Annotated in this window: 111 protein-coding genes, 2 tRNA genes and 1 pseudogene (2 of these 114 running past the window's edge); 37 read left to right on the forward strand and 77 right to left on the reverse strand. The window is 67.6% G+C overall.

Going from position 1 to position 111,858, the window contains the following annotated elements; all coding sequences use genetic code 11:
* The 5 genes from GU920_RS14100 to GU920_RS14120 form a co-directional block, all read left to right on the forward strand.
* Positions 1–434, forward strand: partial view of a fructose bisphosphate aldolase gene (locus GU920_RS14100; RefSeq protein ID WP_161767719.1) — the final stretch only. The gene continues 460 nt to the left of window position 1, outside the view; the window shows 434 of its 894 coding nt (coding positions 461–894); its start codon lies beyond the left edge, outside the window; its stop codon occupies positions 432–434.
* A gap of 185 nt (positions 435–619) precedes the next feature.
* Positions 620–922 carry an FtsB family cell division protein gene (locus GU920_RS14105; protein ID WP_161767720.1) on the forward strand — a complete coding sequence of 101 codons (303 nt, stop codon included), beginning with the start codon at positions 620–622 and terminating at the stop codon, positions 920–922.
* A gap of 234 nt (positions 923–1,156) precedes the next feature.
* Positions 1,157–2,146: a pyruvate dehydrogenase (acetyl-transferring) E1 component subunit alpha gene (pdhA, locus tag GU920_RS14110; RefSeq protein WP_161767721.1), complete on the forward strand. Its 990-nt coding sequence runs from the start codon at positions 1,157–1,159 to the stop codon at positions 2,144–2,146.
* A 15-nt stretch (positions 2,147–2,161) separates the two neighbouring features.
* Complete coding sequence (locus GU920_RS14115) at positions 2,162–3,550, forward strand: pyruvate dehydrogenase complex E1 component subunit beta (RefSeq protein ID WP_161767722.1); 1,389 nt, start codon at positions 2,162–2,164, stop codon at positions 3,548–3,550.
* A gap of 11 nt (positions 3,551–3,561) precedes the next feature.
* A complete protein-coding gene (locus GU920_RS14120; RefSeq protein WP_161767723.1) occupies positions 3,562–4,878 on the forward strand; it encodes a pyruvate dehydrogenase complex dihydrolipoamide acetyltransferase in 1,317 nt (438 codons plus the stop codon).
* Between the two features lie 61 nt (positions 4,879–4,939).
* Here the strand turns inward: GU920_RS14120 and cysE are convergent, their stop codons facing one another.
* The 21 genes and pseudogenes from cysE to fabF all read right to left on the reverse strand — a co-directional run bounded on the left by cysE (position 4,940) and on the right by fabF (position 22,650).
* Positions 4,940–5,758 carry a serine O-acetyltransferase gene (gene cysE, locus GU920_RS14125; RefSeq protein WP_161768098.1) on the reverse strand — a complete coding sequence of 273 codons (819 nt, stop codon included), beginning with the start codon at positions 5,756–5,758 and terminating at the stop codon, positions 4,940–4,942.
* 177 nt (positions 5,759–5,935) lie between these two features.
* Positions 5,936–6,205, reverse strand: a pseudogene (locus tag GU920_RS19910) (DUF7742 family protein); the annotation flags it as partial.
* Positions 6,088–9,975 (reverse strand): baseplate multidomain protein megatron, encoded by a 3,888-nt coding sequence (locus tag GU920_RS14130; protein WP_161767724.1) that lies wholly within the window; start codon positions 9,973–9,975, stop codon positions 6,088–6,090. The gene GU920_RS14130 and the pseudogene GU920_RS19910, both read right to left, overlap by 118 nt.
* A gap of 3 nt (positions 9,976–9,978) precedes the next feature.
* Positions 9,979–10,413 carry an NlpC/P60 family protein gene (locus GU920_RS14135; protein ID WP_161767725.1) on the reverse strand — a complete coding sequence of 145 codons (435 nt, stop codon included), beginning with the start codon at positions 10,411–10,413 and terminating at the stop codon, positions 9,979–9,981.
* On the reverse strand, positions 10,410–11,276 hold the full coding sequence (locus tag GU920_RS14140) for a DUF2163 domain-containing protein (protein WP_161767726.1): 867 nt from the start codon (positions 11,274–11,276) through the stop codon (positions 10,410–10,412). Before GU920_RS14140 ends, GU920_RS14135 begins: the two co-directional genes overlap by 4 nt.
* On the reverse strand, positions 11,273–11,905 hold the full coding sequence (locus GU920_RS14145) for a DUF2460 domain-containing protein (protein WP_161767727.1): 633 nt from the start codon (positions 11,903–11,905) through the stop codon (positions 11,273–11,275). The genes GU920_RS14140 and GU920_RS14145 overlap by 4 nt, the downstream gene beginning before the upstream one ends.
* Positions 11,906–11,914: 9 nt before the next feature.
* The gene (locus tag GU920_RS14150; RefSeq protein WP_161767728.1) at positions 11,915–12,559 is read right to left on the reverse strand and encodes a phage tail tape measure protein; all 645 of its coding nucleotides are present in this window, start codon (positions 12,557–12,559) and stop codon (positions 11,915–11,917) included.
* Positions 12,486–12,743: a rcc01693 family protein gene (locus GU920_RS14155; RefSeq protein ID WP_394351565.1), complete on the reverse strand. Its 258-nt coding sequence runs from the start codon at positions 12,741–12,743 to the stop codon at positions 12,486–12,488. The genes GU920_RS14150 and GU920_RS14155 overlap by 74 nt, the downstream gene beginning before the upstream one ends.
* A complete protein-coding gene (locus GU920_RS14160; protein WP_161767729.1) occupies positions 12,740–13,063 on the reverse strand; it encodes a gene transfer agent family protein in 324 nt (107 codons plus the stop codon). Before GU920_RS14160 ends, GU920_RS14155 begins: the two co-directional genes overlap by 4 nt.
* A complete protein-coding gene (locus tag GU920_RS14165) occupies positions 13,063–13,476 on the reverse strand; it encodes a phage major tail protein, TP901-1 family (protein ID WP_161767730.1) in 414 nt (137 codons plus the stop codon). The genes GU920_RS14160 and GU920_RS14165 overlap by 1 nt, the downstream gene beginning before the upstream one ends.
* A 10-nt stretch (positions 13,477–13,486) precedes the next feature.
* The gene (locus tag GU920_RS14170) at positions 13,487–13,879 is read right to left on the reverse strand and encodes a DUF3168 domain-containing protein (protein WP_161767731.1); all 393 of its coding nucleotides are present in this window, start codon (positions 13,877–13,879) and stop codon (positions 13,487–13,489) included.
* A complete protein-coding gene (locus GU920_RS14175; protein ID WP_161767732.1) occupies positions 13,876–14,211 on the reverse strand; it encodes a head-tail adaptor protein in 336 nt (111 codons plus the stop codon). The genes GU920_RS14170 and GU920_RS14175 overlap by 4 nt, the downstream gene beginning before the upstream one ends.
* A complete protein-coding gene (locus GU920_RS14180) occupies positions 14,211–14,810 on the reverse strand; it encodes a head-tail connector protein (RefSeq protein ID WP_161767733.1) in 600 nt (199 codons plus the stop codon). The genes GU920_RS14175 and GU920_RS14180 overlap by 1 nt, the downstream gene beginning before the upstream one ends.
* Positions 14,811–14,867: 57 nt before the next feature.
* Positions 14,868–16,061 (reverse strand): phage major capsid protein, encoded by a 1,194-nt coding sequence (locus tag GU920_RS14185; RefSeq protein WP_161767734.1) that lies wholly within the window; start codon positions 16,059–16,061, stop codon positions 14,868–14,870.
* A 28-nt stretch (positions 16,062–16,089) separates the two neighbouring features.
* A complete protein-coding gene (locus GU920_RS14190; RefSeq protein WP_161767735.1) occupies positions 16,090–16,620 on the reverse strand; it encodes an HK97 family phage prohead protease in 531 nt (176 codons plus the stop codon).
* A 3-nt stretch (positions 16,621–16,623) separates the two neighbouring features.
* Positions 16,624–16,884: a GTA head formation protein, RCAP_rcc01685 family gene (locus tag GU920_RS14195; protein ID WP_161767736.1), complete on the reverse strand. Its 261-nt coding sequence runs from the start codon at positions 16,882–16,884 to the stop codon at positions 16,624–16,626.
* The gene (locus GU920_RS14200) at positions 16,881–18,053 is read right to left on the reverse strand and encodes a phage portal protein (protein ID WP_161767737.1); all 1,173 of its coding nucleotides are present in this window, start codon (positions 18,051–18,053) and stop codon (positions 16,881–16,883) included. The genes GU920_RS14195 and GU920_RS14200 overlap by 4 nt, the downstream gene beginning before the upstream one ends.
* A gap of 67 nt (positions 18,054–18,120) precedes the next feature.
* Positions 18,121–19,464 (reverse strand): DNA-packaging protein, encoded by a 1,344-nt coding sequence (locus GU920_RS14205; RefSeq protein ID WP_161767738.1) that lies wholly within the window; start codon positions 19,462–19,464, stop codon positions 18,121–18,123.
* On the reverse strand, positions 19,412–19,741 hold the full coding sequence (locus tag GU920_RS14210) for a hypothetical protein (protein ID WP_161767739.1): 330 nt from the start codon (positions 19,739–19,741) through the stop codon (positions 19,412–19,414). The genes GU920_RS14205 and GU920_RS14210 overlap by 53 nt, the downstream gene beginning before the upstream one ends.
* 471 nt (positions 19,742–20,212) lie before the next feature.
* Positions 20,213–21,388 carry an endolytic transglycosylase MltG gene (gene mltG, locus GU920_RS14215; protein WP_161767740.1) on the reverse strand — a complete coding sequence of 392 codons (1,176 nt, stop codon included), beginning with the start codon at positions 21,386–21,388 and terminating at the stop codon, positions 20,213–20,215.
* Positions 21,388–22,650 (reverse strand): beta-ketoacyl-ACP synthase II, encoded by a 1,263-nt coding sequence (fabF, locus tag GU920_RS14220; RefSeq protein ID WP_161767741.1) that lies wholly within the window; start codon positions 22,648–22,650, stop codon positions 21,388–21,390. Before fabF ends, mltG begins: the two co-directional genes overlap by 1 nt.
* Before the next feature lie 499 nt (positions 22,651–23,149).
* On the opposite strand from fabF, the gene GU920_RS14225 reads away from it, so the two are divergent.
* Entirely contained in the window at positions 23,150–23,329 is a 180-nt protein-coding gene (locus GU920_RS14225; RefSeq protein WP_161767742.1) for a GNAT family N-acetyltransferase, read from the forward strand.
* A 1,038-nt stretch (positions 23,330–24,367) separates the two neighbouring features.
* Here the strand turns inward: GU920_RS14225 and GU920_RS14230 are convergent.
* The 3 genes from GU920_RS14230 to fabG form a co-directional block, all read right to left on the reverse strand.
* Positions 24,368–25,306 (reverse strand): arginase family protein, encoded by a 939-nt coding sequence (locus GU920_RS14230; RefSeq protein WP_161767743.1) that lies wholly within the window; start codon positions 25,304–25,306, stop codon positions 24,368–24,370.
* Positions 25,307–25,437: 131 nt separating this feature from the next.
* Positions 25,438–25,671 (reverse strand): acyl carrier protein, encoded by a 234-nt coding sequence (locus GU920_RS14235; protein ID WP_023666215.1) that lies wholly within the window; start codon positions 25,669–25,671, stop codon positions 25,438–25,440.
* A 177-nt stretch (positions 25,672–25,848) separates the two neighbouring features.
* Positions 25,849–26,586: a 3-oxoacyl-[acyl-carrier-protein] reductase gene (fabG, locus tag GU920_RS14240; RefSeq protein WP_161767744.1), complete on the reverse strand. Its 738-nt coding sequence runs from the start codon at positions 26,584–26,586 to the stop codon at positions 25,849–25,851.
* A gap of 132 nt (positions 26,587–26,718) precedes the next feature.
* Between fabG and GU920_RS14245 the strand changes: the two genes are divergently transcribed.
* Complete coding sequence (locus tag GU920_RS14245; RefSeq protein ID WP_161767745.1) at positions 26,719–27,417, forward strand: DUF2726 domain-containing protein; 699 nt, start codon at positions 26,719–26,721, stop codon at positions 27,415–27,417.
* On the opposite strand, the gene GU920_RS14250 is transcribed toward GU920_RS14245, so the two are convergent.
* Both GU920_RS14250 and fabD read right to left on the reverse strand, forming a co-directional pair.
* Positions 27,414–27,890, reverse strand: a complete 477-nt coding sequence (locus GU920_RS14250; protein ID WP_161767746.1) for an ASCH domain-containing protein — start codon at positions 27,888–27,890, stop codon at positions 27,414–27,416. The genes GU920_RS14245 and GU920_RS14250 overlap by 4 nt on opposite strands.
* A gap of 72 nt (positions 27,891–27,962) precedes the next feature.
* Positions 27,963–28,898, reverse strand: coding sequence for an ACP S-malonyltransferase (gene fabD / locus GU920_RS14255; RefSeq protein WP_161767747.1), 936 nt, complete (start codon positions 28,896–28,898; stop codon positions 27,963–27,965).
* Positions 28,899–29,171: 273 nt separating this feature from the next.
* Here fabD and GU920_RS14260 point away from each other — a divergent pair, with 273 nt between their 5' ends.
* The 6 genes from GU920_RS14260 (at position 29,172) to GU920_RS14285 (ending at position 33,819) form a co-directional block, all read left to right on the forward strand.
* Entirely contained in the window at positions 29,172–30,626 is a 1,455-nt protein-coding gene (locus GU920_RS14260) for a methyl-accepting chemotaxis protein (RefSeq protein WP_161767748.1), read from the forward strand.
* Positions 30,627–30,687: 61 nt separating this feature from the next.
* A complete protein-coding gene (locus tag GU920_RS14265) occupies positions 30,688–31,119 on the forward strand; it encodes a PACE efflux transporter (protein ID WP_161767749.1) in 432 nt (143 codons plus the stop codon).
* Between the two features lie 277 nt (positions 31,120–31,396).
* Positions 31,397–31,870 carry a 30S ribosomal protein S6 gene (gene rpsF / locus GU920_RS14270; protein WP_161767750.1) on the forward strand — a complete coding sequence of 158 codons (474 nt, stop codon included), beginning with the start codon at positions 31,397–31,399 and terminating at the stop codon, positions 31,868–31,870.
* 26 nt (positions 31,871–31,896) lie between these two features.
* Entirely contained in the window at positions 31,897–32,124 is a 228-nt protein-coding gene (gene rpsR / locus GU920_RS14275; RefSeq protein WP_023666208.1) for a 30S ribosomal protein S18, read from the forward strand.
* A gap of 12 nt (positions 32,125–32,136) precedes the next feature.
* Positions 32,137–32,709: a 50S ribosomal protein L9 gene (gene rplI / locus GU920_RS14280; protein ID WP_161767751.1), complete on the forward strand. Its 573-nt coding sequence runs from the start codon at positions 32,137–32,139 to the stop codon at positions 32,707–32,709.
* 171 nt (positions 32,710–32,880) lie between these two features.
* A complete protein-coding gene (locus GU920_RS14285) occupies positions 32,881–33,819 on the forward strand; it encodes a DMT family transporter (RefSeq protein WP_161767752.1) in 939 nt (312 codons plus the stop codon).
* A gap of 53 nt (positions 33,820–33,872) precedes the next feature.
* On the opposite strand, the gene tig is transcribed toward GU920_RS14285, so the two are convergent.
* From tig to GU920_RS14300, 3 genes are all read right to left on the reverse strand, one after another.
* Entirely contained in the window at positions 33,873–35,207 is a 1,335-nt protein-coding gene (gene tig / locus GU920_RS14290; RefSeq protein WP_161767753.1) for a trigger factor, read from the reverse strand.
* 25 nt (positions 35,208–35,232) lie between these two features.
* Positions 35,233–35,317 (reverse strand) — tRNA-Leu (locus GU920_RS14295).
* 181 nt (positions 35,318–35,498) lie between these two features.
* Positions 35,499–37,148: an NAD(P)H-hydrate dehydratase gene (locus GU920_RS14300; protein ID WP_161767754.1), complete on the reverse strand. Its 1,650-nt coding sequence runs from the start codon at positions 37,146–37,148 to the stop codon at positions 35,499–35,501.
* 174 nt (positions 37,149–37,322) lie between these two features.
* Here GU920_RS14300 and GU920_RS14305 point away from each other — a divergent pair, with 174 nt between their 5' ends.
* The 4 genes from GU920_RS14305 to GU920_RS14320 all read left to right on the forward strand — a co-directional run bounded on the left by GU920_RS14305 (position 37,323) and on the right by GU920_RS14320 (position 41,713).
* Positions 37,323–37,661 (forward strand): P-II family nitrogen regulator, encoded by a 339-nt coding sequence (locus tag GU920_RS14305; protein WP_161767755.1) that lies wholly within the window; start codon positions 37,323–37,325, stop codon positions 37,659–37,661.
* Positions 37,662–37,723: 62 nt separating this feature from the next.
* Positions 37,724–39,133, forward strand: coding sequence for a type I glutamate--ammonia ligase (gene glnA, locus GU920_RS14310; protein WP_161767756.1), 1,410 nt, complete (start codon positions 37,724–37,726; stop codon positions 39,131–39,133).
* A gap of 217 nt (positions 39,134–39,350) precedes the next feature.
* Complete coding sequence (locus GU920_RS14315) at positions 39,351–40,550, forward strand: hypothetical protein (protein ID WP_161767757.1); 1,200 nt, start codon at positions 39,351–39,353, stop codon at positions 40,548–40,550.
* Positions 40,551–40,810: 260 nt separating this feature from the next.
* Complete coding sequence (locus tag GU920_RS14320; protein WP_161767758.1) at positions 40,811–41,713, forward strand: hypothetical protein; 903 nt, start codon at positions 40,811–40,813, stop codon at positions 41,711–41,713.
* 22 nt (positions 41,714–41,735) lie between these two features.
* Here GU920_RS14320 and GU920_RS14325 read toward each other — a convergent pair whose 3' ends face one another.
* Positions 41,736–42,518: a heme-dependent oxidative N-demethylase family protein gene (locus GU920_RS14325; protein ID WP_161767759.1), complete on the reverse strand. Its 783-nt coding sequence runs from the start codon at positions 42,516–42,518 to the stop codon at positions 41,736–41,738.
* Positions 42,519–42,649: 131 nt separating this feature from the next.
* Between GU920_RS14325 and dddP the strand changes: the two genes are divergently transcribed.
* Positions 42,650–43,990, forward strand: a complete 1,341-nt coding sequence (dddP, locus tag GU920_RS14330; RefSeq protein ID WP_161767760.1) for a dimethylsulfonioproprionate lyase DddP — start codon at positions 42,650–42,652, stop codon at positions 43,988–43,990.
* Between the two features lie 119 nt (positions 43,991–44,109).
* Here dddP and GU920_RS14335 read toward each other — a convergent pair whose 3' ends face one another.
* The gene (locus tag GU920_RS14335) at positions 44,110–44,745 is read right to left on the reverse strand and encodes a CDGSH iron-sulfur domain-containing protein (protein ID WP_161767761.1); all 636 of its coding nucleotides are present in this window, start codon (positions 44,743–44,745) and stop codon (positions 44,110–44,112) included.
* A 151-nt stretch (positions 44,746–44,896) separates the two neighbouring features.
* On the opposite strand from GU920_RS14335, the gene purB reads away from it, so the two are divergent.
* The 4 genes from purB (at position 44,897) to GU920_RS14355 (ending at position 48,767) form a co-directional block, all read left to right on the forward strand.
* Positions 44,897–46,201 (forward strand): adenylosuccinate lyase, encoded by a 1,305-nt coding sequence (gene purB, locus GU920_RS14340; RefSeq protein ID WP_161767762.1) that lies wholly within the window; start codon positions 44,897–44,899, stop codon positions 46,199–46,201.
* Positions 46,202–46,361: 160 nt separating this feature from the next.
* Positions 46,362–46,532, forward strand: a complete 171-nt coding sequence (locus tag GU920_RS14345; RefSeq protein ID WP_161767763.1) for an adenylosuccinate lyase — start codon at positions 46,362–46,364, stop codon at positions 46,530–46,532.
* Positions 46,533–46,597: 65 nt separating this feature from the next.
* A complete protein-coding gene (locus GU920_RS14350) occupies positions 46,598–47,680 on the forward strand; it encodes a FliG C-terminal domain-containing protein (RefSeq protein WP_235933305.1) in 1,083 nt (360 codons plus the stop codon).
* Positions 47,681–47,885: 205 nt separating this feature from the next.
* Entirely contained in the window at positions 47,886–48,767 is an 882-nt protein-coding gene (locus tag GU920_RS14355) for a DMT family transporter (RefSeq protein WP_161767764.1), read from the forward strand.
* Here the strand turns inward: GU920_RS14355 and GU920_RS14360 are convergent.
* On the reverse strand, positions 48,764–49,465 hold the full coding sequence (locus tag GU920_RS14360; RefSeq protein WP_161767765.1) for a DUF1223 domain-containing protein: 702 nt from the start codon (positions 49,463–49,465) through the stop codon (positions 48,764–48,766). The genes GU920_RS14355 and GU920_RS14360 overlap by 4 nt on opposite strands.
* A 345-nt stretch (positions 49,466–49,810) precedes the next feature.
* Between GU920_RS14360 and acnA the strand changes: the two genes are divergently transcribed.
* The gene (acnA, locus tag GU920_RS14365) at positions 49,811–52,498 is read left to right on the forward strand and encodes an aconitate hydratase AcnA (RefSeq protein ID WP_161767766.1); all 2,688 of its coding nucleotides are present in this window, start codon (positions 49,811–49,813) and stop codon (positions 52,496–52,498) included.
* A 511-nt stretch (positions 52,499–53,009) separates the two neighbouring features.
* Here acnA and GU920_RS14370 read toward each other — a convergent pair.
* From GU920_RS14370 to GU920_RS14415, 10 genes are all read right to left on the reverse strand, one after another.
* Complete coding sequence (locus tag GU920_RS14370) at positions 53,010–53,555, reverse strand: DsbE family thiol:disulfide interchange protein (protein WP_235933306.1); 546 nt, start codon at positions 53,553–53,555, stop codon at positions 53,010–53,012.
* Positions 53,548–53,709: a heme exporter protein CcmD gene (gene ccmD / locus GU920_RS14375; RefSeq protein WP_161767767.1), complete on the reverse strand. Its 162-nt coding sequence runs from the start codon at positions 53,707–53,709 to the stop codon at positions 53,548–53,550. The genes GU920_RS14370 and ccmD overlap by 8 nt, the downstream gene beginning before the upstream one ends.
* Positions 53,706–54,434 (reverse strand): heme ABC transporter permease, encoded by a 729-nt coding sequence (locus GU920_RS14380; protein WP_161767768.1) that lies wholly within the window; start codon positions 54,432–54,434, stop codon positions 53,706–53,708. Before GU920_RS14380 ends, ccmD begins: the two co-directional genes overlap by 4 nt.
* Before the next feature lie 53 nt (positions 54,435–54,487).
* Positions 54,488–55,144 (reverse strand): heme exporter protein CcmB, encoded by a 657-nt coding sequence (gene ccmB / locus GU920_RS14385; protein WP_161767769.1) that lies wholly within the window; start codon positions 55,142–55,144, stop codon positions 54,488–54,490.
* 145 nt (positions 55,145–55,289) lie between these two features.
* The gene (ccmA, locus tag GU920_RS14390) at positions 55,290–55,919 is read right to left on the reverse strand and encodes a heme ABC exporter ATP-binding protein CcmA (RefSeq protein WP_161767770.1); all 630 of its coding nucleotides are present in this window, start codon (positions 55,917–55,919) and stop codon (positions 55,290–55,292) included.
* A gap of 58 nt (positions 55,920–55,977) precedes the next feature.
* On the reverse strand, positions 55,978–56,352 hold the full coding sequence (locus GU920_RS14395) for an Mth938-like domain-containing protein (protein WP_161767771.1): 375 nt from the start codon (positions 56,350–56,352) through the stop codon (positions 55,978–55,980).
* A 9-nt stretch (positions 56,353–56,361) separates the two neighbouring features.
* Positions 56,362–57,339 (reverse strand): protein translocase subunit SecF, encoded by a 978-nt coding sequence (gene secF, locus GU920_RS14400; protein ID WP_161767772.1) that lies wholly within the window; start codon positions 57,337–57,339, stop codon positions 56,362–56,364.
* 13 nt (positions 57,340–57,352) lie between these two features.
* A complete protein-coding gene (gene secD / locus GU920_RS14405) occupies positions 57,353–59,023 on the reverse strand; it encodes a protein translocase subunit SecD (protein WP_161767773.1) in 1,671 nt (556 codons plus the stop codon).
* Between the two features lie 19 nt (positions 59,024–59,042).
* Entirely contained in the window at positions 59,043–59,369 is a 327-nt protein-coding gene (gene yajC, locus GU920_RS14410; RefSeq protein ID WP_161767774.1) for a preprotein translocase subunit YajC, read from the reverse strand.
* Positions 59,370–59,582: 213 nt separating this feature from the next.
* Positions 59,583–59,723, reverse strand: coding sequence for a hypothetical protein (locus GU920_RS14415; protein ID WP_161767775.1), 141 nt, complete (start codon positions 59,721–59,723; stop codon positions 59,583–59,585).
* A gap of 654 nt (positions 59,724–60,377) precedes the next feature.
* On the opposite strand from GU920_RS14415, the gene serS reads away from it, so the two are divergent.
* Both serS and GU920_RS14425 read left to right on the forward strand, forming a co-directional pair.
* Positions 60,378–61,670: a serine--tRNA ligase gene (serS, locus tag GU920_RS14420; RefSeq protein ID WP_161767776.1), complete on the forward strand. Its 1,293-nt coding sequence runs from the start codon at positions 60,378–60,380 to the stop codon at positions 61,668–61,670.
* Positions 61,667–62,368, forward strand: coding sequence for a hypothetical protein (locus GU920_RS14425; protein WP_161767777.1), 702 nt, complete (start codon positions 61,667–61,669; stop codon positions 62,366–62,368). The genes serS and GU920_RS14425 overlap by 4 nt, the downstream gene beginning before the upstream one ends.
* A 148-nt stretch (positions 62,369–62,516) precedes the next feature.
* Here the strand turns inward: GU920_RS14425 and der are convergent, their stop codons facing one another.
* The 3 genes from der to GU920_RS14440 all read right to left on the reverse strand — a co-directional run bounded on the left by der (position 62,517) and on the right by GU920_RS14440 (position 66,141).
* Positions 62,517–63,983 carry a ribosome biogenesis GTPase Der gene (gene der, locus GU920_RS14430; protein ID WP_161767778.1) on the reverse strand — a complete coding sequence of 489 codons (1,467 nt, stop codon included), beginning with the start codon at positions 63,981–63,983 and terminating at the stop codon, positions 62,517–62,519.
* 48 nt (positions 63,984–64,031) lie between these two features.
* The gene (locus tag GU920_RS14435; protein ID WP_235933307.1) at positions 64,032–65,342 is read right to left on the reverse strand and encodes an outer membrane protein assembly factor BamB family protein; all 1,311 of its coding nucleotides are present in this window, start codon (positions 65,340–65,342) and stop codon (positions 64,032–64,034) included.
* 109 nt (positions 65,343–65,451) lie between these two features.
* Positions 65,452–66,141 carry a hypothetical protein gene (locus GU920_RS14440; RefSeq protein WP_161767779.1) on the reverse strand — a complete coding sequence of 230 codons (690 nt, stop codon included), beginning with the start codon at positions 66,139–66,141 and terminating at the stop codon, positions 65,452–65,454.
* Between the two features lie 190 nt (positions 66,142–66,331).
* On the opposite strand from GU920_RS14440, the gene GU920_RS19840 reads away from it, so the two are divergent.
* Entirely contained in the window at positions 66,332–67,612 is a 1,281-nt protein-coding gene (locus GU920_RS19840) for a calcium-binding protein (protein WP_161767780.1), read from the forward strand.
* Positions 67,613–67,623: 11 nt separating this feature from the next.
* Here the strand turns inward: GU920_RS19840 and GU920_RS14450 are convergent, their stop codons facing one another.
* Together GU920_RS14450 and GU920_RS19750 are read right to left on the reverse strand one after the other, a co-directional pair.
* The gene (locus GU920_RS14450; RefSeq protein ID WP_161767781.1) at positions 67,624–69,462 is read right to left on the reverse strand and encodes an ABCB family ABC transporter ATP-binding protein/permease; all 1,839 of its coding nucleotides are present in this window, start codon (positions 69,460–69,462) and stop codon (positions 67,624–67,626) included.
* Positions 69,463–69,552: 90 nt separating this feature from the next.
* The gene (locus GU920_RS19750; protein ID WP_161767782.1) at positions 69,553–71,034 is read right to left on the reverse strand and encodes a LysM peptidoglycan-binding domain-containing protein; all 1,482 of its coding nucleotides are present in this window, start codon (positions 71,032–71,034) and stop codon (positions 69,553–69,555) included.
* A gap of 148 nt (positions 71,035–71,182) precedes the next feature.
* On the opposite strand from GU920_RS19750, the gene GU920_RS14460 reads away from it, so the two are divergent.
* Entirely contained in the window at positions 71,183–71,737 is a 555-nt protein-coding gene (locus GU920_RS14460; RefSeq protein ID WP_161767783.1) for an LOG family protein, read from the forward strand.
* Here GU920_RS14460 and rarD read toward each other — a convergent pair.
* From rarD to GU920_RS14495, 7 genes are all read right to left on the reverse strand, one after another.
* Positions 71,674–72,639: an EamA family transporter RarD gene (rarD, locus tag GU920_RS14465; RefSeq protein WP_201744149.1), complete on the reverse strand. Its 966-nt coding sequence runs from the start codon at positions 72,637–72,639 to the stop codon at positions 71,674–71,676. The genes GU920_RS14460 and rarD overlap by 64 nt on opposite strands.
* A 183-nt stretch (positions 72,640–72,822) precedes the next feature.
* The gene (locus GU920_RS14470; RefSeq protein ID WP_161767784.1) at positions 72,823–73,425 is read right to left on the reverse strand and encodes a superoxide dismutase; all 603 of its coding nucleotides are present in this window, start codon (positions 73,423–73,425) and stop codon (positions 72,823–72,825) included.
* A 159-nt stretch (positions 73,426–73,584) separates the two neighbouring features.
* Complete coding sequence (locus GU920_RS14475; RefSeq protein WP_161767785.1) at positions 73,585–75,162, reverse strand: hypothetical protein; 1,578 nt, start codon at positions 75,160–75,162, stop codon at positions 73,585–73,587.
* Positions 75,163–75,536: 374 nt separating this feature from the next.
* Positions 75,537–76,088, reverse strand: a complete 552-nt coding sequence (locus tag GU920_RS14480; protein WP_161767786.1) for a sarcosine oxidase subunit gamma — start codon at positions 76,086–76,088, stop codon at positions 75,537–75,539.
* The gene (locus GU920_RS14485) at positions 76,081–79,092 is read right to left on the reverse strand and encodes a sarcosine oxidase subunit alpha family protein (RefSeq protein ID WP_161767787.1); all 3,012 of its coding nucleotides are present in this window, start codon (positions 79,090–79,092) and stop codon (positions 76,081–76,083) included. Before GU920_RS14485 ends, GU920_RS14480 begins: the two co-directional genes overlap by 8 nt.
* A complete protein-coding gene (locus GU920_RS14490; RefSeq protein WP_161767788.1) occupies positions 79,089–79,412 on the reverse strand; it encodes a sarcosine oxidase subunit delta in 324 nt (107 codons plus the stop codon). Before GU920_RS14490 ends, GU920_RS14485 begins: the two co-directional genes overlap by 4 nt.
* A gap of 33 nt (positions 79,413–79,445) precedes the next feature.
* Positions 79,446–80,693: a sarcosine oxidase subunit beta family protein gene (locus GU920_RS14495; RefSeq protein ID WP_161767789.1), complete on the reverse strand. Its 1,248-nt coding sequence runs from the start codon at positions 80,691–80,693 to the stop codon at positions 79,446–79,448.
* 232 nt (positions 80,694–80,925) lie between these two features.
* On the opposite strand from GU920_RS14495, the gene ccmI reads away from it, so the two are divergent.
* The 3 genes from ccmI to GU920_RS14510 are packed head-to-tail and all read left to right on the forward strand — an operon-like array spanning position 80,926 to position 82,873.
* Entirely contained in the window at positions 80,926–82,167 is a 1,242-nt protein-coding gene (ccmI, locus tag GU920_RS14500; protein WP_161767790.1) for a c-type cytochrome biogenesis protein CcmI, read from the forward strand.
* Positions 82,164–82,646: a Holliday junction resolvase RuvX gene (gene ruvX / locus GU920_RS14505; protein ID WP_161767791.1), complete on the forward strand. Its 483-nt coding sequence runs from the start codon at positions 82,164–82,166 to the stop codon at positions 82,644–82,646. The genes ccmI and ruvX overlap by 4 nt, the downstream gene beginning before the upstream one ends.
* On the forward strand, positions 82,643–82,873 hold the full coding sequence (locus GU920_RS14510) for a DUF1289 domain-containing protein (RefSeq protein WP_161767792.1): 231 nt from the start codon (positions 82,643–82,645) through the stop codon (positions 82,871–82,873). The genes ruvX and GU920_RS14510 overlap by 4 nt, the downstream gene beginning before the upstream one ends.
* 306 nt (positions 82,874–83,179) lie before the next feature.
* Here GU920_RS14510 and GU920_RS14515 read toward each other — a convergent pair whose 3' ends face one another.
* Complete coding sequence (locus GU920_RS14515) at positions 83,180–83,929, reverse strand: hypothetical protein (protein ID WP_161767793.1); 750 nt, start codon at positions 83,927–83,929, stop codon at positions 83,180–83,182.
* Positions 83,930–84,076: 147 nt separating this feature from the next.
* Between GU920_RS14515 and GU920_RS14520 the strand changes: the two genes are divergently transcribed.
* Positions 84,077–85,270 (forward strand): multidrug effflux MFS transporter, encoded by a 1,194-nt coding sequence (locus tag GU920_RS14520; RefSeq protein ID WP_161767794.1) that lies wholly within the window; start codon positions 84,077–84,079, stop codon positions 85,268–85,270.
* Here the strand turns inward: GU920_RS14520 and dusA are convergent.
* The 3 genes from dusA to GU920_RS14535 all read right to left on the reverse strand — a co-directional run bounded on the left by dusA (position 85,252) and on the right by GU920_RS14535 (position 89,452).
* Entirely contained in the window at positions 85,252–86,250 is a 999-nt protein-coding gene (dusA, locus tag GU920_RS14525) for a tRNA dihydrouridine(20/20a) synthase DusA (protein WP_161767795.1), read from the reverse strand. The genes GU920_RS14520 and dusA overlap by 19 nt on opposite strands.
* A gap of 184 nt (positions 86,251–86,434) precedes the next feature.
* Entirely contained in the window at positions 86,435–88,621 is a 2,187-nt protein-coding gene (locus tag GU920_RS14530) for an esterase-like activity of phytase family protein (RefSeq protein WP_161767796.1), read from the reverse strand.
* A 102-nt stretch (positions 88,622–88,723) separates the two neighbouring features.
* Positions 88,724–89,452, reverse strand: coding sequence for a heparan-alpha-glucosaminide N-acetyltransferase (locus GU920_RS14535; protein WP_161767797.1), 729 nt, complete (start codon positions 89,450–89,452; stop codon positions 88,724–88,726).
* Positions 89,453–89,677: 225 nt separating this feature from the next.
* Between GU920_RS14535 and GU920_RS14540 the strand changes: the two genes are divergently transcribed.
* Positions 89,678–90,481: a cobalamin-dependent protein gene (locus GU920_RS14540; RefSeq protein ID WP_161767798.1), complete on the forward strand. Its 804-nt coding sequence runs from the start codon at positions 89,678–89,680 to the stop codon at positions 90,479–90,481.
* Between the two features lie 23 nt (positions 90,482–90,504).
* Here the strand turns inward: GU920_RS14540 and GU920_RS14545 are convergent, their stop codons facing one another.
* Together GU920_RS14545 and GU920_RS14550 are read right to left on the reverse strand one after the other, a co-directional pair.
* Positions 90,505–91,545 (reverse strand): GlxA family transcriptional regulator, encoded by a 1,041-nt coding sequence (locus tag GU920_RS14545; RefSeq protein WP_235933309.1) that lies wholly within the window; start codon positions 91,543–91,545, stop codon positions 90,505–90,507.
* Between the two features lie 18 nt (positions 91,546–91,563).
* The gene (locus tag GU920_RS14550) at positions 91,564–92,499 is read right to left on the reverse strand and encodes a LysR substrate-binding domain-containing protein (RefSeq protein ID WP_268894650.1); all 936 of its coding nucleotides are present in this window, start codon (positions 92,497–92,499) and stop codon (positions 91,564–91,566) included.
* Positions 92,500–92,617: 118 nt separating this feature from the next.
* Here GU920_RS14550 and GU920_RS14555 point away from each other — a divergent pair, with 118 nt between their 5' ends.
* Positions 92,618–93,850: an aminopeptidase P family protein gene (locus GU920_RS14555; RefSeq protein ID WP_161767801.1), complete on the forward strand. Its 1,233-nt coding sequence runs from the start codon at positions 92,618–92,620 to the stop codon at positions 93,848–93,850.
* 62 nt (positions 93,851–93,912) lie between these two features.
* On the opposite strand, the gene GU920_RS14560 is transcribed toward GU920_RS14555, so the two are convergent.
* From GU920_RS14560 to GU920_RS14570, 3 genes are all read right to left on the reverse strand, one after another.
* Entirely contained in the window at positions 93,913–94,833 is a 921-nt protein-coding gene (locus GU920_RS14560) for a calcium-binding protein (protein ID WP_161767802.1), read from the reverse strand.
* 304 nt (positions 94,834–95,137) lie between these two features.
* Positions 95,138–95,213: transfer RNA gene (locus GU920_RS14565), tRNA-Thr, on the reverse strand.
* A 49-nt stretch (positions 95,214–95,262) separates the two neighbouring features.
* Positions 95,263–96,894 carry an ABC transporter permease gene (locus GU920_RS14570; protein ID WP_394351566.1) on the reverse strand — a complete coding sequence of 544 codons (1,632 nt, stop codon included), beginning with the start codon at positions 96,892–96,894 and terminating at the stop codon, positions 95,263–95,265.
* Positions 96,895–97,013: 119 nt separating this feature from the next.
* Here GU920_RS14570 and GU920_RS14575 point away from each other — a divergent pair, with 119 nt between their 5' ends.
* Entirely contained in the window at positions 97,014–97,889 is an 876-nt protein-coding gene (locus GU920_RS14575) for a hypothetical protein (RefSeq protein WP_161767803.1), read from the forward strand.
* Positions 97,890–97,919: 30 nt separating this feature from the next.
* Here GU920_RS14575 and GU920_RS14580 read toward each other — a convergent pair whose 3' ends face one another.
* Positions 97,920–98,174 (reverse strand): DUF2312 domain-containing protein, encoded by a 255-nt coding sequence (locus tag GU920_RS14580; RefSeq protein WP_161767804.1) that lies wholly within the window; start codon positions 98,172–98,174, stop codon positions 97,920–97,922.
* A 175-nt stretch (positions 98,175–98,349) separates the two neighbouring features.
* Between GU920_RS14580 and GU920_RS14585 the strand changes: the two genes are divergently transcribed.
* Positions 98,350–98,565: a hypothetical protein gene (locus GU920_RS14585; RefSeq protein ID WP_161767805.1), complete on the forward strand. Its 216-nt coding sequence runs from the start codon at positions 98,350–98,352 to the stop codon at positions 98,563–98,565.
* On the opposite strand, the gene GU920_RS14590 is transcribed toward GU920_RS14585, so the two are convergent.
* From GU920_RS14590 to GU920_RS14600, 3 genes are all read right to left on the reverse strand, one after another.
* Positions 98,562–100,379 (reverse strand): enoyl-CoA hydratase/isomerase family protein, encoded by a 1,818-nt coding sequence (locus GU920_RS14590; RefSeq protein ID WP_161767806.1) that lies wholly within the window; start codon positions 100,377–100,379, stop codon positions 98,562–98,564. The two genes, GU920_RS14585 and GU920_RS14590, sit on opposite strands and share 4 nt — an antisense overlap.
* 96 nt (positions 100,380–100,475) lie before the next feature.
* On the reverse strand, positions 100,476–100,706 hold the full coding sequence (locus GU920_RS14595) for a hypothetical protein (RefSeq protein ID WP_161767807.1): 231 nt from the start codon (positions 100,704–100,706) through the stop codon (positions 100,476–100,478).
* 12 nt (positions 100,707–100,718) lie between these two features.
* Positions 100,719–101,036, reverse strand: a complete 318-nt coding sequence (locus GU920_RS14600) for a TraR/DksA family transcriptional regulator (RefSeq protein WP_161767808.1) — start codon at positions 101,034–101,036, stop codon at positions 100,719–100,721.
* A gap of 204 nt (positions 101,037–101,240) precedes the next feature.
* Here GU920_RS14600 and GU920_RS14605 point away from each other — a divergent pair, with 204 nt between their 5' ends.
* Positions 101,241–101,669 (forward strand): TIGR01244 family sulfur transferase, encoded by a 429-nt coding sequence (locus tag GU920_RS14605; protein ID WP_161767809.1) that lies wholly within the window; start codon positions 101,241–101,243, stop codon positions 101,667–101,669.
* Positions 101,670–101,691: 22 nt separating this feature from the next.
* Here GU920_RS14605 and GU920_RS14610 read toward each other — a convergent pair whose 3' ends face one another.
* The 10 genes from GU920_RS14610 to GU920_RS14655 all read right to left on the reverse strand — a co-directional run bounded on the left by GU920_RS14610 (position 101,692) and on the right by GU920_RS14655 (position 111,744).
* Positions 101,692–102,597, reverse strand: a complete 906-nt coding sequence (locus GU920_RS14610; protein ID WP_161767810.1) for a FliM/FliN family flagellar motor switch protein — start codon at positions 102,595–102,597, stop codon at positions 101,692–101,694.
* A 56-nt stretch (positions 102,598–102,653) separates the two neighbouring features.
* Positions 102,654–105,341, reverse strand: coding sequence for an ATP-binding protein (locus GU920_RS14615; RefSeq protein ID WP_161767811.1), 2,688 nt, complete (start codon positions 105,339–105,341; stop codon positions 102,654–102,656).
* Between the two features lie 3 nt (positions 105,342–105,344).
* Positions 105,345–105,611 carry a hypothetical protein gene (locus GU920_RS14620; protein ID WP_161767812.1) on the reverse strand — a complete coding sequence of 89 codons (267 nt, stop codon included), beginning with the start codon at positions 105,609–105,611 and terminating at the stop codon, positions 105,345–105,347.
* On the reverse strand, positions 105,608–105,976 hold the full coding sequence (locus GU920_RS14625; RefSeq protein WP_161767813.1) for a response regulator transcription factor: 369 nt from the start codon (positions 105,974–105,976) through the stop codon (positions 105,608–105,610). The genes GU920_RS14620 and GU920_RS14625 overlap by 4 nt, the downstream gene beginning before the upstream one ends.
* Before the next feature lie 179 nt (positions 105,977–106,155).
* On the reverse strand, positions 106,156–107,520 hold the full coding sequence (locus GU920_RS14630; protein ID WP_161767814.1) for a helix-turn-helix transcriptional regulator: 1,365 nt from the start codon (positions 107,518–107,520) through the stop codon (positions 106,156–106,158).
* 179 nt (positions 107,521–107,699) lie between these two features.
* Positions 107,700–108,692: an ABC transporter substrate-binding protein gene (locus GU920_RS14635; RefSeq protein WP_161768105.1), complete on the reverse strand. Its 993-nt coding sequence runs from the start codon at positions 108,690–108,692 to the stop codon at positions 107,700–107,702.
* 43 nt (positions 108,693–108,735) lie between these two features.
* On the reverse strand, positions 108,736–109,581 hold the full coding sequence (locus GU920_RS14640) for an ABC transporter permease (RefSeq protein WP_161767815.1): 846 nt from the start codon (positions 109,579–109,581) through the stop codon (positions 108,736–108,738).
* Positions 109,578–110,465, reverse strand: a complete 888-nt coding sequence (locus tag GU920_RS14645) for an ABC transporter permease (RefSeq protein ID WP_161767816.1) — start codon at positions 110,463–110,465, stop codon at positions 109,578–109,580. Before GU920_RS14645 ends, GU920_RS14640 begins: the two co-directional genes overlap by 4 nt.
* A 10-nt stretch (positions 110,466–110,475) precedes the next feature.
* Positions 110,476–110,811, reverse strand: coding sequence for a hypothetical protein (locus GU920_RS14650; protein WP_161767817.1), 336 nt, complete (start codon positions 110,809–110,811; stop codon positions 110,476–110,478).
* A 132-nt stretch (positions 110,812–110,943) separates the two neighbouring features.
* Positions 110,944–111,744, reverse strand: coding sequence for an ABC transporter ATP-binding protein (locus GU920_RS14655; protein WP_161767818.1), 801 nt, complete (start codon positions 111,742–111,744; stop codon positions 110,944–110,946).
* Positions 111,745–111,840: 96 nt separating this feature from the next.
* On the opposite strand from GU920_RS14655, the gene GU920_RS19755 reads away from it, so the two are divergent.
* Positions 111,841–111,858, forward strand: partial view of a hypothetical protein gene (locus tag GU920_RS19755; protein WP_268894651.1) — the start only. 108 nt of this gene lie beyond the right edge of the window; the window shows 18 of its 126 coding nt (coding positions 1–18); it begins with the start codon at positions 111,841–111,843; its stop codon lies beyond the right edge, outside the window.

The raw sequence follows: 111,858 nt of genomic DNA on the forward strand, positions 1-111,858 counted from the left end.
AGGCCATCGTCGCGCAGCAATTCGCGCTGGGCGCGCAGGTGGCGGCGGCCGGGTTGATGCCGATCCTGGAGCCGGAGGTGACGATCTCCATCCCAGACAAGGCCGAGGCCGAGGCGATCCTGCGCGATGCCCTGCTGGAGGCGCTGGATGCGCTGCCGCAGGACCGTCAGGTCATGCTGAAACTGAGCTTGCCCAGCGTGGACAACTTCTTTGCGCCGCTGGTGGATCATCCGCGCGTTCTGCGCGTGGTGGCGCTGTCGGGCGGCCATGCGCGGGATGCGGCCAATGCGATTCTGGCGCGCAACCGGGGTGTGATCGCAAGCTTCAGCCGCGCCCTGAGCGAGGGGCTGAGCGCCCAGCAATCCGACGCAGCCTTCAACGCCACGCTGGCCGAGGCGATCGAAGGGATCTGGTCGGCCTCTGTCGGGGGTTGATCGAACGACAGCTGCGCGCGCGGGGCGGGCGGCAGATCCCGCCGCGCGCGGCCCGCTGTGGCATGGAAGCCCCAGATCGCCATCCCTGACCCTGTGGCAGGGGCGAAGCCCTTGGACGGGCGCGCGCTTTGTGGTTCAAATTCCGTAAAGCGTCCCCGTCAGAGGGGCGATCGAGGCAAGATCAGATGAACCAGACATCCACCCGCCCCTCGCTTGGTGCCATGGCCTATTTCCTGATGGCCTTCACGCTGGGCAGCTATTTCACCTTCGCCGCCGTGCAGGGCGATTACGGCGTGTTCCGTCAGGTGGAAATCGCCGCCGAGGCCGAGGTGCTGCACGCCGAGCGGGACCGTCTGGCCGCCGAACTGGCCGAGATGGAGAACCGCACCCGCCGCTTGTCGGATGATTACCTCGACATCGACCTATTGGATGAACAGGCGCGCGCCGTGCTGGGTTATGTCCGCGCCGATGAGATCGTGATCCAGTAAGGGCGGCCCCGTTCCGGGCCCGACCTGCCCCCCTATCGCCACAGCGCGCCGCCCCTTGAAGGCCCCGTATCAAGCCCGGGGTGCGGTTCCCCTGCCTTTCCGGCAACGCATGGCAGCCATGCGCCGGCCCACAGGACGGGCCGGTTTTTTGTTTTGACCCAAGAAACCCCGATACGGTATAGATCGTTTAACGTTGAACTAGTTTTGCCGCCGACCAAGGGGAGGATACCGCCGATGGCCGCGAAGAAGCCAGCCGATCGACCGAACGTGTCGAAGGAAGAGTTGCTGAAATTTTACCGCGAAATGTTGCTGATCCGCCGGTTCGAAGAGAAGGCGGGGCAGCTCTACGGGATGGGCCTGATCGGGGGCTTCTGCCACCTCTATATCGGGCAGGAAGCCGTGGTCGTGGGCCTTGAGGCCGCCGCCAAGGAAGGCGACAAGCGCATCACCAGCTATCGCGACCATGGTCACATGCTGGCCTGCGGCATGGATGCCAAGGGCGTGATGGCAGAACTCACGGGCCGCATCGGGGGCTATTCCAAGGGCAAGGGCGGCTCCATGCACATGTTCAGCAAGGAGCGCCATTTCTACGGCGGCCACGGAATCGTGGGCGCACAGGTGCCGCTGGGCGCGGGTCTGGCCTTTGCGGACAAGTATCTGGGCAATGACAACGTGACTTTCGCCTATTTCGGCGACGGGGCCGCCAACCAGGGCCAGGTCTATGAGACCTACAACATGGCCGAGTTGTGGAACCTGCCCGTGGTCTTTGTGATCGAGAACAACCAATACGCCATGGGGACCAGCGTGAAGCGGTCCACCAAATCGCCCTCTCTGTGGGAGCGCGGCGCGGCCTATGGGATCAAGGGCGAGGCCGTGGATGGCATGGACGTGCTGGCGGTCAAGGCCGCGGGCGAAAAGGCCGTCGCGGCCTGCCGCGCAGGGGATGGGCCCTATATCCTCGAAATGATGACCTACCGCTATCGCGGCCATTCCATGTCGGACCCGGCGAAATACCGGACGCGCGAGGAAGTGGAAAAGATGCGCAGCGAAAAGGACGCGATCGAACATGTGCGCGACCTGCTGTTGCAGGGGGGCCTTGCGTCGGATGACGACCTGAAGGCCATCGACAAGGAGATCAAGGCGCTGGTCAACGAAAGCGCCGAATTCGCCAAGGAAAGCCCAGAGCCCCCGCTGGAGGAGCTCTGGACGGATATCTACGCGTAAGGGGGGAACCAGAATATGGCAACGCAAGTATTGATGCCCGCGCTTTCCCCGACGATGGAGGAAGGCACGCTGGCCAAGTGGCTGGTGAAGGAAGGCGACACGGTCAAGTCCGGCCAGATCATCGCCGAGATCGAAACCGACAAGGCCACGATGGAATTCGAAGCCGTCGATGAAGGCACGGTGGGCAAGCTTCTGGTGGCCGAAGGCACCGCGGGCGTGAAGGTGAACACGCCCATCGCCGTGCTGGTGGAAGAGGGGGAATCGGCAGACGCCGCCCCTGCCCCGGCCGCTGCCCCTGCGGCCTCCCCGATTGCCGCCGCCGCGCCCGCTGCTGCTTCGGTGCCTGCGCAGGTGGCCGCCCCCGTCGCCACCCCCGTCGCCGCCGTTGGCTGGCCCCATTCGGACCTGCCCGAAGGTGTGGCAACCAAGACCATGACCGTGCGCGAAGCGCTGCGCGAGGCGATGGCCGAAGAAATGCGCGCCGATCCCAACGTCTTCCTGATGGGCGAAGAGGTGGGCGAATATCAGGGCGCCTACAAGATTTCCCAAGGTCTCCTGGATGAATTCGGCGCCAAGCGCGTGGTGGATACCCCCATCACCGAACACGGCTTTGCCGGTATCGCCGTGGGGGCCAGCTGGGGCGGATTGCGGCCCATCGTCGAATTCATGACCTTCAACTTCGCGATGCAGGCCATCGACCACCTGATCAACTCGGCCGCCAAGACGCTGTACATGTCGGGCGGCCAGATGGGCAGCCCGATGGTCTTTCGCGGCCCGAACGGCGCCGCCGCCCGCGTGGCCGCCCAGCACAGCCAGGATTACGCGGCATGGTATGCCGCCATACCGGGCCTGAAGGTCGCGATGCCCTATTCGGCGGCGGATGCGAAGGGCTTGCTCAAGACCGCGATCCGCGATCCGAACCCGGTGATCTTCCTTGAAAACGAAATCCTCTACGGCCGCTCCTTCGAGGTGCCGGTGCAAGAGGATTTCACCATCCCCTTCGGCAAGGCCTCGATCCTGCGAGCGGGCACGGATGTGACCGTCGTCTCCTTCGGCATCGGCCTGACCTATGCCCTGCAGGCGGCGGAAGAACTGGCGAAAGAGGGGATCAGCGCCGAGGTCATAAACCTGCGCACGCTGCGCCCCATCGACTATGACACGGTGCTGGCATCGGTGATGAAGACGAACCGCTGCGTCACGGTCGAGGAAGGCTTCCCCGTCGGATCCATCGGCAACCACCTTGCGGCCACGATTATGCAGCGCGCCTTTGATCATCTGGATGCGCCGGTTGTGAACTGCACAGGCAAAGACGTGCCGATGCCCTATGCGGCGAACCTTGAAAAGCTGGCGCTGACGACGACCGCTGAAGTGGTCGCCGCCGTCAAATCCGTCTGCTACCGGTAAGGGAGGGGAACATGGCAACTGAAATCCTGATGCCCGCCCTCTCTCCCACGATGGAGGAAGGGACGCTGGCGAAATGGCTGGTCAAGGAAGGCGATACCGTCAAATCCGGCCAGATCATCGCCGAGATCGAAACCGACAAGGCCACGATGGAATTCGAGGCTGTGGATGAAGGCACGGTGGGCCGTATCCTGATCGCCGAAGGAACGGCGGGGGTGAAGGTGAACACTCCCATCGCCGTACTGGTGGAAGAGGGCGAAAGCGCCGATGCCGCCCCTGCAAAGGCGGCGGCTCCGGCAGCTGCCGCGCCTGCGGCGGCCCCGGTTGCAGCGTCGGCGGCCCCTGCCCCCACAGCACCCGCCGCAGCACCCGCCGCAGCTAGGGCCGATGGCGCGCGCGTCTTCGCCTCGCCGCTTGCCCGCCGCATCGCAGCGGAAAAGGGCCTTGATCTGACCAAGGTGCAGGGCAGCGGCCCCCATGGCCGCATCGTGAAGGTCGATGTCGAAGGGGCCAAGCCCGTGGCAGCCGCGCCTGCCCCGGCGGCGGCCCCCGCGCCGGCGGCAGCAGCAACTGCCGCCCCGGCGGCGGCCATGCCCACCGGCCCCTCTGCAGAGACGGTGCTGAAGATGTATCAGGGCCGCGACTTCACCGAGATGCCGCTCGACGGCATGCGCCGCACCATCGCGGCGCGGCTGACCGAAGCCAAACAGACGATCCCGCATTTCTACCTGCGGCGCGAGGTGCGGCTCGATGCGCTGATGGCCTTCCGCGAGCAGATCAACAAGCAGCTGGAAGCCCGCGGCGTGAAGCTGTCGGTCAATGACTTCATCATCAAGGCCTGCGCCTTGGCATTGCAGGCGGTGCCGGATGCCAATGCCGTCTGGGCGGGCGACCGCATCCTGAAGCTGAAGCCGTCGGATGTGGCGGTCGCCGTGGCCGTGGAAGGGGGGCTGTTCACCCCCGTCCTGAAGGACGCGCATCAGAAATCCCTCTCGGCCCTGTCGGCCGAGATGAAGGATCTGGCGACGCGGGCCAAGACGAAGAAACTCGCCCCCCACGAATATCAGGGCGGTAGCTTCGCCATCTCCAACCTCGGCATGTTCGGGATCGAGAATTTCGATGCCGTCATCAACCCGCCCCATGGCGCGATCCTTGCCGTGGGCGCCGGGATCAAGAAGCCCGTGGTGCAGAAGGATGGCAGTCTCGGCGTGGCAACCGTGATGTCGATGACGCTGTCTGTCGATCACCGCGTGATCGACGGGGCGTTGGGAGCGCAACTGTTGCAGGCCATCGTCGACAATCTGGAAAACCCGATGGCGATGCTGGCCTGACGGCAGGATGAAAAAAAGCCCCCGGAAGCAACCGCTTCCGGGGGCTTTTTCATGCGTCACATCAATCGCAGTCGACGCAACCCGTCAGCTTGTGATCCATCGACACGGCGGGCTGCGAACAGCCCGCCTCTCCCACGATCCGCGCCGGAACGCCCGCCACCGTCTTCATCGGCGGGATGTCCTGCAGCACCACCGAGCCCGCCGCGATGCGCGAGCAATGGCCGATGGTGATATTGCCCAGAACCTTCGCCCCCGCCCCGATCAGCACGCCATTGCCGATCTTGGGATGGCGGTCGCCATCCTCTTTCCCTGTCCCGCCCAGCGTCACGGAATGCAGCATCGACACATTGTCGCCCACCACCGCCGTCTCGCCGATCACGATGGAATGGGCGTGGTCGATCATCAGCCCCTTGCCGACCTGTGCCGCCGGATGGATATCCACGCCAAACACCTCGGACACGCGCATCTGAACGAAATAGGCAAGGTCGATCCGCCCCTGTTCCCACAGCCAATGGCCCACACGATAGGCCTGTACCGCCTGATACCCCTTGAAGAACAGGATCGGCTGGATGAAGCGGTGGCAGGCCGGGTCGCGGTCATAGACCGCCATCAGATCGGCCCGCGCCGCCGCGCCAAGTTCTGGGTCGCTGTCATAGGCCTGATCGGCGATTTCACGCAGGATCTGTTCGCTCATCTCGCCCGAGGCGAGCTTCAGCGAAAAGCGGTAAGCCAGCGCCCGCTCCATCGTCGCATGGTGCAAGAGGCCAGAATGCATCAGCCCGCCCAAAAGCGGCTCTGTCGCGATCGCCTCGCGCGCCTCGTCACAGACACGGGTCCAGACCGGATCGACGGCTGTCACCTTCGGCTTGATTTCGGCCATACCACGCCCTCCTTGCAGAGGCCCTGTTCTAGCACATCGCTTCGGCACAGGACAGACCAACCATGGTCGCGCCTTCCACGCGGCAATCGCGGTGGCGGCCCCGGCCAAGGCCTTTAGGGCGGCCGGGCCATAGCCATGGCCCAGCCGCCCCCCCTCCGGCCCCAGCCGCGCCATCAGGCTGCCATCGCCCCAGCGCGGGTGGGGCCGCCTCATCCGGCGCATGTAGCGATGCGCGGCATGGGCCTCGGCAAGGGCGCGGGTGGCACGACCCTCGTCCTCGGCCAGCGCCGCCGCCAGCGCCAGCAGATCGCCCACCAGCACCCGCCGCATCACGCCACCTGCACCGCCCGATAGGGCCCCGCGCCGAATCGCGCCGACAGTTGCGCCACCTCTACCGTCACCGGGTCCGGACCATCGGCCTGCCGCCATGCGGGCGGATAGGTCCATTCCGGCACCGTCACCTCCACCTCGCGCAGCACCACGGCCCCCCGCCGTACCCGCAGGTGATAGGCCTCTCGCTCCTCGCCCAAAGGCACCTCGGCCGAGGTCCAGTTGTCCCCGTCGATCCGCGTCCGCCGCAGCCAGTGCAGGCGCAGCCCCCCCGCCCCCGGCCCTGCCCGCAGATGCCCCACCGACAAGGGCCGCAGCCCGATCCCGGCAAAGCCCAGCCGCCGCTCCACCACATCCGGGTCGTCAAAGCCGCGCTCCGCCGCCCCGATGCGCCAGGTCCGCTCCAGCCCGCGCAAGGACGGCGGCAGGTCGATCTGCGTCACCGCCGCGTCGATCAGCACCACCTGGCTTCCTGCCGGCCAGAAGGTCGGCATTTCCGCCTCTGTCCCGGCCTGCCCCCGCAGCCGCATCGACAGATCCCAGGTGTTCGGCCCAACCAGCGCCGCCCCCGCGAACTGGAACAATTCCCAACCCTCCGCGCTGCCATCCCCGATGGCCGCCAGATTGGCCCCGTTCAGCACCGCCCCTTCCGCCGCCGCCGCCACCGCGCCGCTGGCAAAACGCACCCGCAGCGCAGGCCCCCGGTCCCACAAGCCCGCCCGCGCCGCGGCCAGCGCATTCTCTGTCTCGCCCATCACGGCGGGCTGCGTGCGCAGCCCGTTCAGCGTGAACCCATCCGCCCCATCCGCACCCCACAGCGCCACCCGCCCGGGCCAGGGCGTGGCCGTCACCGCCAGATGCGGCGCCTGCGGCTCTTCCTGCCCGGTCATCAGCGGTAAATCGAGGAACAGGGGATAGACCGGCACCGCCGGCAGGAACGGCGCGATGCTGCCCCGCGCGCGCCCATCCGGCCCCGGCAGATAGACCCCCGGCTCCACCCGCGACGCCTCCACCCGCATGAGGCCCGCCTGTTCCGCCCGGTCGATCCGCCAGCGCTGCCCGGCCAGCCGCACCACATCGCCCACGGCCAGCCGCACGCCCGATGGCGGCAGCGCAAAACGCGCCACGTCGCGCCCCACCCGCGCCTCTGACAGCCAGCGCTCCGCCATCGCCCGCGCCTCTTCGGGCAGCAGCGCCAGAGGCACTTCCTGATCCAGCGCCGCCGCCCCCGCATGATCGGGGCGCAACACATCGGCCACCAGCCGCCGATACTCCCCCTCGCCGTCCAGATAGGCCACGCGCAGCCGCCCCGCCGCCTCGGCCTCGGCCCCGCGCTGGATCACCAGCGCAGGCTCCTCCCCGTCCACCGCCAGCGCGGCCTCCTCCACAACGCGCGCCACCCGCGCCATGCGGCGGCGAAAGGCCAACCGCCCACCCCGCTCTGCCGCGTCAAAGCCGCAGGACAGCATCAGCGGCTGGATCGCCGCCCGCCCCGTGCTCAGGCTGTCCAGCGCATAGCCGCGCACCACGCCCTGCACGCCGTCCAGATCGGGCAGATCCAGCCCGGCGCGGCCCGCGATTTCCGCCAGCACCGCCTCCACCGGCTGCGCCGTCGCCCGCCCGTTTAGCCAGTGGCCCCGCGCATGGTTCGGGCCATCCGCCCATACCTCTTCGCGCAGGGGAAAGGCCGGATAGGGCCGCGCATCCCAAGCCCAGGCATGGGCATGGCCCAGATCTACCATCGGCCCGCCATAGACGGGCGAAAGCGGGTTCACCCCCGCCGTCCCCCAATGGGACAGAAGGGCACGGTAATACTGCATCTGGATCAGGTCATCCCGCATCCCCCTCGACGCGCGCGGCAAGGCCCCTTCGGATGAGGCGGCATCGAAGAACAGGTTCGGCTGGTTCGTCCCCTTGTCCACAGCCGGGCAGCCATATTCGGTGAACCAGATGGGCTTGCCCATCGGCACCCAGTCCGTCGGCAAAGCCGCACGCACCCCCCCGATACGTTCATGATGCGGCAGGCCCCACCAGTTGCGGATATCCTTCACCCGCCAGATCCACGGCTCCCCCGCGCCGTCGGTGATGGGTTCGCGCCGCTGCGCCGCCTCGCCCTCGGGCGCGGCATAGAACCAGTCATACCCCTCGCCCCCTTCGACATTGTCCCGCAGGTAGCGCAGATCATGGATGCCGCCCCGATCGGCATCCGCGTGATCCTCGCCCTCGCGCCAATCCGACAGGGGCATGTAATTGTCGATCCCCACGAAATCGACCGCCGCATCCGCCCAGAGGGGATCGAGGTGAAAGTACCGGTTCCCATCCCGGTTCAACCCGGAATACTCCGTCCAATCCGCCGCATAGCCGATCTTCACCGCAGGCCCCAGGATGGCCCGGCAGTCCGCCGCCAGCGCGCGCAGCGCCGCCACGGCGGGAAAGCTGTCACCCGCGCCCCGGATGGCCGTCACCTCGCGCAGTTCCGATCCGATGCAGAAGGCCTCAACCCCGCCCGCCGCCGCGCACAGATGGGCGTAATGCAGGATGAACCGGCGCAGGCCCCAATCCTCGGCCGGGCCGGTATAGGTAATCGTCTCTCCGCTGCGCGTGAAATGCGCAGGCAGCGCCGCGCCGAAAAAGGCCGCGACCTCGGCCGCCGCCGCCACCGTCCGGTCGGGCGTTCCCGCCCGTCCCGGTGCGACCGACAGCGTGATCCGCCCCCGCCACGGCAGCACCGGCTGATCCTCTGCCCCGCTATAGGGATCGGTCAGACCATTGCCCGCCACCTGCTCCATCAGGATGAAGGGATAGAACATCACCCGCTGGCCTCCCGCCCGGATCGCGCGGATCGCCTCGATCACCGCCGCATCCGCAGGTGTGCCGCCATAGATCGACCGGCCCGCGACGCGCGGCACCTCCGCCGCCTGCGCCCGCCCGATTCCGCCCGCGCGCCACGGCATGCCGATGCCGTCCAGCGCCACCTGCTCCACCTTCGGGCGGATGTCGCACTGCCCGCAGCGCAGATCACTGCCGAACCAGGACACCACCAGCGAAACCGACTCCACCCCCGGCAGTTCCCGCCGCATCTGCCCCAGCGACACCGCCAGATCGCTCTCGCCCGCGGGGCTGTGCTGGTTCACCACCGTGCCGCCGCCCAGTCCCCCGGGCAGCGTCACCTTGCGCATCGCCAGGCTGTATTCCCCCGTCCCGGGAATCAGCGCCACGCCCCGGATGGCCGCCGCGAAGGGCGGCACCTGATCGGCCAGCGCCCCCTGTGCCGGTCGGATCACCTCAAAGGTGAATTGCGGCACCCGGTTGCCATACTCGGCCAGCGCCAGATCTTCGAACACCACATAGGCCGTGCCGCGATAGGCGGGCGCCGCTGCTGCCCCCTCTACCGCCGCGATCTTGGGATCGGGCAGCTGCGTCTCCGACCCCGGATAGACGCGCATCCCCAGCCGCGCCGGATCGACCTCCGTCCCATCCGCCCAGACCCGGCCCACGCCTTGGATCACGCCTTCGCACAGCGCCACCGCCACACTCACGCCATAGCTGTAGCTTGTCACCGTCGGGCGCGGGGCTCCCTTCCCGCCACCGCCCGATTGCGACACCATCTCGGTGAATGGCGCGGCCCAGATCACCTGCCCGCCCACCCGCACCCGGCCCCAGACCATGGGCAAGGTCCCACCAAAGCCCGATGACATCAGCCGCAGCCGATCCAGTCGCCCGGTCGCCACCGGCTCCGACCCTGCGCCGAAAAGCCGCTGGTCGATGGCGCGCCCCACCGTGGCCCCCACGGCCCGCCCGATCACCGCGCCCGACAGGCCCAGCACCGTGCCGCCAAAGCCCGCGCCCACAAAGGCCCCCGCCGCCGCAAGGATGATCGTCGCCATGTCTCACTCCTGAATTGGAAAGGCGAACCGCCCCACGATCCGCCGCGCCCAAGGCGCGCTAAGCGAGCTCTCCACCACCCCATGCCCGGTATAGGCATGGACAAACGCCTCACCCTGCGCAGCCGGCACCGAAATCCCCAGATGCTTGGCCACCGCCCCCTGCCGCATCCGGAACAACAGCACCTGCCCCGGCCCCGCGCGCCCCGGCGGCAGCGGGATCAGCCAGCGCCCCGCCGCCGCCCACAGATCCTCGCGCCGCGCGGCCTCGGACCAGTCAGGCGTATAGGGCGGCACCGCCTCGGGCTCTGCCCCCAGCACCTCGCGCCACACCCCCCGTAACAGGCCAAGGCAATCCGTGCCTGCGCCTTTCGCACTGGCCTGATGCACATAGGGCGTCCCGATCCAACCGCGCGCGGCCGCCACGATCCGCGCGCTCACGCCGCGCCCGTGCGCATGCTGCGGCGGGGCGATGCGGTGATCCAATCCTCATCCGGCACATGCGGAAAGCCCCGGAAATTCATGAAATTGCTGAATTTAGAACGACACGTCTCCGCCATCCGGTCACAGCCGGCGCGCAGATCGACCCGGTCCCCCGGCGCGGGCAGGATCGCGGGTTCCTCCCACAATTCCACCAGACGCAGCCCATCCTCCACCGCGTCCCGCTTCACCGATCCACTCAGACCCGCCGCCGCCCCGTCCAAGATGCGCAGCGTGCCTTGCGCGAACCACCCCGCCGCGAACCCGCCCGCAAGGGCCAGCACCAGCACCCGGCCCTCGCGCACGGCCTCTACCGCGAACACCCCGCCAAACTCCGGCAATGACAGGTCCACCCCACAGCGCGCATCCCCCAGCACGGCATCGCAGCCCGGCTGCAACACCCGCCCCTCCGTGCGGTTCAACGCCTCGCTAAGGCCCCGCAATTCCGCCCGGAACTCTGCCCCCGCCTGCGTCACCTCGCCAAGCGTGCCGCGAAAGCGCATCTCGCGCGCCGCCACATCCTGCCAGTTCACCTGCCACAGCCGCACCGCCGCCCCGTCGAACCGGCCCGCGGTGATATCCTCGGCCCGCACGCCCGCATCCGACAGCGCCCCCACCGCCTCGGAATTGTCCACCGCCAGCCCGGCCACCTGCGCCAGCGCCCGCGCCGTAAGCCCGGTCCCCGCGCGGAACGTCACCCCCTCGAAGGCCAGATCGCGGTCATGGTCGGTGAACCCCATTTCCACCCCGTCCCGCCGCGTCACCGCCCAGCACAGGCAGGTGGTGGTGATCCCCCCCGCCAGATGATCCGCCAGCCCGCTCACAGCCGCACCTCCACCACCGGCACCGAAGGCACCTCGCCCGCCTGAAACGACGCGACCGATACCGCGATCCGGTCCGTGTCGAACCGCACTGGCACGTCGAATTCAAACCCCGCCGTCACCGCTGTGCCCACATCTGGTGGCAGGACAAAGGTCACCGTCCCCACCGCCGCATCCAGCACGTAATCCACCGTCTCCACCTGCCGGTTCCCCGCCACCGCCACCACCACCGTACCCGCCACCGGCTTCAGGATCGGGCGGTGAAAAGCATGGCCCTCCGGGTCATAGGTCTTGGCCAGTTGAAACACCGTCGCCGCCCCGTCCCCGGTTCCGATGGCCTGATCCAGATCGGACACCTTCCCCGACGGCCTGCAGGATTTGAAATCCGCCCAATCCTTCCAACGAAACCCGAACAACTGCCCCCGCCGCGCCTCGAAGAAACCCAGCAGCGCGGCCACGTCGTCCAGCGACCGCAGGCCCAGCCCCGCATCATAGCGCCGCCGCGATTGCGCCCAGGGCGTGTTGCGCTCCTCGTACCCGTTGGCCAGCGTGACGATCTCTGTCCGCCGCTCCGGCCCGCCGGTGGAGCCAAAGCTCAGATTCGCCGGAAACCGCACCTCATGGAAACCCATGCCCACCCCTCACCTGTTTCTCTGCCCGCGCGCCAAGGCCCGCGCCGCCTGCGCCGCGATCTGGCTCTGGCTCCTCTGGAACCCCGCCACATCCGGCGTCGCGATGTTCATCACCACCGTCACCGGCCGCGCCGCCCCGCCGCCCGCCTGCACGCCCAGCCGCCCATCTGCGCCCCGCGCCAGGGGCAAGATCGCCTCCGGCCCCGCCTCGCCCATCAACCCGATCCCACCCCGCATCGGAAAGACGGCAGGCGACGCCACCACCCCGCCATGGGCGAAAGGCGTCACCCTGCCCTGCGAAAACGCGCCCCCCTTGGCAAAAGGCAGCACCCCCGACAGCATCCCGTTGATCCCCTCGGCCAAAGCCCCGCCGATCGCGGTTTGCACGGGCCGCATCGCCACCGCATAGACCGATGCCGCCATGCTCGCCGCCACACCGCGCAAGGCATCCGACAGGCGCATCCCGTCAAACATCACCCCGTCGAAGGCCCGCCGCAGCCCCCCACCCAGGGCACCGGAAAGCGATGTCACCTCGCGCCCCGTGAACAGCATGGTCTGCGACAGCCGCGCCAGTTCCGCCTCAAAGGCCGCCGCCACCGGCAGCGCCCCCTCCATCCGCGCCTCCAGCGCCGCCAGCGCCTCCACTTCCGCCATCCGTCATCCCTCCATCAGGAAAAGCCGCCACAAGTTCCGCCAGCCGTGCCCGCGTCAGGGGCGGCACCGCCACCTCCAGCCCCAGCATCAGCCGCAATTCTGCCGGCGTCAGTCGCCAGAACAGCGCCGGGTCCAGCCGCAGCCCGCCGATCCCTGCCCGCATCAACCCGGCCCAATCAATCACGCGCCATCCCCGGGCAGCGCAAAGGCCCGCGCCAGCAACTCTGCCGCCGCCCGCGCCGCCCCCACCGGGCCGCCGCCGATCTCCACCGTCATCAGATCGCCCGCGCGGCCCTGCCAGCCGCCCCCGCGCAAGCCCGCCACCAGCAGGGCCAGCACATCGCGGCTGGAAAATCGCCCCGCCTCGAACCGCGCCACCAGATCCATAAGCGACCCCTCGCCCAGGCCCGCCTCCAGCTCGGCCAGCGCCCCCAGCGTCAGCCGCGCCACATGCGGCCGCCCATCGAGCAGCACCTCCACCTCGCCCGCCCAAGGATTGGCCATCACAGCGCCGTAAAGGTCAAAGCCCCGGCCGAGGCGAGCGAAAGCTCATAGGTCGCCTCGCCATTGAAACTTCCGGCATATTCGATCGCGGTGATCTGGAACGGCCCCTCCACCACGCCGAAATCGGGGATGATCACCTGAAACCCTGGCATCTCGCCATCAAAGAAGATCTGCCGCGCCCGCGCGTCGGTGTCCGCATCGCGGAACACCCCCGCCCCGCTCACCTGCGCCGACCGCACGCCCGCGCCCGCCAGCAATTCGCGCCAGCCCCCCGCGCTTTCCAGACTGGTCACATCCACCGTCTCGGCGTTGAAGCTGATCCGCGTCGCGCGCAGCCCCGCCACCGTCTCGAACTGCCCGTCCCCGGTCAGATCCACCTTCAAAAGCAAATCCTTGCCGTTCTGCACCGCCATCACGCGCTCCTCATGCCTCTACCCGCAACCGAAAGGTCAGATCGACCCGCCGCTCCGCACCATCGTCCGACCGCACCGCCTTCGCCTTCTGGAACCACACGCCCACGATCCGCCCTTGGGCAAGCGCCAGCCCCTCCATCGCGCCGCAGACCGCCGCCGCCACAGCCTTGGCCGCCAGAAACCCCGCCGCATCCGACCGGACCGAAATCTCCACCCGGTGCTCCGCCCCCGCGCCTGTCACGTCCGACGCATCGCGCACCTCGTCCGCCCCGATCAGGACAAAGGTTCCCACCGCGCCCCCCGGCGGGACGGCATCCATCACCGCCACCCCCGCCAGATCGGGATGGGCCGCCAGCGCCCCATGCACCGCCACCTGCACGGCCCCCGCAAGGCCATAGCTCATCCTGATACCTCCTCTGCCGCGCAGATCAGAAAACGCCCGCCCGCATCCGCCTCGGTCACCGCCAGCAGGCGGAACAGCCGCGCCCCGTCGCGAAACCGCATCCCAGCCGCGGGCCGCATCGCATGGCCCGCAGGCAGGCCGCGCACCACGATCCGCAAAGGCTGCACCGCCACCGCCGCACCCAGCGCATTGCCCGAGCGCCCCGCACCGGGCCGCACCTCGGCCCAGACCGTCCCCCGCACCTGCCACACCTCGGCAAAGCCGCCCGCACCATCGGCCACGCGCGCCGCCGCCTCCAGCACCAGCGCCCGCGTCAACCGCACCGCCCTCATCACGCACCCCCGCCCAACAGGCGCACCGTCCGCCACCGTTCCAGCAGCGCCTGCACGGTCAAGGGCAGCCCGGCCACCCCATCCCCCGCGTCATGCCGCGTCTCGTAGAACTGCGCCGCCAGCAGCATCACCGCCTGCTGAAGGTCCGCAGGCACATCCGCCCAATCGGCGCCAAACCCTGCCGTCAGCGCGATCTCGACCCGACCGCTGGCCGGGATCATCGGCAACGTGCCCGCCACCATCACCAGCCGGGGCCGATGCGCATCCCGCTCCAGCCGGTAGCGCGCCGCCTCCAGCACGACCCGCGCGCCCGCGCTGTCCACCAGCGCCACCTCATCCAGGGCCGAAACCGGCGCCAGCGGCAGCGCCTGCGCCGCAATCCCGCGCCACGCGCCAAGCAGGATCCGAAACTCCCGCGCCAGCAGCGCCTTGCCCGTCCGGCCCTCCACCACCGCAAGGGCCGCGCGCAACAGGCTCTCCAGCATCGCCGCCTGCGCCAGATCGCCCTGAAAGGCCGTCCCCAGCCGCAGATGATCGGCCAGCGCCGCCACCGGCAGCGCCGCAGCCGGCACCACCCCCGTCTCTTCCAGCACCATCATCGCACCCCCAACCACACCCAAAGGGGGGCCGGGCCACCGGCCCGACCCCGGCACCGCTTACGACACCGCAAACCGCAACAGCTTGATCGCCGCGAAATCTGTCACCTCACCCCCCACACGCTTGGAGGCGTAGAACAGCACATGGGGCTTGGCGCTGAACGGATCGCGCAGGATGCGCAGATCGGGCCGCTCCGCGATGGTGTATCCCGCGCGGAAATCGCCAAAGGCGATGGCATGGGCGCCCGCCGCGATATCGGGCATGTCCTCGCAGATCAGCACCGCATAGCCCATCAGCCGCGCAGGCTCTCCCGCCGCCAACCCGTCCGACCACAGGAAACGCCCATCGGCATCCTTCATCTTCCGCACAGCGCCGGCCGTCTTGGAATTCATAACGAAGGTCGCATTGGCGCGATATTCCGCCCCCAGCGCATAGACGAGGTTGATGATGCAATCCGCGGGATTCGTTGCGGAAAAGTCCGAAGCCGCGCCAGACGGCACATAGCCAAGGCTCCCCCAAGCCCAGGACGCATTGGCCACCTTGGGCGGGGTCAGAAACCCCTTGGGCTTGTCCACCCCGTCGCCCGACACAAAGGCCGCCGACTCCGCCCGCAGGAACCGCGTCGCGATCTTGCCCGCAAGCCAGCCCTCCACGTCAAAGGCGCTGTCATCCAGCAGGCGCTGGCTCGCCTTCGGCATGGCCGACAGTTCGTGCAGCTTGATCGACACCCGCTCCAGCAGCGGCGTGGCCGTTTCGGCCTGTGCCGCCGTCTCGGTCGCCCAGCCCGATCCCACCTCCGACCGGTCGATCAGCACATCAAACGACGCCGCCTCCACCTGCACCACCTGCGCGATCGCCCGGATGGATGCGGTGGACACCAGCATCGACCGGATCGCCTCCGCTGTCTGCGGATCGACCAGATAGCCGCCATCCGCCGCCACGGCGGAGTTCAGGGCCTTGCCTTCCAGCACCAGCCCGCGCAGCCCGTCATCATCGCCCGTCCGCACATAAGCGTTGAACGCCTTGCGATGCGGCGCCCCCGTCTCGGCCACCGCCAAGGGCGGGCGCCCATATCCCGTCATCTTCCGATCCAGCATCGTCATCCGCGCATCCTGTTGTTGCACCAAAGCCTTCACTTCCCCCTGAAATGCGCTGACTTCGCTCAGAAAATCCGTCAGCGCGGCCTTCACGTCCAAAACCGCCTCCACCCCGCGCGGGGCATCATCCCCGGCGGCCACAGCTTTCGCTTCCATCGTCGTTCCTTCCCTCAAACAGGCGCGCTCACCGCGCCGCCAACCTGTCCCGCGCGCCGCGCAGAACCCACGCCAACTCTCCCAGCAGACCCTCCGCCGCCTTGGCCGCCACCCGCGCCGCGGGCAGCATCGGGAATGTCACCAGCGACACTTCCCACAACTCCACCTCTGCCAGCCGCCGCTGACCTCTTGCATCACGATCTGCCCGCAACGTCCTGTATCCGATGGACAATCCGTCCATCGCCCCCGCCGCCAAAAGCGCCGCCGCCTCGCGCCCCTGCGCCAGATCCGTCAAGAGCCGCCCCTTCACCCACAGCCCCCGCGCATCCTCGCGCACCTCGTCCCACACCCCGATGGGTTGCGCCGGATCATGCTGCCACAGCATCTTCACCCGCCGCCCCTCTGCCGCCAGCCGCTTCAGGCTGGCCGCATAGGCGCCGGGCAGCACCACATCGCCCCCCTGATCCGCCACCCCAAAGACCGAGGCATAGCCCTCCAGCCCCGCCCCCGTCACCGCCAGCCCGCCTTCGGCGCGCGTGAACTTCCGCTCCAGTTCCATCCCTCACCTCACCATCGCCGCCTGCACCAACGCCTCCGCCCCCTGCGCCAGCAGAAAGGCCGCCCCGCCAAAGACCATCACCCAGATCCGCCGCTCCAGCCGCTCCAGCGACGTCTCGATATGGGACAGCCGGTAATCCAGCGCCGACCAGCGTTCCTCGGCCACCCGCTCATTGGCCTCGATCCGCGCCGTGGCCGCATCGAAACTGTCGAACAGGAAGCGCGACCCGCCCCCTGAACCCGCCGCCCCGCCCCGCGCCGTCATTCCACCTCCAAGGGCGGCAACCCCAGCGCCTGGCGCTTCTCGCCCGCCGTCAGGAAATCTGCCGCCGCCACCCGCGCCCAGGCCGCATCCCGCTCCACCGCCAGCGCCGGGATCAGGTCCAGATCGGGGCGCATCTCCACCGCCTCGCCGGTAAAGCCCGCCAGCCAATGCGACAACGCCGCCAAGACCCGCGCCGCCAAGGGCAGCACCGTCAGCCGATAGAAGGCGCGGTTCGCCTCGGCATAGTTGGCATAGGTCGCATCACCGGGAACCCCCAGCAGCATGGGCGGCACGCCAAAGGCCGTGGCAATCTCGCGCGCCGCCGCCTCCTTGGTTCGCTGGAATTCCATGTCGCTGGGCGAAAACCCCATCGGCTTCCAGTCCAGCCCCCCTTCCAGCAACATCGGCCGCCCAGCATTGCGCGCGCCCTGATGGTGGCTCTCCATCTCGCCCACCAGCCGCTCATATTGCTCGGCCGTCAGCATGGATTGCCCCTCCACGCCCCGATAGACGATCGCCCCCGAAGGCCGCGCCGCATTGTCGAGCAGCGCCTTCGACCAGGCAGAGGCCGCGTTATGCACATCAATCGCCACCGCCGCCGCCTGCAGCGGCGAGAACCCGTAATGGTCATCCTGCGGATGGAAGCTGCGGATATGGCAGATGGGCGCCGTCTGCCCCCGCATGTCGAACCGATGCGTCCGCCCCGCCACGGTGTAATCATAGGCCACCGGCCACCCATCCGCCCCCGGCACCACCGCCATCCGATCCGATCGCAGCACATGCACCTCATCGGGCAGCGCCCCCTCCCCCGGAACCGCCTCCAGATAGGCATTCCCGCTTAGCAGAAGCTGCCCATAAATCGCCTCCAGCAGCTCCGCCCGCCCCTGCGCCGCGTTGGGCCGCGCCATTAGCGCGGCCAAGGGATGCACCTCGTATCGCCGTGCCGCATCCTGCACCACCACAGGCAGCGCCGCCGCCGCCTCGGAAATCAGCCGCACCGCGCGAAACCCCACCGGGTTGCCCATGAACCCGCTGCGCGACAGGCTCCCCACATCCCGCGCCGACCACGCCACACGGCCCCCCTGTCCCCAGGCCACCACCCGCCCCACCGCACTTGCCTTCACCTCAGGCACAGCCACCGGGGCCTTCCGCAAGAACCGCAACACCATCACCCACGCCTCCCTTGCCGGCCGGCCCAAGGCCGCCAGAGGTCAAAACCCGCCACTCGTCCGAAAGTCAGAGCGTCCGCACCTGCGGCCGCCGCCAGCCCGCCGCCGCGTCCAGCATCAGATCGGTCAGCGCCCAGACCAGCGCATCCACCCGGTCCGGCGATCCCCGGCCCACAAAGCCGGCCCGCGTCATCTGCCCCATCTGCGCCTCAAGGCGGCCCAGACCGCCCAGATGCCCCACGCGCCCCTGCTCATAAAGCGCGGCGATGGGTTCGGCGCGCACCGATTTTCCCTTGCTCGCCCGCACCATTCGCAGGGGCAGGAACGGGTCCTGCTGGCGGATCACGGCGGCCACCAGATCGCCGCCCATGTTCACCTCCGCCACCATCCGGTCGGCCCCGTGGCGGCGGAACGCCTCCACCGCAACGGCGGCCCAATCAGCCGCGCCCTTGCCCTGAACGCTGGCATCCTCCAGCACCACGGCGCGCCATTCCTGCGGCGGTCCTTCCAGCCGGGCGCCCACCACCACGATGCCACATTCATCCGCGCCCTCGCCCACGCTGGCGGGCGGGTCCACCGCCACCACCACCCGCGTCAGCCCCTCGGTGCCCGCGCCCTGCGCCGCCTCGATCATCTGCCGCGTCCAAAGCGCCCCCTCGGCATCCTCGACCAGCAGCCCCTCCAACTCCTCCATCCCGCGCCGTGTGCCGCCATAGCGCGCCTCCATCTCATGCAGGAAGGACGCCGCCAGATTGGCCTTATTGGCCTCTGTCGGCGCATGGGTCACAACGGTGGAGGGGTTCTTCAGGATCGCCTTCAGCACCGGCACATTGCGCGGCGTCGTCGTCACCACCGCCTGCGGCAGATCGCCCAGTCGCAGCGCGAATTGCAGCATGTCCCACGTCTCCTGCGCGCGCGGCCATTTCGCCAATTCATCCGCCCATGCGGCATCGAATTGCGGCCCCCGCAGGCTTTCGGGATCATGGGCGGATACCACCTGCGCCACCGCCCCGTTCGGCCAGATCAGCCGCTTGCGCCCCGCCTCCCAGACCGGGCGGCGGTCGGGGGGCGCACAGGCCATGATCCCACTTTCGCCAAAGATCATCACCTCGCGCACTTGATCCACCGTCTCGCCCACCAGCGCCACGCGGCGCGCGCGCCCCGCATCGGCCGGCCCGGCCCCTTCCACCTGCCCCCGCACCCATTCCGCCCCGGCGCGCGTCTTGCCCGCACCGCGCCCGCCCATGATCACCCATGTCCGCCAGGCCCCATCGGGCGCGATCTGGTGCGGCAACGCCCAGAACTCGAACAGCCAGGGCAGCGCCAGAAAGGCGCCCTCGCTCAGGCCATGCAGGAACTCAGTCACCACCTCCGGCGTCGCGGAGGCGAGCCAGACGGCGCCCGATCTCATCGCGCGCCGCGTCAAGGTCGAGCGTCCGTCCCCCGACAACGCCGGCCACTTGGTTGCGAAGCCTTTCAATTTTCACCCTTTCATCCATCAAGACGGCCAGCGCCGCCTGAAGATCCCGCACCGCCTGCAAGGTGCGATGCGATCCATCGCCCCCGCTCCGCCGCACCCCTACCAGTGCCGCCGCCACATCCGCCGCCGCTGCGTCAAACACGCGCAGCGCGTGGTCCAGCAGTTCCGCCCCCGTCAGGGGTGCGCCACCCCCGCTTGCATCCTGCATCTGCCACTTCGCCCTCTGCCGGCCCTCCGGCGGAAAAGGAAAAGCGGCACCGGGTCTCCCCGTGCCGCTTGCCCACCTGTCTCATCATGCAACAATCTATAGACCGGACCGCCCGCCAAAGTCAAGCATTTTCCCGTTTCTGGTCAATGCCTTAGCGACCGCCGCCTTCACCCTTTCTTCATCTTTTCGCAGCCCCCGAACGCCTTGCCGCCCCCCGGCCCGTGACCCCCGTATCGCCCCCGTTGCCTGTGCGGCCTCCGCGATGCCCTCCCGGCAAAGACCACGCGCACCCAGGTTCACGGCGCCCGCAATCCGGGCCCCACCGCTGCCGCGGCCCCTCTGCTCCGGCACCAATCAGACACCACCGCCGCGGATTGCGCGGTGGAACGACAGCCAGACCACCCAAGGCCCGCAGGTGGATGCTGGCCTCATCGGCCAAGCCCCCGGCCAGTCATCCCTGCGGCGCGGCGCTCAGTCCTGCACCCCTGTCGCCGCCTCCTCGCCCCGCTCGCGCTCGATCGCGCGCCAGCGGGCGACATTCTCGTTATGCTCTTCCAGCGTGCGGGCAAAGGCATGGCCACCCGTGCCATCGGCCACGAAATACAGGTAATCCGTGGTGTCCGGGTTCAAAGCCGCCTCGATCGACAGCCGCCCCGGATTGGCAATCGGCGTCGGCGGCAGCCCGTCGATCACATAGGTGTTCCACGGCGTCTCGCGCCGCAACTCGCTCTGCCGCAGCCCGCGCCCCAGCACGCCCTCGCCCCGCGTCACGCCATAGATCACCGTGGGATCGGTCTGCAGCCGCATCCCCATCCGCAGACGGTTGACGAACACCCCCGCCACCTGCCGCCGCTCCTCGGCCACCCCGGTCTCCTTCTCCACGATGGAGGCCATGATCAACGCTTCTTCCGGCGTCTCATAGGGCAAGCCGTCCGCCCGCGTCGCCCAAAGCTCGGCCAGCGTCGCCGCCTGCCGCTCTGCCATAAGCGCCAGCAGCCCGGCCCGATCCGCGCCCCGCTCCACCTCATAGCTGTCCGGCGCCAGCGTCCCCTCGGGCGGCACCTCGGCCAATTCGCCCGTCAGGAACTCCGCCCGCTTCAGCGCCTCCACCACCTGCCAGCTTGTCACGCCCTCGGCCAGCGTCACCCGCCAGCGGATGTCATCCGCCTCGGCCACATCCAGATATTCCGCAGGCGCCGCCGCCGTGGCGGGATCAAAGGCCACCACCTCCACATAGCGGTTCGTCGCCGGGTCCAGCTCGCGCAGCACCATCTCAGCGCTCGCCACCGAAATGCGGTAATTCACCTCACGCCCGCAGGTCGATTGCCCCCCCGCAGTCAGGCTGTCGAGGATCTGCGCCATCGACTGCCCCGGCGTCACCAGGTAGGACCCGAATTTCAGCCCATCCGCCTTGCCCGAATAATCCGCCCCGATGCGGAAGATGCGCGCATCGCTGACTGCACCCTGTTCCTCCAGCGCGCGGCTCACCGCCGAAAGCGATGCCCCCCGCTCCACCCGGAAACAGATCGACTGGTCCAGCGGCCCCGGTCCCGCAAACTCTTCCCGCCCCCAGGCCAAAAGCCCGGCCATGGCGACCAGCAGCACGACAAACAGCGTCAGCGCGTTCGACGCGATCGACCGCCACATCAGCCTGCAACCTTACCCAGCACGAGGCTGGCATTGGTGCCACCAAACCCGAAGGAGTTTGACAGCGCCACGTCGATCTTGCGCTTCACCGCCTTGTTCGGCGCAAGGTCAAGCTTCGGCTGCACGGCAGGGGTATCAAGGTTGATCGTGGGCGGCGCCACCTGATCGCGGATCGCCAGCACGCAGAAGATGGCCTCCACCGCGCCCGCCGCGCCCAACAGATGCCCGATGGAGGATTTGGTCGAACTCATCGTCGCGCCCGCCGCCGCATCGCCCAACAGCCGCTCCACCGCGCCCAGCTCGATCGTGTCGGCCATGGTGCTCGTGCCATGGGCATTGATATAATCCACCCGGTCCGGCGTGATCCCCGCCCGCGCCAGCGCCGCCGCCATGGACCGATACCCGCCATCGCCATCCTCGGATGGCGCGGTGATGTGATAGGCATCGCCCGACAGCCCGTAGCCCAGCACCTCGGCGTAAATCTTCGCGCCGCGCGCTTTGGCGTGCTCATACTCCTCCAGCACCACCACACCCGCGCCCTCGCCCATCACGAACCCGTCGCGATCCGCGTCATAGGGGCGCGAGGCCTTGGTCGGATCATCCGCCCGCTTCGTGGACAGCGCCTTGCAGGCGTTGAAGCCCGCGATCCCGATCTCGCTGATGGGGCTTTCCGCCCCGCCCGCGATCATCACATCCGCATCGCCCCACTGGATCAGCCGCGCCGCATCGCCAATGGCATGGGCGCCCGTCGAACAGGCCGTCACCACCGCATGGTTCGGCCCCTTGAAGCCGAAGCGGATCGACACCTGACCCGAGATCAGGTTGATCAGCGCGCCGGGGATAAAGAAGGGCGACACCCGCTTTGGCCCCTTCTCCTTGATCAGCACCGCCGTCTCGGCAATCGAGGTCAGCCCCCCGATCCCCGATCCGATCATCACGCCGGTCCGCAACCGGCTTTCCTCATCCTGCGGCTCCCATCCCGCATCCCGCACGGCCTGCGTTGCCGCCGCCATGCCGTAGAGGATGAAGTCATCCACCTTGCGGCGGTCCTTGGGTTCCATCCAGTCATCGGGATTGAAGCTGCCATCGCTGCCATCGCCGAAGGGAATCTCGCAGGCATATTGCGTCACCACATTCGCAGGATCGAACCGCGTGATCGCCCGCGCCCCGGACTTGCCCGCCAGCAGACGGCTCCAGGTTTCCTCCACCCCGCAAGCCAGCGGCGTGACCAGACCCAGACCCGTGATGACAACCCGACGCATTCGGCCCCTCCATGAACGCATGCCTGCCCGGGTGATACACGGGGGGGGCGGGCCGTGCAACACGGGGGCCACCCCGCCGCCGCGCCACATGCCACTCGCCGCTTATCTTGACCGCGCGCGGGGGGCATAGGCCCCCAAGCCATCCCACCGGCATGTCGAATGGGCCCCGGCCACCCTCACCGCGCCGCTGCCGCTCCAACACCACCCGTCGCGCCCCACGCACCGCCTATCTGCGCCCGCCACGCATGGCCTGCCGACCATCCCTCGCGCGAAAGCCGATCCGCCGCTTGCCATCGCACCTACGGCACGGCAGATCCCTCCCCGGCCGATCCGCCCTGCCCTGACCACGCCCTCGATCCAGTCCGCCACCTTCCTCGCACAGGCCGCCCTCCATCTTGCCACCCCTGCCGCTCTTCTGGCCTTGGGGCGGGTCTGGGTATCGACCCTCGTGCCACCCATCCCGGCCAGGGGCGCGAGTCCGCAAACACCGGGCGCGGTCATGGCCCTTTCTGCAACGGATCGGCACGGCACGGCAGGGCTTGTCCGTCCCTTCGTCGATCCCCCGCATAGGGGCATGGGCCATGGCAAGGCGCTTCTCCACCACGCCCTCACCCTTGGCCGCAGCGAAGGCACGCGCCGCCTCCGCGTTCTGTCCGATCCCCAGGCCAAAGCCTTCTGACGCACCCAAGGGGCCATCCGCACCGACACCGCCCCCTCCGACGCCATCCCCGGGCGCGGGTTGCCCGTTCTGGAATGGCGCCTGCCCTGAACGCCTCGCCCCGGCGAGCCCCTCCAACCGCCTGCCGCCCTGCGCCGCTGGCCGACCGCACCCTGACCATCCGCCGCATCCCGCTGCGCAGCTTTCCAACCAGCCCCCCCCCATCGCACCCCCTGCAAAGCCAAGCCCCGTTTGCTCAAGGCCCTCATGCCCACATCCGTCAGGACCAAAGCCCCCGCAATCCGGTGCGATGCTTGACCATCAGGCCGCGATCACTCCGAAACCCCGGCGACCATTCCCGCGTTGAAGATGGGGCAGCACCCGGCATCCACTGCGATCGTCGCGCTTCGCGTCGCCCGCCGCCATCTCCGCTCCTCAAGGTTGCCTGCAAACGCCCAGCACGGCCCGCCCAGCAGCGTGACAGCCCCGAAGATCTGCCCGCACCGCCTGCGCATCAGACACCCGCAGCGCGCGCAACCGGCCACTCTGGCGCCCGCCCTCCTCGTTGTTGATCAAGACGCGCCGCCACGGTCCCGGCATCCCGCCCCAACCCAAGACCCTGCCCCCCCGCGCCCCATCCGCCTCGCCGGGCAAACACACCCCGGTCACAGCCCACCAGCCCGCCCCCTCCAGCAGGGCGCGCCTGACCCAGCGACGCACTCAACCGCCGCGACGCTCGCGACTAGCGTTAACCTTAACGCCCCAAGAACACGGCGCGCGTTTGCCTTCCCGCCTGCATGCCGCCCTGCAGGCCAGCCGCGCCCCATCCGCCAGGCCGGGCAAACAGCCTCCGGTCACAGCCCGTCAACGCGCCCCCTCCAGCAGGGCGCGCCTGCCCCCGCGACGCACTCAACCGTCGCGACTCTCCCGACCAGCGTTAACCTTAACGCCCGGAAAACACGGCGCGCGTCTGCATGCCCGTCTGCACGCCTTCCTGCACGCGTTCCTGCATGCCCGCAGCGCCCCGTTTTCCGGCATTAATCCAGCGTCCGCAGCGCCTTAGCCCTGCCGCGCAATCACCCCCATCGCCCCCGCCAGAAGCTGCGCCGCCACCATCGCCCCCAGCCCGTCAATGTCGCGCTCGGGCATGAACTCCACCATGTCAAAGGCCACGATCCGCCCCTTTTCGGCCACAGCCCCGATCAATTCCATCACCTGCCAGTAGCTCAATCCCCCCGCCGTCCGCCCGATGACGGCGGGCATCACGCCGGGATCCAGCGCATCGACATCCAGACAGATCACCACCTCCGCCCCCTCCGGGATCAGGTCCACCGCCCGCCAGACGCCCGCCCGCGCCACCTCGCCCGCCGGTACGAACTCCACCCCCGAGGCCAGCGCATCGGCCACGTCGCCCATCCGCGCCGATCCGATACCGCGTTGGCCCACCTGAACAATCCGCTCCACATGGGCCATCTCGCTCGCCCGCCGCATGGTCGAGGACAGCCCCCACCGCTCCCCCTGCACCTCGTCGCGCCAGTCGATATGCGCGTCGATCTGCAGGATCGTCACCCGCCGCCCCGCCTCACCCAGCGCCTGCAACATCGGAATGGGGATCGAGTCATCCCCCCCGATCAGCACCGGCACCGCCCCCGCCGCCAGCACCTGCCCCACCGCCGAACGCAGCCGCGCGCGGTTGCCCTCCGGATCGGCCTCCGACACGGGCACATCGCCCGCATCCACCGCCGCTGTACCCTCCGGCAGGATCGGGCCGCCCAGATCGAAATTCATATGCGCAAGGTTCGCCGCATAGGCCGCCCCCGCCGCCCGGATCGCCGCAGGCCCCCCGCCGCAGTAAAATCCCACCGAAGGATAAGGCGTGCACCCCGCCGCCCCCATCAAGACGATCCCCGCGCCGGGCCGCGCCAGATCGGGGCAGCCGGGCAAGCCCATGAACGTATTCACCTCTTCCGCCCCAAACATCGCACCGAGACTGGCCATCATCTGCTCCCTGCTGATGCTTCCATCCTCGGCGCGGCAGCGCCGATTCTGCGCGCCCCTTTGCGACGTGCCAAAAGCAAACGGGCGCCCGCAAGGGGCGCCCGTTCCGCTTCTGCCGTGACCCGATGGGATCAGGCGGCTTCCGAGATGAACTTCACCGCATCGCCGAAGGTCTGGATGGTCTCGGCGGCGTCATCGGGGATCTCGATCCCAAACTCTTCCTCGAAGGCCATGACCAGTTCGACCGTGTCGAGCGAATCCGCGCCCAGATCGTCGATGAACGAGGCGTTCTCGGTCACCTTGTCCTCTTCGACGCCCAGATGCTCGACGACGATCTTCTTCACGCGTGCAGCGATGTCGCTCATGTCATTCCTCTTTCCGTTGCGGGATCGCATCCCGTCCCTTGTCCCTGCCCCGAAAGGCACCTGACCCGCATTTCCACACGGGAAGGCCGGGTTTCATCCCGGCCCAGTCGCCGCGCCTATAGCAAGGGCGTTCCGCCAAGGCAAACGCTTTCCAAGACCACAGGCGCGTGGCGATCCTCAGACCATGTCCATCCCGCCGTTCACATGCAAGGTGGCACCCGTCACATAAGCCGCTTCCGGCGACGAAAGATACAGAACCGCCGCAGCAATCTCGGCCGGGTCGCCCATCCGCCCGGCGGGCACCGCCGTCAGGATGCGCGCCTTCTGCTCGTCGTTCAGCTTGTCAGTCATGGCCGTGGCGATGAAGCCCGGCGCCACGACGTTGACCGTGATCCCCCGGCTTGCCACCTCGGCGGCCAGCGATTTCGACAGGCCCAGAAGCCCCGCCTTGGCGGCGGAATAGTTCACCTGCCCGCCATTGCCGGTGGTGCCGACGACCGACCCGATATTCACGATCCGCCCCCAGCGCGCCTTCATCATGCCGCGCACCGCGGCCCGGCACAGCCGGAAGGTCGCGGTCAGGTTCACGTCGATCACGCTCGCCCAATCCTCGTCGCTCATCCGCATCACAAGGCCGTCGCGCGTGATGCCTGCATTGTTCACAAGGATATCGACCGATCCCATCGCCTCGGCCGCGCGCTTGACCAATCCTTCAACCTCTTCCGCCACCGACAGGTTGCAGGGCAGCACATGCGCGCGCCCGCCCAGTTCTGCCGCCAGCGCCTCCAGCGGTTCCACCCGCGTGCCCGACAACCCGACCGTCGCCCCGGCCTTGTGCAGCGCGCGCGCCACATCGGCCCCGATCCCGCCCGACGCCCCGGTGATCAGCGCCGCCTTTCCCGTCAGATCGAACATCCGTCCGCTCCCTCAACTCCAGAAACTCAGGGTTTCCCTAGCAGCATCAATAACCGCGTGCCAGCCATTGCGCGACCCCGCCCCTTTCCTGCACAGTGATAGCGGGGGCTTATGGCCGATAGGCACAAAGCCATGATGAACGACATCTCCTTCAGTGACGCGCTGGCGCTTCTCGCCATTACGGCGGTCATCGCCCATGCGCTCTACCTGCACCTGCGCCCGCGCCGCCGCCGCCGCCGGTCGCATCAGGGTCGCGAACAGTTCAGCCATTGGGAAGGCAAGGCCACGCCACGCCTGCGCGCCGTGCCGGATTCCGCCCCTTTGCCTCCACCCCCGGCCCCCGACCTGCGCGATCCGGCGCAGCAGCTTCACGCCATCGCCCGGGTGACGTTCGAACCCACGCCCCTTCTCAACCGGCAGGAGGCCCGGCTCCTGCCCCTGCTCGAATCTATCACCCGCGATCTGCGCACGGGCCACCGCGTGATGGCACAGACCAGCCTGGGAGAGCTGATCCGCCCCAAACCCGACAGCGCGACCGAAGCCGACCGCAGCGCCGCCTTCGCCTCGATCAACGCAAAACGGCTGGACTTCGCGATCATCGACCGTGGCGGTCGCCTTGCCGTTGCGGTGGAGTATCAGGGCGAGGGCCACCACCAAGGCAACGCCTTCCTGCGCGATGCCATCAAGCGCGAAGTGCTCCGCCGTGCGGGCATCCCCCTGATCGAGGTAGAGCCGGATTTCGACGCCGCTCATCTGCGCCGCCGCCTCACCGGCCATCTCGCACCGCCGCAGGGGGCCAGCGTCACGCCGCTTGACAGCCGCCGCAGCTAGCCCCGCGCCGCCAGCGCCGCCCGCGCCTCCGCCTCTTCCGCCGCCACATGCGCCGGCGCCGCGGCGGCAAGCGCGCTGTCGATCACGGCCACAAGCCGGAACTCCTCCCACCACAGCCACATCTCCGGGTCAAAGGCCCCGGTAGGGGTGAAGTACTCCTCATGCGCCTGCCGCCAGAAGGCAAGCGATCCATCCCCCTCACCCTCCAGCGCGGCGAAATCCGCGTCGATGTCGCAAAACCGCCGCCGCCCCACGGCCACGGTCTCCATCACCGCTACGACACGCCCCCGCGCCATCACCGCCCATCGCTTGCCGGGCGCGGTCGGGTTCTCTTCCCGCCCGTCCCAGACCGTGGCCCGCTTGCGCCCGACAATCACCAGCGCCGCCAGGCGCTCCTCGATGTCGGGGGACGAGCCAAAGGAACAGTGCGGCAGCAGGCCAAAACCCGGCACCTCTACCTCGTCCTCAGCCATGCCATTCCTCGCTTGCAGAACCATCCGCGTGGGATGGCAGGGCCGCACGGCCCCACCGTCACGCGCCTGACGTCAACCCTTCGCCGCGACCACATCATCGGGCGTGCCGATGGCGCGCGTCACCACATCGCCCGTCACGATCCGCTTGACCATCCCCGACAGCGCCTTTCCGGCCCCGATCTCCCAGAACTCGGTCACGCCCGCGCCTTCCATCCACATCACCGACTCGCGCCAGCGCACCGCGCCCGTCACCTGCGCCACCAGAAGATCGCGGATGCGATCCGGCTCTGTCACGGCTTCCGCACGCACGTTCACCACCACCGGCACCACCGGCTTTTCGATCACCACGGCGGCCAGCGCCTCGGCCATCACATGGGCGGCGGGCTGCATCAGCGCGCAATGGAAGGGCGCGCTCACCGGCAGGATCAGCGCCCGCTTCGCGCCGCGCGCCTTCGCGATCTCCACCGCCCGCTCCACCGCGGCCTTGTGGCCCGACACCACAACCTGCGCGGGATCGTTGTCATTGGCCGCTTGGCACACCTCGCCCTGCGCGGCCTCGGCGGCCACCGCCATCGCTGCCTCGTAGTCAAGGCCCAACAGCGCCGCCATCGCCCCAAGGCCAACCGGCGTGGCCTCCTGCATCGCCCGGCCCCGGATGCGCAACAACCGCGCCGTATCGGCAAGCCCAAGCGCCCCCGCCGCACAGAGCGCTGAATACTCGCCCAGCGAATGGCCCGCGACAAAGGCCGCATCCTTGGCCACGGTGATCCCTTCCGCCTCCAGCGCGCGCAAGGCCGCGATTGATGTGGCCATCAGCGCGGGCTGGGCATTCTGCGTCAGCGTCAGTTCCGCGATGTCGCCCTCCCAGATCAGCGCCGAAAGCTTTTCCCCCAGCGCGGCATCCACCTCGTCAAACACCGCCCGCGCTGCCGGATAGGCCTCGGCCAGCGCGCGCCCCATGCCGATGGTCTGCGCCCCCTGCCCCGGGAATACGAATGCACGGCTCATCGCCTGCCCCTCCATGATCACCCCGGCCCGTCCGCGCGGGCCCTGCTCCCGCCTTACCCAAAGCGCCCCCGCCGCGCAATCGTCCCCGCCCCGCCCCAAGCCCCGCCCCATCCCCGTGTGGCACGCGCAGGTGGCACGGCAAATGCAACGCCTGCAACCAACGGTAAACCGATGGCCTGTACGGTCGTTAGACTATCGAGTCTCGCAGGGCGGCCCCTCCGCCCGCGCAGGCCCACAAGACGGCCCCCCGCGACTGCCCAGAAGAAGGTGCCCATGAAAGACCTGATCGCCGCCGAACTGCCCCCCTTGGACACCCCCCCCGGCCCGTGCGCAGCCCCGGACGACGCCCCGCTCGAGGTGGCCGTGATCCGCGAGATCGCCGCCGAGGTGGGCACGCTTTCGGTCTCGCTCGCCGACGTGTCCGGCGCGGTCGAGGATGTGGATCGCCTGATGCACAGCCAGGTGGAAACCCTCACCAATCTGCGCAGCCTGTCCGAGGCGCTTGCCCAGGGCAATGACGCCATCCGCGGCGCCGCCGGCAGCGCGCGCTCCGCCACGGTCGAGGCGCGCCAGACCGTGGCCTCAGGCCAGACCCGGATCGACGCCGCGCTCGCCGATGTCACCGCGCTGGCCAATCAGGTGGCCGCGCTCAGCGACCGGATCGAGGCGCTGACCGGCGCGCTGACAAAGGTCGCCCGGGCCGCGGGCGATATTGATGCCATCGCCCGCACCACCAACCTCCTTGCCCTCAACGCTTCGATCGAGGCCGCGCGTGCCGGGGCGGCGGGGCGCGGCTTCATGGTCGTCGCGCAAGAGGTGAAACAACTCTCCAGCCGCACGCAGGACGCCACCCGCCAGATCGAGAACAACCTCGCCGATCTCACGCGCGAGATCACGGCCTTCGCCGAAACCGGCCGCGCCGCCGCCGACAGCGCCGCCAAGGTGCGGCGCGAGGCAGGCCACGTCGCCCGCGTGATGACGGAAATTGACAGCGCCGTTCTCACCATCGCCAACCGCCAGGACCTGATCACCGAAACCACCGAAACCGCCACCGACCTCGTAACCGCGACCGAGCAGGGCTTCCACGGCATCGGCGCTGGCGTGACACAGGCCGCAGGCCGCCTCTCCGCCGCCAAGGCCAGCCTCTCGGGCCTTGTCGATGCCAGCGAACGGCTCGTCTCCTCCACCGCGCGGCTGGGGGTGGAAACGGTGGATACCCCCTATATCAACGCCGTGCAGGCCGCCGCCGCGGAAATCTCCGCCCTCTTCTCGGCCGAGGTGCAGGCTGGTCGCATATCGTTGCGCGACCTCTTCGATCATGACTACCGCCCGATCCCCGGCAGCGATCCGGCACAGGTCATGGCCGCCTTCACCACACTCACCGATCGCCTGCTCCCCCCCGTGCAAGAGCCGCTCCTTGCCCTGTCGCCCGCCGTCGTCTTTTGCGCGGCGGTCGATGTGAATGGCTATCTGCCCACCCATAACCGCAAGTTCTCGGCCCCCCAGCGCCCCGGCGATCCCACCTGGAACGCCGCCAACTGCCGCAACCGACGCATCTTCGCCGATCGCGTGGGGCTGGCGGCAGGCCGCAACACCAATCCCTTCCTGCTGCAATCCTACCGCCGCGACATGGGCGGCGGGGTCTTCGCGCTGATGAAGGATGTTTCGGCCCCGATCTTCGTGCAGGGCCGCCACTGGGGTGGCCTGCGTCTGGCCTATCGGGTCTGACGCGGGCTCCTGCCCGCGCGGCCCCTTGCCGCCCCGCCACAGGCGTGCCAGATGCCGCAGCATGGCCCTGCATGACCGCCCCCGCCTCCGCCGCCTGATCTATGCCACCACGTTCGAGGCGGGCGGGATCCTGCTGTCCACCCTCCTGCTCCTCGCCATGGCCGAGACGACGGCCGGCAAAAGCCTCGTCTTCTCGGTCATGGCTTCCACCATCGCCATGCTGTGGAACCTTGCCTTCAACGCCGGATTCGAGGCGTGGGAGACGCGCCAGCCCGTCCGTGGCCGCAGCCTCGCCCGCCGCAGCGCCCATGCCCTTCTGTTCGAGGCGGGGCTCGTCCTGTTCCTCCTGCCGCTGACCATGTGGTGGTTCGTCGTGCCGCTGATCGAAGCGCTGGCCTACGAGGCCGCGCTGATCCTGGCCTTCCTCGTCTATACATGGATCTTCACCTGGGCCTTCGACCGGCTCTTCGGCCTGCCTGCCTCGGCCCGCTGAAGCGTTTTCTGACGCAGAAAACGCGCCGAAATCCGACACAGATTTCGCCACCCGCCGGTCGCCCTCGGCCGTCTGCGCCAGAATGGGGGGCGACGTTTGCGTCAAACGTCGCCCCCGCGTCCCGCCTTTCCGCGCGCGCTTGCACTCTGCCCGCCTTTCTGTATAAGGCCGCATCCTTTCCGCACTCACGTGAACCGGTGCAGCCTCTCGTGGACGGGCCGCGGAAAGGCCAAACGCCCGCCCTATGAAATGCACCCTGACCAGAACTGGAGTGAACATGGCTCTTTACGAGCATGTCTTCATCGCGCGCCAGGACCTTTCCAACGCGCAGGCCGAAGGGCTGATCGAACATTTCTCCACGGTTCTCGCGGACAACGGCGGCAAGGTCGTCGAGTCGGAGTACTGGGGCGTCAAGACGATGGCCTACAAGATCAACAAGAACCGCAAGGGCCACTACGCCTTCCTGAAATCGGATGCCCCCTCGGCCGCCGTGCAGGAAATGGAACGCCTGATGCGCCTGCATGACGATGTGATGCGCGTCCTGACCATCAAGGTCGATGCCCATGGCGAAGGCCCGTCGGTGCAGATGCAAAAGCGCGATGACCGCGAGCGGGGCGAACGCTCCGAAGGCGGCTTCGGCGGCGGCGAACGCCGCGAGCGCAGCTTTGGCGACCGTCCCGACCGTGGCGGTGACCGCGGTGCAGATCGTGGTGGCGACCGTGGTGGCGACCGCGGCGGCTTCCGTCGTTGATCCGGCCAGGGAAAGGAACCTAAACCATGGCAAACAAACCGTTTTTCCGTCGCCGCAAGGTCTGCCCCTTCTCGGGCGACAATGCCCCCGCGATCGACTACAAGGATGTCCGTCTCCTGCAGCGCTACATCTCCGAGCGCGGCAAGATCGTGCCGTCCCGCATCACCGCCGTCTCGGCCAAGAAGCAGCGTGAACTGGCACAGGCGATCAAACGCGCCCGTTTCCTCGCGCTCCTTCCCTACGCCGTGAAGTAAGGAGCGACGAACATGCAAGTTATCCTCCTTCAGCGCGTGGCCAAGCTGGGCCAGATGGGCGAAGTCGTGAACGTCAAGGACGGCTACGCCCGCAACTACCTCCTGCCGCAGGGCAAAGCGCTCCGCGCCAACGAGGCGAACATCAAATCCTTCGAAACCCGGAAGGCGCAGCTCGAAGCGCAAAACCTGGAAACGAAGAAAGAGGCCGAAGCCGTGGGCGCCAAGCTCGACGGTCAGACCTTCGTGGTGATTCGCTCCGCCTCGGACGCCGGCGCCCTCTACGGCTCGGTCACCACGCGTGACGCGGCCGAAGCCGCCACCGCCGCCGGTTTCACCGTGAACCGCGCGCAGGTCGTGCTGGACCGCCCGATCAAGGATCTGGGCCTGCACTCCGTCTCGGTCGTGCTGCACCCCGAAGTGGCCGTACGCATTACCCTGAACGTGGCGCGTTCGCCGGAAGAAGCCGAACTGCAGGCCTCGGGCAAGTCGATCCAGGAACTGGCGGCCGAAGCCGAAGCCGCAGCTGATTTCGAAATCGCCGAGCTTTTCGACGATATCGGCGGCGCGGCCTCCGAAGACGCGTAAGCGCCTTTCCACATCACAGCAAAGCAAACCGCGCAGGGCAACCTGCGCGGTTTTCTCCTTCTGCCCCCCCCCCCCGGCACGCGCGACACAGGCAGACGCGACAGCGGCATGTCGCCCGCGTCCAACCCCGCCCCGCCCGCGCCCCCTAGCTTAGGGCGTGGAGAGCGCAGCATGACCACCACCCCCCATCCCCTGCCGGGCCAGACCGCGAAAGGCATCGCCTTCCTTGTCGCGGGCGTGGCGGTGTTCTCCGTGCAGGACCTGATCCTGAAACTCCTCTCGGGCGCCTATCCCCTGCATCAGGCGATGCTGCTGCGCTCGCTCACGGCGATCCCGTTCCTCCTCTTCCTCGTGCATTGGGAGGGGGGGCTGCGCAGCCTCGTCACCCCCGGCACCCGCGCCATGATCCTGCGCGGGCTGGTGATGTTCGCGGCCTATACCTGCTATTACCTAGCCCTCGCCGCCCTGCCTATGGCCACGACCGTGGCGCTTTACTTCTCCGCGCCCCTCTTCATCACCATCCTGTCGGTGGTCTTCCTGTCCGAAACGGTCGGTCCACGGCGGTGGATCGCGCTGATGGCGGGCTTTGCGGGCCTGCTCATCATGGTGCGCCCCGGCGGCGCGCTGTTTGACTGGGCGGCCCTCCTTCCCGTCCTCTCGGGCCTCACCTATGCCATCTCCATGATCGCCGCGCGCCGCCTCGGCACGTCCGAAACGGCCTCCGCCTTGGCCTTCTGGGGCAATGCCGTCTTTCTGATGGGTGCGATCCTGCTGTCGCTGATCTTCGGCTCCGGCGCGTGGGAGGGCGACGCCCACCCCTCGCTCGCCTTCCTCCTGCGCGGCTGGGTGATGCCGACCGCGCTCGACCTTGCCCTCATGATGGCCTGCGGCATCATCGCCGCAGCAGGCCTCACCCTGCTGACACAGGCCTATCGCGTGGCCGAGGCCTCGGTCGTCACACCTTTCGAATATACCGGGCTGATCTGGTCGGTCCTTTTCGGCTGGCTCTTCTGGCGCGACTGGCCCGACGGCACCGACTGGGCCGGAATCGCCATCATCACGGGCGCGGGGCTCTACATCCTGTGGCGCGAAGCCCGCCGCAGCGCATGAAAAAAGGGCCGGGGAAACCCCGGCCCTCTCTCCCTGCCCAAAGGGCGCAGCCCTTACATCTCGTCCAGAGCCTCGATGGCCTTCTGCAGCTCGTCCTTGCCGACTTCCTTCTCGGTCACCTTGGCACCCGCCACGATGTGATCGACAACCTTGTCCTCAAAGATCGGCGCGCGCAGCTGCTGCTGCACCTGCTGGTTCTTCTGCACGAACTCGAAATAGGCGCGCTCCTGCCCCGGATAGTTGCGGGCCTGCGCCAGCACGGCCTGCGTCATCTCGGCATCCGTCACCGTCACCTCGGCCTTGCGGCCCACCTCAGCCAGCAGCAGGCCCAGCCGCACCCGACGCTCGGCCAGCGTCTTGTGCTCTTCCGTCGGCTCGATATTGCCGTGGTTATGGCCGTGCTCCTGCGGGTTTTCCTCGTGCCACAGCTGATGGGCGATCTGCGCGGCTTCCGCCTCCACCAGACGCGCGGGCAGGTCAAACTTCACCTGCGCATCCAGCTGGTCGAGCAGCGCCCGCTTCAGCACCGCGCGCGAGGCGCCCTTGTACTCCGCCTCCAGCCGCTCGGCGATCTGGCCCTTCAACGCGGCCAGATCCTCGGCCCCGTATTTCTTGGCCAGCTCGTCGTCGATCTCGGCGGGCTTGGGCTCCTTCACCGCCTTGATGGTGCAGGCAAAGACCGCCGCTTTCCCGGCCAGATGCTTGGCGCCATATTCCTCGGGGAAGGTCACGTTCACCGCAACCTCGTCGCCCACCTTGGCGCCGATCAGCTGATCCTCGAACCCGGGGATGAACGACTTCGACCCCAGCACCAGCGCATAATCGTCAGCCGAGCCACCCTCGAACAGCTCACCATCGACCGAACCCTTGAAGTCGATCACGACCTGATCGCCATCCTTGGCCTTGGCGCCCTTCTTGCGGTCCTCGAAATTCTGCGCGGTCGCGGCGAGGTTTTTCAGCGCCTCTTCCACATCCGCATCCGCCGCCTTCACGACCAGCTTCTCCAGCGTGATCTTGCCCGCATCCACATCCGGGATCGGCGGCAGCGCCTCGTAGGACATCTCGACCACGACATCCTTGCCTTCCGACCAGGACTCGCCATCGACCATCTTCACTTCCGGCTGCAGCGCCGGGCGGTCACCGGTCTTGTCGAAGTGGTCCTTCATCGCGCCGTCGATCGCGTCCTGCATCGCATCGCCCAGCAGGCGCTGACCGAACTGCTTCTTCAGGATCGCCAGCGGCACCTTGCCCTTGCGGAAACCCTTCATCTCGATCTCGGGCTGCGCCTCGACCAGCTTTTCCTGAACCTTCGCCTCCAGCTCGGCCGCCGTCACCGTGATGGTGTAGGCGCGCTTCAGACCTTCGTTCAGGGTCTCGGTGACCTGCATGTTTCCGTCCTTCTCATCTCATCCCTGGTGCGGGCGAAGGGACTTGAACCCCCACGCCGTAAGGCGCCGGAACCTAAATCCGGTGCGTCTGCCAATTCCGCCACGCCCGCAAATTGCTCAAAGCCCGCCAGTCCGTCCCCTCAGGTCCGGCCCAGACGCGCCCTGAAAATTCCGCGCCCTTCTAGCAAAGCACCAAGGGGGATGCGAGAGGAAAATGCCAAGCACCACGCCCGCCTCCGCGACCCAAATTCCTTCGAAGGAATTTGCAATTTTCTTCGAAGAAAATTGGCCTCACACTCCCAACCGCCGGAACACCGCAGGCAGCATCTCGGGCAAATCCTCCGCGATCAGCCCCGGCCCGAACTCCCGCGCGCATTCCACATGCAGCCAGGCCCCCGTGCAGGCCGCATCGAAGGGCGAAAACCCCCGCGCCATCAGACCCGCGATGAAGCCCGCCAGCACATCCCCCGACCCCGCCGTGGCAAGCCACGGCGCCGCCCGCTCATAATGCGCCGAATTCACCGCGCAGCGCCCATCGGGTGCCGCAATCACCGTATCCGCCCCTTTGAACAGCACCACGCACCCCGCCCGCGCCGCCGCCTCCCGCGTCGCATCCACCTTGGAATAAGCAGGCCCCTTGGTGGCAGGCACCGCCAGCTTCTCCGCAATATCCGGAAACAGCCGCGCAAACTCCCCGCCATGCGGCGTCAGCACACAGCGCCCATGCAGCGCCCCGAACAACCCCGCCTCCCGCGACAGGATCGTCAGCGCATCCGCGTCCAGAACAAGAGACGCGGCTCGCTCCGCCCCCCTTGCGCCCAAAGCCGCCGCCACCAGCCCCGCCTCCCGCGCCCCGGTCCCCAGCCCCGGCCCCAGACAGACCACCCCGATCCGCCCATCCTCCAGCACGGCATCCAGCGCCGCCCCATCCTCCACAACCCGCAGCATCACCGCATCCAGCCGCGCCGCGTTCTCGACCAAGGCCTCTGCTGGACACCCCACCGTCACCAGCCCCGCGCCTACCCGCAACGCCCCCCGCGCCGCCAGCCGCGCCGCGCCGCCGCGACCGGACGGACCGGAGAGGATGAAAGCATGGCCGTGGGTGTATTTGTGACCGCCCTCGGCACGTCGGAGCCGCTGCATGGCCTCAAAGTCAGCTTCGGGCGACCGCGTAAGGTATGTCCCGTTCCGCAACGGGTGTGACGTCACGCAATCTTCGAACTTCGAACCAGCCAAACCAATATCCACTACTTTCAGCTTTGTGCAAAAGCGGGGACCGTCCTCTAGAAAGTGACCCACCTTTGGTCGATGGAAGGTCACCGTCAGATAGGCGGCATAGGGTTCATCGGGCCCTTCGCCATTGGCATCCCGCAACTCACGTCCAGAGTCGGCACACATCCCCGATGGTTGATCAATGGCAACGATCTTTGCAGGATCCTGCTTCCCAACCCACCAAAGACTGTCGTTGAAGAGACGGTGCAACACATAGTTGTGGGGTTCAAGAAGCGGTGCCGGGCGCGCAAGTCCGATGCCGAACAGGGCGTCGACCACCAAATCGGCTTGCCAAAAGCGGTCAAAATCGTCGCGACTGAAATCCTTGGCGGAAATGTCCCGCACCTCCCCCATCCCCACCCACCGCTCATAATTCACCCGCGCGTCCGGCGGCATCCTCTCCGGGTCACCGTAGAGGAACACCTCCACCTCCCACCCCCACTCCTTCAGCAGCCGCGCCACCACGAACCCGTCGCCGCCATTGTTGCCGGGTCCGCACAGCACCACCGCCCGGAACGACCCCGCTCGCAACTCCGGCCATTCCGCAAAGATCGCCTCCACGACCCCCCGCCCGGCGCGCTCCATCAGCTCCAGCCCGGTCACCTGACCGCTGGCAATCGCCGCCGCCTCGATGGCGCGCATTTGGGCAGAGGTCAGCAATTCCGTCATTTTCCCGCCCATTTCATTCGCAAACCGCACACCGGAAAGGCTTATTGCACAATTTTTAATCACGCCGCCCGGAAACCCATGGCGAAGCGCCCGATCCGGCCCGCCCGCAATTGTGGCCCCCATGCGAACATGGTCAGACGTCCTTGGCAAGCCAAACGGGGGGAGAGTCGGCCCATGAAGAAGATCGAGGCGATCATCAAGCCGTTCAAGCTGGACGAGGTGAAGGAAGCCCTGCAAGAGGCCGGCATCCAGGGCCTTTCGGTGACAGAAGTCAAAGGCTTCGGCCGCCAGAAAGGCCATACCGAGCTTTACCGTGGCGCCGAATATGTCGTGGACTTCCTGCCCAAGGTGAAGATCGAGGTCGTGCTGACCGATGACATGGTCGATGCGGCGATCAACGCCATCGTCTCGGCCGCCCGCACCGACAAGATCGGCGACGGCAAGATCTTCGTCACCCCCATCGAACAGGCCATCCGCATCCGCACCGGCGAAACCGGCGACGACGCGGTCTGACGAATACCGACCGCCCGCTTGGCGGCCCGGCACCTGCAACACCCAAACCGAAAGGCATGATGATGAGCGCAGTAAAGAATGCTCTGAAGCTGATGAAGGACGAGGAGGTCGAATATGTCGACATCCGCTTCACCGACCCGAAGGGCAAGCTTCAGCACGTCACCCTGGTGGCAGACCTCGTGGATGAAGACTTCTTCGAAGAAGGTTTCATGTTCGATGGCTCCTCCATCGCCGGCTGGAAGTCGATTGACCAGTCCGACATGAAGCTCATCCCCGATGCCTCTTCGGTCTATATCGACCCGTTCTATGCCGAAAAGACGATGTGCGTGCATTGCAACGTCGTCGAACCCGACACGGGCGAGGCCTATTCCCGCGACCCGCGCGGCACCGCCGCCAAGGCCGAGGCCTATCTGAAATCCTCCGGCATCGGTGACGCGGCCTATTTCGGGCCCGAGGCCGAATTCTTCATCTTCGACGACGTCCGCTACTCGGTGGCACCCAACAAGGTGTCCTACCAGATCGACGCCGAAGCCGCGGCCTGGAACACCGACACTGTGATGGAAGGCGGCAACCTCGCCCACCGCGCCAATTACAAGGGCGGCTACTTCCCGGTGAACCCGATCGACGAAGCGCAGGATCTGCGCGGCGAGATGCTCTCCACCATGAAGCGGATGGGCATCAAGGTTGACAAGCACCACCACGAAGTGGCGACCTGCCAGCACGAACTGGGCATGATCTTCGGCGGGCTGACCCAGCAGGCCGACAACATCCAGAAATACAAATACGTCATCCACAACGTCGCGGCCGCCTATGGCAAGACCGTGACCTTCATGCCCAAACCCATGAAGGGCGACAACGGCTCGGGGATGCACGTGAACATGTCGATCTGGAAGGACGGCAAGCCGCTCTTCGCAGGCGACAAGTATGCCGACCTGTCGCAGGAAGCGCTCTACTTCATCGGCGGCATCCTGAAGCATGCCAAGGCGCTGAACGCGATCACCAACCCCTCCACCAACAGCTACAAGCGCCTGATCCCCGGCTTCGAGGCCCCGGTCCTGCGCGCCTATTCCGCACGCAACCGCTCGGGCTGCGTCCGGATCCCGTGGACCGAAAGCCCGAAGGCCAAGCGGGTTGAAGCACGCTTCCCCGATCCGTCGGCCAACCCCTATCTGGCCTTCTCGGCGCTGCTGATGGCGGGCCTTGACGGTATCAAGAACAAGATCGACCCCGGCCCCGCCTCGGACAAGGATCTCTACGATCTGCCGCCCGAAGAACTGGCCGCCATCCCCACCGTCTGCGGCTCGCTCCGCGAGGCGCTGGAAGAGCTGGAAAAGGATCACGAATTCCTGCTCGCGGGCGACGTCTTCACCAAGGATCAGCTTGAAGGCTACATCGCGCTGAAGTGGGAAGAGGTCTATGCCTTCGAACACACGCCGCACCCGGTGGAATACATGATGTACTATTCCTGCTGATCCTTCGGATCGGTGCGAAAAAAGGAAAGGCCGCCCCAATCGGGCGGCCTTTTCCCATTCCTGCCACAGGTTTCGGGCCAGCATCGGGCAAACCCGGAATCACCGCCCGGCGGGCTCATCAACATTTGCAGGCAATACGCCAAGACGCGCCACAGAAAGCGCAAAATCTCGTCACGATTCGGTGGTTCGGTTAACTAAACCTAAAGGAGATGCCGCCATGCTGGATAGTGACGCTTCCTTCTTCCTCGTGCCCGAATTCCAATCCTCCCACGGGGCGCGCCGCAGCCGCAGCGCACCCTCGTCAGATCTTGTCAACGATGCCGCACAGGGCACCGAGTTCTGCCTTCCGCCCCTGTCCGATGCCGGCGCACCGGGCATCACGGCGGGCGTGGCGGCGCTGGCCGCCTTCGGCTTCCCCTCTGCAAGCTTCATGCCAGAGGAAGCCCGCATCGCCGCCGATTTTTCGCGCACAGACGGGGTCATCGCCCCCGTCGCGCTGCCGATCCTTGCCGATGCCCCATCCGCAGGGGGTGAGTCGCGCGCCGATGATATCATGGACGCAGGCTCTGACAGCCTTTTCCTCGAATCAGGCGAAGACACCGCCGCCCTGCCGACCGAAGCCCGCGCCATCACCCCGCGCCGCCCCATGCGCTTCACCTTCGCGCGCGAGACGCCGGAACCGGGCCGGATCGCCCTGCCCGCGCCCAACCTCTTTGACGGCGTCTTCGACAGCAACACTCTCTCGGGCGCCGACATCGACCCGCGCCTGCAACGCAGCCGCGCCCGCGCCCTCGCCCGCTTGGCCGCCCATGAGGCCACGCTTCCGCCCGAGGCGCGCAATCTCTGGCATGATGACGGGGCCGAACCCGATGCACCGCTTGCCGCAACCGAAGCAACAGAGACCGCCCCCGCAGTCCTGCCCGACGCGACCCCGCCCGCGATGACCATGACCGCCCCCGAGAGCGTGGCAGACCCCTCTACCGCCACGCCTGCCGCACCCGTGACGCCGCGCCGTGCCGTGCGCCAGATCGCCGTCACCCGGCGCACGCCACGCCCGCGGCCCGAGATCGCCGCGATCCACGATCCGCTGCAGGATCACCTGCACCAGATCCGTGATGCGCTCTACGCCCCGCTGCCCGACACGGCCGACGCGGCCGAGGCAACCGCCACCTCGCCCATCCCGGCCCGCGCCCCGATCCTCGCCCGGCTTGTGGCACTGATCATGGCGCTGGCGGTGATGCGGACCCTGCTCACACTGCACCGCGCGCTGACCCGGCCGCGCGCGCCGCGCTTCCCCGCGCTCCTGCCCGCGCTGCGCCGCCTGATGGTCAGCCCCCTGCGCCTGCCCGCACGGGCGGCGGCGATCACCGCGCTGATCCTCGTGCTGGCCCAGACAGTCCCGCGCGATCTGATGTAGGGGGCCAGCGCCACATCCTTGTGTTGTGCACCCCCCCGCTCCCCACGCTTGCCCGGCAGAGGGATCGGCCACGGATCGAAAACAAAGCCACCCGGATCGGCGGTTTTCCGCGCGAAAGCCGCAAATCGGGCAACAATCGGGCAAAAGACGGCACCGTTCTCGTGAAGTTCCGCAAAGCCACCCGAAAATCGGCGCAATTCGGGATCAACCTGACGGTGACAAGAGCTGAATCAAACGGCTTGGATAACTGGGGCAAGACCATGGCACTCGACGACAGCACCATCGCGCAGTTCGTCTTCGATCGCGACCCTGCGCTCAAACTTCCGCTTCTCGTGCGCGAACTGGATGAGGCGCTGGCCCGCTCTGGCGCGGGGGATCGCCACATCACCTGGGACTGCGAAGATCTGGTCTTTGTCGATCTCCACGGCGTGCGCTTCACCCTGTCCTATACCGGCGAGGCCGCCCTCGGCCTGCCGTCCAGCCTGATGATCTCGGTCGGCCCAGGCCCCCATGGCCGCGACGATCCGCGCGATCGCCGCCGCTACGAAGACCTCTGCCATCTCATCGCAGACCGGCTCCGCGCGCGCTTTGCCCCGCGCGAAACGCTCTGGCATCAGGTGGCCGGTCCCGTCACAGCCGATCTGGTGGACGATCTCTTCGACCGCCTGCCCGATTTCGACGGCACGCGCACGGCCTTTCCCCTCACCCGCCGCTCCCCCCCGGCCGAGGCGATCCGCGCCTTCCCCGAGGTCGATGGCGGCATGCCCGTGTCCTTTGTCGAAAAGGCCATGGCAATCAAGGCGGCCAAGGCCGAACGCGCCCGCGCCGCCACGCTTCAGCCCGCCAACAGCCAACCCGATCAGCCGCGCCCCAGCCTTGGCGCCAAGACCGCCCCCAAGACGCCCGATCTGACCCGCATCCGCAGCGCCCTATACCCCGAGGCGCCCGAAAGCACCGGCCAGAACGTGCGCATGCGACTGGCCGCCTCCACGCTCGATGTCACGCTGATGATGGTCTACCTGCCGATGGGCGCGGCCATGCTCACCCATTCGCTGCTGCGCGGGGGCGATGTGACCGCCTCCAGCCGCGTCATGGCGCTGACCTGCACGCTCTTGGCCTTTGGCCAAGTCGCAGGGCTGGATGCCGTCCTGTCGGTGATCTGACGCGGGGGTGCGGGGGGGGGCGCTACAGCCCCGCCGCCACCATGCCCGCGCGTTCGGCGTCCGAGAACCGCGCCATCGGCACCAGATAGGTGTGGATGGAAAACACCACCGCCTGCGTCTGGGGCAGGCGCAGGATGCATTGCCGCTCCGATCGCATGTACAGCCGCTCCACCGCATAGGGCCGCTTGTCGAATTCCAGCCGCGGGTTGTGCAGCGCCGGATCGTCATAGACCAGCGCATTATAGCGCTCCAACGGCTGGCCCACGCGCACCATATCGAACAGCCGCTGCACCCGCCGCGCGATATCCTCGTCGTAATGGTGCACCGGCTTGTGGATGCCGGTCATCGGGCGCCCGATCTTCTGGGACAGCGTCCAACTTGCCGGAAAGCACAGGATCGCCCCGGTCAGCACCGACTCCTCGCCCTGCTTCTGCATCAGGCACAGGTCCTCTTGCACCAGCCGCCCCAGCGTGACCATGGGAAAGGCCGCGTCCACCCGCACCACTGCCCCATCGGGCCGCGTGACGCGGTCCCCCGCCACCCCATAGCCGGGCCGCCGCGCCAGCAGGTCCAGCACCACCGCCAGCAGTTCCGCCGCCGCCGCCCGCCCCTCGGGCAACAGCGCATGGACAAGCGGCTGGCGCGTGGCGATCAGCCAGTCCCGCTCGGCCATCTGGCCCGCAAAGGCCTCATCCTGCCGGATCCAGTCCTCCGCCTCGCAGGGCAGCATCCCCGGCAGCCGCCAGGTGCGGGCATCCGTCCAGGGCATATGCGGCAGGGCATCGTGAAAAACCGGCTCTCTCATGCCCCCTGCCTAGCGTCCCCGCCCCCGCCCATCAAGCCCGGCCAAATGCGACGCGCGCCACGTCGCCCTCAGGCAATCGCCCAGACCACGCCTGCCCGACCATTCCCCTTAGTCATCAGGGGGGCCACGCCATGAACCAGCACCACGCCGACCGCCGCAAGATCGACCCGACCCGCGGCCCCCGCCTTGCCGATGGCAGCCCCAATGACAACAACCGGGTAGAGATCGGCCCCACCCAGCTTGCCTTCGCGGAATGGCAGGCCGCGGGCCTCACGCCGCCCGATCTCGATGCCATGCGCCACTACCGCTGGGATCGTCTGGTCCGCGCGCTGCAGGCGCGCGATTACGGCGGGCTCCTGATGTTCGATCCGCTAAACATCCGCTACGCGACCGATACCACCAACATGCAATTGTGGAACACCCACAACCCCTTCCGCGCCTGTCTTCTCATGGCGGATGGGCATATGGTGATGTGGGAATACAAGAACTCCCCCTTCCTCGTGACCTTCAACCCGATCGTCCGCGAACTGCGCTCCGGCGCCACCTTCTTCTACAACTCCACCGGCGACCGGGGCGAGGCGGCGGCCAAGGCCTTCGCCCAGCAGGTGGATGATCTGATGCGCGAACATGCCGGCACCAACCGCCGCCTTGCGGTGGACAAGATCATGATCCACGGCCTGCGCGCGCTCGAAGCCATCGGGTTTCAGGTGATGGAGGGGGAAGAGGTCACCGAACGCACCCGCGCCATCAAGGGGCCTGATGACATGCTGGCCATGCGCTGCGCCGCCCATGCCTGCGAAACCGCCGTCGCCGCGATGGAGGCCTTCACCCGTGAGAATGTTCCCAAGGGCGGCATCTCGGAAGATGACATCTGGTCGGTGCTCCATGCCGAAAACATCCGCCGCGGCGGCGAATGGATCGAAACCCGCCTCCTCGCCTCCGGCCCCCGCACCAATCCCTGGTTTCAGGAATGTGGCCCAAGGATCGTGCAGAACAACGAAATCGTCGCCTTCGATACCGATCTGATCGGCGCCTACGGCTTCTGCATCGACATCAGCCGCACCTGGTGGGTGGGCGACGCGCGCCCCAGCAATGCGATGATCGCGGCCTATGCCCACGCGCTCGACCATATCCGCGACCATCAAGCGCGGCTGAAACCCGGCGTCTCGATCCGCGAGCTTACCTTCGGCGGCCATCAACTCGATGATCAGTATTGGAAGCAGAAATACTCCTGCAAGATGCACGGGGTCGGGCTCTGCGATGAATGGCCCTATGTCACCTATCCCGATGGCTGGATGGAAGGCGCCTTCGACGCCGTTCTCGAACCCGGCATGACGATCTGCGTCGAGGCGCTGGTCAGCCCGGAGGGTGGCGATTTCTCGATCAAGCTGGAAGATCAGGTGCTTATCACCGAAACCGGATGCGAGAACTTAACACGCTACCCATTCGACAAGGCCCTGATGGGCGCCTGAGGCGGGGGATGCACCCCGCCCCGGCCGCAGCCAGCAAAATCAGAATTAAAGGCGTCAAATCAGTTTGTTAAGACCGCGCCCGAAAGTGCCACCTTAACATTATCACCACAATCCACGGTTCACTCTGCCACGAACCCCGCCGCCTTGTGGCTGCCATCACAATAGGGCTTGTTCTTCGACGCCCCGCAGCGGCACAGCCACACTTGCGTCACCCGGTTCACCGTCCGTCCTGTCCCCGACACGATCTCCAGATTGCCCACCACCTTCAGCGGTCCGTCCTTCTGCGGCTCCACCAACACCGCCTCGTCCCGCGCCTCCAGCGCCGCGCTCTCCTTCGCCGCAGGCTCCCCCGTCGCGGTGAACCCCGCCGCCACATGGCTGCCGTCGCAATAGGGCTTTGTCGCCGACGCCCCGCAGCGGCACAGCGTGGCGCGCACCCCCGCCTCTGCCCCCTGCACAAGGATCGGCGCCTCGATCGCATAGGGCCCGTTCTCCCGCACCCGCAGCGTGTTTACCACCGGCGCCACCTCCGACGACCCCGCCCCGTCATTGCGCGCCACCCGGATCGCCCCCGACGGGCAGTTGAACCCGATCCGCAGCACCGCCTCCGCCGGGGCGGCATCGGGGAAGATCCACTCCCCCTTCACATTGGGGACAAACACCTTCGGGTTCCCAAGCACGCAATTGCGCGAATGCACGCATTTCGCCCCGTCAAAGGTCACCGTCACCTCGCGCCCCTTCACCACCTCAACCATGCTGTCCTCCCTGCACACCGCATCCCGCAGCATGCCACGCCCCGCCCCAACCGCCAAAGCCTTTCCCCGGGGCAACTGCCTCTTGTTCCGCCCCCGCTCCCGGCGTAAGGCGTCCGCGCATCCCGCGACGCAGCGCAAGGACAGACCCGCCATGATCCCCCGCTATTCCCGCCCCGACATGGTCGCCCTCTGGGACCCCCAAACCCGCTTTCGCATCTGGTTCGAGATCGAGGCCCATGCCTGCGACGCGCAGGCCGCGCTCGGCGTCATCCCCAAGGCCAATGCCGAAGCCGTCTGGAAGGCAAAGGACGTCACCTTCGACGTCGCCCGGATCGATGAGATCGAGGCCGTCACCAAACATGACGTCATCGCCTTCCTCACCCATCTGGCCGAAATCATCGGCAATGATGAGGCGCGCTTCGTCCATCAGGGGATGACCTCGTCCGACGTGCTCGACACCACGCTGAACATCCAGCTTGCCCGCGCCGCAGATCTGCTCTTGGCAGGCGTGGACCGGGTGCTTGCCGCGCTGAAGACCCGCGCCTTTGAACACAAGGACACCGTCCGCATCGGCCGCAGCCACGGCATCCATGCCGAACCCACGACCATGGGCCTCACCTTCGCGCGCTTCTACGCCGAAATGGCCCGCAACCGCGCCCGCCTTGTCAACGCCCGCGCCGAAATCGCCACCGGCGCCATCTCCGGCGCCGTCGGCACCTTCGCCAATATCGACCCGGCGGTCGAGGAGCATGTCTGCAAGATGATGGGCCTTCTCCCCGAACCCATCTCCACGCAGGTGATCCCCCGCGACCGCCACGCCATGTTCTTCGCCACGCTGGGCGTCATCGCCTCCAGCATCGAAAACATCGCCATCGAGATTCGCCACATGCAGCGGACCGAGGTGCTGGAGGCCGAAGAATTCTTCAGCCCCGGCCAAAAGGGCAGCAGCGCCATGCCGCACAAGCGCAACCCGGTGCTGACCGAAAACCTCACCGGCCTTGCCCGCCTCGTGCGGATGTCGGTCACGCCTGCCCTGGAAAACGTGGCGCTCTGGCACGAACGCGACATCTCGCATTCCTCCGTCGAACGCGCCATCGGCCCCGATACCACCATCACGCTCGACTTCGCGCTGCACCGCCTTGCGGGCGTGATCGAAAAGCTGGTCATCTACCCCGAAAACATGTTGAAGAACCTCAACAAGTTCAAAGGCCTCATCATGTCGCAGCGCGTCCTCCTCGCGCTCACGCAGGCCGGTGTCAGCCGCGAAGACAGCTACCGCCTCGTGCAGCGCAACGCGATGAAGGTCTGGGAACAGGGTGCCGATTTCAAGACCGAACTCCTGGCCGACCCCGAGGTGACCGCCGCCCTGTCGCCGGCCGAGATCGAAGAGAAATTCGATCTGGGCTACCACACCAAACATGTGGACACGATCTTCGCCCGCGTTTTCGGCAGCTGAGACCGATCACGCAAGCGTGAGAGGCGCTTCCCCGCAGGGGCGGAAATTTCCGCCCTTGCATCGCGCGATTCCGTGCTACCCTTTTTGTTACGTACCGGATGCGGATTTTCCGACCGCCGGTCGCCCTGCTGACATTCACATGCCAAACAAAGGACGACCCATGAAAATCAAGACCACATTCATTGCGCTGACCCTCTCGCTCGCTCCGACCTTCGCCCTCGCCGGCGGGGGCTGCAACTGGGAGAAAACCCAGCAATCCGCCTCCTCCTGCGCCGAGGGCACGGTCTACGACGCCGCCTCGGGCACCTGCATCCCGCAGACCACGTCCTGATCGCGCTAAGGGCCGGTTAACCCGGCCCCGCTACCTTCCCGAAGACAACTTCGGGAAGGACCACGATGCAAGACGAAAGCCCCGTCGCACTCGCACGCATCACACCAGTCGCCATGACACCGGGGTCTGCGCCCGGGGCGATCGTTCCGCGCCAGACATCCCCCTCTGAAAAAGCCGCGATCATCGTGCGCCTCCTTCTGGCCGAAGGCACGCCGCTGCCCCTGACCAGCCTGCCCGAACATCACCAGACACGGCTCGCCGAACAGATGGCACGCATGGGGCTGGTGGATCGCGCCACCCTTGCCGCGGTGGTGGATGATTTCCTCGCCGCGCTCGATGCCACCGGCCTCACCTTCCCCGACGGGATCGACGGGGCGCTGGCGCTGGTGGATGGCCATATCTCCCCCAATGCCGCCAGCCGCCTGCGCCGCATGGCCGCCTCCACCGCCAAGGGCGACCCGTGGGAAAGAATCGCCGCCCTCCCGCCCGAGGAACTGCTGCCCCTCCTTGCGGATGAGGCGGCCGAGACCGCCGCCGTCGCGCTGTCGAAACTGCCCGTCGCCCGCGCCGCCGACCTCTTGGCGCAGATGCCGGGCGATCGCGCGCGCCGCGTGGCGCTGGCCATGTCGCGCACCGCGGCCACCGGGCCGGAAACGTTGCGCCGCATCGGCACCGCGCTCGTAGCCCAGCTTGACGCCCGCCCCCCGCGCGCCTTCTCCACCGGCCCGGTGGACAGGATCGGCGCAATCCTCAACGTCTCGCCCACCGCCACGCGCGAAGATGTCCTCGCCGGTCTGGATGAGGCCGACGCCGCCTTTGCCGAACAGGTGCGCCGCGCCATCTTCACCTTCGCCCATATCCCCGCCCGCATCGCGCCGCGGGACATGCCGCGCCTCCTGCGCGCCGTGGACCCGGCCCAGATCATCACGGCCCTTGCCGCCGCGCAGGCCGATCCCGCCCTCGCCCCCGTAGTCACCGCGATCCTCGACGCGCTCTCCCCCCGCATGGCCCAGCAGCTGCGCGATGACATGGACATCCGCGGCGCCGTCCCCGCGAAAGAGGCAGACGCCGCCTACACCGCCATCACCGCCGCCATCCGCCAGCTTGAGGCATCCGGAGAGATCACGCTGAAAACGGATGAAGGGTGATCCCGCCCCGCCTGCACCACCCGCCGCCACCCTGTGCGATGATCGGCGCCTGCGCCAAACGAACACCCATCGCTCAAGGCGCACCACCTGCCACAGCCTGGGCCCACCCCGCCCCCGGGGCGCAAGCCCCCCGCAACGTGGCCCGCCCCACCTTGCCCCCGCCCGCCGCCGCGCCTAGGGTCCGCTCCGACGAGGGGATCCATCCATGCAGCAGCCGACCGAAGCCTCCACCCGCCAGGGCATCCTTCTGATGCTCCTGTCGCTTCTCCTCTTCACGGCCATGGATGCACTGGCCAAGGGGCTGGTGCAGCGCTACCCCACGCCGCAGGTCGTCTGGGCGCGCTTCGCGGGGCAGCTCTTCCTTGTCATCCTCATCCTCAACATCCGCCTCGCCCCCGCCCTGCGCACCCGCCACCCGCGCCTGCATGCGCTGCGCTCGCTCACCCAAATGGGCGCGACCGGGTTCTTCTTCGCCTCGCTCACCCATATCGGCCTGGCCGAGGCGACGGCACTGGCCGACATCAACCCTGTCCTCATCACCCTTGGTGCGGCGATCTTTCTGGGGGAAAAGCTCGGCCCCCGCCGCCTCGCGGGCGTCTTCGCCGCCATGATCGGCGCGCTCATCATCATCCGTCCCGGCGCGGATGTCTTCACCCCCGCCGCCCTGCTGCCGCTGGCCTGCGCTGTGTGCTACGCGGCCTCGGCCCTCCTGACGCGCAAGGTCGGCATGACCGAAAGCCCGTGGACCGCCATGTTCTACGGCGCCCTCCTCGGCACGCTGGCGACCTCCGCGCTCATGCCCGCGGTCTGGCAGCCGATCGCCACCGCAGATCTGTGGCTCTTCGCTGTCGTGGGTTGCCTTGGCACCGCCGCGCAGATCTGCCTGATCCGCGCCTTCTCCATCGCCGAAGCGGGCGCCATCGCCCCTTTCGGCTATGTGGGCATCCTTCTCGCCACGCTCTGGGGCGTGCTGTTCTACGATGAATGGCCCGACGCGCTCACCTTCCTCGGCGCAGGGATCATCGTTGCCTCGGGTCTCTACATCTGGCATCGCGAAACCCGCGCCAGACGGCAGGCACAGCCCTAGCGCAGCCGCGCCGCCGCCAGCACCGCCGCCGGCCCCGGCTCCTGCACGATCACCACCACCGGCGCATCGCCCGGCGCCTCCGCCTCGATCTCCAGCGGCGCCACACCCGGCCAATCGGCCAGCTTCGTCCATTCCGTGACGATGTTGTGATAGGTCACCACGCGGCCTGCGTTTTCGCCCCGCTCGATGGTCACCTCCGCCTCGGGCGTATAGCGCACCAGTTGCACCTCCGCCGCTTGCGACAACGGCCGATCGGCCACGGCGCGGATCACCACCCGGTCGCCCTGACGCTCCAGCGTCACCTCCACCGACCGGTCCAGCGCCTTGTGCTTGCCGATCAGGTTCACCACGGCGTCGGGCGTGTTGCCCTCCACCCGGTCCACCCCGCCCACGATCATCTGCGGGGTATAGATCATCCGGCTTTTCACTGCGCGCGCATACATCTTCTGCCGCTCGGTAAAGGCGGCCTGGGCAAAGCTGTCGGTCCAGCCGATGTAATCCCAGTAATCTACATGCAGCGCCAAGGGGATCACCTCGTCATGCACGGCCAGCTCCGCCAGAAAGGCATCCGCCGGGGGGCAAGAGGCACAGCCCTGGCTCGTGTACAACTCCACCACAACCCCTTCGGTCGATTGCGCCATCACTGGCGCAGAAAGGAGCAGAACCGCCCCGCAGGCGGCGCTGACGATATGTCGCATCTGGTCCTTCCCGATCGTTCCGTCCCGTTCCCGGCCCGCGCCCTAACAGCCGCCAGCCTTCCCCGGGTGTAACAAAAAGCCCGCCCGCGTCGCCAATCAAGGTTTTGCGATTGCCCCGCGGGGCATTTTCACATGCGGTTGTGACCTGTAACACGCACCCCCGCGGCCGCGTATGGCGCGCGGGGCTGTGAAAAACCTTGCCCGTCAGGGCTGGATTTTCGGCATACAATTGCATACAACAATGCAGACGCCTTGCCCGACCAGATTCTTTCGGGCATCCGGTATGTCGCATCCGCCCTGTTTCCGGGGCAGTCCGCCAACGCCAGCCATAGCCAGGAGGCAAGCATGACCGTCACCGTCGGACATGACAGCGCAAAGACCCGCCAGACGCTCACCGCAGGCGGCAAGTCCGTCGCCTATTACTCCATCCCCGCCGCGCAGGCCGCAGGTCTTGGCGATTTCGCCCGCCTGCCCGCCGCGCTGAAGGTGGTCTTGGAAAACATGCTGCGCTTCGAAGACGGCAAGACCGTCACCGTCGATGACATCCGCGCCTTCGGCGACTGGGCCAAGATGGGCGGCCAGAACCCGCGCGAAATCGCCTACCGCCCCGCCCGCGTGCTGATGCAGGATTTCACCGGCGTCCCCGCCGTGGTGGACCTTGCCGCCATGCGCGACGGCATCCTCGGGCTGAAAGGTTCGGCCGCCAAGATCAACCCGCTCGTGCCGGTGGATCTCGTCATCGACCATTCGGTGATGATTGATGAATTCGGCACCCCGCGCGCGTTTCAGGCCAACGTGGACCGCGAATACGAACGCAACATGGAACGCTATGTGTTCCTGAAATGGGGCCAGAACGCGTTTGACAATTTTCGCGTCGTGCCGCCCGGCACGGGCATCTGCCATCAGGTGAACCTCGAATACCTCGCGCAAACCGTCTGGACCGACAAGGATCAGCACGGCGATGAGGTCGCCTATCCCGACACGCTGGTGGGCACCGACAGCCATACCACCATGGTCAACGGCCTTGCCGTCCTCGGCTGGGGCGTCGGCGGGATCGAGGCCGAGGCCGCGATGCTGGGCCAACCCGTCTCGATGCTGATCCCCGAGGTTGTGGGCTTCAAGCTGACAGGCGCCATGCGCGAAGGCACCACCGCGACCGACCTCGTGCTGAAAGTCGTGCAGATGCTGCGCAAGCATGGCGTAGTGAACAAGTTCGTCGAATTCTACGGCGAAGGGCTCGACAACCTGCCGCTCGCCGACCGCGCGACCATCGCCAACATGGCCCCCGAATACGGCGCCACCTGCGGCTTCTTCCCCGTCGATGACGAAACCCTGCGTTACCTGCGCCAGACGGGCCGGGATGAGGCCCGCATCGCGCTGGTCGAAGCCTATGCCAAGGCCAACGGCATGTGGCGCGGCGCGGATTACGATCCGGTCTACACCTCGACCCTGCATCTCGACATGGGCGAGATCGTCCCCGCGATCTCGGGGCCGAAACGCCCGCAGGATTACCTGCCGCTGACCGATGCCAAGGCCTCCTTCGCCAAGGAAATGGAAGCCACCTTCAAACGCCCGATGGGCGTCGAAGTGGCCGTGAAAGGCGAAGATTACAAGCTCTCCTCGGGCAAGGTGGTGATCGCCTCGATCACCTCCTGCACCAACACCTCCAACCCCTATGTCCTGATCGGCGCAGGGCTGGTGGCCCGCAAGGCGCGCGCGCTGGGTCTGACCCGCAAGCCCTGGGTGAAAACCTCGCTCGCGCCGGGATCGCAGGTCGTGTCGGAATACCTCAACGCTGCAGGCCTGCAGGAAGACCTCGATGCCGTGGGCTTCAACCTCGTGGGCTATGGCTGCACCACCTGCATCGGCAACTCCGGCCCCCTGCAGCCGGAAATCAGCGCGGCCATCGCAGAAGGTGATCTCGTCGCCACCGCCGTCCTGTCGGGCAACCGCAACTTCGAGGGCCGCATCTCCCCCGACGTGCGCGCCAACTACCTCGCCTCGCCGCCGCTGGTCGTGGCCTATGCGCTGGCGGGCGACATGAACATCGACCTGACCACCGAACCGCTCGGCACGGGCAAGGACGGCCAGCCCGTCTACCTGCGCGACATCTGGCCCACCAACAAGGAAATCGCCGATCTCGTCCACGCCACCGTGACCCGCGAGGCATTCCTCAAGAAATACGCCGATGTGTTCAAGGGCGATCCCAAATGGCAGGGCGTCAAGGTCACCGATGCCGAAACTTATGACTGGCCGGCCACCTCGACCTACATCCAGAACCCGCCCTATTTCCGCGGCATGTCGAAAACCCCGGGCACCATCAAGAACATCACTGGCGCCCGCGTGCTTGCCCTTCTGGGCGACATGATCACGACCGACCACATCTCCCCGGCGGGCAGCTTCAAGCCCACGACCCCGGCGGGCAAATACCTTGTGGAACGCCAGGTCCCGGTGTCGGAGTTCAACTCCTACGGCGCCCGCCGCGGCAACCACGAGGTGATGATGCGCGGCACCTTCGCCAATATCCGCATCAAGAACGAGATGCTGGATGCGGTTGAGGGCGGCTACACCAAAGGCCCGGACGGCGCGCAGACCTCCATCTACGATGCCGCCATGGCCTATATGGAACAGGGCATCCCCACGGTGATCTTCGGCGGTATCGAATACGGCGCGGGCTCCAGCCGCGACTGGGCCGCCAAAGGCACCGCGCTGCTGGGCGTCAAGGCCGTGATCGCGGAAAGCTTCGAACGCATCCACCGTTCGAACCTCGTCGGCATGGGCGTGATCCCCTTCGAATTCACGAATGGCGACACGCGCAAATCGCTGGGGCTCAAGGGCGATGAAGTGGTCAGCATCGAAGGGCTTGAAGGCGATCTGAAACCGCTCTCCATCGTGCCGTGCCACATCACCTATGCCGATGGCACCACGAAGACGATCCAGATCAAGTGCCGCATCGATACCGAGATCGAGATCGAATACGTTGAACACGGCGGCGTGCTGCACTACGTGCTGCGCGACCTCGCCGCCGCCTGATCCGGCCCACCTGATCCGGCACGGGCCTTGCAGAACCAAACGCCCCGCGGCCGAAATGCCGCGGGGCGTCCGCTTTTGCGCCCCAGTCCTGCCGCAATTCCCGATCATTGGTATGGGCATTGCAGCGGTATGCAGGCCCCGGCCTCTGCCGCGCGCGCCCTTGCGCGGAAACCGACTGTTTCCAACAAAGCGGACTGATTCCCGCCCGCAATCGGCTATGCTTTCCCTGTCGCGTATGAGTGTCCCCTCACGCCAGGAAAGCCAGATGATTGTTCTCACCCCCCCTCCCCCGGCGGCAAGCCGATCGCTGCGCTCTGGCCTCAGTCTGCCCTTGGGCGAAGGGCTCTTCCTATTCGCCCTCCTTGCTTTCGTGCTTTCCGGTATCTGACGGCTCCGCCCGTGTGATCTGAGCGCGTAACCAGTTTCCCGATGACCGCTTACCCTTGGGCGGAAGTCGAAAGGGGGGGCCCGCTCAGCCCCCCCTTTTCAGTTTCCCAGCCTCAGCCAGCCTTCAGCTCGATGCCTCTTCCGCCAGCGCCGCCTCCAGCGCCGGCACGAAGCGCGCCTCGTAATCCGTCCCCACCAAAGGCCCGATGAAGCGGAAGGCCACCGTCCCATCGCCCCGCACGATGAAGGTCTCCGGCGGGGCGGTCACACCCCATTCCACCCGGTCCCGCCCGCGCGGATCAAAGCCCACCGCAAAGAAGGGGTTCCCCTCCTCCTCCAGATATTTCAGCGCCGCGCCCTCGTCATCCATCATGTTCACACCCGCCACCCGGATGCCGCGCGCGGCCATCTCCAGCAGCACCGGATGCTCGGCCCGGCAGGGCGGGCACCAGCTCGCCCAGAAATTCACCACCGTCACCTCGCCCGTCCGCAGATCCGCCGCCGTCAGCCCGGGGATCCCCGGCAGGGCCTGCGCCGGCACGGCCGGTGCCTCCCGGTCGATGAACACCGACGGCAGGTCATCGGGGTTCTCCCGCTGCATCCCCACATAAAACAGCCCTGCCAGCCCCAGAAACAGGACCGGCGGCAGCGCCATCAACCATCTACCCATCGCGCCCCTCCTGCCGTGCTTCCACCTCGCGCAGCTGCGCCTTCACCCGCGCCCGCTGCCACAGGCTTGCCCCCACGATCGCCGCCAGCAGCGCCACCGACGCCCCGTAAGAGGCCAGCACCGCAAAGGCATACTTTCCCAGATCCGGCATCATGCCAGCCGCTCCCGCGCGATCAGCGCCTGCAACCGCCGCGCCCGGATCTCCGTCCGCGTCCGCATCAGGACCAGCGCCACGAACAACAGCACAAAGCCCGCGATACAGACCAGAAGCGGGAACCAGAACACATCCGCCACGTTCTCCTCCTTGTCGAGGCTGAGCGACGCCCCCTGATGCAGCCCCTGGTTCCAGAACAGCACGGCATAGCGCGACAGCAGTGCAAAGACCGACCCCACCAGACACAGCACCGCCGTCAGATCCGCCGCCGTATCGGGGTTCTCCACCGCCTGCCACAGCGCAATATAGCCCAGATAGAACAGCGTCAGGATCAGGAAGGACGTGAGCCTGGGATCCCACGCCCACCACGTCCCCCACATCGGCTGCCCCCACAGCGCCCCAGTCACCAGCGCGATCACCGTGAAGGTCAACCCCACCGGCGCCGCCGCCTTGGCCGCCAGCGCGCTCACATGATGCCGCCGGATCAGCCAGATCAGGCTCGCCACCAACATCATGACCCAGGCGTTGATCGCCATCATCGCACTCGGCACATGCAGATAGATGATCTTCACCGTGGACCCTTGCCGGAAATCATCCGGCGTAAAGAAATAGCCCCAGATCAGCCCCACCAGCAGGCACAGCCCCGCCATCCCCCACACCCATGGGAGCAGCCAGCCCGTGCTGGCCATGAACTTCTTCGGATTGGCATATTCCCAGATCGACATAGGCGTTCCTTACGTCCTCCCGGCCCCGGCCTCAATTCCCTACCATGCCCTGCTCATCGCAAGTTGATGCGGATTGCCGCAGCCGCCGCAAAGGGCAAGAGCGCCGCCGCCCCCAGCGTGATTCCCGTCATCAGCAGCAGCGGCACCTCCGCCGCCTGCCCCGCCACCCCGCGCGACACCGCCTCTGCCCCGAAGATCAGCGTCGGCACATAAAGCGGCAGCACCAGCAGGCTCAACAGCAGCCCCCCCCGCTTCACCCCCACCACCAGCGCCGCGCCAAAGGCCCCGATTACCGAAAGCGCCGGCGTCCCCAAGGCCAGCGACAGCACCAGCCAGCCATAGCCCGCCGCAGGCAGATTGAGCAGCACCCCCAGCACCGGCGCCGCCAGCGTCAGCGGCACCCCGGTCACCAGCCAATGCGCCAGGGCCTTCACCGCCACAACCCCTTCCAGCGGGATCGGCGCCGTCGCCAGCAGGTCGAGCGACCCGTCCTCGAAATCCAGCGCGAAAATCCGGTCAAGGCTCAACAGACAGGCAAGCAGCGCTCCCACCCACAGGATACCCGGCGCAATGCGGCCCAGCACATCCCCCTCCGGCCCCACACCCAAAGGCACCAGCACCGCCACCAGCAGGAAAAACGCGAGCCCCAGCCCAAAGCCCCCCCCGGCCCGCACTGCCAGCCGCAGATCGCGGATCAGCAGCGCCCACATGCCTGCCCCCCCCGCCACGCCAAAGCCTGCCCAACCGTCCCGGCCGCAGCCAAAGCCCCGCCCACTTCCCCGTTGCAAAAACATCCTCGGGGGTCCGGGGGCAGACAGCCCCCGGTCCGCAGCCACCACAGGCGCGACATCCCCCTCATTGAAAAGCCTCGTCAAACGCGCCCATCCGCCCGCCCGCCACACGGCCCCGCGCCCTGAACGGCTCCAGATCCAGCACGTCCGCCTCCGCCAGTCCCAAATCAATATGCGTGGCCATCAGCGCCGATCCACCGCCCGCCAGATGCGCCCGCACCGCCGCGCCGAACAGCGCGACCGATGCCACATCCAGCGAAACCGTGGGCTCATCCAGCAGCCAGACCGCCCGCCCCGTCACCAAAAGCCGCGCCAGACCCAGCCGCCGCTTCTGCCCCGCCGAAAGGTTGGCCGCGCGCCGGTCGCGCAAGGACAACAGGTCCATCGCCACCAGCGCCGCCTCCACGTCCCGCAGCCCATGCACCGCCGCCCAGAAGCGCAGGTTTTCCTCCACCGTCAGCACCGCCTTCAACCCGTCGGCATGGGCGGCATAGGCCATGCTCTCGGGCGGCACCGACACGCGGCCCTCCAGCGCTGGTTGCAGGCCCGCGATGGTGCGCAGAAGCGTGGTCTTGCCCACGCCATTCGGCCCCCGCAGGATCAGCGCGCGCCCGGGCTGCAGACGGAATGTCACCCCCTCCAGCACGGGGATCCCCCCGCGCGCCACGGCAAGGGTATCGACCCTCACCTCCACGCCCAAATTCCTTCCAAGGAATTTGCAAAACTTTTCCAAAAGTTTTGGCACCCGGCCGTCACGGCCCACCCACCACAGGGTTCACCGGCAAAAGCGCCGCCGCGATGCGGCGGCCTTCGCTCAACAGCACGTTATAGGTCCGGCAGGCCGCAGGCGAAGACATCACCTCCACGCCGATGCCCCCCGCCTCCAGCGCCTCGCGAAAGGCGCGGGGGGGATGGGCGATCTCGGCCCCCATGCCAAGGAACAGCACGTCGATCCGCCCGCCCAGCGACAGGGGCGTGGCCGTATCCTCCAGCCCGCCCCAAAGCCCCGCATCCCACGGCGTGATCAGGCAGGCCCCGCGCAGCACATGGCCGCCCACGCGAAAGAAGCCCGGACCATAGCCCTCGATCGGCTGGGCAGTGCCATAGCTGATCTCGGTCAGCCGCATCCCCGCGCCTCAGGCGTCGATATTGGCGAACTCGTCCGGCGTGCCGGACTTCTTCGCCTTATCGCTGCGGTCCAGCCCGATGAACAGCACAATGTTCTTGGCCACATAGACCGAAGAATAGGTCCCGAACAGCACACCCAGAAAGATCGCCAACGAAAACCCGCGCAGCACGTCGCCGCCAAAGATCAGCATCGCTCCCACCGCCAAAAGCGTCGTCAGCGCCGTCATCAGGGTGCGCGCCAGCGTCTCGTTCACCGACAGGTTCATCACCTCGCGCAGCGGCATCTGCTTGTATTTCTGCAAATTCTCGCGCAGCCGGTCGAACACCACCACCGTGTCGTTGATCGAATAGCCAAGGATCGTCAGCAGCGCCGCCACGATGGTCAGGTCGAACTTGATCTGGAAGATCGCAAAGACGCCGATGGTGATGATCACGTCATGCAGCAGTGCCAGCACCGCGCCCACCCCGAACTGCCATTCGAACCGCAGCCACATGTAGATCATGATCGCCACGCTCGTCACGATCAGCGACAGCACCGATGTCCAGACCAGCTCGCCCGAAACCTTCGGCCCCACGCTTTCCACGCTGGGGAAGGTCATGTTCGGGTCGATCGCCGCGCGCAGCACCTCTTCCACCTGCTGGATTTGCTCGGGCGTCACCGCCTCGGCCTCATCCTCGGCGGCGATGCGGATCATCGTCACATGCTGGTCATCGGCAAAATTGGGATCGAACACCTCGGTGATCGAGATATCGCCCAGCGGCAGCCCCTGCAACGCGTCGCGATAGGCCCCCACATCCACCGCCACCGTGGATTCGGTGCGGATCGTGGTGCCGCCCTTGAAGTCGATCCCGTAATTCAGCCCCATCACCGCCCAGGCAACGATGGCCATCACCGAAAGCATCAGCGACCCGCCAAAGGTCACCCATTGCCAGCGGAAAAAGTCGAAACTCGTCTTGTCCGGGGCCAGTTTGAAACGCCATGCCATGATCCGGTTCCCCTTATACGACCAGCGTCTTCGGCCGGCGCCGGTTGTGCCAGTAGGTCACGATCAGCCGCGTCACGTTGATCGCCGTAAAGACCGATGTCACGATCCCAATGGCCAGCGTCACCGCAAACCCCCGGATCGGCCCGGCCCCAAGAAAGAACAGCACGCCCGCCGTGATCAGCGTCGTCACGTTGGCATCCATGATCGCCGACAGCGCCCGCTCGAACCCAAGCTCGATCGCCCGCGCCGCGTTCTTGGCCCCGTTGCGGATCTCGTCGCGGATGCGTTCATAGATCAGCACGTTGGCATCCACCGCCATCCCGATCGTCAGCACCAGCCCCGCGATCCCCGGCAGCGTCAGCGTCGCCCCGATCATCGACATGATCCCGAAGATCAGGCCAAGGTTGATCGCCAGCGCCACCACCGCAAACACCCCGAACAGCCCGTAAGAGGCGATCATCAGAACGCTAACCGATCCGGCCGCCACCAGCGTCGCCACCCGGCCCGCGTCAATCGAATCCTGCCCCAGTTCCGGCCCGATGGTCCGCTCCTCAAGGAAGGTCATCGTCGCAGGCAACGCCCCCGCCGACAGCAGCACCGCAAGACGGTTGGCCTCTTCCACCGTGAAGTTGCCCGTGATGATCCCCGACCCGCCCGGAATATGGCTCTGGATCACCGGCGCGCTGATCACCTCGCCATCCAGCACGATGGCAAAAGGCGCGCCGATGTTCTGCGCCGTGTAATCGCCAAAGGCCCGCGCACCGCGCGCATCGAACTGGAAGGAAACCGCAGGCCGCCCGTTCTGGTCGAAATCGCCCTTGGCATTGGTCAGGTCCTCGCCCGACACCACGGGGACTTCCTCAACCGTATACCACACGCCCTCCTCATCCATCGACGGCAGGCTGATATTGCCCGCCCCCGGCGTCTGATCCTCGGACGTGCCGCGCCGCACCACCGGGTTGAAGGTCAGCTTGGCCGTCGTCCCGATCAGCGCCTTCAACTCCGCCGCCGATCCGATGCCGGGCACCTGAATCAGGATGCGATCCGCCCCCTGCCGCTGGATCGTGGGTTCCCGCGTGCCTGCCGTGTCCACCCGCGTGCGGATGATCTCCAGCGATTGCTGGATCGTGCGCTGGTCCACCTGCGCCCGCTCGGCCTCGGACAATTGCACGATCAGCACATTGCCCTCGGCGGTCACGTCCAGATCGCTCTGCCCCACGCCGGTCAGCGTGATCACGTTCGACGCCAGCGCCCGCGCCGCCTCCACCGCGGCGGCCATGCCGGCCGCATTCTCGATCTCCACGCGCAACTCGTGGGCCACCTGCGTCGGCTGCCGCCGCACGCTGCCCACCTGATCGCGCACGTCCCGCAGCGCATCGCGCAGCTGCGGCCACAGCCCATCCATCCGCGCCTTATAGACGTCGGTGACCTGCACCTCCGCCAGAAGATGCGCCCCCCCCCGCAGATCAAGCCCGAGGTTCACCAGACCCGACGGCATCCAGTCCGGCCACTGGTCCAGCGCGGCCTGCTGTTCGGTGGTGGCGAAACCCGCCTCCTCCACCGACTTGGCCGCATCGTTATGCGCCTCAACCTGCACATAATACAGGTTCGGCACCGCCAGAGCCAACCCGGCCGCCACCGCAAGCCAGGTCAGGATCTGCTTCCACAGGGGGAAATTCAGCATGGCGCGCGTCCGGTCCGGCTCAGGCCGCGGCCGGTTCGGTCTTGTTCATGACCTGCGCGATGGTGCCCTTGATCACCTTGACCTTCACACCCTCGGCGATCTCCACCTCGACCATGCCATCTTCCTGCACCTTGGTCACCTTGCCCACGATGCCGCCCTGCGTCACCACCTGATCGCCCCGCCGCAGCGCCTCGATCATCGCCTTGTGTTCCTTCAACTTCTTCTGCTGCGGACGGATCAGCAGGAAATACATGATCGCAAAGATCAGGATCAGCGGAATGAACGAGGCAAAGGCAGAACCGGCACTGGCTCCGGCGGCCTGTGCATAGGCGGGGGTTGCGAACATGGGCGTCCTCTCACTGTCTCAGGGCCGGGCTCCCCCCGGCGGAATGGCGCGCACCCTAAAGCCGGGGCCATGGGAAGGCAAGGCAGCCCCGTGGCGGCACCCCTGCCCATATATGAACGCCCCGACCGATTGCCAGCCCCCGCCCGATCCCGGCCTGCGCGGGGGCGCTGAACAGTCGCGCTACAGCCGCATGACAGCATGGCTCTTGGGCCGTCACATCAGCCGCTCGGTCCAGATCTCGCCAGCCGGGAACAGGCGCACGATCTCGGACCGGTGCAGCACGGTCGCCCCCTCGATCATCTCGCACCACGCAGCCACGGTGCGGCGCCAGCGCGCGATGAAGGACCGCTGCACCGCAAAGGCGGGGGGGGGAGAACCACCAGAAGGGCAGATGGCTAAGCCCCTCGATCGGAAACCGGATCGAGGGCGTCCGTATCCAATGGCGCCGCGCCGGCCGCCGCACCTCGCGCACCATCGCGGCCCCCGTCTCGGGCCTGCGTCCCAGGCCTTCGTCACGGGCCCGCCCACAGGTCCGTACACCGAATTGCCGAAGGCGATGTCGAAACTGTGAACGGCACATCGCGGCAGATCGCAGGCATCGCCCCCGCAGAGATGATGGTGTGATCCTTTCCGGGGTCCTTCCCGATCCCGCCGGGCAGGTTCACCATGACGGTGTCCCGCACCGGCTTCACATCCACCCATATGCACGGCGCGCCGTCGGAGGTCTGGCCAACGTGCCCCGCACCCTCTGCCGCGCTGTCCCCGCGCCCCCGCCCGCGTCCTGCCCGCGTCCTGCCCGGACCCCCGCCCTGCACCCCGCCGCACACCACAAAGACAAGGGCCAGTTTAGCCCCATCCGGTATGCACATCTGTCTGCACACCTTCCTGCACGCGTTCCGGCACGCCTCCCGCCAGGCTTTCCCCGCAGGATCAGCGCCTTGCCGCCCCCTTCCCCTTTGCCCGCAAAACGGGCATACCACCCGCGTTCTGGTGAAAAAGGGCCGCCCCATGCACGACATCCGCGCCATCCGCGAAAACCCCGCCGCCTTCGACGAAGGGCTGCGCCGCCGTGGCCTGCCCCCTGCCTCGCCCGACATCCTCGCTCTCGACGCCGACCGCCGCGCCAAGATCGCCGCCGCCGAATCCGCCACCGCCGACCAGAACCGCGCGTCCAAGGACGTGGGCGCCGCCAAGGCCCGCGGCGATGATGCCGAATTCGAACGCCTCCGCGCGCTTGTGGCTGAAAAGAAAGCAGAAATCGCCCGGCTTACGGCCGAGGCAGACGCACAGGATGCCGCCCTGCGCGACATGCTCATGCGCATCCCCAACCTGCCGCACGCGGATGTTCCCGAAGGGCGCGACGAGAATGACAATGTCGAAATCCGCCGCTGGGGCACGCCCCGCGCCTTCGACTTCGCCCCCCGCGAACATTTCGACATCGCAGGCGTCAAGCCGGGGATGGATTTCGAAACGGCCGCCAAACTCTCCGGCTCCCGCTTCGTCGTCCTGCGCGGCGCGGTGATCCGCGTCCACCGCGCGCTCGCGCAGATGATGCTCGACACCCATGTGAACGACCATGCACTGACCGAAACCTGGACCCCGGTTCTGGTCAAGGAAGACGCCATGTATGGCACCAACCAGCTGCCCAAATTCGCCGAAGACAGCTATCAGACAACCGATGGCTACTGGCTCGTGCCCACGTCTGAGGTCACCCTGACCAACACCGTCGCGGGCGATATTCTTGAGGAAAATCAACTGCCCATCCGCATGACCGCCCATACCCAATGCTTCCGCTCCGAAGCCGGATCCGCGGGCAAGGACACCACCGGGATGCTGCGCCAGCACCAGTTCGAAAAGGTGGAGATGGTGTCGATCACCACCCCCGACACCAGCCTGGCCGAACACGAACGGATGACACGCTGCGCCGAGGCGATCCTCGAAAAGCTGGAACTCCCATACCGCACCATCGTGCTCTGCACCGGCGACATGGGCTTTGGCGCGCAGAAGACCCATGATCTGGAGGTCTGGCTTCCCGGCCAGAACCGCTATCGCGAGATTAGCTCCATCTCCGTCTGCGGCGATTTTCAGGCCCGCCGCATGAACGCCCGCTTCCGCCCGGCCGCAGGCGGCAAGCCCGAGTTTGTCCACACGCTGAACGGCTCCGGCCTCGCCGTGGGCCGCACCCTGATCGCGGTGCTGGAAAACGGCCAACAGGCCGATGGCTCCGTCACCCTACCCGCCGCGCTGCACCCCTATCTGGGCGGCAAGACGCGGATCGCCCCCGATGGGTCGCTCGCATGAAGACCCGCGCCGCACTCCTCCTCCTTGTCACCATCGCCTTCGGCCTGGCCCCCTTCGTCACGCCGCCCTTCACCGGCTATGACCCGGCGCTCTTCCCCGTCCAGATCGCCGAACCGGCGATCCAGCCCGCAGGCTATGCCTTTTCCATCTGGGGGCTGATCTACCTCTGGCTCATCCTGCATGCAGGCCTGGGCCTCTTCCGCCACGCCGACAGTCTCGCTTGGGATGCCCCGCGCTGGCCCCTGATCCTGTCTGTCGCGCTTGGCGCGGCCTGGCTCTCCATCGCGCCGGTCGCCCCGATCCTTGCCACCGTCACCATCTGGATCATGGCGCTGGCCGCCATCGCCGCGCTCCTGCGTGCCGACACGGAAACCGACCGCTGGCTCCTCTCGGCCCCCATCGCCATCCTCGCCGGCTGGCTGACCGCCGCCGCCTCCGTCTCCACCGGCGTCGTGCTGTCGGGCTACGGGCTTCTGCCCGATACGGGATCCGCCGCGGTGATGCTGGCCGTCACCCTCGGCCTCGCGCTCTGGACGCAGGCGCAAAAGCCGCGCATGCCCGTCTATGGCCTGACGGTCATCTGGGCGCTGATCGGCGTCACGGTCAAGAATGCGGGGGTCAACCCGACGGTCGCCATCCTTGCCGGTCTCGGTATCGCGCTGGTGGCCTTCACCCTGCGGCCACGGCGGCACGCCTGATCCAAACCCCCTTCAGCTTGGCCCAAATACCCAAATCCGCGGCCGCCCCCCTCCCCCGGGTCGCCTCACGGCGCCCTCCCCTCCCCCGCAGGCGGGGGAGGGGCCGGGGGTGGGGGGGCCTGTCGAAGAGTGACCCCGCCCGAAAGGATCAGTCCTTCCGCCCTTCCTTGTGCTTGCGCAGGCGCGACGGCGTGTGGAACTTGCGGTCCTTGAACGGGTTCCGCTCCGATTGCGACCGGAACATGATGCGGATCGGCACGCCCGGCATCTCGAAATGGTCGCGCAGACCGTTCACCAGATAACGCTTGTAACTTTCGGGCATCTCGTCGGGCCGCGAACACATCACCACAAATCCCGGCGGCCGCGCCTTCACCTGCGTCATGTAGCGCAGCTTGATCCGGTGCCCGCCGGGGGCGGGCGGCGGATGCGCCTCGGTCATCGCGCCCAGCCAGCTGTTCAGCCGCGCCGTGGTGATCCGCTTGTTCCAGATGTCATGCGCCCGCACGATCGCATCATGCAGCCGGTCCAGCCCCCGCCCCGTCTTGGCCGATACCGTCACCAAGGGCGCGCCGCGCAACTGCGGCAGAAGCCGCTCGAACATCTCCTTAAGTTCGGCCAGCTTTTCCTGCTTCTCGTCTTCCAGATCCCATTTGTTGACGGCCACCACTACGGCGCGCCCCTCGCTTTCGGCGTAATCCGCAATCCGTAGATCCTGCACCTCGAACGGGATCTCCACGTCCAGAAGCACCACCACCACCTCGGCAAAGCGCACCGCCCGCAGGCCATCGGCCACCGACAGCTTTTCCAGCTTCTCGGTCACCCGCGCCTTCTTGCGCATCCCCGCCGTGTCGAAAATGCGGATCGGCGTGCCCTGCCAGTCGGACCGCACGGAAATCGCATCCCGCGTGATCCCCGCCTCCGGCCCCGTCAACAGACGGTCCTCGCCGATGATCTTGTTGATCAGCGTGGATTTGCCCGCATTGGGGCGCCCGATCACCGCGATCTGCAAAGGCTTTTTCGCCGTCGGGCGATGGGCCACGGGATCGACATCCTCATCCCCAAGCTCTTCGGCGATGTCCACCTCTGTCTCGGGCGTGTTCGCCGCCTCGCGCGCGGCAAATTCCTCGCGGAAAGGCAGCAGGATGCGGTAGAGGTCATCCATCCCCTCGCCATGCTCGGCCGACAACCGCACGGGTTCGCCAAGGCCAAGGCTCCACGCCTCAAGCGCGCCACTGTCACCCGCCGACCCTTCGGCCTTGTTCACCCCGAGGATCACGCGCGCATTCTTCTTGCGCAGGATATCGGCAAAGACCTCGTCGCTGGGCATCACCCCCATCCGCCCGTCGATCAGGAACAGGCAGACATCGGCCATCTCCACCGCGCGCTCGGTCAGCCGCCGCATCCGGCCCTGCAGGCTGTCATCCGTCACCTCTTCCAGCCCCGCCGTGTCGATCACGGTGAAGCGCAGGTCGAACAGCCGCGCATCCCCCTCGCGCAGGTCGCGCGTCACGCCGGGCTGGTCATCGACCAGCGCCAGCTTCTTGCCGACCAGACGGTTGAACAGCGTGGATTTGCCCACATTGGGGCGACCCACGATCGCAAGGGTGAAGCTCATCTTCCACTCCGGACTTCGGAAAGAGGCACCCCTTACACGGGGATGCCGTCAACGGAAAGCGTGAAGTTGCCCGTTGGCGCTGACGACATAGAGCATCCCGCCCGCCAGCGCCGGCGGCGCCGAGGCCCCGCCCGGGATCTCTGCCCCGCCCACAAGCGTGCCGTCCACCGGGTTGAACAGCCGCAGCTGCCCGTCGCCCGACACCACCGCCAGCCGCCCGCCCGCGAGGACCGGCCCGAAATGCGGCACGATGGACACCTGACGCTTGGGCTTTTCCTCGGTGAAATAGGGCATGTCGACCGCCCAGATCAGCGCGCCCGTCTCGGCATCCAGCCGCACCAGACGGTTCTCGTCATTCACCACGAAGACCGATCCGCCCACCACCAGCGGCGGGTTCAGCGCCCCTTCCACCGCAGTCCAGATCCGGTCACCCGATGAGGTATCCACCGCCGCCGTCCGGCCCGAGGCCGTGCCGACAAAGGTCCGATCCCCGATCACCACGGCATCGCCCGTGATGTCGGTCACGCCCGCATAGGCGCGCCCCACGCGCTGGCCCGTCACCGGGGCCTGCCAGACCTGCACGCCCGATACCTTCAGCGCCGCCGTGATCGACCCGTTGGCAAAGGGGAACAGCACCACATTCTCGCCCACCGACGGGCCCGAGGCGCCGACCATCCCGGTCGTCCCCGCCGCGCCCGGCACGGTCCAGCGCACGCGCCCGGTATCCGCCGCGATGGCCCAGCCCGAACCGTCACGCCCCGACACAAAGACAGTGCCACCCGCCAGCGTGGGCGCGCCCGTCACCGGGCTGTCCAGCCGCTGACGCCAGACGATGCCGCCGCTTGCCGCGTCCATCGCCACCAATTCGCCATAGGCCGTCGCGGCATAAACGCGGCCACCGCCCGCCGCCAGCCCGCCGCCCGACACGCCGCCATCCCGGTCGAACTCGGCCGTCAGATCCGCGCGCCACAGCGCCGCGCCATTCGTGCCGGTCGCCTGCACCACCGCCGCCGCATCCATCGTGTAGATGCGCCCATCGGCCACCACAGGGGCCGCGCTCACCCGGTTCCTGCGGCTGTTGCCCTCGCCGATCGTGGCAGTCCAGACACGCGCCGGGGCCGCCGACAAGGCGCCATGCGGCTGCACATGGTTGGCCGCGCCGCCGCGCTGGCCCCATTCGGCATTGGTCACCGCGCCGGGCAGCGAAATCGGGGCCGACTGGTTTTCCGGGCGCAGGGGCGGCGCCACCGGCGCAGGCTGGCCCTCCACCGGGATCGATGCCTCCAGATCGGCCCGCACCGGGAACCGTTCGCCCGGCAGGATCAGTTCCCGTTCGCAGCCGGCAAGGGCCGTCGCCATAGCGAGCCCCGAGATCGTAACCCAAAACCTGCGTTTCACCGTCCCGGCCCCCGTGTTGCCTTGCGTCCGTCTGTCACCGGGGCCACGCGGCCCCGCCGTCCTGCCTGCGTCAGCCCGCATCATCCGCCGCCGCCTCCGGCGCCGGGGCGGCCTCCGCCGCCGCCGGATCGCCGCCAAGGGCCACGATCATCTCCTGCGCGCGCGACCGCACGCCGCCCGGCGCCTCCTGATCGCTGATCAGCGCCGTCAGCGCCGTGATCGCCTCGGCATCACGCCCCTCTTCCACCAGAAGATAGGCCAACTGTTCCAGCGCCATCGTGCGGTAGGGCCGCCCCGGCGCGGCGATGGGGTCCAGCGCCGCCCGCCGCTCGGCCAAGGGCAGATCCGCCCCCGCCACGACCACGCGCCGCAGCACGGCCAGATCACGATAGCTGGGCGGCTGGCTCTCATCCGCCGCAAGCGCCTCCAGCGCGGTCAGCGTCGCCGCCCGGTCGCCCACCGGGTCTGATGCGAGCAGCAGTCGCAACACCGCCGCCTGTTCGCCATCCGCGGGGATCGTGCCAAGCGCGGCCACACGCTCTGCCGGCGCGCCAAGGTCCAGCGCATCCAGCACCGCATCGCCAAAAGCCTCGGCCTTGGCCGTGGCCTGCGCGCGCTGCCATTCCGTCCAGCCCGCACCGCCCACGATGCCCAGCACCACGACCAGACCGATCCAGCCATATTTGCGGAACAGCGCAAACAGCCGGTCGCGGCGGACCTCCTCGGTCACCTCATCAATGAAGCTGTCAGGATTGCTCACGCGCCTCTCCAGTCCTTTTCCCCCGTCTTACACGCAAGCGGGAACCCTTGCCAAGCCCTGCCCCCATCCAGCCGCCCCCCTGCGCGACATCCGCCCGCCTGCCCCGGCAACACCGCCAAGCGGTCAAAATTTCTCCACATCGGCCGCGCAGCCTGTCATTGTGTGAATGTAACCAGTAGCGGATCGTGACATGGGTATCGAGTTTATGATGTGGCCGCTCCTCATGCTGGGGCTTGTGGCCTATGATCTCGTATCCGGCGAGGATGACCCCGATCCCGTGGCGCCCGATGGCCCCGATGACGACTACCTCCCCACCACCGATACCGCAGGCGCGAAAAGCGAAACCGGCGATCCCGATGCGGCCGCGCTCTTTGATCAGGCCGACTACACCGACACCCGCAGCGGCAGCGCGGGCGATGACACGCTCACCGCCGCCGATGGGGAAACCGATCTCGCCTTCTTCGGTGGGGCCGGCAATGATGCCGTCGCCGGATCGGGCGATGACGACTGGGCCGAAGGCGGCAGCGGCGATGACGGCCTCGCGCTTGGCGATGGCGATGATTTCGCCTTTGGCGGCACCGGGCGTGACACGATCGCGGGCGGGACGGGTGCCGATTTCCTGCATGGCGGGCTGGATGAGGATGGCCTGACCGGCGGCACCGGCGCCGACAGCCTGCATGGCGGCGCTGGCAATGACGGTCTCGCCGCCGAGGCGGGCGATGATTTCGCCTATGGTGGCAGCGGCAATGACAGCCTTGACGGCGGCAGCGACAATGACAGCCTCTTCGGCGGCACGGGCAACGACAGCCTGACCGGCGGCGATGGCAATGACGGCATGGCCGGGGATGCAGGGGATGATTTCCTGACCGGCGGCAGCGGAAATGACACCGCAACAGGCGGCGACGGGGCCGATACCGTTCAGGGCGAGGATGGCAATGACCTGCTCCTCGGCCTTGATGGCGATGACACCGTACTCGGCGGCGCGGGCAATGACACCGTCTCGGGCGGCAATGACGATGACGTGGTCGATGGCGGCGTCGGCAACGATTCCCTCCTGGGCAACGCGGGCGAAGACACGCTCGATGGCGGTCAGGGCAATGACACGCTGACCGGCGATGGCGGGCAGGATATTCTGTCCGGCGCCGAAGGCGATGACAGCCTCTCCGGCGGGGATGAGGACGACATCCTGATCGGCGGCACCGGCAATGACACGCTGACAGGCGGCACGGGCGCGGATGATTTCATCGTTGAAACGGCGGGCAGCCCCGAAGGCGTGACCACCGTCACCGATTATGCCACGGGCGACCGGCTGGTGGTGGAATGGACCGGCACCACCCCGCCCGAGGTCACCGTGACGCGTGATACGGACACCAACCGCTCCACCATCCTTGTCGATGGCGTGGTGGCGGCGTTGGTGCAGGGCAATGCCACATTGACCGCCGATCAGATCACCCTCACCCGGGTGACGTGACGCAAGCCCGCCTATTCCGCCGCCAGCGGCTCGTCCTCTTCTGCCGATTGCCGGGCCCACATAGCGGCATAGCGCCCGCCCCGCGCCAGCAGGTCGTCATGCGTGCCACGCTCGACGATCTCGCCCGCTTCCAGCACGACGATCTGATCGGCATCCGCGATGGTCGACAGGCGGTGCGCGATGGTGATCACCGTCCGGCCCTGCCCCATCTCGCGCAGGCTGTCCTGAATGTCCCGCTCGGTCTGGGTGTCCAGCGCGCTGGTCGCCTCGTCCAGAATCAGGATCGGCGGGTTCTTGAGCAGCGTGCGCGCAATGCCCACCCGCTGCTTCTCACCCCCCGAAAGCTTCAGCCCCCGCTCCCCCACCGTGGTATCATAGCCATCGGGCAGCGACATGATGAAATCGTGGATCTTCGCCGCCCGTGCCGCCGCCACGATCTCATCCTGCGTGGCATCGGCCCGCCCATAGGCGATGTTGTAGCGCACCGTATCGTTGAACAGCACCGTATCCTGCGGCACCACCCCGATCTGCGCATGGATCGACCCTTGGGTGACATCCCGCAGATCCTGCCCGTCAATGCGGATCGCACCGCCATTCACGTCATAAAAGCGGAACATCAGCCGCCCGATGGTGGATTTGCCCGATCCCGAAGGCCCGACCAGCGCCACCTTGTGGCCCGCAGGCACCGTCAGGCTGATCCCTTTCAGGATGGGCCGCGCGGCATCATAGCCGAACTCCACCTGGTCGAAGGCCACCGTCCCGCCCTGCACCACCAGCGCGGGCGCGCCCGGCTTGTCCACCACCTCTGCCGGCTGCCCCAGCAGCCCGAACATCTCGCCCATATCCACCAGCGCCTGCCGGATCTCGCGATACACCGTGCCGAGAAAGTTCAAAGGCATGGTGATCTGGATCATGTAGGCGTTCACCATCACGAAATCGCCCACCGTCAGCGTCCCCCGCTGCACCCCCATCGCCGCCATCGACATCACGATCACCAGCCCGGTGGTGATCAGGAAAGCCTGACCTGCGTTCAGGAACGAAAGGCTCTGCCCCGTCTTGACCGCCGCCACCTCATAGTGCTGCATCGCCCGGTCATAGCGCGCGGCCTCGCGCCCCTCGGCGTTGAAATACTTCACCGTCTCATAGTTCAGCAGGCTGTCGATGGCCTTCTGGTTGGCATCGGTGTCCTGATCGTTCATCTCGCGGCGCAGCTTCACCCGCCACTCGGTCACCTTGAAGGTGAACGCCACATAGAGCGAGATCACGATCACCACGACCGCCATGTAGGAAAAACCGAACAGCACGGCAAAGATCACCGCCACCATCAGCAGTTCCAGAAGCAGCGGCCCGATCGAGAACAGCATGAAGCGCAGCAGGAAATCCACGCCCTTCACGCCCCGCTCGATGATGCGGCTCAATCCGCCCGTCTTGCGCGTGATGTGATAGCGCAGCGACAGGCGGTGGATATGGGTGAACGTCTCCAGCGCCAGCTTGCGCAAGGCCCGCTGCCCCACGCGGACAAAGATCACGTCGCGCAATTCCTGAAACGCCACCGTTCCCAGACGCGCCACGCCATAGGCCACGGTCAGCCCCACCGCCGTCAGGCCCAGAAGCGTGCCCGTATCCGGCGCCTCGCCCGCCAGCGCATCCACCGCGCCCTTGTACAGAAACGGGGTGGAGACGGACACGATCTTCGCCGCCACCAGCATCAGGAACGCCCCGACCACCCGGCGCTTCACCCATCCCTCGCCCGCAGGCCAGAGATAGGGCAACACCCGGCGAATGGTCACCCAGCCGCTGGCCGCACGGTCCTGCGGGATGTCTTGGCTCGTGGCAGTGCTCTTGCGCATGTCAGGGTCCCTTTCGCACCCTGCTTACGCAGCTTCACGCCAAAGCACCAGCACCCCGGACGCAGGCCCATTTGTGCATCCCTGCAAAGGTCACTCCGCCTCGGGGATGGCAAAGACCTGCCCGGGATAGATCAGGTCAGGATCGCGGATCTGGTCACGGTTGGCCTCGAACACCTGCACATAGCGCACCCCCGCGCCCAGCTGCTCCGTCGCGATCTGCCACAGGGTAAAGCCCGGCTGCACCGTCACCGACACAGGCCCGGGCGGCGCAGCAGCGGCCCCTGCATCCACCGCTGCCTCCGCATCTCCATCCACGGCGGTATCCACGCCCGTATCGGCCATGGCGCCCTCCGCGGCGCCTCCGGCCTCCGGCGCAGGCACCCCCGCTCCCGTCTCTCCGCCCGTTTCACCGTCCGCCGCCGCTGCGGCCAGCGCTTCCACCGTCTCGCGCTGGAAGGGCGTCTCGAACCGGCTCGTCACGGCGCCCGCCGCATCCACCTGATCGGCGCGCAGCGTATAGCGCCCCGGCGCCACCTCGGGCAGTGTCACCGCCCAATCCCCCGCGCCCGAAATCGCCGCCTCGGCTACCGCCGCATTGTCCAGGTAGAGACGCACCACCCGCTCGGGCGTGCCACGCCCGGCCAGTTGCACCGCACCCTCGGGCGTATAGGTGATCGTGTCGATGGTCACATTCGCCACAAGCTCGGGCGGCAGGTCGCTGGCCGATTGCAACACCCGCGCCCCCTCCTCCGTCACCAAAAGCGCGGCCGGCGCCTCGGCCACCTGTGCCGGTTCCGCTGCAGCCGTCTCTGTCTCTGTCGCCGCCGTTCCGGCCACCGCGACCGGCGCCACCGTCGGCGCGATCACAACCGTGCCTTCGGCGGGAACCTCCGTCCCGTCCGGCATCTCCATCACCAAAGACAGCACGCGCGGCGCCGGGCTTGGGGCAAGGTTGAACATGGCCACGAAATTGCCCTGCCCATCGGCAGGCATCGCCACGATCTCCTGCCCCGTCACGCGCAGCGACAGCGCCGCCCTCGGTGCCGCCGACCCGGCCACCAGCGCCGATCCGTCCTGCTCCACCCGCACCAGATCAAGCTTTGGCGCCTCCACTTGCACCGCGGGCGGCTGCTCAGCCGCCGCCGCGGCCTCGCTGCCCGCCCGATCCTCCGTTGCCACTGCCTCAGGCGCGGGTTCTGCGGGCGCAGGTTCTGCGGTCGCCACTTCTTCGGGCGCCACTTCTACGGGTGCCGATTCATCGGCAGCAGGTTCCGCAGTCGTTGAACCTGTCGCCTCAGGCGCGGCAGGCACCGCCTCCGCAACCGAATCCGCCTCAGGCGCGGCCCCAGGCTCCACCGCGCCCTCCACCGCCGCTTCAGGCGCCGCTTCAGGCGCCGCCTCCGCCGTCGCCGCACCCTCCGGCGCGGGCGCGGCTTCTGCCGCGACCGGCGCCTCGGGCGCCTCCGGACGGCTCACCGTCCAGGCCCCGTAAAACAGCGCCGCAATCACCGCCGCCACGCTGCCCATCACGCCGCCGCGCTGCGCCACCGACATCTCTGCCCAAGGCTTCATTCCGTATCCCCATCTCCCTGCCGGCCGATCCGCGGATTTCTGCCATCCACGCCCGGCCGGGGCCTGTTCTCGGCCCCTTCTTCACCTTAGATAGTGAAGCCCGATAATCCGGTTTCAGGCAACCACCCAGCCCCAGAAAGCCCGCCGCATGACCCCGCTTCGTTCCGTCTGTGTCTTCTGTGGCTCACGTCCCGGCCTGCGCCCGGCCTATGCCGCCGCCGCCCGCGATCTCGGGCAGGCCATCGCCGCCCAAGGCTGGCGCCTTGTCTACGGTGCGGGCGACGTGGGCCTGATGGGCGAAGTGGCGCGCACCGCCCAGGGGGCCGGCGCCGCCACCATGGGTGTCATCCCCACCCATCTGATGGCCCGCGAACGCGGCCGCCGCGACCTGTCGCAGCTTGTGATCACCGAGGATATGCACGAACGCAAGAAGGTGATGTTCATGAACTCCGACGCCATCGTCGTCCTGCCCGGCGGCGCAGGCACGCTGGACGAATTCTTCGAAGTACTGACCTGGCGCCAGATCGGCCTGCACCGCAAACCCATCCTCCTGCTCGATACCGATGGCTACTGGCAACCCCTCGTCGGCCTTGCCCGCCACGTCATCGACGAAGGCTTCGCCGAGGAGACGATGCTCGACTACTTCGCCACCGTCCCCGACGTGCCCGCGCTGGTCGAACGGCTTCGCGCCGCCCTGTCCTGACGCCACCCTTCCAGCGACCAGATCGCCAGCGCCCCCCAGATCAGGGCGAAGGCCCCCTGATGCCAGCCGGTGAAGGCCTCGCCGAACACGGCGACCGCCACCACCGCCTGCAGGGTCGGGTTAAGGTACTGCACCACCCCCAACGTCGCCAGCCGCACCCGCTGCGCCCCCCAGGAAAACAGGATCAGCGGCCCGCCCGTGATCAGCCCCGTCACCGGCAGCATCAGCGTCGAAAAGACATCCCGCCCGAACCAGCCCCCTGCGACCACGCCGCCCTGCGCCAAGGCCAGCCACGCCACCGCCAGCGGCGCCAAAAGCATCACCTCCGACGTCACCGACACCGCCGCCGGGGCCGCCATCTGCTTCTTGATCAGCATGTAGGGCGCAAAGGTCAAAGCCAGCGCCAGCGCCACATAGGGCGCCACCCCCAGCCCATAGGTCAACAGCGCAACCGCCCCCGCAGCCAGCGCCACCGCCACGGCCTGCGCCCGCGTCAGCCGCTCGCCCAGCACGACGACACCCAGAAGCACCGTCACAAGGGGAAAGATGTAATATCCAAGGCTCGCCTCCACCGCATGGCCCGCCTGAATGGCCCAGATGAACAGTCCCCAGTTCACCGCCACGATCCCCGCCGCCAGCCAGACCCGCCCCCGCTGCGGCCCCCGCATCAGCGCAACCGCCGCCCCAAACCGCCCCTGCACCGCCAGAAGCACACCGAAGAAGACAAAGGTCCACACCGTCCGATGCGCCAGCACCTCCAGCGGCGGCACATGGGCCATCACCTTGTAGTACAGCGTCGCCAGCCCCCAGATCGTGCAGGCCGCCACGATCGTAAGAATGCCCCTGCCCGCCTCGCTCACCGCCCCATCCCCGCCCCGCGTGCCGCCCCCCGCGCGCGCCATAGGCCTTCCTCGCACCGCCCTCCTCCGAAGGAAAGCCGCCCCCCCTTCATCTTGGCAAAAAATACCCTCTGGGGGTCCGGGGGGCGAAGCGCCCCCGGGGGTCTGCCCCCCCCCGCGCCCCCGACAAAGGAAAAGGCCCGCCGCAGTTCCCCGCGACGGGCCCTCCCGATGCTCAGCAGCAGATCACAGCCGCGCCGCGACCGCTTCCCAGTTCACCAGCTTTTCAAGGAAATTCGTCAGATAGGCCGGGCGCTTGTTGCGAAAATCGATGTAGTAGGAATGTTCCCACACATCGCAACCCAGCAGCGCCGTCTGGCCAAAGCACAGCGGGTTCACCCCGTTCTCCGTCTTGGTCACCTTCAGCGCGCCGTCCTTGTCCTTCACCAGCCAGCACCAGCCCGACCCGAACTGTCCGGCCCCGGCGGCGGCGAAATCTTCCTTGAACTTGGCGACCGACCCGAAGCTTTCCGCCAGCGCCAACTCCAGCTCGCCCGGCATCTTCTTGTTTTCGCCCGGCCCCATGATCTCCCAGAACAGGTTGTGGTTCCAATGCTGCGAGGCGTTGTTGAACAGCCCGCTCTGCGCCACCGCACCCGCCTGATAGGTGCTGGTGATGATGTCTTCGAGGCTCATCGCCTCGTATTCCGATGCCGCCAACAGCTTGTTGCCATTGTCCACATAGGCCTTGTGGTGCAGGTCGTGGTGGTATTCCAGCGTCTCCTTCGACATGCCGAGCGATGCCAGCGCATCATGGGCATAGGGAAGATCGGGAAGCGTGAAAGCCATGGGAGGGTTCCTCTCTGTTCGCGTGTCACGGGATGGCGCAGATAAGAGACCATGGGAAGCCAAGGTCAAGGGCGAAAGCGACCCGCCCCCGTCAACTGGGCTCCCACCCGCCGCACAGGCCCTGCGCGGCGGCACGATGGAACCGCCCTCAGGCAACCCTCATTCCGGCGTCACCCGCCGCAACACGGCCAGATTCTGCGCCTCATCCGCCACCACCACCTCGAACACGTCGCGGAACCCGCCCCGCGGTTCCTCGCCGAAGGCTGCCATCCCATACCAGTCGGCCAGCCAGCGGATCTTTTCGTTCTGGACGACGTAATTGAAGAAATGCCCCTCGGTCAGCAACGCCGCCAGCGCATCGGGGTTCACCTTGCCGTCGAGGTTGATCGTCCGATCATGCCAGAACCCCAGCGTCCCCGTCTGCACCGCAGACACCCAATCCTCTTCGGGCACATTCTCCCGCACCCAGTTCACCACCTGAAAATGCCCCTGCACATTCTGCCCCGGCCGCGCAAGGTTCAGGGTCAGCGCCACGCCCAGCAGGATCGACGCCGCCAGCCCCGCCTCCGCCAGCCGCATCAGCCGCAGCCGCCCCGCCAGCCAGATCAGCTGCGCCACCGCCGCCGTCACCAGAAGCGGGCTCAGCGGAAACAGGTAGCGCGACAGGAAATGCGGGGCGCCGAAGAAGGTGCCATAGTAAAAGCACTGCAGCACCCCGAACAGCGAATAGCCCAGCAGCGCCAGCCGCAGCGGATGCCCCGCCCGCCAGATGCGCCACAAAAACGTGCTCCAGACCACCAGCACGATCAGGCTCAGCACGATCTGCACCGGCAGGGATGTCTCAGCAAAGCCCGGCAGGGGCAGCATCGGGAACATCGTCTCGAACAGCTTGGCCGGCAGGATGTCGAGGTTGCCCCCGATCGCCGCCGCATGCGATTGCGACGTCCCGCTGATCGGCACGAAGGACCCGAAATAGATCTTGTTGTGCAACAGCCACGGCAGGCCGATCACCAGCGACACTCCGCCCGCGACCAGCCCCTCCCAGAAGGCGCGCGCAAACCCCACCGCCGCCAGCGTCCAGCCATAGACAAAGCGCACGAAGAACAGCGACGCGATCAGGAACACCGCATCATTGCGCGCCCAGAAGGCCAGCCCCGCCATCGCGCCCAGCGTCAGCATCTCGCCCGTCTCCAGCCGCCGCGCCTGCCCCGCGATCCGGCCAAAGACCAGCACGAACAGCACCACGCACAGCACATAAAGCCCGGTCTCCAGCGCGTTCATGCTGTGGCGGACCGACAGGGGTCCAACCGACCACAGCGCCGCCACCGCCCAGGCCAGGATGCCCGCCCGCAGCCCAGAACCCTCCCCGTCATCCGGCCCCAGCACCGCGCCCGCAAAGCGCCGCACCGCCAGCGCCGCCATGATCCAGATCACCACCATCAGGCCCAGCACGATCGACACGCCGCCCAGCTTGTCGCCATCCACCAGCCAGAACGCCACCGCATAGATCAGGGTGGCCAAAGGCTGCACCCCGTTCGAGGCGATGGTCCCCTCCGACACGCTCAACCCCAGCCCGATCGCCAGATTGCGCGCCAGCGTCAGCATCAGATAGCCGTCCTCGGTGATGAAGAATTGCGTGATCCGCTCCGCCCCCATCGCATAGGGGTGAAGCCGGAACAGCAAAGCAAAGACAAGGGCAAAGGCGGCGATCCCGCCCAGAACTCCGATACGCGCCATGGCACATCCTCAACTGCGAATTAACCAGAGTTAAGGTTCACCCCCGCGCCTTTGGCAACCCGCCAAAGGTCCCGCGTCGGTCCGGCCCGCCCCTGCCGCGCTGCAGCGTCCCCGCCTGTTGCCCGGGCGCCACGGTTTCACAGCCCATGCCAAAGCCTATCCCGGCCGCTTCACCTTGGCCCAAATACCCATGCCCCGGAAGCCCCCCGCCGCAACGCCCCGTAGGACACGCCCTCCCCTCCCCCGTCCTTCACGGGGGAGGGGCCGGGGGTGGGGGGCGCCCGGTCAGAGCCAAGCCGTGCCAACCGCTCCGATGAAAAAAGGGGGGCCAAGCCCCCCCCATCTCCCGTCCTGCCTCGCCGCACGGCCGGGCGTCAGCCCAGCTCCGACCCGGGCTTCGCCCCCGTCGCCAGCAGATCAAACACATAGCGCGCCACCGACCGGAAGCAGACCACGGTAAACCCGTCGCCATCCTTCCAGAACGCTGCCGCCACCTGCGCCGCCCGCGTCCGGCGCAGCTCGCCCGTCGCAAGCGCGCCGAAATCCACCGGCGACAGCTTGGCCAGCACCTGCTCCGCCTTCGCGCCCTCCACCCGGAACACCGCCCGCGCGTCCGACACATCGACCGCCAGATGATGCGACCCAGCCATCGCCTTGCCCACGGCCTCCAGCGCGCCGCCCACCGCCGCATAGGGCAGGACCAGCAGATATTCGTCCGGGCTCATCCAGCCGCAGGCGCGGTCGCCCTCGGTCACGATCCGCCGCACCTCCGGCAGGCCGGTTCCCGCCGCCGCCTTCACCGCCTTGGCCAGACCCGCCGCATCGGGTTTGGCCCGCAGCGTGATCATCCCCACCGGCCCGATCTCGCGGATGGTGACGAACCCTTCCGACACCGCCCCGCCCAAGGCGCTTTTCGGTTCAGACATTCTGCTTCTCCCCGTCCTTGTCGTAGAAGACCGGATCCACAACCCGCGCCTTGACCGTGCCGCCGGTGACAGTGTTGAACTCCACCACCTCGCCCATCCGCGACGGGCCGCGCAGCAGCAGGCCCATGGCGATGCCCTTCTTCAGCGTGGGCGAATAATAGGTGGATGTGACGCGGCCCTGCGTATTGCCCTGCCCGTTCGCATTCACCCCCGGCGCCACGACATAGCTGCCATCTGGGATAACCGATCCGTCCAGCGTCTCGAACCCCACCAGTTTCCAGCGGTCCGCGCTGGCGAGGAAGTTCCGCGCCTGCCCCCGCTTGCCCAGATAATCCGCCTTCTTCTTCGAAATCGCCCAGTCGAGGTTCAGATCCTGCGGGATCACCGTGCCGTCGGTCTCATCCCCGATCATGATGAACCCCTTCTCGGCCCGCATGATATGCAGCGCCTCGGTGCCATAGGGCATGGCCCCGAACTCCGCCCCCGCCGCATGCAGCGCCTCCCAGAAGGCCGCGCCGTGGCTGGCCGGGACCGCGATCTCATAGGACAATTCGCCCGAAAAGCTGATGCGATAGACCCGGCAGGGGAACCCGCCCAGGGTGCCATCGGCCCAGGTCATGAAGGGCAGCGCCTCTTTCGAGACATCCATCCCCCCCAGCTTCTCCAGCACCTTGCGCGCATTCGGCCCCACAACGGCGACTTGGGCATATTGCTCGGTCACATTGGCGGTAAAGACCTGCCAATCCCACCATTCGCATTGCAGCCAATCTTCCATCCAGGCATGGATGCGATCCGCCCCGCCCGATGTGGTGTGGCACAGCCACGTCTCCTCGTCGATCCGCGCCACCACGCCGTCATCGGACAGGAAACCCTGCTCGTTGCACATCAAGCCATAGCGGCACTTGCCCACCGGCAGCGTGCTCATCACGCCCGTGTAGAGCATGTCGAGGAAACGCCCCGCATCCGGCCCCTTCACGATGATCTTGCCCAGCGTCGATGCATCCAGCAGCCCCAGCCGTTCGCGCGTGTTCACCACCTCGCGATGCACCGCCTGCTCATGCGTCTCCCCCGCCCGGGGGAAGCAATAGGGCCGCCGCCACAGGCCAACAGGTTCGAAATAGGCCCCGTTCCGCTCGTGCCAGTCATGCATCGGCGTGCGCCGCAGCGGCTGGAAGATCTCGCCCCGCGCTTCGCCCGCCAGCGCACCCAGCGTGACCGGCACGTAAGGCGGGCGGAAGGTCGTCGTCCCCACCTGCGGGATATCGGCGTTCAACGCGCCCGCCAGCACCGCCAGACCGTTGATATTGGACAGCTTGCCCTGATCCGTCGCCATCCCCAACGTCGTGTAGCGCTTGGTATGCTCGACCGATTCATAGCCTTCCCGCGCGGCCAACTGCACGTCGCTGACCTTCACGTCGTTCTGGTAGTCCAGCCACATCTTGGACTTCAGCTCGACCGAAGCGCCCTGTGGCATGATCCAGACCGCTTCCATCGGCCCTTCCGCCACCGCTTCGGCCACGGGGGCCTTGGCGCGCTTGGGCTTCATCCCCAGCGCCGCCAGCACCGCCCCGGCCTGCTCGGTCGCATCGGCCAGCGCGGCGGCGGCGGTCATCTCGCCATTGGACGCGCCCGCCGCATAGACCATCGCCCCGCCATCATGGTTCAGCGGCGCGCGGCCCGGATCGGGCCGGAAACAGGCCTGCACCCGGTCCCATGTCAGCTTGCCGCCGCAATGGCTCCACAGATGCACCACGGGCGACCAGCCGCCCGACATCGCCACCGCATCACAGGCGATCTCGTCGATCACCGCGCCCTCACCCGCCTGCAGGCAGATGGCGACCGAGGTGACACGCTTGCCGCCCTTCACCTTGGCAATCCCGCGCCCGGCCTCGATCCGCAGACCCAAGGCCCGCGCCTTCTCTACCAGCGCACCGGCAGGGGCCGACCGCGCATCCACGATGGCCGGCACCGCCAGCCCCGCCTCGCGCAGCGCGATCGCCGTGCGATAGCCGTCGTCGTTATTGGTGACGACAACCGTACGATCCCCCGGCGACACCGCCCAGTTCACCACATAATCCCGCACCGATGCCGCCAGCATCACACCCGGAATATCGTTCCCGGCAAAGCTCAGGGGCCGTTCGATCGCGCCCGTCGCCGTCAGGATCTTGCCCGCCCGGATGCGCCACAGCCGATGCTTGGGCCGCCCGTCGCCGGGCGTGTGATCGGCCACCTTCTCATCGGCCAGCACATAGCCGTGGTCATAGACCCCCGCCGCCATGCAGCGCGCGCGCAGGGTGACGTTCTCCATCCCCTCCAGCGCCGCCACGGCCTCATCCACCCATTCCCCGGCAGGCTTGCCGTCGATCACGTCGCCATCGACCGGCGCGCGCCCGCCCCAATGGGCGGCCTGCTCCAGCAGCAGAACCCGCGCGCCCGCACGGCCCGCCACCAGCGCCGCCTGCAGCCCCGCAATCCCGCCGCCCACGACCAAGAGATCGCAGAAGGCATAGGCCTGCTCATAACGGTCCGCGTCCCGATCCTTCGGCGCCTTGCCCAGACCGGCCGACTGCCGGATCACGGGTTCGAAGACATGTTTCCAGAACGGGCGCGGATGAATGAAGGTCTTGTAATAGAACCCTGCCGGCAGGAACCGCGCGGCATAGTTGTTCACCACGCCCACATCAAACTCAAGGCTCGGCCAATGGTTCTGGCTCGTGGCCTCCAACCCGTCGAAGAGTTCCGTGATCGTGACGCGCTGGTTGGGCTCCAGCCGCGCCCCGGACCCGAGGTTGACCAGCGCATTGGGCTCTTCCGGCCCCGCCGCCACGATGCCGCGCGGGCGGTGATACTTGAACGACCGGCCCACCAGCATCTGGTCATTGGCCAGCAGCGCCGCGCCCAGCGTGTCGCCGGCAAAGCCCTTCATGCGCTTGCCGTTGAAGGTAAAGTCCAGCGCCGCCGACCGGTCGATCAGACGGCCCCCTTTTGCAAGACGGGTGCTCATTTGTACCCCTTCCAGTCCGGCCTGCGGGCCTTGATCTTCTCAATAATCTCGGCAGGCGGCTCGCCTACCTGTGCGGGATAGGTGCCGAACACCTCCAGCGTCGCCGTGCAGCGGGCGGCCAGGAACCACTTCCCGCAGCCGTAAGTGTGCCGCCAGCGTTCGAAATGCACACCCTTGGGGTTCTTGCGGGCAAACATATAGGCCTCGAACTCCTCGTCGGTGGAGCCGGGTCCATACCGCTTCAGATGCGCCTCATAGCCCGGAGAAAGCTCCGTCTCCTCGGCCTTCACGCCGCAATAGGGACATTCAAGCAGCAGCATTTTGCACCCCGTTCTTCCTCGTCCGCGCCCGCATCAATGCGCCACCCCGGCAGCCACCGACTCGTCGATGAACCGCCCTTCCTTGAACCGCCACATGTCGAACTCGGCCGCCAGCGGCCCGGGTTCGCCCTTGGCCATCAGTTCCGCCATCGCCCAGCCAGACCCGGGGATCGCCTTGAACCCCCCCGTCCCCCAGCCGCAGTTGATGAAGCAATTGCCAAGCGGGGTTTTCGAAATGATGGGCGACCGGTCCCCCGTCATGTCCACGATCCCGCCCCATTGCCGCAGCATCTTGAGGCGGCTGATGATCGGGAAGGTCTCGATCAGCGCCCGCAGCGTTTCCTCGATGTGATGGAAGCTGCCGCGCTGGGTATAGTTGTTGAAACCGTCCGTGCCGCCGCCGATCACCATCTCGCCCTTGTCGGACTGGCTCATATAGCCATGCACGGTATTGGCCATCACCACGATATCCATGCAGGGCTTGATGGGTTCGGATACCAGCGCCTGCAGCGCCACTGCCTCGACCGGCAGGCGAAACCCGGCCATCTCGGCCACCTGCCCAGAATGGCCCGCCACCACGATGCCCAGCTTCTTGGTCCCGATATAGCCCTTGGTCGTCTCGACGCCCACGACCTTGCCACCCTCGGACCGGACGCCCGTCACCTCGCATTGCTGGATGATGTCCATGCCCATGTCGGAACAGGCCCGCGCATAGCCCCAGGCCACCGCATCATGCCGCCCCGTGCCGCCCCGGGCCTGCCACAGCGCCCCCAGCACCGGATAGCGCGGCCCCTCGATGTTCAGGATCGGGCAAAGCTCCTTCACCCGCTGGGGCGTGATGAACTCTGTCTGCACGCCCTGCAGCGCATTGGCATGGGCCGTGCGCATATAGCCGCGCACCTCGTGATGCGTCTGCGCCAGCATCATCACGCCGCGCGGGGAAAACATCACGTTGTAGTTCAGATCCTGGCTCAGCGTCTCATAGAGCGAGCGGGACTTCTCATAGATCGCCGCGCTCGAATCCTGCAGATAGTTCGACCGGATGATCGTCGTGTTCCGGCCCGTGTTCCCGCCGCCCAGCCAGCCCTTTTCCAGGATCGCCACATTGGTGATCCCGTAATTCTTGCCAAGGTAATAGGCCGTGGCCAGACCATGGCCCCCCGCCCCCACGATGATCGCGTCATAGGCCGCCTTGGGCGCGGGGCTTTTCCACGCCCGCTCCCACCCGGTGTGATAGCGCAGCGCCTCGCGCGCAATCGCAAAGACCGAATAGCGTCTCATCGCCCCAACCCCGTGCTGCGCGGCATCACAGGCCGCCCCTTATTGCCCTTCTCTTACGCCCCGCCCATAAACCCCCACCCACGAGCGGCACAATCGGGAAAATTGCGACACATTCCCCCTGCGACAGCGTCGCAGGCGTCACATTCGCGTTTGCGCCTTCCGCCCGCGCCCCCAAATGTTTACATCCGCCCCAAAGAACCGCAGCGCGGGATCGGCAAGGCAGGCCCTAGGGATGGAAATGATCGCATTCTGGATCGCCGCAGGCGGCATCGGACTGGTGGTGCTGGCCCTCTTCGTGCTGGCCCTGATCCGGGCACGGGCCGAAATCGCCTCGGCCGCCGAATATGATCTCAAGGTCTATCGCGACCAGCTGGCCGAAATCGACCGCGACCTCGCGCGCGGCACCCTGCCGCCCGACGAAGCCGATCGCCAGCGCACCGAGGTGTCGCGCCGCCTGCTCGACGCCGACCGCGCCCGTGCCCGGGGCGACACCAGCGCCAGCACGCGCGGCATCGCCGTGGCCGTGGTGCTGATCGCCGCGCTGATCGGGGGCAGCTACTGGGCCTATCTGCGCCTCGGCGCGCCGGGTTACCCGGACCTGCCCCTCGCCACCCGCCTTGCCATGTCGGACGAGCTGCGCGCCAACCGCGCCCCGCAGGCCCAGATGGAGGCCGACGCCGCCGCCAACCGCCCCGCGCCCATGGAACCCGAACCCGAATTTGCCCAGCTGATGGAACAGCTGCGCGCCGCCGTGGCCGAACGGCCCGACGATGCGCGCGGTCTGGAACTTCTGGCCACGAACGAGGCACGGCTGGGCAACCTGCCCGCCGCCCGCGTCGCGCAGGAAAGCCTGATCCGGCTGAAAGGCGACGCTGCCACCGCCGAAGACCATGCCGCGCTGGCCGAACTGATGATAATGGCCGCGGGCGGCCTCGTCTCGGCCGAGGCCGAGGATCAATTGACCCGCGCCCTTACGCTTGACCCCACCAACGGCACGGCGCGCTATTATTATGGCCTCATGGCCGCGCAGGTGGGCCGGTTTGACCGCACCTTCGGCCTGTGGGAGCCGCTTCTGCGCGAAGGCCCGCCCGACGCGCCCTGGATCGCGCCCATCCGCGCCCAGATCGCCGATGTCGCGGCCCGCGCGGGCGTGGCCTACACCCCGCCGCCCGAGGCCACGCTGCCCGGCCCCGATGCCGATGCGCTGACCGCCGCGGGCGAGATGACCGAGGCGGACCGTCAGGCCATGGTCGAAGGCATGGTGGCCCAGCTCGGGCAGCGCCTCGCCACCGAAGGCGGCACGGTCGAGGAATGGGCGCGCCTCATCTCGTCCCTCGCCGTCCTGAACCGCCGCGACGAGGCGCAGGAAATCTTTGCCGAGGCGCTGGAGAAATTCCAAGGCTTCCCCGCACAGCAAAGCTTCTTGCGCGAAGCCGCACTGAACGCAGGGCTTGATCCGGATCCGGCCCCATGATCTGCGACAGCATCGAGGCCTTCGCCGCCACCCTGCCCCCCAACCGCGCCATCGCGGGGCTGGATTTCGGCGACAAGACCATCGGCATCGCGATTTCCGACCTGCGCCGCATGGTGGCCACCCCGGTGGAAACCCTGCGCCGGGTAAAATTCACCGAAGATGCCACCCGCCTCCTCGCGCTGCTCGCCACGCGGGGGGCGCATGGCATCGTACTGGGCCTGCCCTTGAACATGGACGGCTCCACCGGCCCGCGCGTGCAGGCCACGCAGGCCTTTGCCCGCAACCTGACGCGGATGACCGACCTGCCCATCGCCTTTTGGGACGAACGCCTGTCCACCGTTGCGGCAGAAAGGGCACTGCTGGAGGCGGATACGTCGCGAAAGCGTCGGAAAGAGGTGATCGACGCCGTCGCTGCGGGCTATATCTTGCAAGGCGCCCTCGATCGCATGGGCCATATGGGAAACGGGGTGCAGGCGTGAAGGACGATGTCTGGCAGCGGGACGAGGTGCAGTCGCCCTGCGTCAATCTGTGCACGATCCACCCGGCGGAACGCATCTGCGTGGGCTGCTACCGCACCATCGACGAAATCTCGTCCTGGTCGCGCCTGACGCATGAGGCGCGCAGTGCCATCATGGCCGAACTCCCCGCCCGCGCCCCCCGCCTTGCCAAGCGCCGCGGTGGCCGCATGGGCCGCTTGCAGGACTGACCGCCGCAGGGTGGCCATCCGCCCCCCCTGCCCCCCCCCTCTCTCCGACGCCGGCGCAGCGCCCTTTGGCGGGCCGTGGGATGTGGGTATTTTTTCCAAGATGAAGGGGCATGGCCGTCATACTCCTGCCCCGCCGCCTTTCCAGTTGCGAGTCCGTTCCGACGGGGCGCCAGCGGCGCGTCGGGCGCGTTAACCTTAATGCCTTGTCGGGATGACGCGGGGGGAGGCGACCGACAGAGCCGGCACCCTGACCGCAAGGCCCAGACGGCGGGACCGCAGCGGGTGGCCCTGCTTTGCCGCGAAAGGTCAGTCCCCGTCCCGCAGCCATGCCGCGACCGTTGCGCAGAGCGGGCGGAAATAGGCCACCATCCGCCCCGGTGGATCGGCCTCGGCGCCTGCGGCCCAGGGTGCGACGCCATGGATCAGGTGGCGGTGCAGGATGACCGCCTCACCAGGCCTGCCCGGCAGTTCCACGCGCGGGCAAGTGGCGAAGACCGCGCGCCGGGCCGCCTGATAGGCCTCGGTGATATCCGTGTCCTCTGGCGCCCCCGCCGTCATCGCCCCCGCAAGTGCCGCCCGCAGCGCCTGCCCCATGATGCGGTGGCTGCCCTCCCAGACCACCAGCGGCGCGGCCCCGGCATCCGCCCGGTTCAGCGGCAGGCCGAGGATCCAGTCATGCGGCTCCTTGACCATCCGGCGCTTCTGCGGGCCCACGGGCAAGAGCCCATCCAGATGCGCGGCATCCCGATCCCGGCGAAAGGCGAAGGATGCGGCACTTTCCCCGGGATCAGGCTGCGGATAGCCGGCCCGCGTGACCGAGATCTGCGCCGGATGCAGCGGCACCGGCGCGAGGCCCAGATCCCCCCATGGCAACGTTACGCCGCCCAGGCTGCCATCCGCGCCGTTGGGCAGCGCGTCCAGACCCACGAACCACGTCCCACCCGCCCGCCACGCCACATCGCTTTGCGCCACCGCGCGCGCGGCAACGGGGGCCGCCGCCGCCGCCCATCGCGCGATCCCCGCGGTCGCCACGCGCCGCCATCCCCGGTCCGACATGCCCGCTCCTTCTGCCCGCCCCTTAGCCTAGCGCTTTCCCCGGCGGGGAAAAGCCATGCGCCCCGCAGCGCCGGGCGGCCGCCACAGGTCTGGACCCCGCCTGCAAAAGCGCGTAGGCCTGCGTTTTCATTTCGCACAGGTCCTTTCATGACGGATCACATCCTGCGCCCCGCGCTCATCCTCGGGCTCTTGTCCTGCATCGGTCCCTTCGCCATCGACATGTATCTGCCCGCCCTGCCCGAGATCGGGGCCGCGCTCGGCACCTCTGTTCCGGCGATGCAGACCACGATCACGGCCTATTTCATCGCCTTCGGTCTGGCGCAGCTTTTCTACGGCCCATGGGCCGATCAGGCCGGCCGCAAGCCGCCGCTCTATGCGGGGATCGCCATCTTCCTTGTGGGGTCCATCCTCTGCACGCTGGCCCCCACGGTGGAGTGGCTGATCGCCGGCCGCTTCGTGCAGGGCCTTGGCGGGGCGGCGATGATGGTGGTCCCGCGCGCCATCATCCGTGACATGCACACCGGCCATGCCGCGACCCGGCTGATGGCCGCGGTGATGCTGGTCATTTCCGTCTCGCCCATGCTGGCGCCGCTGACCGGATCCATCCTGATGACGGTGACCGGCTGGCGGGGCATCTTCGGCGCGCTGGTGGTGGCGGGCATGGCCAGCCTTCTGGTGCTGGCCTTCGCCCAAGCCGAAACCCTGCGCCCCGAACACCGCCAACCCTTCGACCTGAAGGCCACCCTGCGCGGCAGCCGTCATCTGCTGGGCGACCGGGTCTTCATGGGGCTCACCTTCCTCGGCGGCTTCGGCATGGCCAGCTTCTTCGTCTTCATCGCCTCGGCCAGCTTTGTCTATACGCAAAGCTTCGGGCTCTCCCCGACCGGGTTCTCCATCGCCTTCGCCATCAATGCCGTGGGGTTCTTCGCCGCCTCGCAGGCGGCGGGGACCTTGGGCCAGCGTCTGGGCGCGCGGCGGGTGATGGGCTGGGCGACGCTCGGCTTTGCTGCCAGCACGGCGGCGCTGCTCGGCCTTGCGCTGATGGGGCTGGCCAGCCTTGCCGTCTGCGTGGCCGGGCTTTTCATCGCCAATGCCTTTCTCGGCCTGATCATCCCGACGACGATGGTCATGGCGCTTGAGGAGCACGGCGATATGGCAGGTCTGGCCTCATCCCTTGGCGGGACGCTGCAGATGCTGGCCGGGGGGGTGATGATCGCGGCCACGGGGCCGTTCTTCGACGGCACGCCCACGCCCATGCTGGCGGCCATCGCACTGTGCGGCCTGCTTGCGCTGGGGCTGTCGCGCCTTGCGCTGGCGCGGCCTCAGCCGACCGCGGCCTGAACGTCCGCCCCCGGCGCCACCTCGGCCAGCGCCGCCTCCAGCACCTCCAGCCCTGCGCCGGGGCGGGCGACCCCTTCCGACAGGACGCGTCGCCAGCCCCGCGCGCCGGGGCGGCCATGGAACAGGCCCAGCATGTGCCGGGTGATCTGATGCAGCCGCCCGCCCCGCGCCAGATGCGCCGCGATATAGGGGTGCATCGCCGCCACGACCTGCAGAGCATCCCGGCCCGGCCCATCGCCCCACAGCCCATCCGCCCCGATCAGCACCGATCCGGGATCGTGATAGGCCGCGCGCCCGATCATCACGCCGTCCACCCCCCGCTCCAGCAGCGCCCGCGCCTGATCCAGCGACGTGATCCCGCCATTGATGCAGATCGTCAGATGGGGGAAAGCCGCTTTCATCGCCACGACCAGATCGTAATCCAGCGGCGGGATCTCGCGGTTTTCCTTGGGCGACAGACCCTGCAGCCACGCCTTGCGCGCATGGATCACGAAATGCCGCACGCCTGCCGCCGAAACCCGCTCCAGAAAATCGGGCAGCACCGCCTGCGGGTCCTGATCATCCACCCCGATGCGGCATTTCACGGTAACGGGTACCGGGCTTGCCTCCTGCATCGCGGCCACGCAATCGGCCACAAGCTGGGGCCGCTCCATTAGCACGGCCCCGAAACAGCCCGACTGCACCCGATCCGACGGGCACCCCACATTCAGGTTGATCTCGTCATAGCCATAGGGCACCGCCAACCGCACCGCCGCGCGCAACTCCTCCGGGTCCGACCCACCCAGTTGCAGCGCCACGGGATGTTCGGCGCGGTTGAACCCCAGCAGACGGTCGCGGTCGCCATGCACCACTGCGGGGGCCGTCACCATCTCGGTGTACAGCATCGCGCGCCGCGTCATCAGCCGGTGGAAATACCGGCAGTGGCGATCCGTCCAATCCATCATGGGCGCCACCGACAGGCGGTGGGGGGGATGTTCCATGGTCCTTCACTCTCGATCCGTGGGCGGGCGCGGGTCCCGCGCGCTACCCGTGCTGCTACACCGGATCGCGCCGGGCTTCGACCGGAAATTCTGCCCCTCCCCCCGGCGCAACGCCCCTCCCCCAAATGCGAACATCCCCCGGCATCGCTGCCGGGGGACGCCCGTCACAGAGGTCTTGCCCCGTTTACTGCATTGCGCCGATCGACCAGAACAGCGTCTCGCCCGAACTGTCCGCCACGCCGTCATTGTCGGTCACGACCCAGGCCGTCCCGCCTGCATCCACGGCAAAGCCTTCCACCTTTTCCGGGATATAGCCGTTCAGCACCGCCAGATCGGGCATCAGGTCGCGCACCAGTTCCTTCGTCACCACCGGCAGCGCCCCGCCCAGTTCCGCCGGCACCATCTGCGACAGCGCCACGCGGTAGATCTTCTTCACCCCTGCCGCCGCACCGATCTGGTTGTCACGCTCCACGATATAGACCCAGTCGCCATGCACGGTGATCTCCGACAGGCCCATCCACGCCGTCTCGGCCGCGCCGTCCGCCAGCGCATCCAGCGGGTAATGCACCGCCCCCCAGGTTTCTTCGGCCGTGTTGTAGCCCACCAGCTTCACCATGCCTGCGGGATCATCCTTCCACTCGCGCTGCACGGCCATCCACAGCCAATCCCCGGCCACCGTGATCCCCTCGAACCCAAAGCGGATCTCATGGGCCAGCAGCGCCTCGGGCAGGGCGATCTCTTCCACGATCTCGCCCGCCGCATCGACGCGGTAGATGGCATGCGGGATCAGCCGATCGCTGCGCCCTTCCGAGGCCAGCCAGAACCCGCCCTCCCCATCCGCCGCGATCCCTTCGAGGTCGAGCTTCTGCGCCGCCTCCCCGCCGCGCGTCACCAGCCGCGCCTCGGTGATCCGCGCGGGCGTCTGGGTGGCGTCGATCGTATAGATCATCGGCATCGCGCCATAGACGCTGTCCGACACCGCATAAAGCCGCCCCGCCTGCGCCGGATCGGCCGCAAGGCCCGACAGCGCGCCCCAGCCGATCAGGCGCTCCGTCCCGGCCGAGGTGATCATCGGATAGGCCGCCACCGCGCCTTCCGCCCCCTCATAGATCATCACATGGGCGCGTACGCCACCATCCTCGACCAGATCCACCTCATTGGCCGTGACAAACAGGTTGCGCGCGGGGATCGCCACCATCCCTTCCGGCGACACACCCGACGGCAGCAGTTGCCGCAGCACCGGCGCTGCCGGATCGGTCAGGTCATAGACCCCGATCACCGACCCCCGCTCGGAGGCGACAAAGGCCATGGGCGTGCCGCCAAAGGTCGCGATCTCCACCGATTCCAGTTCCACGCCCTTGGAACCCGACCGCGCTTCGGGATAATGCCCGATCTCGGCAATCGCACGCTCAAGGCTCGCGCCCGCCTCATGCACGACGGTGCCATCCTTGCGGAAGATCGTCCAACCCCGGCTGCCGCCTTCGTAATCACCCTCATTCGCCACCGCGAAATGATCCGCGTCCAGCCACTTCGCCCCGTCCGGCTCGCGCAGCACGCCCGTCTGCGATGCGCTGAAATCCAGCCGCCCGTCGCGCGAATCGTCGATCCCTTCCAGATCGGTCGCGCCCGCGCTGAAATGGCTGGCCACCGCGCCATCCGCGCCGATCACCACGATGTGGTTGTTCTCCTGCAACGTCACGACGATCTCGCCGCCCGCGTTCACATCCACGAATTCGGGCTCCGGGTCTTCCCCGGCCACGGCGGCAAGCCCCACCAGTTCCACCCGCTGCAGGCCCGCGCAATCCACCGCACCCTCCACGATGGGCAGCTTCACCACGAAACCGGCCGGCATCTGCGGGATCGCGCCGTCATTCACATCCTCATCCCGCTCATTCTCGATCGCGATGGCCAGGAAACTGCCATCCGGCTCCGCCGCCACAGAATCCGGCTGCCCGCCCAGATCACATTCCGCCGTGATCGCCCGCGTCGCCAGATCGACCGTCACCATCTTCCCCGACGGGTTCACGAAATCGGCCGACGTATTCACCGCGACAAAGGCATTGCCCCCAATGATCTTGGCCGTCGTCGGCTCGCCGCCCATGTCGATATTGCCCATGGCCTTGGGCGCGCGCGGATCGGTGATGTCGATCAGGCCCACCACACCCAGCGGGCTGTCGGTATAGATCAGCGTCATCCCGTCGGACGAGGCCGAGATGATCTCGGCGCTCGTAGGCCGCGCGCGATCCTCGCCCTCGGACATGTTGTCGGGGGTGGCAAAGGTGGCCACACGGTTGAACGTCACGTCCGCCAGCGCGGGCATACCCGCCACCAGCGCGAGAACAGAAGTCAGACCGATAAGTTTCGAAGACATGGGGAAACCGTCCTGCTTTGGGGAACTCGCGCAAAGCCATAGGGTTCCAAGGTAACGGTCAGACGACAGTTCCGCCGCGCCTGATCCCGGAATGATCCGCCCTCAGCCCAGCAGTTGCGTCCCCGCCCAGACCGCGCCGATCAGCACGGGTTGATGGACCAGATAGATCGCCAGCGAATGGCGCCCCGGCCAGGCCAGCCGCCGCAGCCACGGCCCCGCCGGCACCTGCGCCGCCCGCGCCCAGAGCCCCGCCCCCGCGGCCAGCCGCGCCACCCCCATCCCGGCCAGCAACGCGCCCAGCCAAGGAAAGACCGGCACGAAATCCACCGACAGCGGATGCGCCGCCGCCAGCCCGGTCCAGGCCAGCCAGCGGCTGTTCAACCCCTCCAGCGCCACGCTGCGATCCACCAGCACGACCGCCACCGCCAAGGCCAGCAGAACCACGCCCGGCAGCCGGATCACGGCAAGGCCCAGCAGGCTGCAGAGCGCGATGGAATGAAGGATGCCGAAATAGACAAAGGCCTGCGGAAAGGCGGCATAGGTCGCCCCTGACACCAGCACCGCCGCCGCCACCAGCTTGCCCAGCCGCCGCCAGACCCCCGGCCAGCGGATCGCACGCCCATGCGCCAGCACAAGGCTCACCCCGGCAAGGAACAGGAAAGACCCCGCCACCAGCCGCGCAAACACCGCCCATCCCCCCGTCACCGACGTGCCGGGCGGCAGATGGCCGAACATCTCCAGATCAAAGGTGAAATGGAACACCGCCATCCCGATCAGCGCGATGGTCCGGGCAAGGTCGATCACAACCAGCCGCGTCCCCGTCTCTTCCATCCCGCCCATCCTTGCCTTGCCTCTCCGCTCCAGCCCTTTCTGCGGACATTCCCCGCGCCCTGCAAGCGGCGCGCAGCCCCGCGCGCGCCCCGCTGCCAACCCCTTGCTGTGACCTTGGCCCGCACCCCGGCACGACCATTCGCAGATTGACATGCGCCCCCACCTGTGGCCCCATCAGGATCAGGGAACCGGAGAGGGGCCACCACAGGCCCCCGGATTATCAAGATGACATCCGATTACGCATACCACGGCCTCCCGGGGGCGCGGTCACAAAAGTCGCACACCGACCGTCGCTTCACCGCGGCCCGGGGCGATGTGGCGACCTTGGCGAGCGAGGCCCTCCAACGCGTCGCGCGCCGCGCCGTGGCCCTGCGCGAGGCGCGCGATCAGGGGGCGATCCACGATGCCGCCCGCAGCCTTGCCGAAGGCACGGATGAGGCGGCCTTCACCATGCTCGACCGGCTCGATGAGCCCAACCGCAGGCTCGACTGGTTCCTCGCCGAACGGCTCGGCCCCATCGCGCGCGAAATCGGCGCGCTGTGGAACAGCGAAGACATCTCCGCCCCGCAGGCCATGACCGCCGCATCGCGCATCTATTCCTACCTGCGCTACCGCCACCGCCCCGGCACGATCCCCGATCACGGCCTGCGCAAATCCGCGACCTTCGCGCTGGTGCCGGGCGACATGCACACCGTGGCCATCGCGGCCGCCGCCGATGTGTTCCGCGCCCGTGGCTGGGATGTCACCCTCCTGATCGGCTACACCAACGAAGAACTGACCGCGCATTTCCAGAACTCGACCGACCGCATCTTCGGCTTCGCCGCCGGATCGGCCGGGTCGCTGGAACAGCTGGGCCGCCTTGTCGTTGCCCTATCCGACCTGCGCCCCGAAGCATCGGTCCTCCTCGCCGGCCATGTCGCTGCGGACCCTTCCCCGCTCCTTGTCCTGCCGGGCGACGATTTCCACGATGCCGAACTTGAGGCGACCGTCCACTGGTTCGAAGCGCATACCCCCGCCCATGGCGATTGACGGGGGCCACGGCCCTACGCCAGTCACATGGGCGCACCATCGCCCTTGCGCTCAGCCGCCCCGCCGCCATGGCGGCTCGACAGCCGACGGGGCGACACGCCATAGCGCTGCCGGAACGCCTTGGTAAAGGTGTTCGTCGCATTGAACCCGCAGCCATAGGCCACTTCCGCCACGGGCATATCTGTCTCGGTCAGCAGCGCGCGCGCGCGTTCCAGCCGCAGCCCGTTCAGATACTGCTTGGGCGACATGCCGACATAGCGCTGGAACAACCGCTCCACCTGCCGCCGCGATACGCCCAATCCTTCCGCCAGCGCGTCGATCTCCACCCCCTGCTCAAGGTTCTCCTCGAACTGCCGGATCGCCGCCACCAGCACCGGATTGCGGATCCCCAGCGTCGAAGACAGCGACATCCGCTGCCGCAAATCCGCCGGTCGCTGCTGGCCGTGCAGGCACATCTTCAACACCGCATCCGCCAACCTGTCCCCGTAATTCTTCGCCACGATCTCGATGAACAGGTCCGTCGCCGCCGCGCCCCCCGCGCTGGTCAGGATGCGCCCGTCGATGCAGTAAAGCTGCTCCAAGGGCCGCAGATGGGCGAAGGTCTCCATGAAGGGCGGCAGGTTCTCCCAATGCAGGGTGAAACTGCGCCCCTCCAATATCCCCGCCTTGGCCAGCGCATAGGCCCCGGTACACAGCCCCCCCACCGTGCGCCCCTGCCGCCACTGCCCGCGCACCCAATCGGCCACCTTGCGGCTGGCCGATTTTTCGGGCTCAACGCCCGCGCAGACAAAGACCATGGCCTTGGGGCGCGTCTCGCCCAAGGGGCCATCCACCTGCAGCTTCACCCCGTTCGAACAGGCCACCGCCAACCCCGTCTCCGACAGCACCTCCCATTCGAACAGCACCTGCCCCGCCAACTGGTTGGCGATCCGCAAGGGCTCGATGGCCGAGGAAAAGGCGATCAGCGAAAAGTTCGGCAACAGCACAAAGGTCATGCGCAACGGCTCGCTCACCGGCGGCACCGCCACATGGGCCACGCCCTTGGGTATGAAATTCGCCGTCATCGCCCGCTCCATCCTGCCTTACCCGTTCCTTCCCCCCGTCGCCCCGTCCCGCGCGCCCGCATCCTCCCGCGCCGCATAGGCCCAGTCCCGAAAGGCCTGCGCCGCCTGCATCTGCGCGCCCTCCATCAACCGCCCCGTCACCAGATGATAGCCCCAATCCTCCATCACCGACACCTCCGACAGTTGCACCAGACGCCCCGCCTCCAGATCGGGCCGGATCATCGCCAGCGGACACAGCGCCACCCCCTGCCCCGCCAGCGCCGCCGCCCTGAGCAGGTTGAAATCCTCAAACACCGCCGCCCCCGTCCGCACCTCCGCCGTCATGGGCAAAGGCACGCCCGCGCGGCGGAACCATTCCGCCCAGCCGCCCGTATCGGTGTCATGCAGCAACCCCAGCGACAGATAATCCGAAGGCCGCTCCGCCCGCCTTCCCTGCAGCAGCGCGGGGCTGCAGACCGGCACGCTCGCCCCCGAAAGGAAGGGCTCCGCCCCCACACCCGCCCCTTCCAGCGGCCCCTTGGCAAAGACAAAGGCCAGATGCACATCGCGGTAATCCACATCCCGCCCATGCATGGCATAGATCACGCGCAACTCCACCTCCGGATGCGCCGCCCGGAACCCCGCCAGCCGCGGGATCAGCCAGCACACCGCCACCGACGGGATCGCCGCGATCACCAGTGGCCCCGCCCGCAACCCCGCCCGCGCCCGGTCGCAGGCCGCCTCCATCTCGGCCAGCGACAGGCTCACCGCCCGCGCCAGATCCTGCCCCGCAGGCAGCAGCCGCGGCCGCCCCCCCGCCCGGTCAAACAGCGGCGCGCCCAGCCATTCCTCCAGATGCCGCACCTGATGGCTGACCGCCGACTGCGTGACAAAAAGTACATCCGCCGCCGCCTTGAACGATCCCGTCCGCACCACCGCCTCGAACGCACGCAAGGAATTCAGGGGAATCTGCATCAAAGACACCCATCCGTCGAATGAGATTTTCTCACACATCGCATGAGAAACCCTCTTTTGACAATCGCCCCCATCCCCCCGACCCTGCGCCGCAATCCGCCAAGGAAAGGGACAGCCCATGCAGCGCGAAAGACTTCAGGATTACACCGGCAACGGGGCCCGCCCCACGCCGACATTCAGCGACTCCGAGATGCAGCGCCGCCTCGATGCCATCCGCGCCGTGATGGCCGGGCTCGATATCGACGCCGCGCTCTTCACCAGCTACCACAACATCAACTATTACAGCGATTTCATGTTCTGCCAGTTCGGCCGCCGCTACGGCCTGCTGGTCGATCACGCACTCTCCACCTCCATCTCGGCAGGCATCGACGGCGGCCAGCCATGGCGGCGCACCTTCGGCGGGCGCAACGTCACCTATACCGACTGGCAGAAGGACAACTATTTCCACGCCATCCGCCAACTCACCGGCGGCGTGAAACGGCTCGGCATCGAATACGACCACATCACCCTCGACACGCTGGCGCTCCTCAAGCACGAATTCCCCCATATGGAATTCGTCGATATCGCCGCCCCGGCCATGCGCCTGCGGATGATCAAATCGGCCGAAGAAATCGCCCATATCGAAAAGATGACCCGCATCGCCGATATCGGCGGCGCCGCCTGCGTCGAGGCCGCACAGGTCGGCGTCCCGGAACATGAGGTCGCGCTTCATTCCACCGCCACCATGGTGCGCGAAATCGCCCGCATCTGGCCGGATGGCGAACTGATGGACACCTGGACCTGGTTCCAGTCCGGCATCAACACCGACGGCGCGCATAACCCCGTCACCTCGCGCCGCATCCAGCGCGGCGATATCCTGTCGCTCAACTGCTTCCCGATGGTCGCGGGCTATTACGTCGCCCTCGAACGCACGCTCTTTGCCGAAACCGCCACCGACGAACACATCCGCCTGTGGGACATCAACTGCAAGGTCCACGACCGCGGCAAGGAACTGCTGGTCCCCGGCAACCGCTGTTCGGATATCGCCAAGGAACTCAACGAACTCTACGCCGCCGAAAACCTGCTCCAATACCGCAGCTTCGGCTATGGCCACAGCTTCGGCGTGCTCTGCCACTACTATGGCCGCGAGGCGGGGTTGGAGCTGCGCGAAGATTGCGACACCGTGCTGGAACCCGGCATGGTCGTCAGCATGGAGCCGATGATCACCATCCCCGATCACCTGCCCGGCGCGGGCGGCTACAGGGAACACGACATTCTGGTGATCACCGAAAGCGGGAACCGCAACATCACCGGCTTCCCCTACGGTCCCGATCACCTGATCGTCGGCAACCGGGCCAAGGCGGCGGAATAATCTGCAGGCGCGACGGGCAGGCGGGGGCCATGGCATCATGGCCCCCGCCGACTTTGCCGGTTCTACAGCAGGAAATCCTGCTCGGTCAGCACAAGCAGCGCATTCACGCGGATCACCGCCTCGGCCCGCGCGTCGCCATCCACATCAATCTCGATCAGCGTATGGTCGAAATACGAACCATTCAGATCAACCTGCCGGAACCGGATTTCCCCCGCAGTTGCGCTGCCAAAGCGGTCAGTCCCGACGAACAGGAACGCATCATCCGCACTGGTCCCCGCAAAGGCATCAATCGCCCGCAGGTCAATCACATCCTGCCCCTGCCGGAAGTCGATGATCTCATCCGGCAATTCGGATGGCCTGACCATGTCGCGCATGGATTCAAAGACAAATCGGTCATTGCCGGCGTTGCCCGACATGAAATCGCGTCCCTGACCGCCGATCAGAACATCCGCGCCCTGACCGCCGAACAGCCAGTCCGCGCCCGCGCCGCCGATCAGCCGATCCCGCCCGTCATCGCCGCGCAGCGTATCATGCCCGCCCCCGCCGTTGATCGTGTCGTTCCCGTCATAGCCCAGCAGGAAATCCGCCCCGAACCCTGCCGTGATCCGGTCATTCCCCGCGATCAAGAGGTTATACAGCGCGACCGAGTTCCCCTCTGCCAGCGTCTGCGAAAACGTGGTCGCCGGAATGTTCAGACCGCTGATCGAAGCGGCGGTCACCCCCGTGGACAGCACCGCTTCCAGCCCAGTGATCCGCCCCCCCGTAATGGCACTGACATCACCGAACGAGTCAAAGCTATAGGTCAGCCCGACACCCAGAAAGGACAGCGTCAGGTCCGAATAGTTCAGGGTAAAGCGGGTCGGGCTCGTTGTTTCGAACTGGCTCTCAAAGATGATGTCAACAAAAGCCTCCCGATCCGACAGCATGTCGAAACTCTGCCAATCCGGATTGCTCTGGCTGGGGGTAAAGGTCACACGCGCCATGATGATGTCCTCTCAAGGCCTACCATACTCAACAAATCGCCACCGCCCCGATGGGCGCAGACCCCACCTGTGTGCCACAACCCCAAGGCGCAAAACAACCGCAAAGACATACCCCCGCCGGCCCCCATCGGCCCCAAGGCAACGCATGGTTAACGCGCGCTTTCCCCGGCGCGCGTATGCACGCCCTGCTGAACGCTTTCCTGAATGCTTTCCGGCACGCCCGAACCCCGGCCCCGCCCCGAATTTACGCAGCGCCCGCAGTCCCTTGCCACGCCCGCCCGCAGCCCGACGATGAAAGGGAAAATGGTGCCCCCAGAGGGGCTCGAACCCCCGACCCCCTGATTACAAATCAGGTGCTCTACCAGCTGAGCTATAGAGGCACACCACCGCCCAGATAGCCCCTTTCCGCCCCCCGCGCAAGGCGGCGGCTCAGGCCCGGTTCGCCCGCGCCAGCAGCGCCACCGCCACCAGCCCCACCGCCATCACCACCAGCGCTGCAGGTGCGGCCTCGCCCAGCCGCTCCAGACTGGCCAGCTCATAGACCCGCGTCGCCAAGGTGTTGAAATTGAACGGGCGCAGCAGCAGCGTCGCGGGCAATTCCTTGACGCAATCCACAAACACCACAAGCAGCGCCGTGGCCACCGATCCCCGCATCATCGGCAGATAGACCGCCGTCAGCGTGCCGCCCGCACTGCGGCCCAGCGACCGCGCCGCCATGGGCAGGTTCGGCGACACCCGGCCAAAGGCCGCATCCGCTGCCCCCTGCGCGATGCCGAAGAAGCGCACGACATAGGCCAGCACGATCGCGGCCGACGTGCCCGTCAGGATCAGCCCGGGATCATACCCGGTCACGGTCAACACCGCATCGGCTACGCGATTGTCCAACGCCGCCAAGGGGATAAGCAGCCCCAACGCCAGCACCGCCCCCGGCGCAGCATAGCCAAGCGTCGTCAAGGGCAGCACCACCCGCGCCACGCCCCGCCCCGCCATCCGCACCGCATAGACCAGAAACAGCGCCGCCCCCACGGTCAGCACCGCCGCCGTGCCGCCCACGATCACCGTATTGACCAGCGCCGCCATCAACCCCGGCGCCACCCAGACCTCAAGGTTCGACAGCGCGTGATCCAGCATCACCGCCACCGGCAGCACGAAGCCGAACCCGAAAGGCACCAGACACAGCCCCGTCGCCACCCAGCACCGCCAGCCGCGCAATACCGCGCGCTCCACCGGCCGCCCCGACCGGCCCATGCGGTGGAACCGCGCATTGCGCCGCCCCGTCCGCTCCAGCGCCACCAGAAGCAGGATCAGCATCAGGATCACGCCCGCAATCTGCGCCGCGCCCCCGGCATTGTTGCCGTTCAGCCAGGTCGAAAACACCCCCGTGGTCAGGGTCTGCACCCCGAAATAGGCCACCGTCCCGTAATCCGCGACCGTCTCCATCAGGGCCAGCGCCACCCCCGTGGCGATCGCGGGCCGCGCCAGCGGCAGTCCCACCCGCAAGAACACCCCCCACGGCCCCGCTCCCAAGGCCCGCGCCACCTCATAGGCACAGCCCGACGTTTCCCGAAACGCCGCCCGCGCCAGCAGATAGACGTAAGGATACAGCGCCGCCGACAGCACAAGCACCGCCATCTCGCGCGACCGCACCTCGGGGAACCAGTAATCCCGCGCGCTTTCCCACCCCATCATCGCCCGCAAGGCACCCTGCAACGGCCCGGCATATTGCAGGAAATCCACCAGCGCATAGGCCCCCACATAGGCCGGGATCGCCAGCGGAAACAGCAGCGCATGGTCCAGCCAGCGCGACCCCGGAAAGCGGAACATCGTCACCAGCCACGCCGCCCCCGTCCCGACCAGCGCGGTCAGCAGGCCCACCCCGGCCATCAGATACAGTGTCGTGCCAAAGTAACGCGGCAGTACGGTTGACAGCAGATGCGGCCAGATGTTCTCGGTCGGGTGCAGGGCGATCCAGACCACCGCCACCATCGGTGCCAGCACCACAGCCGCGATCACCAGCGCGCCCAGTGACCACAGGTCCGGCCGCGGCCACCGTCGCGCCATAGGTACTTGACTGTTTTGCTCGGTCATCATCGGCGCCCGGACTATCCGAAACCAGTTCCCCTGTCCAGAAAAGCCCGTATAGTCTGCGTCAAAAGACGGCAGCGAGCAGTTCAGTCCACATGCGTATCGTTTACCACCTTGGCGCCCATTGTACGGATGACGAAAGGCTCATCCGCTGCCTCTGGAAGAACCGTGAAACCCTGTCATCGCAGGGGATCATCGTCCCTGCGCCCACCCGCTATCGCGCGCTGCTGCGGGATACGGCCGTCACGCTGAAGGGCCGCGCTGCCAGCCGCGACACGCAGGCCGTGGTGCTTGACCAGATCATGGAAGTGGAACGCGCCGATCGGCTGATCCTGTCCTGGGACAATTTCCTCAGCTATCCGCAATGGGTGATCCGGTCGCATCGGCTCTACCCCGCAGCGGCCGAACGCATCCGCGCCTTCACTCAGATCTTCCCCGAGATCGAGGCCGAATTCCACATGGCCATCCGCAACCCGGCCAGCTTCCTGCCCGCGCTGCACAACAGCCTGCGCGGCAAGTCGATGGACGAGGTGATGGGCGGCGCCGATCCGCGGGATGTCAGCTGGTTCCGCCTTGTCGAAGAGGTCCGCACCCTGAACCCCGACGCCAGCCTCACGATCTGGAGCGACGAAGACACCCCCCTCATCTGGCCCGAGGTTCTTCAGGCCGTCTCGGGCCACGCGCCGGGCACCGTGCTCACCGATACCGAAGATCTGCTGGCCGATCTGATGTCGCCCGACGGGATGGAACGGATGCGCGCCTATCTGCGGGCCAATCCGCCATCAGGCCCCACGCAAAGGCGGCGGATCGTGTCCGCCTTCCTTGACAAGTTCGCCCTGCCCGAACGGATCGACATGGAGCTTGATCTGCCCGGCTGGGACGAAGACCTGATCGACGCGCTCACGGAAAACTACCGCCGCGACATCGCCCAGATCCGCACCGTGCCGGGCGTCACCTATATCGACCCCTAGCTGGCCGCCTGCCGGCGGGCGGCGCCCGGCTCAGCTCATGCCAAGCGCGGCCTTGTACATCTCCAGCACCGCTTCTTCCTCGGCGATCTCATCGGGCTTGCGCTTGCGCAGCGCCACGACCTTGCGCAGCACCTTGGTGTCGTAGCCGCGCCCCTTCGCCTCGGCCATCAGCTCTTTCTGCTGCTCCGACACGTCCTTCTTTTCCGCCTCAAGCTGTTCATAGCGTTCGATGAACTGACGCAGCTCGTCGGCGGTCACATTGTAGGCATCGGTCGGGTCGCTCATCCTTGGCCTCGTGCTGATACGGAAAAATCGAAGCCCCTCCCTACCCTGCCTTCGCCACGGGTTTCAAGCCGCCGCCGCGCCAGTGCGCGATCGGCCCAACCCTTCGGCCCAACCCTCTTGTCCGCCACTCCGCCTCAGGCTAGGACCGCGCCGGGGCAGATACGGAGCAGGCAGCATGGATTACGTGATCTGGGGCGGGGCCGCGCTGACGGTGATCGGCATCCTCGGGCTGGTGTGGTGCATCGTGCTGGCCGTCCGGGCCAAACGGTCCGGCTTGCCCGATGATCAGGTCAAGGCGCAATTGCAACAGGTGGTTGCGCTGAACCTCGGGGCGCTGGCCGTCTCGGCCCTTGGCCTCATGCTGGTCATCGCAGGCGTCATCCTCGCCTAGGCGCCCGCGATCCCGCGCCCCTCGGCGATCAGCCGGTCCAACAGCGGGGCCGGCGTAAACAGGCCCGGCGCCTCATGCGCCCAGAGCCGCAGGTCACGGCGCAACACGATCAGCCCACGCTGATCGGCCTGATGCATTGGCCCCCCGGTCCAGCGCGCCACGATGCCCGCCGCGATGGCCACCGCATCCACCGTATCGCCGTCGCGGGCCGTGCCCGCCTCCATCAGGCGCGCCCCGGCATTGGCCAGCGCCCCGAAACAGCGCCGCGCCACCGCCTCTTCAGCCGGCCGCGCGGCACCTGCCCGCCCCTCGCCCGCGATCCCGGCAAGGGCCAGCCCCTGCGCGATCAAGGCGCGCGGCACCCCGCGCCCCTCCAGAAAGGCCACCGTATCGGCCAGCGCCGTGGCCAGCGCCACCGCTACCGGCCCGCCCGCACCCACCGGCAGCACCGCCCAGCCCAGCCGCCGCCCCAAGGCCACCGCCTGCGCGGCGCGGGCGGGTGCGGCGCCCCCGTTCAGCACCGTCTCATCCAGCACCATCTCGGCCAGCGGTGCGTCCTGCATCACCAGGGACAGCGGCACCGCCCCCTTGGGCGCAGGCACCCCCAGCGCCAGCACAGCCCGCGGCGCGCCCAGCACGAGATCGGGCCGCGTGGTCAGCACGACCTCGGCCTCGCCCAGCCGGTCGCCGCCCACGACCGGCACCAGCCGCGCCCAATCGGCATCGCGTGCCTCGGGCGTCATGCGCCCGGCCTGCACGGCGGCCTCCTGTCCCGCAGCGACCTGTTCCAGCGCAGCAACCAGCGCCGCCTTGGACGGATCCGCCAACTGCACCGTCATCCCGGCCTGCAAGGCCTGCAGCGCGATCCCCACTGCATCGCCCGTCGCGCCCCAGATCGCCAGACGCTGCGGCATGGCCACCGTTCCCAGCGCGGCCAGCGCCGAAGGCATCCGCCGCGCCGCACGCTCGGCCCGGAAGGCGTGGCGCAACCCCTTGGCCTCGGATGTGTCCGACAGATCCTCATGGGCCGCTGCCTCAAAGGCCAGGCCCTGATCAAAGGGCAAAAGCAGCGCCGCCTCGACGCAATCCACGATCCGCACGGGCGCCGGCAGCCGCCCGCCCCGCTGCGCGCCGCGCGCCGCGGCGATGGCGGCGCGATAGGCCGCCACATCGCGAAACCCGTCCCGCACCTCGTCCGTGCGCCGCCAGACGCCCCCCTGCATCCGCTGTTCGGCCAGCGCCCGCGCCGCAGCGCGCGCCGCGGCCACAGGTTCGGCCGTCACCACCCGGTCGATCACCCCGATGGCCAGCGCCTCGGCCGCGCCCAGAACCCGCCCCGTCAGCAGGATGTCCAGCGCCGCCGCCCCCACCAGCCGCGGCAGGCGCTGCGTCGCCCCCGCCCCTGGGCATAGCCCCAGGATCACCTCGGGCAGCGCGATCTGCGCCGTCTCGTCGGCCAGCCGCAGATGCGCGGCCAGCGCAAGCTCGGCCCCCGCGCCAAGGGCAGGCCCCTGCAGCAGAACCACCACCGGACAGGGCATATCCTCGATCCGGCGGCACAGGGCGCGCAGCGCAGCGACGCCCTCGCCCGCGGCCGCGCCTGTCTCGGCCAGATCCGCCCCGGCCGAGAAGACCCCGCCCTCGCCCCGGATCAGAACCGCACCCACACCCTCCAGCCCGGCCAGATCAAGGGCATCGTTCAACGCCCGGCGCAAACCTGCGTCCAGCGCATGCACCGGCGGATGGGCAAAGGCGATGTCCAGCACCGGCCCCACGCGCCCGATCCGCAGCAACTGCCCCGTGCCCTCTGCCATGCCCACCCGCGCCTCGCCTGTTTCGGCGGATTAAGCCCTGTGGACACGGGCTTGGCAATGGTGCGCCTGCAGGGCGGGGGCGGGTCGCGCTGTCCGTCAGACCGGCATGTTGTCGAACCCGGCCTCCCGCGCCGCCTCATCGTCGCGCGCCCGCGCTTCGTCCGCAGCCGCGCCCGGGGCCCGTGCGGCTGGCGGCAGCACATGGGCCAGCGCCTCCATCTCGGCCCGCAGCAGCGCCAGCCCCATGGCCTGACCCGCTGCCATTGCTTCGACCGCCTCTCCTACAAGGGCGGCCATATCCGTCGGCGCCGCTCTGTCCTTGGTCATCTTAAGCCCCCCTCAGCCCGCGCAGCGGCGGCACAGCGGCGTGAAGGGCAGCGCGTCAAGGCGGGCCTCGGCGATCGGCGCACCGCATTTGGCGCAGATGCCATACTCACCCTCCGCCATGCGCTGCAGCGCCGCCACGATCATCCGGCTTTCCTGCTGCGCGTTCAGGCCAAGGCTTTCCAGCACCTCATCGCCCTCCCGCTCGGTGGCAAGGTCTTCCCAATCCTTGGCCTCATGCGAATCAAGTTCGGCCTCGATGCCCGCCAATCTTCCGCGAAGATCGGCCAGCCGGGCCTCCATCTGCGCCTTTCGCATCTGCACTGACGTCATCGCCTGTCCTCCCCATGCTGCAGATCGCAGTCTGCACCTTTCCGCCCCGCCGACCTTGACCTCGATCAAGGCCTTGCCGTTTCATCGGCCACGCGGATATGGTCGCGCGGGCGGCGCCTGACGCCGGATGCGACGCGCGGTCCCGCGCCTCTGTCCGGCCGCACCGCCCCGGCCCGCAGGCCGCCCCTGACCGAGGAGAAACCGATGGATATCCGCGCCTTGACGCCAACCTATGCCGTGTCCCCGCAGATCGACCCTGCCGATCTGCCCGCGATCAAGGCGGCCGGATATGCGGTGATCATCGACAACCGCCCCGATGGCGAGATCCCGCCCGACCTGCACACCGAAGTGATGCGCCGCGCGGCCGAGGCGGCGGGTCTGACCTTCGTCGCCAATCCGGTGATCAGCGGGGCGCTGACCATGGACAACGTCACCGCCCAGCGGGCGGCGATCGACGCGGCCAGCGGCCCGGTCTTCGCCTATTGCGCCAGCGGGAACCGCTCCTCCGTGGTCTGGGCGCTGGCCCATGCGGGGCGGCTGCCCACGGATGATCTGATCGGCATCCCGGCGCGCTTCGGCTATCAGCTGGAACATCTGCGCCAAACGCTGAACGGGCTCGCCCAGCAGGGCTGACAGCGTTCCGCCCGCCCGGGGATCAGCGCCGCTCCACCCGCGCGGGCACGGGTGCGGCGGGCAAGGCGGGCGCCTCCGCCTCGGCCACCAGCCGGATTGCGCGCAAACTGCCGTTGCGGCCCAGCTTTCCCGTCGCCACCCGGCGCCCATCCAGCCCCTCGATGAAGACGCGCGCAATATCGGCGCGCGGCAGCGCAAGGTCTTGGCCCACCTGCAACTCCATCACCGCGCCCAGCGGCAGCGTCAGCCGGATCAGCACGGCCTCAAGCCGCGCCTCGGCCCCGCCCACCTGCTGCGCCAGCGCCGCCGTGAAATCCCCATCCGCCACCACGGGCGCCAGCATCCCGCCCACCGCCCGCCCCTCCGGGAACGCCAGCAGCACCGCGCCCTGCCGGGCGCCCGCCGCGATGTCCACCTCGGCCGCCAGCAGGCGGTAAGGCACATCCTCCAGCAGCAGCGACAGCCCCCGCGCCCCGTCCACCGTGGCGGCAAAGCGGAAGCCGCGCGCCAGATCGGACAGCCCCGCCTCATTCGCCCCCGCCTCAAGCGCCGTCAGCGCGCGATCCAGAACCGGGGCCAGCAGCGCAGCATCGGTCCGCGTCGGGCGGCGTGCGCCGCCGCGATCGGCCGGGGTGATGACACCGGTCGTCATCGCCTCGACCATGCCCGCCATCAGGGCCGCGTCCAGCACGGCCACACCCGTGGCCTCCCCCGCCCCTTCATCCAGCGCGCAGATAAGCGCCATTTCGGGCAGCATCTCGGCCAGTTCGCCCAGACTGCGGCGTTCCAGCCGAAACCCCGTGATCCGCAGGGGAACCCCCATCTCGTCCTGCACCGCCCGTGCAAGGGCAAGCGACCAGATCCGCTCCGCCGCTTCCGAATCCATCGCCAGCAACGCGTCCGCGCGCTTCATCCGAACCAAGGCCATTCGCCGATCCCGCACCTGTTTTCGCCACAGCTTCGGTCAGAACCGCCAAGAAAAGGTTAAGCCGCCTTCTGTTCCAGTCGCAGCGGCAAGGTCACCCGAAAGGCCGCGCCGCCCTGCCCCGGCAAATAGCCGATGGTCCCGCCCAGATTGGCCATCACCTCGCGGCAGATCGCAAGGCCAAGCCCCGCCCCGCCGGCCCGCGTCTGATCGGTCAGGCGCGCGAACTTCTCAAAGATGATCGCCTGGCTCTCCTTCGGGATCCCCGATCCGTTGTCCGCGAAATCCACCGACACCCGCCCCGCCCGCTGCCGCACCGTGATCTTCAACTCGGGCGCTGCAGCATCACAATATTTCCGCGCGTTCGAGATCAGGTTGATGAACACCTGCACCAGACGGTCGGCATCGGTCCGCACGAACAGGTTTTCCGATGGCAGATCGCGATGGATGATGAAGATGCGTTCGGGCCGCGTATGGCTCGCCGCCGCCAGCGCCCTGTCGATCAACTGCTGCAGGTTCGCCAGCCCAAGGTTCAACTGCACCGATCCGTTTTCAAGCACGCTCAGATCCAAGAGATCGTCCAAGAGCCGCGTCAGGCGGATCGCCTCGTCATGGATGATGCGCCCGTAATGCGCCACCATCTCGGGCGGCAGATCGCCCTCGGTCAGGATTTCCGAAAAAGCGCGGATGGATGTCATCGGCGTGCGCAGCTCATGGCTGATCTGGCTCAGGAAGGCATCCTTCTGCACCGAAAGCTGGGTCAGCTTTTCGTTCGCCTCGCGCAACTGGCGCGCGGTGCGGGTCAGTTCCTCGCGCTGGCTTTCCAGTTCGGCCGAATACTCCATGATCTGGGCCGTCTCATTGGCCACCGCCATCAGATCCTCGACCGAAACCGTCGCCCGCCCGACGATCTGGCTGATCATGGCATGGGCCGTCGCGGCCCCCACCGATCCGGCCAGCCGCCGCTCCAGCCCCGCCACGAAATCGGGCGTCGCATCGGGCAGATAGCCCTCCTTGCCCTGCGCCCGCGCCTCGGCGGCAAAGACCGCCAGCGCCGCCTCCTTGCCAAGGATGCGCTGCGTCATCACCAAAAGCGCCTCGGGCTCCGCCCGCCCCCGCGCCCATCCCTGCGGCCCGGCCGTCTCGGTGTCAAAGACGTTGACGAAAGCCGCGCCCTGCATCCGTTCCACCGGCCCGGGGAATGTGAACAGCGACACCACGCAGAAGCCGGCCGTATTCAACGCCAGCGACCAGATCAGCGCATGCAGCAGGGGATCCATCCCCTCCACCCCGAACAGCGCCTGCGGCCGCAGCCAGCCGATCCCTGCCGGGCCCTGTTCGAACACCGCCACCGACAAGGCCGCCCCCGGCCCCAAAGATGGCAGATAAAGCGTATAGGCCCAGACGACAAACCCCGTCACCAGCCCCACCACCGCCCCGGCTCGCGTCGCCCCCCGCCAGTAGAGCCCGCCCACCAGCACCGGCAGAACCTGCGCCACACCCACAAAGGCGATCAGCCCGATCGACGCCAGCGCCGTCGATCCCCCTGACAGCCGATAGTAAAGATAGCCCAGCGTCAGCACCGCCACGATGGCCAACCGCCGCGACAGGATCACGATCCGCCGCACATCCCCCGACATCGCCGCCTTGGGCCGCAGCCGCAGCCAGATGGGCATCACCACATGGTTCGACACCATGGTCGCCAGCGCGATGCTTTCCACGATCACCATCGACGTGGCGCTGGAAAAGCCGCCCAGAAAGGCCAGCATCGCCAGCGCGCCCTGCCCTTCGGCCAGGGGCAGCGTCAGCATGAACATGTCGGGGTTGGATCCTTCGGGCATCCGCTCCAGCCCCATCACCGCGATCGGCACGATGAACAGGCTCATCAGCATCAGGTAAAGCGGGAAGGCCCAGCTTGCCCGCGCCATGTGGCGCTCTTCCCCGTCCTCCACGATCATCACCTGAAACATGCGCGGCAGGCAGATCACCGCCGCGCCTGCCACGAAGATCAGCCCCGCCCATCGCCCCGGCATCAATTCCCAATCCGCGATGGCCGAGGCGTCGATCCGCGCCATCATCTCTCCCGGCCCGCCAGCCAGCCCCCAGACGACAAAGATCCCCACCGCCAGCAGTGCCGCCAGCTTCACCACCGCCTCCACCGCGATGGCCAGCACCACGCCGTGATGCTGCTCCTTTGCGTCCAGATTGCGCGTGCCGAACAGAATGGTGAACAGCGCCAACCCCCCCGCCACCCAGATCGCGGTGGAATCGCGGTCCGGCAGCGCCCAGCCTTCGGGCGTCTCGCTGGCGAAGACGCCAAAGGACAGGGTCACCGATTGCAGTTGCAGCGCGATATAGGGCGTCGCCGCGACCACCGCGATGACCGTCACCACCACGCCCAGCAGGTTCGACTTGCCAAACCGGGATGAGATCAGGTCGGCAATCGACGTCACCCGCTGCTGCCGCCCGATCACCACCAACTTGCGCAGCAAAAGCCACCACCCCACGAAGACCAGTGTGGGGCCCAGATAGATGGTCACGAACTCCAGCCCCGACCGCGCCGCATAGCCCACCGCGCCGTAAAAGGTCCACGCCGTGCAATAGATCGACAGCGACAGCGTATAAATCAGCGGCGACCGCAGCCACCCGATCCGCCCCATCGAAGCCCGCCGTTCGGCCACGAAGGCCACGGCGAAGAGAAACGCCACATAGGCTAGACAGGACAGGACCAGCAGATCAAAGGGCATCGTCTAGCGCTCCTCGCCCTCATCGCCCGCGCTATCCTCGGCCAACCCCGGCGCCATCAGCGCGGCCACAAGGACCAGCACGATCCAGACCGCGAACAGATACAGACCATCGGTCGCGGTGTCGGCCTCGGCGGTTTCACCCGGCGACCACAGGATCGGCAGCAGAAACAGGAACAACCCCAGCACCGGCAACATCCGCGCCCCGTCGCGCAGACGCCGCTTGCGATAGCTGCCGCGCTTCAGGAACAGGGGCGCCCGCGTGCGTTTCATCGTGCCAGCAACGCGCGCACCGAAGCCAGCATGTCGGCATTCGAAAAGGGCTTGGTCATGAACCGGTCCACACCCGCCTGCTCCGCCGCCTCGCGGTCGCGCCCCTGACCCTTGGCCGTCAGCATCAGCACCGGCACGGCCTCGGTCGCGGGATCGGCCCGGATCGCCTTGACCACATCCAGCCCCGAACAGCCCGGCAGCATCAGATCGACGATCACCAGATCGGGACGATCCGCCCGCACCGCCTCGGCCGCGCCCAGCCCATCGGCAAGGGTCGCCACCTGACAGCCATCCCGGTTCAGGATGAACCAGATCGCCTCGGCAATGTTGGGCTCGTCCTCGATCAGCAGGACACGGCGCGCCATTCCACTTTCCCCTCCCCTTCGGCCTCGGTCCGTCTGACGCGTCCCTGCTCTCCCGCCGCGCCTCCGCGCCGGATCCGGCCTTCCCGCGACGATGCGCAATTCCGCACGCCCTGTCAAAGGCGCGATGCGGACCAAGGGGGGGCCGACCGGCCACCCGCCCCCGCAGCGTTCCCCCGCGCTCAGCCGATATCGCCCACGATCGAAGGCTCCCGCCGCGCGGGACAGCCGCCCCGGGCGCAGATCCGGCAACTCGTCCCCACCTCCAGCGCCCTGCCCCCCAGGGCCCCGGCTCCGCCCCCCAGCGGCCAGATCAGCATCCCCGCCTCGCGCAACTCCACCCCACCCACGCCATCGGGATGGCGCAGATCGCACCAGGCCAGCGCGCGGAACCGCCGCGCCCCCCGGCCTGCCGTCACCACATCCCACAACACCGGGCTTCCCGGACGGGCCAGCGCGGCAAACAGCGGCCAAAGCGGGCAGGCCGCCCCGAAACGCGGCACGGCAAACCCCTCGGCCGGCTTGCGAAAGGTCAGCGTCCCCGACCCGTCACACAGAACCAGACCCGCCGCCGACCCCGGCATCAGCGCCAGCCGTCGCAACACCGCCACGACCGAAATCCCCGCCTGCCGCGCCAGCAGCACGGGATCGGGCGGCTCTGCCACGCCCGCGCCTGCGGTCTGCAACACCGCCAGGGGCAGCGCCCGTGCCTCGCCAGCCGCGCGTTCCAGCCAGGCCGCGGCCAGAACCCGCGCCGCAGCCGAAAGCGCCCGCACCCCGTCCGGCTCCGCGTCCGCCGCCTCCCCCGCCGCCACGCCGTCCCGCGCCCCGACATCCGGCTCCAGTTCCGGCAGATGCCAGCCGCGCCCGGCCAGCCATGCCTCGAACTCCTCCTGCGGGGACACGATCCCCTGCAACCCCTCCTGACCCGCACCATCCAGATAGGCCACAAGCGCCTCGGACCCCGCCGCCAGCCGCTCGCTATCGGCAAACAGGTTGCGCAGGAACCGCTCCCGCCACGCCGGCGCGATCTCGCCCGGCTCGGCCAGGATCTCGGCCGTCGACCGCACCGAAGACACGGCCGACAGAACCTCATGCAGCGAGGCCGACAGATGCGGATCGTGCGTCATGCGGTCATTCAGCGCCTCCACCGCCCGCTCCAGCCCCGCCGCCCGCCGCTCCAGCGCGACCACCACCGCCGCCCAGCCGGGAAAGCGCCCGGCAAACTCTTCCACCCGGTCCAACTCGGCACCGCCCGCCGCGCCCGCCCCCGCGCCAGCACCGCCCCCGGCCCCCGCCCGTGCTGCAGCCGCCCGCAAATCCTCCAGCAGCGCCCCGCCCGCCCCATCCTGCAGCGCGGCAGCAGGCAGCCCCAGCACGCCCGACAGCGCCTCCAGCACCTCCACCGTCACCCGCCGTCGGTTATGTTCGATCAGATTGAGGTATGACGCCGACACCCCCGCCGCCTGCGCCACATCCGCCTGCCGCAGCCCCAGCGCCAGCCGCCGCTCCCGCAGCCGCGTCCCCGTCAGCGCCGAAATCGGCATCTCCGCACGCCCCCCCAAAGCAGGGCCGCAGATTTACAAAGCGATGAAAACTTTACAACCGCCGTTTCACCTTGGCCCAAATACCCAAATGCAACGCCCCCCGTCCCCGACGGACGAAACAGAAAGGGCGCGCACAGGCCCCTGCCCATGCGCGCCCCCCGTCTGGGCCGGTTAGGCGATTACTGCAGCGCCTTGTCCGTGATCGCCGTGGTAAAGGCCCCCGCATCCGGCGCCTTGGTGATGGCCGGGTTCTCCGGGCTCACCGCCGCCAGCAGCGCCTCCACCGTCGCGTTGAAATCGGCCGGGTCCAGCGCCCCGTTCGATCCGGCGGTGAGCTTCGCCACCTCGCCCATCATGTAGGTCTGGTGCTCCAGCGTCTGCAGACCGGTCTGGTCGGCATCCACCACGATCTGCGCGGCCTCCGCCGGGTTCGCCTCGGCATATTTCCAGCCCTTCATCGAGGCGCGCACGAACCGCACCATCTTGTCCTCGAAGGCCGGGTCCTTCAGGCTTTCCTCCAGAACGTACAGCCCGTCCTCCATCACCTTCACGCCCTGCTCGCCATAAGAGAAGAAGGTCAGCTGTTCCGGCGTCAGCCCGGCATCCAGCACCTGACCATATTCGTTATAGGTCATCACGCTGATGCAGGCCGCCTGCCCGTTCAGAAGCGCCTCCACGTCGAAGGCCTGCTTCAGCACGGTCACACCGCCCTCGCTGCCATCTGTGGCAAGGCCCAGCTTCGCCATCCAGGCGTAGAAGGGATATTCGTTCCCGAAGAACCACACCCCCAGCGTCTTGCCCGGGAAGTCGGCGGTCGATTCCACGCCCGCATCCTTGCGGCAGACAAAAGACAGGCCCTGATTCTTGAACGGCTGCGCGATGTTGACCAGCGGCACACCCCGCTCCCGCGCGGCCAGCGCGGCGGGCATCCATGTCGTGATGACATCCGCGCCACCGCCCGCGATCACCTGCTCGGGCGCGATGTCCGGCCCGCCCGGCAGGATCGTCACGTCAAGGTTCTCCTCGTCATAGAACCCCTTCGCCTCGGCCACGTAATAGCCGGCGAACTGCGCCTGCGTCACCCATTTCAGCTGCAGCCGCACCTGATCCTGCGCATGCGACGCTCCCGCCGCCATCAGCGCCATCAGCGCACCCGCCACCAAACCCTTCATCATGTGTCCGACCTCCATGTCGCCAGTTTGACTTGTTTCTTCATTATCCCCGCACTCTCTGGGAGGGGTGCCAGAACGTGACCCGTCTTTCGATCATGGCCACGAAACCGTAAAACAGCGTGCCCGACAGGGCTGCCACGAAAATCTGCGCCCAGACCATCGGCAGCGCAAGCGATCCGACAGCGGTCGAGATGCGAAATCCCATCCCCCGCGTGGGCGAGCCGAAGAATTCCGCGACGATGGCCCCGATCACCGCAAGGGTTGTGGCTATCTTCAGACCGTTGAAGATGAACGGCATCGCACTCGGCAGCCGCAGCTTGAACAGCGTCGTCCAATAGCCCGCCGCATAGGTCCGCATCAGATCGCGGTGCATCCGGTCCGCTGCCGTCAGCCCGGCCACCGCATTGACCAGCACCGGGAAGAAGACCATCGCAAAGACCACCGCCGCCTTCGACTGCCAGCCAAAGCCGAACCACGTCACCATGATGGGCGCCACGCCCACGATGGGAAGTGCTGCGACAAAATTCCCCACCGGCAGCAATCCCCGCGTCAGCAGGGGCGACCGATCCACCAGCACCGCCACCACCAGCGCCGCGCCGACGCCCATCGCATAGCCCGAAAAGGCCCCCTTCACGATGGTCTGGACGAAATCCCCCCACAGCAGGCCCAGATTGGCCCCCACCGTCGCCATCACCACGCTCGGCGCAGGCAGGATCACCTCGGGCACGCCAAAGGCCCGCACCGCCCCTTCCCACAGCGCCAGCACCGCCAGACCGAACAGGACCGGCGGCACCAGCGCCACGATCCGCCCCCGCGCGCGCCGCGCGATCCACACATTCGCGCCCCAGGCCGCGATCCAGAAGACAATGGCCAGCCACAGCCCGCTCATGCCCGAACCCCCATCGCCCGGTCCGCCGCCCGCTGCAGCGCGCCCACCCCAAGGATCAACAGCCCCGCCACCAGCGCCGCCGCGAACAGCGACGCCCACATCAGCAAGGGCTGGCCGAACTGGCTCGCCACCAGCATCCGCGCGCCAAGCCCTTCCACCGCCCCGGTCGGCAACTCACCCACGATGGCCCCCACCAGCGCCGCCGCGATGGCCACCTTCAGCGACGCAAAGAAATAGGGCATCGACGCGGGCAGCCGCAGATAAAGGAAACTCTGCCAGCCGCTCGCATTCCACGTGGCCAGCTGGTCCAGCTGCATCGCATCCGGGCTGCGCAACCCCTTCACCATGCCCACCAGCACGGGGAAGAAACTCAGATAGGCGCTGATGATCGTCTTCGACACCAGCCGGTTCTCCAACCCCAGCGCCTCACCCAGGCTCAGCGTGTTGGACAGCACCACGATCATCGGGGCCAGCGCCACGATCGGGATGGTCTGGCTGATCACCGCCCAAGGCATCACGGTCATCTCCATCACCCGGAAATAGACGATGCCCACCGCCAGCGACACGCCCAGAACGATCCCCAGCGCAAAGCCCGCCAGCGTCGCCTCCAGCGTCACCCAGCCGTGATAGACAAGGCTCCGCTTCGACGTCACCGCCTGCCCGGCGATCCCGTCCCACAAGGCGGCGGCCACCTGATGCGGCGCGGGCAGCATCGGGCGCTCCAGCGCCATGGTCGCCGTGACCAGTTCCCCAAAGCCCACCGTGCGCCCGTCGCGGCCGGCCTGATCCTGGACCCAGGCCGCATTCTTCCACACCGTGCAGATGTACCAGATCACCACAATGATCCCCAGCACGACCAGAACGGGAACCGTCTTGCCCTTCATCGTCCCGCCCTCACCCGCGCGCGCCCTGCGGCCAGGCGATCAGGGCCACCGCCACGATCCCCAGCACCACGCCCGCCGCCTGCATCCCCGTCAACCGCTCGCCGAACCACAAGACCCCGATCAGCGCCAGCGCCACCAACTGCACCACCCACGATATCGCCACCGCCAGCGCCAACCCGCTTTCCCGCATCAGCCGCACCATCATCAGGTTGCCCACCAGAAAACAGCCCAGCGCCAGCGCCAGCGTGGGCCACGCCCCCGATCCCGCATAGGCCCGCAGCACAGAATTGGCCGCGATGAAGGCCAGCATCGCACCGCCCAACCAAATCAGCAGCGCCCCGCTCACGCCACACCCCCTGCTTCATCTTGGCCCAAATACCCAAACGCGCCGATGCCCCGACGCACCACGCCGCAGGTCATGCGCCCTCTCCCTCCCCCGGCACGGGGGAGGGTCGGGGAGGGGGTCAAGCGCCCCACCTCACACCTCATCGCCATGCCCCGCGCGCAAACCCTCGCGCACCCGATGCGCGATCTCGATGAATTCGCGGCTGTCGCGGATGTCCAGGGGCCGCTCCTTCGGCAAGGGGCTGTCGATCACATCCGTGATCCGCCCCGGCCGCGGGCTCATCACCACGATCTTGGTGGACAGATACACCGCCTCGGGGATCGAATGGGTGACAAAGCCGATGGTCTTGCCCGTCGCCGCCCAGAGCTTCAGCAATTCCTCGTTCAGCCGGTCCCGCACGATCTCGTCCAGCGCGCCAAAGGGTTCGTCCATCAACAGGATATCGGCATCAAAGGCCAAGGCCCGCGCGATGCTCGCCCTCTGCTGCATCCCCCCCGACAACTGCCACGGAAACTTCTTCCCGAACCCCTTCAGTTCCACGAGGTCGAGCACCCGCTCCACCCGGCGCGCCTGCTCGTCCTTGTCAAACCCCATAATCTCCAAGGGCAGCCGGATATTGCCCGCGATCGTCCGCCACGGATAAAGCCCCGCCGCCTGAAACACATAGCCATAGGCGCGCTTCATCCGCGCCTCGTCGGGCGTCATCCCGTTCACGGTCAGGCTTCCCCCCGTGGGATGCTCCAGCGCGGCCACACAGCGTAGGAAGGTGGTCTTGCCGCAGCCCGACGGCCCAATGAAGGACACGAAATCCCCCCGGTTCACCGTCAGGTTCACATCCTTCAGCGCATGGACCGGCCCATCCCCCGTCTGGAAGGTCAGGTTCAACCCCTTCGCCTCGATCACCGGCGCGCCCGTGTTCAACGTATCCTTCATCCCACCTGTTCCCCGGCACACGCCCGCGCACCGTCATGAAATCTTCGCGCCGCCGTGGCACCCTTCGCCTGCGCCCCAAAACGGACCCCCACGCCCATGCCCGGCACACTCGCC

The organism is Paragemmobacter ruber (assembly GCF_009908315.1).
In the GTDB taxonomy this organism is placed as follows: domain Bacteria; phylum Pseudomonadota; class Alphaproteobacteria; order Rhodobacterales; family Rhodobacteraceae; genus Paragemmobacter; species Paragemmobacter ruber.

Bases quoted from the DNA above. Each gene is read 5' to 3' on its own strand.
- GU920_RS14105 (WP_161767720.1), top strand. From the start codon at position 620: ATGAACCAGACATCCACCCGCCCCTCGCTTGGTGCCATGGCCTATTTC.
- pdhA (WP_161767721.1), top strand. From the start codon at position 1,157: ATGGCCGCGAAGAAGCCAGCCGATCGACCGAACGTGTCGAAGGAAGAG.
- GU920_RS14115 (WP_161767722.1), top strand. From the start codon at position 2,162: ATGGCAACGCAAGTATTGATGCCCGCGCTTTCCCCGACGATGGAGGAA.
- GU920_RS14120 (WP_161767723.1), top strand. From the start codon at position 3,562: ATGGCAACTGAAATCCTGATGCCCGCCCTCTCTCCCACGATGGAGGAA.
- cysE (WP_161768098.1), bottom strand. From the start codon at position 5,758: ATGGCCGAAATCAAGCCGAAGGTGACAGCCGTCGATCCGGTCTGGACC.
- GU920_RS14130 (WP_161767724.1), bottom strand. From the start codon at position 9,975: ATGGCGACGATCATCCTTGCGGCGGCGGGGGCCTTTGTGGGCGCGGGC.
- GU920_RS14145 (WP_161767727.1), bottom strand. From the start codon at position 11,905: ATGGGTTTCCATGAGGTGCGGTTTCCGGCGAATCTGAGCTTTGGCTCC.
- GU920_RS14150 (WP_161767728.1), bottom strand. From the start codon at position 12,559: ATGGCGGAAGTGGAGGCGCTGGCGGCGCTGGAGGCGCGGATGGAGGGG.
- GU920_RS14160 (WP_161767729.1), bottom strand. From the start codon at position 13,063: ATGGCCAATCCTTGGGCGGGCGAGGTGGAGGTGCTGCTCGATGGGCGG.
- GU920_RS14165 (WP_161767730.1), bottom strand. From the start codon at position 13,476: ATGGCGGTGCAGAACGGCAAGGATTTGCTTTTGAAGGTGGATCTGACC.
- GU920_RS14170 (WP_161767731.1), bottom strand. From the start codon at position 13,879: ATGAGCTATGGCCTTGCGGGGGCCGTGCAGGTGGCGGTGCATGGGGCG.
- GU920_RS14175 (WP_161767732.1), bottom strand. From the start codon at position 14,211: ATGAGGGCGGTGCGGTTGACGCGGGCGCTGGTGCTGGAGGCGGCGGCG.
- GU920_RS14180 (WP_161767733.1), bottom strand. From the start codon at position 14,810: ATGATGGTGCTGGAAGAGACGGGGGTGGTGCCGGCTGCGGCGCTGCCG.
- GU920_RS14185 (WP_161767734.1), bottom strand. From the start codon at position 16,061: ATGGAAGCGAAAGCTGTGGCCGCCGGGGATGATGCCCCGCGCGGGGTG.
- GU920_RS14190 (WP_161767735.1), bottom strand. From the start codon at position 16,620: ATGGAACTGGAGCGGAAGTTCACGCGCGCCGAAGGCGGGCTGGCGGTG.
- GU920_RS14195 (WP_161767736.1), bottom strand. From the start codon at position 16,884: ATGACGGCGCGGGGCGGGGCGGCGGGTTCAGGGGGCGGGTCGCGCTTC.
- GU920_RS14200 (WP_161767737.1), bottom strand. From the start codon at position 18,053: ATGGTGTTGCGGTTCTTGCGGAAGGCCCCGGTGGCTGTGCCTGAGGTG.
- GU920_RS14205 (WP_161767738.1), bottom strand. From the start codon at position 19,464: ATGAGATCGGGCGCCGTCTGGCTCGCCTCCGCGACGCCGGAGGTGGTG.
- GU920_RS14210 (WP_161767739.1), bottom strand. From the start codon at position 19,741: ATGCAGGATGCAAGCGGGGGTGGCGCACCCCTGACGGGGGCGGAACTG.
- mltG (WP_161767740.1), bottom strand. From the start codon at position 21,388: ATGTGGCGGTCGATCGCGTCGAACGCGCTGACGCTGTTTGTCGTGCTG.
- fabF (WP_161767741.1), bottom strand. From the start codon at position 22,650: ATGCGTCGGGTTGTCATCACGGGTCTGGGTCTGGTCACGCCGCTGGCT.
- GU920_RS14225 (WP_161767742.1), top strand. From the start codon at position 23,150: ATGGCCCTTTCTGCAACGGATCGGCACGGCACGGCAGGGCTTGTCCGT.
- GU920_RS14230 (WP_161767743.1), bottom strand. From the start codon at position 25,306: ATGGCCAGTCTCGGTGCGATGTTTGGGGCGGAAGAGGTGAATACGTTC.
- GU920_RS14235 (WP_023666215.1), bottom strand. From the start codon at position 25,671: ATGAGCGACATCGCTGCACGCGTGAAGAAGATCGTCGTCGAGCATCTG.
- fabG (WP_161767744.1), bottom strand. From the start codon at position 26,586: ATGTTCGATCTGACGGGAAAGGCGGCGCTGATCACCGGGGCGTCGGGC.
- GU920_RS14245 (WP_161767745.1), top strand. From the start codon at position 26,719: ATGATGAACGACATCTCCTTCAGTGACGCGCTGGCGCTTCTCGCCATT.
- GU920_RS14250 (WP_161767746.1), bottom strand. From the start codon at position 27,890: ATGGCTGAGGACGAGGTAGAGGTGCCGGGTTTTGGCCTGCTGCCGCAC.
- fabD (WP_161767747.1), bottom strand. From the start codon at position 28,898: ATGAGCCGTGCATTCGTATTCCCGGGGCAGGGGGCGCAGACCATCGGC.
- GU920_RS14260 (WP_161767748.1), top strand. From the start codon at position 29,172: ATGAAAGACCTGATCGCCGCCGAACTGCCCCCCTTGGACACCCCCCCC.
- GU920_RS14265 (WP_161767749.1), top strand. From the start codon at position 30,688: ATGGCCCTGCATGACCGCCCCCGCCTCCGCCGCCTGATCTATGCCACC.
- rpsF (WP_161767750.1), top strand. From the start codon at position 31,397: ATGGCTCTTTACGAGCATGTCTTCATCGCGCGCCAGGACCTTTCCAAC.
- rpsR (WP_023666208.1), top strand. From the start codon at position 31,897: ATGGCAAACAAACCGTTTTTCCGTCGCCGCAAGGTCTGCCCCTTCTCG.
- rplI (WP_161767751.1), top strand. From the start codon at position 32,137: ATGCAAGTTATCCTCCTTCAGCGCGTGGCCAAGCTGGGCCAGATGGGC.
- GU920_RS14285 (WP_161767752.1), top strand. From the start codon at position 32,881: ATGACCACCACCCCCCATCCCCTGCCGGGCCAGACCGCGAAAGGCATC.
- tig (WP_161767753.1), bottom strand. From the start codon at position 35,207: ATGCAGGTCACCGAGACCCTGAACGAAGGTCTGAAGCGCGCCTACACC.
- GU920_RS14300 (WP_161767754.1), bottom strand. From the start codon at position 37,148: ATGACGGAATTGCTGACCTCTGCCCAAATGCGCGCCATCGAGGCGGCG.
- GU920_RS14305 (WP_161767755.1), top strand. From the start codon at position 37,323: ATGAAGAAGATCGAGGCGATCATCAAGCCGTTCAAGCTGGACGAGGTG.
- glnA (WP_161767756.1), top strand. From the start codon at position 37,724: ATGAGCGCAGTAAAGAATGCTCTGAAGCTGATGAAGGACGAGGAGGTC.
- GU920_RS14315 (WP_161767757.1), top strand. From the start codon at position 39,351: ATGCTGGATAGTGACGCTTCCTTCTTCCTCGTGCCCGAATTCCAATCC.
- GU920_RS14320 (WP_161767758.1), top strand. From the start codon at position 40,811: ATGGCACTCGACGACAGCACCATCGCGCAGTTCGTCTTCGATCGCGAC.
- GU920_RS14325 (WP_161767759.1), bottom strand. From the start codon at position 42,518: ATGAGAGAGCCGGTTTTTCACGATGCCCTGCCGCATATGCCCTGGACG.
- dddP (WP_161767760.1), top strand. From the start codon at position 42,650: ATGAACCAGCACCACGCCGACCGCCGCAAGATCGACCCGACCCGCGGC.
- GU920_RS14335 (WP_161767761.1), bottom strand. From the start codon at position 44,745: ATGGTTGAGGTGGTGAAGGGGCGCGAGGTGACGGTGACCTTTGACGGG.
- purB (WP_161767762.1), top strand. From the start codon at position 44,897: ATGATCCCCCGCTATTCCCGCCCCGACATGGTCGCCCTCTGGGACCCC.
- GU920_RS14345 (WP_161767763.1), top strand. From the start codon at position 46,362: ATGAAAATCAAGACCACATTCATTGCGCTGACCCTCTCGCTCGCTCCG.
- GU920_RS14350 (WP_235933305.1), top strand. From the start codon at position 46,598: ATGCAAGACGAAAGCCCCGTCGCACTCGCACGCATCACACCAGTCGCC.
- GU920_RS14355 (WP_161767764.1), top strand. From the start codon at position 47,886: ATGCAGCAGCCGACCGAAGCCTCCACCCGCCAGGGCATCCTTCTGATG.
- GU920_RS14360 (WP_161767765.1), bottom strand. From the start codon at position 49,465: ATGCGACATATCGTCAGCGCCGCCTGCGGGGCGGTTCTGCTCCTTTCT.
- acnA (WP_161767766.1), top strand. From the start codon at position 49,811: ATGACCGTCACCGTCGGACATGACAGCGCAAAGACCCGCCAGACGCTC.
- GU920_RS14370 (WP_235933306.1), bottom strand. From the start codon at position 53,555: ATGGGTAGATGGTTGATGGCGCTGCCGCCGGTCCTGTTTCTGGGGCTG.
- ccmD (WP_161767767.1), bottom strand. From the start codon at position 53,709: ATGATGCCGGATCTGGGAAAGTATGCCTTTGCGGTGCTGGCCTCTTAC.
- GU920_RS14380 (WP_161767768.1), bottom strand. From the start codon at position 54,434: ATGTCGATCTGGGAATATGCCAATCCGAAGAAGTTCATGGCCAGCACG.
- ccmB (WP_161767769.1), bottom strand. From the start codon at position 55,144: ATGTGGGCGCTGCTGATCCGCGATCTGCGGCTGGCAGTGCGGGCCGGG.
- GU920_RS14395 (WP_161767771.1), bottom strand. From the start codon at position 56,352: ATGCGGCTGACCGAGATCAGCTATGGCACTGCCCAGCCGATCGAGGGC.
- secF (WP_161767772.1), bottom strand. From the start codon at position 57,339: ATGGCATGGCGTTTCAAACTGGCCCCGGACAAGACGAGTTTCGACTTT.
- secD (WP_161767773.1), bottom strand. From the start codon at position 59,023: ATGCTGAATTTCCCCCTGTGGAAGCAGATCCTGACCTGGCTTGCGGTG.
- yajC (WP_161767774.1), bottom strand. From the start codon at position 59,369: ATGTTCGCAACCCCCGCCTATGCACAGGCCGCCGGAGCCAGTGCCGGT.
- serS (WP_161767776.1), top strand. From the start codon at position 60,378: ATGCACGACATCCGCGCCATCCGCGAAAACCCCGCCGCCTTCGACGAA.
- GU920_RS14425 (WP_161767777.1), top strand. From the start codon at position 61,667: ATGAAGACCCGCGCCGCACTCCTCCTCCTTGTCACCATCGCCTTCGGC.
- der (WP_161767778.1), bottom strand. From the start codon at position 63,983: ATGAGCTTCACCCTTGCGATCGTGGGTCGCCCCAATGTGGGCAAATCC.
- GU920_RS14435 (WP_235933307.1), bottom strand. From the start codon at position 65,342: ATGGCGACGGCCCTTGCCGGCTGCGAACGGGAACTGATCCTGCCGGGC.
- GU920_RS19840 (WP_161767780.1), top strand. From the start codon at position 66,332: ATGGGTATCGAGTTTATGATGTGGCCGCTCCTCATGCTGGGGCTTGTG.
- GU920_RS14450 (WP_161767781.1), bottom strand. From the start codon at position 69,462: ATGCGCAAGAGCACTGCCACGAGCCAAGACATCCCGCAGGACCGTGCG.
- GU920_RS19750 (WP_161767782.1), bottom strand. From the start codon at position 71,034: ATGAAGCCTTGGGCAGAGATGTCGGTGGCGCAGCGCGGCGGCGTGATG.
- GU920_RS14460 (WP_161767783.1), top strand. From the start codon at position 71,183: ATGACCCCGCTTCGTTCCGTCTGTGTCTTCTGTGGCTCACGTCCCGGC.
- rarD (WP_201744149.1), bottom strand. From the start codon at position 72,639: ATGGCGCGCGCGGGGGGCGGCACGCGGGGCGGGGATGGGGCGGTGAGC.
- GU920_RS14470 (WP_161767784.1), bottom strand. From the start codon at position 73,425: ATGGCTTTCACGCTTCCCGATCTTCCCTATGCCCATGATGCGCTGGCA.
- GU920_RS14475 (WP_161767785.1), bottom strand. From the start codon at position 75,162: ATGGCGCGTATCGGAGTTCTGGGCGGGATCGCCGCCTTTGCCCTTGTC.
- GU920_RS14480 (WP_161767786.1), bottom strand. From the start codon at position 76,088: ATGTCTGAACCGAAAAGCGCCTTGGGCGGGGCGGTGTCGGAAGGGTTC.
- GU920_RS14485 (WP_161767787.1), bottom strand. From the start codon at position 79,092: ATGAGCACCCGTCTTGCAAAAGGGGGCCGTCTGATCGACCGGTCGGCG.
- GU920_RS14490 (WP_161767788.1), bottom strand. From the start codon at position 79,412: ATGCTGCTGCTTGAATGTCCCTATTGCGGCGTGAAGGCCGAGGAGACG.
- GU920_RS14495 (WP_161767789.1), bottom strand. From the start codon at position 80,693: ATGAGACGCTATTCGGTCTTTGCGATTGCGCGCGAGGCGCTGCGCTAT.
- ccmI (WP_161767790.1), top strand. From the start codon at position 80,926: ATGGAAATGATCGCATTCTGGATCGCCGCAGGCGGCATCGGACTGGTG.
- ruvX (WP_161767791.1), top strand. From the start codon at position 82,164: ATGATCTGCGACAGCATCGAGGCCTTCGCCGCCACCCTGCCCCCCAAC.
- GU920_RS14515 (WP_161767793.1), bottom strand. From the start codon at position 83,929: ATGTCGGACCGGGGATGGCGGCGCGTGGCGACCGCGGGGATCGCGCGA.
- GU920_RS14520 (WP_161767794.1), top strand. From the start codon at position 84,077: ATGACGGATCACATCCTGCGCCCCGCGCTCATCCTCGGGCTCTTGTCC.
- dusA (WP_161767795.1), bottom strand. From the start codon at position 86,250: ATGGAACATCCCCCCCACCGCCTGTCGGTGGCGCCCATGATGGATTGG.
- GU920_RS14530 (WP_161767796.1), bottom strand. From the start codon at position 88,621: ATGTCTTCGAAACTTATCGGTCTGACTTCTGTTCTCGCGCTGGTGGCG.
- GU920_RS14535 (WP_161767797.1), bottom strand. From the start codon at position 89,452: ATGGAAGAGACGGGGACGCGGCTGGTTGTGATCGACCTTGCCCGGACC.
- GU920_RS14540 (WP_161767798.1), top strand. From the start codon at position 89,678: ATGACATCCGATTACGCATACCACGGCCTCCCGGGGGCGCGGTCACAA.
- GU920_RS14545 (WP_235933309.1), bottom strand. From the start codon at position 91,545: ATGACGGCGAATTTCATACCCAAGGGCGTGGCCCATGTGGCGGTGCCG.
- GU920_RS14550 (WP_268894650.1), bottom strand. From the start codon at position 92,499: ATGCAGATTCCCCTGAATTCCTTGCGTGCGTTCGAGGCGGTGGTGCGG.
- GU920_RS14555 (WP_161767801.1), top strand. From the start codon at position 92,618: ATGCAGCGCGAAAGACTTCAGGATTACACCGGCAACGGGGCCCGCCCC.
- GU920_RS14560 (WP_161767802.1), bottom strand. From the start codon at position 94,833: ATGGCGCGTGTGACCTTTACCCCCAGCCAGAGCAATCCGGATTGGCAG.
- GU920_RS14570 (WP_394351566.1), bottom strand. From the start codon at position 96,894: ATGGCGCGACGGTGGCCGCGGCCGGACCTGTGGTCACTGGGCGCGCTG.
- GU920_RS14575 (WP_161767803.1), top strand. From the start codon at position 97,014: ATGCGTATCGTTTACCACCTTGGCGCCCATTGTACGGATGACGAAAGG.
- GU920_RS14580 (WP_161767804.1), bottom strand. From the start codon at position 98,174: ATGAGCGACCCGACCGATGCCTACAATGTGACCGCCGACGAGCTGCGT.
- GU920_RS14585 (WP_161767805.1), top strand. From the start codon at position 98,350: ATGGATTACGTGATCTGGGGCGGGGCCGCGCTGACGGTGATCGGCATC.
- GU920_RS14590 (WP_161767806.1), bottom strand. From the start codon at position 100,379: ATGGCAGAGGGCACGGGGCAGTTGCTGCGGATCGGGCGCGTGGGGCCG.
- GU920_RS14595 (WP_161767807.1), bottom strand. From the start codon at position 100,706: ATGACCAAGGACAGAGCGGCGCCGACGGATATGGCCGCCCTTGTAGGA.
- GU920_RS14600 (WP_161767808.1), bottom strand. From the start codon at position 101,036: ATGACGTCAGTGCAGATGCGAAAGGCGCAGATGGAGGCCCGGCTGGCC.
- GU920_RS14605 (WP_161767809.1), top strand. From the start codon at position 101,241: ATGGATATCCGCGCCTTGACGCCAACCTATGCCGTGTCCCCGCAGATC.
- GU920_RS14610 (WP_161767810.1), bottom strand. From the start codon at position 102,597: ATGGCCTTGGTTCGGATGAAGCGCGCGGACGCGTTGCTGGCGATGGAT.
- GU920_RS14615 (WP_161767811.1), bottom strand. From the start codon at position 105,341: ATGCCCTTTGATCTGCTGGTCCTGTCCTGTCTAGCCTATGTGGCGTTT.
- GU920_RS14620 (WP_161767812.1), bottom strand. From the start codon at position 105,611: ATGAAACGCACGCGGGCGCCCCTGTTCCTGAAGCGCGGCAGCTATCGC.
- GU920_RS14625 (WP_161767813.1), bottom strand. From the start codon at position 105,976: ATGGCGCGCCGTGTCCTGCTGATCGAGGACGAGCCCAACATTGCCGAG.
- GU920_RS14630 (WP_161767814.1), bottom strand. From the start codon at position 107,520: ATGCCGATTTCGGCGCTGACGGGGACGCGGCTGCGGGAGCGGCGGCTG.
- GU920_RS14635 (WP_161768105.1), bottom strand. From the start codon at position 108,692: ATGAAGGGTTTGGTGGCGGGTGCGCTGATGGCGCTGATGGCGGCGGGA.
- GU920_RS14640 (WP_161767815.1), bottom strand. From the start codon at position 109,581: ATGAGCGGGCTGTGGCTGGCCATTGTCTTCTGGATCGCGGCCTGGGGC.
- GU920_RS14645 (WP_161767816.1), bottom strand. From the start codon at position 110,465: ATGAAGGGCAAGACGGTTCCCGTTCTGGTCGTGCTGGGGATCATTGTG.
- GU920_RS14655 (WP_161767818.1), bottom strand. From the start codon at position 111,744: ATGAAGGATACGTTGAACACGGGCGCGCCGGTGATCGAGGCGAAGGGG.